Below are 112,386 nucleotides of genomic sequence, written 5' to 3'. Positions count from 1 at the left end.
GTGCTTTTTATCGGCAAAATCGACGCTAAAATGCGGTGAGTTCATTTGGCGGCGGGAATGGATCGGTAAATGGTGCAAGTGACGCTGTCACTGAAGCGCGATTGGGGTTTATCCTATTGTTTCTGCTCGTCAAGCCGTTAGGCTTTAAGAGAGAGGTGTCCCCGCCAGGCCGGGACGTAAGGTTTTTCAGATCTGCCGTGGGAAAGGCGGCAGCAAAGCAGTGGGTTGGCATGCTCCAGGAGGGAGGGAGGCCAACGGTGTCATGAAAGACGTGATTCAGGCAATACTTATCAAGACCAAAAAACGATTCTGGCGCCGACGCCAGACGGCGTGGCTGGCCGGGCCACTGGTGTGGCTGGCCGGCGCAGCGGCCGCGTGCGCCGAATCCCCGCCGGCGCCGGACAGCGTCATCTCTTCTGAACAGGCCGCCGCGGACCCAGCCGCGAATTTGCCGGAGTTGGGCGGTGCGCCCGACGATGCCGCGCGCGAGAAGCAGTGGGCCGAGATGGCCAAGCAACTCGGCGAAAAAGAGTTGAACAACGTTTCACGTCAACAGATGCGCAGCCGCGCCGAAGATTATTTGCTGGGCCAGGCGACCGGTGCGCTGCAGCAACAGGCGCAGGAGCTGTTGTCGCCGTTGGGTACCGCCAGGCTATCGCTGAAGATGAGCGGCGAGGGGGACTTTACCGGCAGCAACGGGCAGTTATTCAGCCCGCTGTACGACGTCGACGGATTGTTGACCTACAGCCAGATCGGCTGGCTGCAGCAAAGCGCCGGGGCGCTTGGCAATTTCGCGCTGGGGCAACGCTGGATCGCCGGCGACTGGCTGCTGGGGTACAACACGGCGCTCGACAGCGATTTTGCTCGGCAGCGCAATAGAGGCAGCGTCGGTGCGGAAGCCTGGGGGGATTATCTGCGTTTCTCCACCAACTATTACTACCCGCTGTCGGCGTTGTCGCAACAGCCCGGCGATGGGGTATTTTTCAGCCGTCCGGCGCGCGGTTACGACATCACGACGCAAGGTTATCTGCCGTTTTATCGCCAGATCGGCGGTTCGCTCAGTTATGAGCAGTATCTGGGCGATAATGTCGATCTGTTCGGCAGCGGCAAAAAACAAAACGATCCGCGCGCGATGCAGCTGGGGCTCAATTACACTCCGGTGCCGCTGGTGACGATGAAGGCACTGCATAAGATTGGCGCGGGCGGGCAGAGCCAGGATCAGGTCGAACTGGCGCTGAGCTATCGGCTCGGGGTACCGCTGGTGAAGCAGATTTCGCCGGAGTATGTGGCGCAGGCCAAGTCGCTGCGCGGCAGCCGCTACGATCCTATCGAACGCAAGAACGTGCCGGTGCTGGAGTTCCGTCAGCGCAAGTCGCTGCAGGTGTTCCTGGCTACGCCGCCCTGGAGCCTGCAGGCGGGGGAAACCGTGCCGCTGGTGCTGGAAATCAAGGCGCTGAACGGCATCACTCACGTCAGTTGGCAGGGGGATACGCAGGCGCTGAGCCTGACGCCGCCGCACAACGCCAACGATCCGCAGGGCTGGACAGCGATCGTGCCGCCGTGGGACGACGCGCCGGGCGCCGCCAACAGCTACCGCCTATCGGTCACGCTGGAGGATGATAAACAGCAGCGCGTGACGTCCAACTGGATAGAGCTGAAAGTGGCGCCGCCGCTGACGGCAACCGCCGGCGATGACGCGGGCCTGCCGCCGATCAAAACCCTGACGCCACCGCCGATCCCGGCGCAAACCGGGCCGCTGTACGGCGGCGATTAACCGTTTTTGCCCTGCAGCACCCATACGGCGGCCTCGACGCGGGATTTTAGCTTCATCTTTTTCAGCAGGTGTTTGACGTGTACCTTGACGGTGCTTTCAGTGATGGTCAGGCGACGGGCGATCAGCTTGTTTGGCAGCCCTTGGGCGATCAGCTTCAGGATATCTCGTTCCCGCGGCGTTAGTTGCTGAATATCACGATCGGCGCTGGGGCGGTTTTCCCGCAGGCTGGCGGCGAGGATCGGCGTCAGCGCTTCGCTCAGTACCATCTGCCCGGCTGCCGCCTGATGCAGCGCCTTCAGCAGATCCTCCGGCTCCATGTCTTTCAACAGATAGCCGTCGGCGCCGCGTTTGAGCGCGCTGACGACGTCATCTTCATGGTTGGACACGCTGAACACCACGATGCGCCCTGACAGGTCGGTTTGGCGCAGACGATCCAGCGTTTCCAGCCCGTTGATGCCGGGCATGTTCAGGTCGAGCAGGATCAGATCCGGATCGTGCTGCTCCGCCAGCGTGACCCCTTGTTCACCGTTGCTGGCTTCGGCAATGACCTGCAGACGAGCGTCCATGCCAATCAGCTGTTTTACGCCGTTGCGCAGCATCGGGTGGTCGTCGATCAGTAAGATGGTGGCGGCGGTTTCTGTCGTCATGGTGTCTCCGTTAGTCGATGGCGTGGTTATCTGGCGTGAAGCTGACCCGCACCTCAGTGCCGCCGCCGCTGCGCGGTAAAATGTCGCAGCGGCCGTGCAGGCTCTTGGCGCGATCGCGCATGATGATCAAGCCGTAATGGTCGGGGCGAGACGTCTCGGCCGGCAGGCCGCGTCCGTTGTCGCAGACGCTTAGGGTCACTTCGCCCCGTTTATTGATGACCTGAATGCTCACCTCACTGGCGGCGGCATGCTTAAGGATGTTGCTGAGCGCCTCGCGGGCGATCTGCAGCAGGTGAATGGCCTGATAGGCCGGAACCGTGCGTGGCCCCAGCTGGTAATCGAGGCTGATGGTCAGGCCCAGCTTGGGATTGAACTCCGCCACCGTCGATTGCAGCGCCGCCAGCAGGCCCGGTTCGGTCAGCTGCAGGCGGAAGGTGGTCAACAACTCGCGCAGCTGGCGATAGGCGCCGTTCAGCTCTTCACGCATCTGTTGCACCAGCGCCTGGCTGGCCGAAGAGAGCGTTTCTCCCTGCATCTGCAGACAGGCGATCTGCATTTTCAGGCAGGAGAGCGATTGGGCGATGGAGTCGTGCAGCTCGCGGGCGATCGCCGCCCGCTCCTCCATCAGCATCAGCTGCTGTTGGTGGTCGACCTGACGCTCGATGGCCAGCACGCTGGTCAGCTGTTCCACCAGGGTATTGATCAGTTGGCGATGTTCATCGTTCAGCGGTTGCTGCGGCGCATGCTGTGCCACGATCACGCCGTAGTCGCCGAGCTTGTCGCTCAGGCTCCAGCTCAGCGACGGATTGTCGGGATGCTGGCGGTGGCTGTCGTTCAGGCAGGCGCTGCACACCGGGTTATGGCAATGCTCCGGCCTTAGCGGTTGGTTGCCGCTCAGCTGCAGCAGCGGTTCCCGGCTGTCGTTTTCATACAGCCGCACCTGAATGGCGCGCAACGGCGTCAGGGTTTGCAGTTGGTTGAGCAGCGGCGTCAGGCGGCTGCACAACGGCTCGCTGGCGTGCAGCTGGCGGCTGGCGCGGTAGAGGAAGCTCAGCACCTGATTTTTCTGCTGCAGGTCGGCGGTCTTCTCGGCCACGCGCTGCTCCAGCCCACTGTAGGTCGCCGACAGCTCGTCGGACATGGTGTTCAATGCGCCGCCAAGCGACGCCATTTCATCCTGGTGGCCGCGTTGTGCATAGCGGCGGCTAAAATCGCCGCGGCCTACCGCCAAGGCCATCTCCACCAGTTGCCGCCACGGATGCAGCAACCGGCGCCGCAGGTAGCAGGTGGTGCCGATCAACAGCAGCAGGGTCAGCGCGATGAAGCCGGCCTGCACCAGCGTCACCATCAGCAGGCGGCGCTCGGTTTGCCTGTCGATATCCGAGACCAGCTTGTCCAGCAGCTGCACGAAGTGCGCCACCTGCGGGGCGGCATCGGCCGGGCGCTGCGCGCTGCGCAGGCGAGGTTGCAGAGTCTGTTGCCAGTAATCACGCAAGGCGTCGAACGGTTGCGTCAACCCTTCCTGCTCCACCGAACGCTGCAGATCGGGGCTGTTTTCGTCGCGCTCCAGTTCGCGGATCAACGTTTCATGCCGTTCATCCAGCGGCACCTGCGCCAGCAGTCGGTAGCTTTGCATACGCAGCGAGCCGGCTTTGTTGATGGCATGCGCGTTGCCCTGAATGCTTTGCGACATCCAGGCGGAAATCCCCATGCCGGCCACGCCCAGAATGCCCGACAGCAACATCAGCAGGGCGACCTGATTCACGATCGAAAGCGGGGCCAACAGGCGTTTCATAAGCGCGGGTTCCTGGCATTTGGCGCCGCTGAAGCTCAGGGGCGAAGGCGGCGACGAGGTAAATAAGTAACGATTCAGCCGTATTTTTGATTATCCCTGAGCATAACCCCATACCTCGAATGAAGTACCCATTAGTTTCCAGCAGGACGGTGAAGCGGTAAAAATGACGGAGTGATGCTTTCTAATGCATTGATTAAAAGTGATTTAATTTTTATTCGGGGTGTACCCCTAAGGGGATGAAGGCGCTATTTGTGCCGCCAACTACTTGCATTCGGGTTGATATACATCAACTTTGCCGCCGGGGCCGCCCCCTAGGGTGTGCGGAATGATCCCCCGTGTCTGAGGTTTTTATGTCGCAACTTGCAACGCCTTCATCAAAGAAAACCGGTGCGCTGATTCAGGACTGGCGTCCTGAAGACAGCGCCTTTTGGCAGCAGCGTGGCCATCGCATCGCCACCCGCAACCTGTGGATTTCCATTCCCTGCCTGCTGCTGGCCTTCTGCGTCTGGATGCTGTTCAGCGCCGTTGCGGTCAACCTGAACAAGGTCGGTTTCAACTTCACCACCGACCAACTGTTCCTGTTGACCGCGCTGCCGTCGGTCTCGGGCGCTATTTTACGCGTGCCGTATTCCTTCGTGATCCCGCTGTTTGGTGGCCGTCGCTGGACCGCCATCAGCACCTGCTTCCTGCTGGTGCCGTGCCTGTGGCTGGGGTTCGCGGTGCAGGACAGCAGCACGCCGTACAGCGTGTTCGTCATTATTTCCCTGCTGTGCGGTTTCGCCGGGGCGAACTTTGCCTCCAGCATGGCCAATATCAGCTTCTTCTTCCCGAAAGCGCGTCAGGGCGGTGCGTTGGGGCTCAACGGCGGTCTGGGAAATCTGGGCGTCAGCGTCATGCAACTGGTCGCGCCGCTGGCGATTTCTTTCAGCCTGTTTGGCCTGTTTGGCGGCACGGCGCAAAATCAGGCAGAGGGGGGGCAGCTGTGGCTGGAAAACGCCGCCTGGATCTGGGTACCGTTCCTGCTGGTTGCCACCCTGGCGGCCTGGTTCGGCATGAACGATCTGGCCGCGGCCAAGGCATCGCTGCGCCAGCAACTGCCGGTGCTCAAGCGTGGGCATTTATGGATGCTGAGTTTGCTGTACCTCGCGACCTTTGGTTCTTTCATCGGTTTCTCCGCCGGTTTCGCCATGCTGTCGAAGACGCAATTTCCGGACGTAGTGATCCTGCATTACGCCTTCTTCGGGCCATTCCTCGGTGCGCTGGCACGGCCAGTCGGCGGCGCGCTGTCTGACCGTTTCGGCGGCGTGCGGGTGACGTTGATCAACTTTGTAGTGATGGCCGTGTTCGCCGCGCTGTTGTTCCTGACCTTGCCGATGGCGGGTGAGGGCGGTTCGTTCATCGCCTTCTACGGTATCTTTATGGTGCTGTTTCTCACGGCGGGGCTGGGCAGCGGGTCGACTTTCCAAATGATCGCCGTCATTTTCCGTAAAATCACTGTCGATCGCGTGAAAGCGGCCGGCGGCAGCGACGAGAGCGCGCAGCGTGAAGCGGTGACGGACTCCGCCGCCGCATTGGGTTTTATCTCGGCGATCGGTGCCGCAGGCGGCTTCTTCATTCCCCAGGCATTCGGCACTTCGCTGGCGCTGACCGGTTCCCCGGCGGGGGCAATGAAAGTATTCCTGGTGTTCTATATCTTGTGTGTGGTCATCACTTGGGCGGTGTATGGCCGCAAGAAAAAGGCCTGAGTATCAAACGATTTTCTCAATCCCTCCCGACAGGGGAGGGATATTTCGCTCATTCCGAGTCATCTCTCCTCGCTCTCTCAGTGAAATTTTCTGCCTTTAGGTAAAATTCTCATCTCCGCTTGCCGTTTTTTTCTTTTTTTATAGTTATATCTCTCAATATGGGAATGTCTTCTCCCAAGCGTATTATATTATTTGCACGGTTTTTTCGTTTTGTTGAGAGTATTCTTACATTAAAAGATTAATGTCTTTCCCGCAGGTTAAATGAAATTTCTGGGAGGGTAAGGCATAATTAGTGCGATTGTTATAAAATCAGCAATAGGGTTTTGTCTTAGATGCTGCACGCGCCGTGTGGAATGTGTGACAGGGTTAAATCAGATAACTCTCATTCTGTTTTTTCCGGCTTTTTGTAGTCTATCTGACAATCCGATTAGGTGGAAAAACACAATGAACTCACGGAGAAGAATGAAATTTCACAATTTCATTCGGTTAACAACTGAACAGGATTGTTATTTTTTTCTTTTTAAATCAATGAGGTGATCATTTGAACTTTACGGTAGTCATGAAGGAAATCCATGTTGCCAACAGGGAAAAAGAGTCATTTGGATAAACGGAACATCCTTAATAAGGCCTAATGTAAAAAATGAAATCAGAAAATTTTTATAAAGGCCAATATCCGATGAATGCAACCTGTTGAGTTTACATTTAATTTCTTGAACATTTTTTGATATTTCTATACAAAGTGTGCAGGACAGGCACGCTAAGGAAATTAAAAGTGAATCTTGATAGAAGAATAAAGATTAGGAATCTCGATGTTCTGACTCCTGCCGGGGAGAAATTTCGTCTGCGTTGGAAGGAGTATCAAATTCTTTCGCTGCTTGTCGCCAGATCACCAGAACTGGTAACCCGAACGGAAATTATAGAAAATATCTGGAAAGGAACTTACTGCTCAGATTCAACGATAAATCAAACAATTAAATCTATTCGCCAAAAAATCAGCGACTCGGAACATACGCTTATCAGAACCATTCCTCGGCTGGGTTACAAGGTGGAAAATCAAGCGGCTTTTCACTTTATATCCGAGGATGAAGACTACGCTGATGATGATATATTAAATAGCGGTGAGGATATTGGTGTTAATATTCAAGCGGAACTTTCTGAAAGTGAAAGTGAGTCCCCTGAGGCACACGATGAAAAAATAGATAAGCCGCGTAAAACGACGCTTGTTGCAGCGCCTGTTGCAACGGTAGAACCCTCCCAGGAACCCACTCGTGATAAAAAGTCGGCGACGGTGCGCCGATTTTTCAGCATGCCCGCCAGTCGCGTAGTGAAATACCTGACGGCATTTGCTTCTTTGCTGGTTATTTCACATTTTTCATATGTGCTCGGCAACCAAACTCGCCCGCCGGTGATCAATGATATTCAGAACAATACGCGCGTCGTGTTGACGCTGACGTTGAATAACCCCCATACCAACAGCCCACAAACCCTGTTCTGCCTGTACCAGGGGGAGAGCATGGAGCAGGCGACCATCGAATGTGTCGACCCTAAGCAGGGGCAGCTTAAATTACCGGTAAAATATGAGACCTCTTCTACGCCGGGTAAAGGTCGGATTAATCTCATATTGCCGAATAAAACCTTGCAATATCAAGTTGCTTACGATGTTAAAAATTAGTGCTAAATGAGGTTTTATCTTTAGCGATAATTTTACATTTGATGAAATATTTTATTTCATTATTTGTTATTTGAAAGCCGGGTTCGATTTGTCCAGTCTGGAACTCATTACCTAACGCATATTAGCGTCCTGTTTCCATCGAGGTGACAGGAATAATGAGAACCTGCTGAGTGACAAATTATGGATAAGCGTAAAGTAGCTATTATCGGGGGTTCCGGTTTTATCGGAACACGCCTGGCGAAACGTCTCAGTGTGCGCGATGATCTGACGTTGGTCATCGTTGATAAACAACCTAGCGCACATTTTCCGGCGCTCTATCAGTATGGCGACGTGACGCAACCCGAGACCCTGCAAGAGCCGCTGGCGGGCTGCGACGCCATCATTAATCTGGCGGCGGAACATCAGGACAACGTCGATCCCATTTCGCTCTATTATCAGGTCAATGTAGAAGGTGCACGGCATGTCTGCATGACCGCCTCCGCGTTGAATATCCACCAAGTCATTTTCACTTCCTCGGTTGCCGTTTATGGGTTCGTCGAGCAGGAAACCGATGAAGGAGGGCGTTTCGATCCTTTCAATCATTACGGCAAATCCAAGCTCGAAGCGGAATACGTTTATGAAGCGTGGCGCAAGGCGGATAGCGCCAACAAATTGACCATCATTCGCCCGACGGTGGTATTCGGTGAAGGCAACCGCGGCAATGTGTATAACCTGTTCCGCCAGATCGCCAGCGGCCGATTCGTGATGATTGGCAGTGGCAATAATATGAAGTCGATGGCTTACGTTGAAAATATTGCCGCGCGGCTGGAGCATGCGTTGGACCAGCAGTCAAGTTATCAGGTCAGCAACTACGTCGATAAACCGGACTTTACGATGAATCAATTGGTCGACGTTATTTCCTCCTCGCTGGGCAGAGAAAATAAGACGATTCGCATTCCTTATGTGGTGGGAATATGCGGGGCGACCGCATTGGATGTCGTGAGTAAAATAAGTCGTAAAAAATTCCCAATCAGTCGCGTCAGAGTGCAGAAATTCTGCGCCAGAACGCAATTTAAAAGTAATGTGCAAAATAATTTCGTGGCGCCGGTTGAACTTGATTCGGCAATCGAAAGAACCATTAAACATGAGTTTTCTGATAGATAACTTAACCGCACGCTGACGTTATTTACTTATTTCCGCCGACAAGCGGATAAATCTGTATTTTTCAGGATTAATTCATGCTGACTTATATCCTGGCAGGATCAATTTTGTTTTTGTTAATAGCGCATTGGGAGCTGTAACTCAAGGGCGGTAGCGTGCTTATTCGCTGGAGGAACGATGTTATATCAACTGAGCGTGATATTTGTGCTGGCGGTAGCGTGGGTCCTTATTGCCCGCCGGGCCGCCTTAACGGTGGGATTAGTGGATAAGCCCAATGCGCGTAAGCAACATCTGGGACACATTCCGCTGGTCGGCGGTATCGCCGTGTACCTGACGCTGATGCTGATGACGCTGTGGCAACCCGCCTGGCTGCCTGACAGCACCGTCTATCTGCTGTGCATTACGGCGCTGGTGGTGTTGGGCGTGCTGGATGACCGCTTTGATCTGCCCGTGGCGCCACGCGTCATGGTGCAGGGAGGGATCGCGCTGGCGATGATGCTGGCGGCAGGGATGCAGCTTTCCTCATTGGGCTATGTTTGGGGGCATCAGGAAGTGATGCTCGGTTATGGCGCGTTGCTGCTCACGCCGCTGGCGGTATGGGGAGCGATCAACGCCTACAACATGGTGGATGGCATCGATGGGCAACTGGGCGCCTTGTCCTGCGTGACCTTCGTCGCGTTGGCTATCGTGTTCGGATTGGGCGGCAGGGAAGATCTGGCGCTGTGGTGCCTGGGCCTGATCGTCGCGCTGGCGGCCTATCTGTTGTTCAACCTGAGCCTGTTCGGCGCGCGCAACAAGATCTTTATGGGGGACGCCGGCAGCATGGTGATCGGCTTCAGCGTGCTGTGGCTGGTGTTGCTGGCGACGCAGGGGCCACAGGCGGTAATGCGTCCGGTCACCGCGCTGTGGCTGATCGCCATTCCTCTGATGGACATGGTGACTGTGATGGTGCGTCGCCTGTTGCGTCGCCAAAGCCCCTTCAAAGCGGGCCGCGATCATTTGCACCATATTCTGATGCGTCGTGGGCTCAATGCGCGTCAGGCGCTGGCGATGAGCACCATGCTGGCGGTGACGTTGGCCTGCATTGGCATTTGCAGTGAAGTGTTGCAGCTGCAGGAAAGCCAAATGTTGGTGGCGTTTCTGTTCTGTTTTTGCGGTTATTTCGTCATGTTGCGCGAACCGCGTCAGGCGACGGTGTTCAGCGATAATCCGACCGTCGGCCGTTAATCCCCTCACGGGCTGCGGCAGCAGCCCGTTTATCACGGTACTTCCATGAATTTTCATTTGCCTCTTTTGATGCCATTGGCCTTCACCTCCGCGCTGTTGAGTGGATGTACGGTGGTTCCCGGTTCACATTTACCGACCAGCGGAAAAGCCATCGTCGTGCAACAGGACGACGATTTCGATTTGAATGACCAGGTACAGGTTTATCGCATGTCGCCGATGCTGCTGCAGAAAATGCGGCGCGTAGAACCGGTCGCCCGGCCGAACCCGGCGCTGGATCAGCGATTGCAGAGCTATCAATACCGCATCGGCGTCGGCGACGTGTTGAACGTCACCGTCTGGGATCACCCCGAGTTGACCACGCCGGCCGGGCAATACCGCAGCGCCAGCGACACCGGCAACTGGGTGCATGCGGATGGCACGATTTTTTATCCCTATATCGGGCGAGTGGCGGTGGTGGGCAAGACCGTCACCGAAGTGCGCAGCCTGATCGCCGGCCGTCTGGCGCAGTATGTGGAAAGCCCTCAGGTGGACGTCAGTATCGCCGCTTTCCGTTCGCAGAAGGCTTACGTGACCGGCGAAGTGAAAACCTCCGGCCAACAGGCGATCACCAACGTGCCGTTGACCATTCTGGATGCGATTAACGCCGCCGGCGGCCTGACGGACAACGCCGATTGGCGCAACGTGGTGCTGACCCATCAGGGCAAAGAGCGGGCTATCTCGCTGCAGGCGCTGATGCAGCGCGGCGACATCAGCCAGAACGCGCTGCTGCAGCCGGGCGACATCCTCTACATCCCGCGCAATGACGAATTGAAAGTGTTCGTGATGGGCGAGGTGGGCAAGCAAGCGACGCTGAAGATGGATCGCAGCGGCATGACCCTGACCGAGGCCCTCGGATCTTCCGAAGGGATCAGCCAGACGGTGGCGGATGCGACCGGGGTGTTCGTGATCCGGCCGAGCGGCGGTAAAACACCGCAGCGACTGGCGACGCTGTATCAGTTCGATCTCTCCGACGCCAGCGCGCTGGCGATGGGCGCTGAATTTCAGCTGCAACCTTACGACGTCGTGTACGTCACTGCGGCGCCGGTCGCGCGCTGGAACCGTTTGATCAGCCAGCTGGTGCCGACCATCAGCAGCTTTAACGATCTCAGCGAGGCGACCTTGCGCGTGCGCAACTGGTAACTCCGCAGGGTGAATAAGGAACAGAAGATGAAAAATAATGCGCTGTCCGTGATGGTGGCCGAACAAGACGAAAAGCTGGAGTGGGAACGCCTGATTGGGCCGCTGTGGGATAACCGCTGGCGGATCGCCGTCGTGACCGGCGTGGCTGGCATGTTGGGCGTCGCCTACGCCCTGTTGGCCACCCCGGTGTACCAGGCTACGGCGGTGGTGCAGGTGGAGAAGCAGCTGTCCGGCGATTCGCTGCTGCGTGAAACGTTGGACAGTTCAATGATGGGGCAAAATTCGGCGACACAGGATGAGGTGACGCTGGCTAAGTCGCGCTACGTGCTGGGAAAAACGGTGGACACCCTCGGTCTGACGGTGCGCGTCAGCCCGGACTATTTCCCGGTGTTCGGCAAAGGCTTTGCCCGCTTGAGCGGTGAAAAGCCGCCGGTGCTGAGCATTGCCACGCTGACGACGCCGGCGGACATGGAGGGCGAAGCGCTGACGCTGACGGTGCGCGATGGGCAGCATTACGAGCTGAGTTATGACGGCAGCAAACTGTTCAGCGGCGTGGTCGGGCAGCCGGTGGCGCAAGGCGGTTGGAACATGACCGTCTCGGCGCTGGACGCTTCGCCGGGCGCCAGCTTTACCGTGGTCAAAGTCGCGCGTCAAGAAGCGGTGGACGATCTGCGTAAATACCTGGACGTGGTGCCGAGTGGCAAGGACAGCGGCATCATGACCTTTACGCTGCCGAGCGAAGATCCGCAGAGCGCCGAGGCAATGCTGAAGAACATCACCGACAACTACCTGCAGCAGAACGTGGATCGCAAAACGGAAGAAGCTCAGCGAATGCTGGCGTTCCTGCAAGAGCAGCTGCCGCAAACGCAAACCTCGTTGAACAACGCCGAAACCCAACTTAATCAGTTCCGCCAGCAAAATGACTCGGTGGATCTGTCGCTTGAAGCCAAATCGGTGCTGGATACTCAAGTGCAGCTCGAGGCCCAGCTCAACGAGCTGACCTTCAAGGAAGCGGAAATCTCCAAACTCTACACCCGCGCGCACCCGGCTTACCGGGCGCTGCTGGAGAAGCGCGCCACGCTGGAGGCGGAAAAGGCACGGCTGGGTAAACAGGTGCAGACGTTGCCGAAAATGCAGCAGGAGATCCTGCGTCTTACCCGCGACGTGCAGGTGGATCAGCAGGTTTACATGCAGCTGATGAACAAGCAGCAGGAACTGAGCATCAGCAAGGCCGGCACGGTGGGCAATGTGCGCATCATCGACGAAGCGGAAACCGCGCTGCGGCCGATTAAGCCGCAAAAGATGCTGATCGTATTGTTGGCGCTGCTGCTTGGCGCCGGGGGCGGCGCCATCGTAGTGCTGCTGCGTGCGGCCTTCCATCGCGGCATCAATGACATCGATACCCTGGAGAAGCGGGGCATCAACGTCTACGCCACCGTGCCGCTGTCGCCGTGGCAGGTGAAGCGCAACCGCGAGCAACGTCAGCTGCTGCCAAGGTCCGGGGGGCGGCGCTTGCCGATCCTGGCGGTGGCCGAACCGACGGACCTGTCGGTGGAAGCGATCCGCAGCCTGCGCACCAGCCTGCATTTCGCCATGATGGAGGCCAAGAACAACATTCTGATGGTCTCCGGCGCCAGCCCGGAAAGCGGCAAGAGCTTTACCAGCACCAACCTGGCAGTGGTGGTGGCGCAGGCCGGGCAGCGGGTGCTGTTGATCGACGCCGATATGCGCAAAGGCTTCCTGCACCGCTGGCTGGCGGATGATGGGCATCAGGGGCTGTCCGACATGCTGGTGGGCAACGTGATGGCGGAACAGGCGGTGCGGAAAACCGCCATCGCCAATCTGGACTTCGTGCCGCGCGGTCAGGTGCCGCCGAACCCGTCCGAACTGCTGATGCACCGCCGTTTCGCCGACTTCCTGCGCTGGGCCGGGCAGAACTACGATCTGGTGCTGATCGACACGCCGCCGATTCTGGCGGTGACGGACGCGGCGATCGTCGGCAATCACGCGGGTACCTCACTGCTGGTGGTGCGCTTTGAGGTGAATACCGTCAAGCAGATCGAAACCAGCATGCGTCGTTTCGAACAGAATGGCGTGGCGATCAAGGGCGTGATCCTCAACGGGATGGTGAAGAAGGCGGCAACCGACATGAGCTATTACAACTTCGCCTACCCAAGCCATCGGGAAGATCACCCGCAGGCAGGGGAATAAGCGGGTGAAGGCCATTATCACCAATGCCCTGTGGCTGATGCTTGAACGCGTTTCGCTCAGCCTGTCCGGCATCTTCGTCTCCATTTACGTTGCGCGCTATCTGGGGCCCGCGCAGTTTGGCACCCTCAACTATCTGTTGGCGACGATCGCCATCGTAGTGCCACTGGTGCAGTTGGGCGCCGACAGCATCATTTTCAACCGCGTCGCCCGCCGACAGCCGAGCGGCATTCGCCTGATGCTGGCGTCAGTACGCCTGCGTCGTTGGCTGTTCCTGGTGGTGGCGCTGCCGATGCTGATATGGAGCTATTTCAGCCAATCGCCCGCCAGCCAACTGATGACGCTGTTGCTGCTTATCAGCGCCTATTTCTCGATTCAGGACGTGTACAAAATTTATTACGATGCCCGCCTGCAGTCGAAACGCAATACGCTGATCAACAACCTGGCGCTGCTGCTGTCGATCGGGCTGCGGCTGGCGCTGGTGAGCGCGGCGCTGCCGCTGGTGTGGTTCGCGGTACCCTACATCCTCAGCAGCGCCGTACCTTACCTGGCGCGCCTCTGGTTATTCCGTGCGGAAGCGGCGGCCTCGCCGCGGGTTACGCCGCGCCAGGCCAGGCGCTATGGCCGTTATTTGCTAAAGGTGGGCCTGCCGTTGGCCATCTCCAGCCTGTCGATAGTGATCTATACCCGCATCGATCAAATCATGCTGGGCAATCTGGTCGGCGAGCAGGCGGTAGGCTGGTTCAGTGCCGCCACCACCCTCAGCCAAGGCTGGGTTTTCGTGCCGATGGCGCTGATCACTTCGTTGATGCCGGGCATTGCCAGCTGTCGCGATCCGTTGGAGCAGGAGTACCGTATTCGGGTGCTTTATCTGGTGGTCTTGGGCCTGTCGTTGCCGGTGTTGCTGGGCCTATGGTGGTTCGCCCACCCGGCGATTGCGCTGCTGTACGGCGCCGCTTTCCAACCGGCCGCCAATATCCTGGCTATTTGCACGCTGACCTCGCTGTTCTCGGTAATGGGGACGGTTTCGTACCGCAGCATCGTGCTGTTCGCCGGCTATCGTTTTATCGCCATCAAGATGCCGTTGGTGGCGGTGGCGAACGTGGTGATGAATCTGCTGCTGATCCCGCGCTACGGCCTGATCGGTGCGGCGGTATCTACGCTGTTGGCGGAGTTCATTTCGTTCTTCGTGCTGAACAGTTTATTCCGTGGCGGAAAAATTACCCGACTGCAGCTGACCTGTTTTTACTGCCTGCCGCGTCTTGTCAGCAAATTAAGGAGAGAGCATGTTAAACATCCTGGTTAAAAATATTTCCAAGCGCCTGCCCGATGCCTGGCACCATCAGGTTAAATACGCGCTCTATTTCAAGAAGCTGCCGCACCTGTCAAAACCGACCGGCTTCAGCGAAAAGATCATGCGCCGCAAAATTTATCCGCGCAGCATCTACACCACTTTGTCGGACAAGTTCAAGGTGCGTGAATTTATCGCCGGCCTGTGGGGCGAGGAGTATCTGGTGGAGCTGTATGCGCATGGCACTGAACTTAGCTACGACATGTTCAGGCAATTGCCTAACGCCTTTGTGCTGAAGGCCAACCACGGCAGCGGCTATAACCGCTTGGTGTTCGACAAGCAGCAGATTAGCTACGCGGAGTTGTACGATCTCAGCAACGCGTGGATGCGCAGCAACTTTTATGAGCAGAGCCGCGAAAAGCATTATCTGGATATCGAACCCTGCATCATGGTGGAGCGCCTGTTGCTGGATGGCGAACAGGTGCCGAACGATATCAAGTTTCATTGTTTCAACGACAATCATGAAATTCGTATGTTCATCCAGGTGGATTACCAGCGTTTCGGCACCCATCGGCGCGATATTTTTGATATCGACTGGAACCGCACCGAAATTCGTATCAACTTGCCGAATGCAGACGAACCGATGCCGCGCCCTACACGGCTGGAGGAAATGATACGTTTGGCTCGCCAGACCGCGCAGCAGTTCTCTTATGTCCGTGTGGATTTCTACCAGGTCGGTGAGAAGGTGTATTTCGGTGAGTTGACGTTTACGCCTGGCGCGGGGTTAAGCAAGCTGATGCCGAAAAACATTGAGCAGGAATGGGGCAGTTATTTTACTGAGTAAACGCTTATGCAAAGAGTCGCCTCCAATTTTCAAATGCATGCCAATGCGGGTTATAATCAGTCGCGAGATTTAGTCAATCAATCAATTGTATTGACCTTCCTGCTGATGTTTTTCGTGAAAACGTTCCTGACCTCGGGATCGTTCAATAGCGAGCTGATTAATAAAGCGGTCATGGGGCTTAATGGCTTGATGTTGCTCTATGTTGGCTATGCATTTTTTATCGCTACGCTGGCGGAAAAGGCGGTTGCGGGTTTTTTGGTTCTGCTGTTTCTTGTTAATATTGCCACCGGTCATGGTGATTATCTGTTCGGTGCGGTATTCAGCACGGCGGTGATAATTTTATTCCGTCGCATCGAAATGGGGCGTGGCGCTGAAATGTTTGCCATCACCTTTGTGGTGGCAGGGTTACTGGTGGTTATTCCCTATATCTTTTACACCGATGGGTTTGTTTACCTTGATGAGCGTTACGGCAATCGATTAACGCTGGGGTTCGATAATCCGAATACCCTGGCGTATTATTCTTTTGCCTTGTTCGCCACACTGCTGTGCCTGATCGACCATGCGAAATTAACGCGAGGAATGAAAAATATCGCTTCGCTGGCGGTATCGGCGTTAATTCTCCCGGTGCTGATGTATTCCTATTCTCGCACCTGTTTTATGTTGGCGCTGTTGATGTTGTTGCTGTTTTGGCTGGCGCCGCTGCTGCGTGTCGCGCCGAACAGAAAAGTCTGCATCGCGCTGACGTTGGCCATTGTAGGCTTTCAATTCGCCAGCGTTATACGCTGGGGGAGTAATCCGGCCTTGGACGTCCTCTTGAACCAGGCGTTGACCGGGCGAATCTGGTTCTCCTGGCAGATGTTTCAGGCGGTGGGGCTACCCAATCCGCTGTTCGGCATGAATATAGAGCCTTATAAGCCCGTCGATTTCTTCTTCATCGCCATGTTTTATTCGGCCGGTGGCATCGCTTCTGTCGTCATGCTTTTTTGTTATTTTCACCTGTTGGGCAATATGCGCAGGCTGAGTCGGTTCATGCGCTGGGTGGTGGTTGTTTTCCTGCTGACAACCTTTACGGAAACCTATTTTTTGGTCCCGGTATTTAACGTGTCGTTATTGTTGCTTTGCCGTGGAAAAGAAATGATAAATTCTAAGTTGGAGGGTTAAGAAATGGATTTCTCGATCGTTATCCCTATTTATAATAGTGCACGCTACCTGCCGAAAACGCTGAAGCGGATTTTCAACGCTTGTCAAGGATTCGACTATCAGGTGATTTTGGTTGATGATTGCTCTGACGAGGATGATATCAAATATATTCGTCAGATAGCGGCGACGAATAGCAATGTGATGCTGCATGAGAAAAAACAGAAGAGCAATGCGGCGGTGTCGCGCAACTTAGGTACCAAGTTAGCGCAATCGGAGATCGTGTTTTTCCTCGACTCTGATGATTACTTCACGACCAACTATATTATTCGTCGCATGAATAAACATGAGGATCGCCATATTGATATTATCTTCGGCAACTATGCGGAGGTGAGCGGCGATTCGGTGCGTGATTTCAACTTCCATTATAAATCCGGTTCCTCCGGCGAGGATTTTCTTTTTCTGGAAATGGGCGATATTCGTTCATCCACCATCAGCATCCGTAAAAAAAGCGATCGCCGCTTTTTATTTCCCGAGTTCCTCAATAAGCATCAGGACTGGGGTTTTTTGGTCAATGCCACCAATTTGGGCGCGCATGTGGCGCACGACGCCGGCGGAGGGGTGTTTCTCGACGTAGGGCGCTATGGGCGCATGACGGCGAAGCTCAATCTGGAGGCCAGCGACCGCTTTATCAATACCTTCCTCAGCCCCAGCGATCGCCATATCAGCGGATTCGCCTGCAAGCATCTGCTGGCCTCGCTGTATTCGGAAAACGCCCAGGCGTTCAATTATTACTCGTCGCGCATCGTGCGGCACAGCCTGAGCGGCAAGTTCAAGGTGATCAAATGGTATGGCGATTGTCTGGCGCGGTTGGGATTGTTCTCGGTTGGCGGCCGGCTGCTGCGCAATGTGCGCCAGGGATTCAGGAGATGATATGCAAGCACGCAAGGTAATCATCGTTATCGAAAATATCGCGGGCAAGGGCGGTACTGAACGGGTCGCCAGCGGTTTGGCCAACGCGCTGGCGCGTCTGCCGGGTTATGAGGTGGCGGTGTTTTCGCTGTTTGGCGAGCGGAGCTTCTTTCCGCTGGCGAGTGACGTCCGGTTGCGCTGCGGCGGTGGCGATTCGCTGTTCTGGCCATGGCGGCTGGCATTGGCGCTGCGGCGTGAACGCGCGGACGTGATCATTACCGTTTCTATGGGAAAACTGTCGGTGGTGATGACGCCTTTTCTGCGTTTGTTCTGTGCCCGCAGCCGGTTGCTATTAAGTGAGCACGTCAGCTTTCACCAGTATCCGCGCGTATTTAAGTGGCTGAAGTTGCTGGTTTACCGGCTGAGCGATCGCGTGATTTTCCTGACGCGGCAAGATAGCGACGCCATCGCTCGCTGGGTGGGGGCCGGAAAATGTCGGGTGATCGAGAACGTTTCGCCATTCGGCGCACAGGCGCCGACGCCGGCGCTGCAAAAAAAGGTGGCGCTGGCGGTGGGGCGATTGAGCAATCAGAAAGGCTTCGATCGACTGATCGCACTGTGGCGAGGGGTGGTGGCACAGGCGCCGGATTGGCGTCTGCTGATTATTGGCGACGGTCCGGAGCGCGACGCATTGCGGCGACAGATTGAAGACGCCGGGCTGGAGCGGCAGGTGAGTCTGCTGCCGGCCACCGCTAACGTGGCGGACTATTATCGCCAGGCCAGCCTGTATTTGATGACCTCTCGCTATGAGGGATTGCCGATGGTGCTGATCGAAGCCATGAGTTTCGGCCTGCCGCTGGTGGCCTACGACTGCAAGACCGGCCCGGCCGAGTTGATAGACGATGGCGTCAACGGCTATCTGGTGCCCGATGACGACGCCGCCGCCTTCAGCGAAGGGGTGATCAAACTGATGCTCGATCCGGGGTTGCGCGAGCACTTCTCTATCGCCGCGTTAGAGAAGTCTCGTCGTTTTTCTCCCGAACGTATTTATCCCCAGTGGCAACAGCTCACCGAGTGAGGACAGAATGGAAAAGATATCCGTGATAATGCCGGCCTACAATGCTGCGAACTCTATTAAAGAGTCGATTCTAGGCGTGCTGAATCAGCGATTTACCGATTATCACCTGTATGTGATCGATGATGCGTCTACCGACGATACTGCCGAGGTGGTACGGCCGTTTATCCACGATCGCCTCACCTATATCCGTAATGAGCATAACCAGGGCGTGGCGGAAACGCGCAACATCGGCATTGAGGCGGCGAAAGGCGACTATATCGCCTTCTGCGACAGTGATGACGTATGGCTGCCCAACAAGCTGTCGCGCCAGGCGAGCATTTTGCAAACCCGCCGCTACGACGTGGTGTGCTCCCATTATTACACCTTCGAAGACGACCTGAAATTGATCAAAAACACCCGTGGTGCGGATGAGCTTATTGGCTATCAGGATATGTTGAAAAGCAACTGGATTGGCAATCTCACCGGCATCTACAACCAGAAGCGCATCGGTAAGGTGTATCAGCAAAAAGTGGGCCATGAGGACTATTTGATGTGGCTGGCGGTGCTGCAGAAGGCGCGTAACGGCCTGGCCTACTGCATTCCCGAACCGCTGGCCTGTTACCGATTGTCTACCCATTCGCTGTCGGGCAACAAAATCCGCGCCGCGGACTGGCAATGGCGGATTTACCGTCAGCATTTGGGGCTGTCTTACCAGAAATCCTGCTATCTGTTCGCCACCTATCTGTTCAATGCCGTGGTGAAAAGGAAGTGACCATGAGGGGGATGTATCAGAGGGTGGCTCTGGGCTGTTGCGCCTTGTGGAGCGCTTCGGCTCTGGCGCAGAGCTGCCAACCCAATCTGTTGGCCAACCCCGGCTTTGAGCAGGGGCTCAGCGGCTGGCGCGCGCAGGGCGCACAGGGCGACGGCGATACGCACAGCGGCCGTGGCAGTCTGCGTTATGACAATGCAGATGCAGCGCAGTACCGTACCTTCAACCAGGCGCTGCAGGTTGTGCCCGGGCAGACGATAGATTTCGGCGTCTGGCTCAAGACCCGCGGCGTACGCGGGCAAAGCCGCGACGGCGGCGCCGGGGTTTATCTGCAAAGCTTTGATGCGCAGGGGCGCTTTCTGGAAGGCAGCTATCCGGCTGGCGTGACCGGCGACAGCGGTTGGCGGCAGGTGAACGCCAGCTATACCGTGCCGCCGCAGGCGGCGCGAATCACTTTTGGCGTTTACCTGCGTAAGGGGAGCACCGGTACCGTCTGGTTTGACGACGCCTATGCGTGTACTCGAGCGCCTAAGCCGGCATTGTATCAGCTCGGCGCGTCGTCGCAGGGAAAGGTCGACACGCTGATAGTCACTGCGCAGCCGCAGCATTTGCAGGTCGATAGCGAATTGCTTAATGCCGAGGGGCAGGTTGTTCACCGTAGCCGCGACCGTTATCAAGTTGAAGGGCAGCGCCGTATCGAATACCCACTGCCGACCGGTCTGGCCCAGGGGGAGTACCGCCTGCGTCAGCAGGTCACCGGTCAGCAATCCCAGCCGGCACAGGGCAGCGAGCTGTCTTTTCGCGTTGGCCAGCCTGCGGCCAAAGTGGCGATCGACAGCAAAGGCTTTACCCTGCGCGATGGTCAACGGCTTTTCCCGTTGGGCATTTACGCCAACGTGGCTACCGATGAACATTTGGCGCGCATCGCCTCGGCGGGATTCAACACGGTGCTGAACTATGATTATGGGGAAAAGAAAGATCCTTACGCCTTTTTCCGCAACGCACGCAAGCGCGGGCTGCTGGTCATTTACTCCGTCAAAGATCAGTACCGCGGCAGCCGTTTCGCGCCGGCCGTGCGCGGTGGCGACTACGCGGCGATGACGGCCTGGTACGTGCAGCGCTTGCGCTCTCAGCCCAACCTGCTCGCCTGGTACATCAACGATGAACTGGGGCCGGAATATCTCGATAAGATCGAGGAAAAAAACCTGCAAATAAAGCGGCTTGACGGCGATCATCCCACCTTCCAGGTGTTGAACAAAACCGGGGAGTTGGACGCCTACTTTAACAGCAGCGACATTTTGGCGACCGACCCTTACCCGGTGGGGAACGATCGCGATCTGACGCGCACCACGCGTTATACCGAACTGACGGTGCAGGCCGCCCGCCAGGCACGCGGGGCCTGGGTGGTGATGCAAATCATGGATCACGCCGCTTATGACGCCCGCCGCAAGCCACATCCGCCGTCAGAGGCGGAAATCCGCAACCAGGCCTGGCAGGCGCTGATCGGCGGCGCTAAGGGGCTGTTGTTTTATTCTTATACCGATCTGTTTTACAAGCGTAAAACCGGCCGCTTCGACCAACGGGAGTTTGACGCCACCTGGCGTGGCGTGGCTGCCGTGTCGCAGCAAATTGCCGCCTTCACCCCTTATCTGCTGACGGGAAAATCGACGCCGCTGGCGGGAAGCGACCCGCAAATGCCGGCGCGGATGTTTATTCTGGGCGATCGCGCCTTGCTGCTGGTAGCCAACCCCTACTATCGAGAGGGAAGCACCCGCTTGCGCCTTCCGGCGGGCTGGCGGCGGCAGGGAGAGGGCACGGAGGTCAAGCTGGCGTTGCCCGCCGTGGGCACCGCGACGCTGTGGCTTCAACGCTGAAAGCGACGAGTTAGCATCACGCGGGAGGTTTCTCCCGCGTCCTACCCCCAAATACCCCACCTTGCCCCCCGCCCGTCAGTCTCTGTCATGAATTCCTGATTTATTCATTCAAATTCAATTAATTAAAGTTAAGTCTCGCACCTATACTTTGGTGGTATTTCATCCCCGACGCGCGCGTCGCCTCCCGCTTTCTCTTGATCGCAATCAATTTGCCGCCGGTTGGCCGTCAGTAGGCTGGCGGCAGATTGAGCATGTCTTCTTATAACGACAAGAGCCTTCAGGAGCATTCCGGATGAGCAAATTTTTAGACCGTTTCCGCTATTTCAAGCAGTTGGCGGAGCCTTTTTCTGGCGATCACGGCCAGACCTTGAACACCAACCGCGACTGGGAAGACGGCTACCGCAGCCGTTGGCAACACGACAAAGTGGTGCGTTCCACCCACGGCGTGAACTGCACCGGTTCCTGCAGTTGGAAGATCTATGTGAAGAATGGTCTGGTGACCTGGGAAACCCAGCAAACCGATTATCCACGCACCCGTCCCGATCTGCCTAACCATGAACCGCGCGGCTGCCCGCGCGGCGCCAGCTACTCCTGGTACCTGTACAGCGCCAACCGGCTGAAATACCCGCTGATGCGCAAGCGTCTGCTCAAACTGTGGCGCGAAGCGAAAGCGCAGCACAGCGATCCGGTCGCGGCCTGGGGCTCTATCGTCGGCGATGCGGAAAAAGCCAAAAGCTACAAGGTGGCGCGCGGCCGCGGCGGTTTCGTCCGCTCCAGCTGGCAAGAGGTCAATGAACTGATCGCCGTCGCCAACGTCTATACCGCCAAAACCTTCGGCCCGGACCGCATTATCGGCTTCTCGCCGATCCCGGCGATGTCGATGGTGTCCTACGCCGCCGGCGCCCGCTACCTGTCGCTGATCGGCGGCGCCTGCCTGAGCTTCTACGATTGGTACTGCGATCTGCCGCCGGCCTCGCCGATGACCTGGGGCGAGCAGACCGACGTGCCGGAATCCGCCGACTGGTACAACTCCTCCTACATTATCGCATGGGGCTCCAACGTGCCGCAGACGCGTACCCCGGACGCCCACTTCTTTACCGAAGTGCGTTACAAGGGCACCAAAACCGTGGCGGTGACGCCGGACTATGCCGAAGTCGCCAAGCTGTGCGACCACTGGCTGAATCCGAAGCAGGGCACCGACAGCGCGATGGCGCTGGCGATGGGCCACGTAATGCTGAAAGAGTTCCATCTCGACCGCGAAGTTGGCTACTTCCGCGACTATGTACGCCGCTATACCGACATGCCGATGCTGGTGCTGCTGGAGCCGCGTGAAGGCGGCCACTACGCCGCCGGCCGCCTGCTGCGCGCCGCCGATCTGGTGGACGGATTGGGCCAGGAAAACAACCCCGAGTGGAAAACCGTCGCCATCGACAGCCACAGCGGCGATCTGGTGGCGCCGCAGGGTTCCATCGGTTTCCGCTGGGGCGAGAAGGGCAAGTGGAACCTGGAACAGCGCGAGGGCAAATCGCAACAGGAAGTCGAGCTGCAGCTCAGCCTATTGGGCATGCATGACGACGTCGCCGAGGTGGGCTTCCCGTACTTCGGCGGAGCCGACAGCGAGCATTTCAACAGCGTGGCACTGGACGAGATCCTGCTGCACAAGCTGCCGGTGAAACGCCTGCGGCTGGCGGACGGCAGCGAAGCGCTGGTGACCAGCGTGTATGACCTGACGCTGGCCAATTACGGCCTGGAACGCGGGCTGGACGACGCCAACTGCGCCGCCGACTATGACGAGGTCAAGGCCTACAGCCCGGCCTGGGCCGAACAGATCACCGGCGTGTCGCGCCACAACATCATCCGCATTGCCCGCGAGTTCGCGGAAAACGCCGAGAAGACCCACGGCCGTTCGATGATCATCGTCGGTGCCGGCGTCAACCACTGGTATCACATGGACATGACCTACCGCGGCCTGATCAACATGCTGATCTTCTGCGGTTGCGTCGGCCAGAGCGGCGGCGGCTGGGCGCACTACGTCGGCCAGGAAAAACTGCGGCCGCAAACCGGCTGGCTGCCGCTGGCGTTTGGCCTCGACTGGCAGCGCCCGCCGCGCCACATGAACAGCACCTCGTTCTTCTACAACCATTCCAGCCAATGGCGCTATGAAACTGTCGGCACCGACGAGTTGCTGTCGCCGCTGGCGGACAAGACGCGCTTCGGCGGCAGCCTGATCGACTTCAACGTGCGCGCCGAGCGCATGGGCTGGCTGCCGTCGGCGCCGCAGTTGGGCACCAACCCGCTGCGCCTGGCGGAGCAGGCCCGCGCCGCCGGCCAGTCACCGGTCGAGTTCACCGTCGACGGCCTGAAAAACGGCACGCTGGGCTTCGCCGCCGAGCAGCCGGACAATCCGCAGAACTTCCCGCGCAACCTGTTCGTCTGGCGCTCCAACCTGCTGGGGTCTTCCGGCAAGGGCCATGAGTACATGCTCAAATACCTGTTGGGCACCGAAAACGGCATCCAGGGGAAAGATCTCGGCCAGCAGGGCGGCGTGAAGCCACAGGAAGTGGAATGGCGCGAGCAGGGCGGCGAAGGCAAGCTGGATCTGGTGGTGACGCTCGATTTCCGCATGTCGAGCACCTGCCTGTACTCCGACGTGGTGCTGCCGACCGCCACCTGGTACGAAAAAGACGATATGAACACCTCCGACATGCACCCGTTCATCCATCCGCTGTCGGCGGCGGTCGATCCGGCCTGGGATTCGAAGAGCGACTGGGAGATTTACAAGGGCATCGCCAAGGCCTTCTCCGAAGTGTGCGTCGGCCATCTGGGCCAGGAAACCGACGTGGTGACCTTGCCTATCCAGCACGACTCCGCCGCCGAACTGGCACAGCCTTACGGCGTGCAGGACTGGAAGAAAGGCGAATGCGATCTGATCCCCGGCAAAACCGCGCCGCACATCATCGCGGTGGAACGCGATTACCCGGCCACCTACGAGCGCTTCACCTCGCTGGGGCCGCTGCTGGACAAACTGGGCAACGGCGGCAAGGGCATCAGCTGGAACACCCAAACCGAGGTCGACTTCCTCAAGCAGCTTAACTACGTCAAGGCCGACGGCCCGGCGGTAGGGCGGCCGAAGATCGAGAGCGCGATTGACGCGGCGGAAGTGATCCTGTCGCTGGCGCCGGAAACCAACGGCCAGGTGGCGGTAAAAGCCTGGGAGGCCCTGAGCAACGTCACCGGCCGCGATCACCGGCATCTGGCGCTGAACAAGGAAGACGAGAAAATTCGCTTCCGCGACATTCAGGCGCAGCCGCGCAAAATTATCTCCAGCCCGACCTGGTCCGGTCTGGAGGATGAACATGTTTCCTATAACGCCTGCTACACCAACGTGCACGAGTTGATCCCGTGGCGCACCCTCAGCGGCCGTCAACAGCTGTATCAGGACCATGAGTGGATGCGCGCCTTCGGTGAAAGCCTGCTGGTATACCGGCCGCCGATCGACACCCGTGCCGCGCAGCCGCTGCTGAACAGCAAGCCGAACGGCAACAAGGAGAAGGCGCTGAACTTCCTGACGCCGCACCAGAAGTGGGGCATTCACTCCACCTACAGCGACAACCTGTTGATGCTGACGCTGTCGCGCGGCGGCCCGATCGTCTGGCTGAGCGAAGACGACGCCAAAGATCTGGGCATCGCGGACAACGACTGGATCGAGGCCTTCAACGCCAACGGCGCGCTGACGGCGCGCGCGGTGGTCAGCCAGCGTATCCCGGCCGGCATGACCATGATGTACCACGCGCAGGAGCGCATCGTGAACCTGCCGGGCTCGGAGATCACCAGCCAACGCGGCGGCATCCACAACTCGGTGACCCGCGCCTGTCCGAAGCCGACCCACATGATCGGCGGCTATGCGCAGTTGGCCTACGGCTTCAACTACTACGGCACCGTCGGCTCCAACCGCGACGAGTTCGTGGTGGTGCGCAAGATGAACCGCATTGATTGGTTGGACGACGAAGGCAACGACTACGCGCAGGGCAGTCAGCAGGAGAACAGCAAATGAAAATTCGTTCGCAAGTCGGCATGGTGCTGAATCTGGACAAGTGCATCGGTTGCCACACCTGTTCGGTCACCTGCAAAAACGTCTGGACCAGCCGTGAAGGTATGGAATACGCCTGGTTCAACAACGTGGAAAGCAAGCCTGGCGTCGGGTATCCGCACGCCTGGGAAGATCAGGAAAAATGGAAGGGCGGCTGGATCCGCAAAATCAACGGCAAGCTGGAGCCGCGCATGGGCAGCCGCGTCGGCGTGTTGGCGAAAATCTTCGCCAACCCGGACGTGCCGGCGCTGGACGACTACTACGAGCCGTTCGATTACGACTACCAGCATCTGCACACCGCCAAACAGGGCAAGCACCAGCCGGTGGCCCGCCCGCGCTCGCTGATTACCGGCCAGCGCATGAACAAGATCGAAAGCGGCCCGAACTGGGAGGAGATCCTCGGCGGGGAATTCGAAAAACGCTCGCAGGACAAGAACTTCGATAACCTGCAGAAGGCGATGTACGGCCAGTTCGAAAACACCTTCATGATGTACCTGCCGCGCCTGTGCGAGCACTGCCTCAACCCGGCCTGCGTCGCCACCTGCCCGAGCGGGGCGATCTACAAACGCGGCGAAGATGGCATCGTGCTGATCGACCAGGACAAGTGCCGCGGCTGGCGCATGTGCCTGACCGGCTGCCCGTACAAGAAAATCTATTTCAACTGGAAAAGCGGCAAGTCCGAGAAGTGCATCTTCTGTTACCCGCGTATCGAAGCCGGGCAGCCGACGGTCTGTTCGGAGACCTGCGTGGGCCGCATCCGCTATCTCGGCGTGCTGCTGTACGACGCCGATCGCATCGAGCAGGCGGCGGCGGTGGAGAACGACAAAGATCTGTATCAGAGCCAGCTCGATATCTTCCTCGATCCGCATGATCCTAAGGTGATTGCTCAGGCGCTGGCGGACGGCGTGCCGCAGGGCGTCATTGAAGCCGCCCAGCAGTCGCCGGTGTACAAAATGGCGATGGACTGGAAGCTGGCGCTGCCGCTGCACCCGGAATACCGCACGCTGCCGATGGTGTGGTACGTGCCGCCGTTGTCGCCGATTCAGTCCGCCGCCGACGCCGGCGAGCTGGCGCACAGCGGCGTATTGCCGGACGTCGAGAGCCTGCGCATTCCGGTGCAGTATCTGGCGAATCTGCTGACCGCCGGCGATACCGAACCGGTACTGCTGGCGCTGAAGCGCATGCTGGCGATGCGCCACTACAAACGGGCGGAAACCGTCGACGGCGTGGTGGACACCAGCGCGCTGGAGCAGGTTGGCCTGAGCGAAGCGCAGGCGCAGGAGATGTATCGCTACCTGGCGATCGCCAACTATGAAGATCGCTTTGTGGTGCCGTCGAGCCACCGCGAACTGGCGCGCGAAGCCTTCCCGGAAAGCAAGGGGTGCGGCTTCAGCTTCGGCGACGGCTGCCACGGCAGCGATGGCAAGTTCAATCTGTTCAACAGCCGCCGTATCGACGCCATCGACGTGACCGCGAAAACCGCGCGGCCGGAGGATGCCTCATGATCAGCCTGAAAGTGATCGCCCGCCTGCTGGATTATCCGGAGCAGGTGCTGTTTGACCATCAGCAGGCGCTGATCGAAGCGCTGGAGCCGGCCAGCGAGCTGGATCTGCACCACAGCGCGCAGCTGATTCTGTTTATCCGCCGCCTGTGCGCGCGCCCGTTGCTGGATGCTCAGGCTGACTATTGCGAGCTGTTCGATCGCGGCCGCGCCACCTCGCTGCTGCTGTTTGAGCACGTGCACGGTGAGTCGCGCGATCGCGGCCAGGCGATGGTTGACCTGATGGCGCAGTACCGCACCGCCGGGCTGGAGATCGACAGCCGCGAGCTGCCGGACTTCCTGCCGCTGTACCTGGAGTATTTGGCCAGCCGCAGCGCGGCGCAGGCGCGGGAAGGGCTGCAGGACATCGCGCCGATCCTGGCGCTGCTGGGCGCGCGCTTGCAACAGCGTGAAAGCCCGTACGCGGTGCTGTTCGATCTGCTGCTGGCGCTGTCCGGCAGCGAGGTGCAGGCCCAGGCGCTGGAGACCCAGGTGGCGCAAGAGGCGCGCGACGATACGCCGCAGGCGCTGGATGCGGTGTGGGAAGAGGAGCAGGTCAAGTTTCTCGGCGAACAGGGCTGCGCCTCCGCCCAGCAGACGGCGCACCAGCGGCGCTTCGCCGGCGCGGTGGCGCCACAGTATCTGGATCTGACGGATGCGTTAACCGGAACCAAAGGACGCTAATCATGCAATTTTTGAATCAGTTCTTCTTCGATATCTACCCTTATCTGGCCGGCGCGGTATTCCTGATCGGCAGCTGGTTGCGTTACGACTACGGGCAGTACAGCTGGCGCGCCGGCTCCAGCCAGATGCTGGATAAAAAGGGCATGCGGCTGGCGTCCAACCTGTTCCACATCGGGATTATCGGCATCTTCGCGGGCCACTTCCTCGGCATGCTGACGCCGCACTGGATGTATGAGGCCTTCCTGCCGATCGACGTGAAGCAGAAGCTGGCGATGATCGCCGGCGGCGCCTGCGGCCTGATGACGCTGATCGGCGGCGCGCTGTTGCTGAAGCGCCGGTTGACCAACCCACGGGTGCGCGCCACCAGCAGCTTCGCCGACATCATGATCCTGACGTTGCTGGTGGTGCAGGTGTGTCTGGGGCTGCTGACCATTCCGTTCTCCGCCCAGCATATGGACGGCAGCGAAATGATGAAGCTGGTGGCCTGGGCGCAGGCGGTAGTGACCTTCCACGCCGGCGCCTCTGCGCACCTGGAAGGGGTGGCGATTATCTTCAAACTGCACATGGTGCTGGGCATGACGCTGTTCGTGCTGTTCCCGTTCTGCCGCCTGGTGCATATCTGGAGTGCGCCGGTAGAGTACCTGACCCGCCGTTATCAGCTGGTGCGCAACCGCCGCTGAGCCTGACCCCGCCGCCGCCGATCGCCAGCGGCGGCGCTATTCCGATAATTCCCCCGCCGTCTGCCCATTCTCGCCGCCTTGTCGTAAACTAATTATCTCAGTCATGTTACGCTTATGCTTCCGCCGACGGACGTCGGCCCGTGGTAGCCGATAACAAGAGATACCGCCTTGATGAAAGGCATTTTGGGACATAAAAACCGGGGATGATCCGCGTGGCCTTCGTGCCGTGCGGGAGAATCGCTTTATGGATAGTCAGGTTAATCAATAACAATAATGACCACACAATGTCGCTCACCCGAGCTGTTGCCTCTGAAAATCATTGCCACCGGGGCCGCGTTGCCGCCCAACCGCGTGGCGTCTTCTACGCTCGACGCTCGCCTGGGGAAACCGGCCGGCTACGTTGAAAAACGCTCGGGCATCGTTTGCCGCTATCACGCCGCCGACGATGCCAGCCAGGCCGAACTCGCTGCCGCTGCGCTGCAAGATGCGCTGGCTCGCCACGCCATCCCGGCAGCTTCCATTGACCTGCTGATCTCCGCCTCGGCGATATCGGTGCAGGCGCTGCCATGCACCGCCGCGCATATTCTCAAGGTGGCGGGGCTGGCGGCGGGCACGCCGGGCTTCGACATCAACAGCAGCTGCGTCAGCTTTATCTCTGCGCTGCAGGTAGCGGCGGGGCTGTTGAACGCCGGGACGTATCGGCGTATCGCCATCGTTTCGGCGGATCTCGCTTCACGCGGCATCGACTGGCAGCACGAAGAGTCGTCGCTGATTTTCGGCGATGGCGCCGCCTGTGCCATTGTGGAGTGCGGCGACGGCGCCAGCGGTATCCTCGCCAGCCTGGTGGAAACCTATCCCGCCGGGAGCGAACTGTGCGAGATCCGCGCCGGCGGTACGCGTCGTAACCCGCGCGCCGGCATGTGTGAGCAAGACTTCCTGTTCCATATGCAGGGCAAGCCGCTGTTCCGTCAGGCGTCGGCGCTGATTGAGGGCTACCTCGACCGGCTGCTGAACGCCAGCGGCCTGACCCTGGCCCAGATCGCCACCGTGGTGCCGCATCAGGCCAGCCATCTGTCGCTCGAACATATGCGCAAGCGGCTGCACGTCTCCAGCGAGGCGCTGGTCGACATCTACCGCCATCATGGCAATCAGGTGGCGGCGTCCATCCCGACGGCGCTGCATGCCGCTGCGACCACCGGGCGCTTCAATCCCGGTCAGCCGGTGATGCTGATCGGCACCGCCGCCGGGCTGGCGCTGGCCGGCATGGTGTTGCTGCCATGAGGGTGCTGGTCACCGGGGCGACCAGCGGGCTGGGACGCAACGCGGCGCAGTGGTTGCTGGAGGCCGGACATCAGGTGCGCGCCACCGGCCGCGATGAGCGGGCCGGCGCAACGCTGCGCCGGCTGGGCGCCGAGTTTTGCGCGCTCGATCTGGCGCAGGCCACGCCGCAGCAGTGCCGGGAGCTGGTGACCGACTGCGAGTGGGTGTGGCACTGTGCGGCCAAGTCTTCGCCCTGGGGCAGCAAGGCGGAATTTCACCGCATCAACGCCGCGGCGACGGAGAAGCTGGCGGAGGCGGCGGGGCGCTGCGGCGTGCGGCGCTTCGTGCATATCTCCACGCCGGCAATCTACTTCGATTTTCAGCCGCATTACGATCTTGACGAGGGTTACCGCGCCCGGCGCTTCGCCAATCACTATGCCGCCAGCAAGTATGCGGCCGAACAGCGCCTGTTGGCGCAGGCGAAGATCTATCCGCAAACCACCTACATTATGCTGCGGCCGCGCGGCCTGTTTGGCCCGCACGATCGGGTGATCGTGCCGCGGCTGTTGCAGCAGCTCGAACGCGATCGCGGCGTATTGCGATTGCCCGGCGGCGGACAGGCATTGCTGGATCTGACCTTTGCCCCCAATGTGGTGCACGCCATGGAGCTGGCCAGCCGGCAGCGCGGATTGTCGTCCGGCGCCGTGTACAACATCACCAACCACCAACCCCAGCGGCTGGCGGACATGTTGGATGCGCTGCTGCGTCAGGCGCTGGGGCTGAGTTACCGGCTGCAGGCCGTGCCCTATCCGCTGCTACATACGCTGGCCGGCGGCATGGAGCTGTGGGCAAGCCTGAGCGGCAAGGAACCGATGCTGACGCGCTACAGCGTGGCGGCGGTGCACTTCGACATGACCCTGAGCCAGACCCGCGCGATCGAAGAGCTGGGCTATCGGCCGCGTTACTCGATGGAAGAGGGGATCCGCCTGACCGGCGAGTGGCTGCGGCAGCAAGGAGGCGGACAACATGGCTAAAGTCACCGTTTTTGAAGTGGGCTATTGCACGCATATCGGCTGCATGGCGCTGCGCGGTGCCGGGTTCCGGGTGTGCAAATTCCCGGCGCGCGCCTATCTGCTGGAGGTAGGGGAGCGCCGCTGGCTGTGGGATACCGGCTACGCGCATTATTTTCAGCAGCACACGCAGTCGGGGCTGTTCAGCCTTTACCGCCGCATGACGCCGGTCTATTTCGATCCCGCCGAGTCGTTGGCGCACCAGCTGCGCGAAGCCGGTTACACCGAAGGTGACATCCAGGCGCTGATCGTCTCGCATTTTCACGCGGATCACATCGCCGGGCTGCAGGATTTCAGCCAACTCGACTTTATTTGCTCTGGCGAAGGCTGGCAGCAAACCCGTGGGCTGCGCGGTTTTGCGGCGCTGAAGCGCGCCTTTATTCCCGGCCTGATCCCGGCGGACTTCGAGAGCCGCCTGCAGTTTATGGAGGCTTTTCCCTCGGTGGCGTTGCCCGCGCTGCTGGCGCCGTTCGATCGCGGTTACGTGCTGCCGGGCAGCGAAGGGCAGATCGTGCTGGTGCCGCTGCCGGGGCATGCGGCCGGCCATATCGGCGCCTTTATCCTCACCGATGCCGGTTGGACACTGCTGGCCAGCGACGCCGCCTGGTCGCCGCAGAGCTACCAGACGCTGCGCGGGCCTTCGCGCCTGGCCAATCTGGTGATGGACGACGCGGCGGCGTACACCCGCACGCTGGAGCGGCTCAACCAGTTGTGGGCGGGCGGCCAGGTCAACATTTTGCTGTGTCATGAGGGGGACCTGTGATCCCCTTCATGACCCTTTGGCACTATTTTCGCGCCCGACGCCTGCGCTTTGGCGATCGTGCGGCGCTGGAGGCGTATCAGGCCCGGCAGCTCACGGGCTTTGCCCGCCGGGTGCTGAGCAAGAGCCCCTATTTTCAGTGTTTCAGCCGCCGGCCGTTCGCCGAATGGCCGCAGATGGACAAGGTGCTGATGATGGCGCAGTTCGACCGGATGAATACCGCCGGGCTGCAGCGCGATGCGGTGCTGGCCTGCGCGCAGCGCAGCGAGGCGGATCGCGATTTCACGCCGAAGATCGGGCGCTACAGCGTCGGATTGTCGTCCGGCACCTCCGGGCAGCGCGGCGTGTTTGTCGTCAGCCCGCGCGAACAGCAGGTGTGGGCCGGCGGCATGCTGGCGAAAATGCTGCCGGACGGGCTGTTGGCCGGCGAGCGCGTTGCGCTGTTTCTGCGGGCGGACAATAACCTCTATCACAGCGTGAACAACCGTTGGCTGAGCCTGGCGTTTTACGATCTGCTCGCGCCGTTCAATGCGCATCTGCCCGCCTTGGAACGGCAGGCGCCCAGCATCATCGTGGCGCCGGCGCAGGTGCTGCGCGCCCTGGCGCTGGCGGTGCTGGCCGGGCAGGTGACGCTGCCGGTCAAAAAAGCGATCTCGGTCGCCGAGGTGTTGGAAGAGCAGGATCGCCGCCTGCTGCTGCAGGTGTTTCCGGCGGTTGGCGAAGTGTATCAGGCCACCGAGGGGTTCCTGGCCGCCACCTGCGCGCACGGCACGCTACATCTGAACGAAGAGTTTTTGCATATCGAACCGCAGTGGATCGACGAACTGCGCTTCACGCCGCTGATCACCGACTTTACCCGCAGTACGCAGCCGATCGTGCGCTATCGGCTGGATGATGTATTGGTGCTGCGCCAGGAACCCTGCCCATGCGGGCAATCGACGCGGGCGATTGCGCGTATCGAAGGGCGGCGCGACGATCAGCTGATGTTACCCGATGCGCAGCGGCAACCGCAGGCGGTGTTCGCCGATGCCTGCAGCCGGACGATCGCCAATGCGTTGCCGCTGACCAGCGATTACCGCCTGATCCAGCGCGGCGAGCAGCGGCTGGAGCTGATTGCCGATTGCAGCCAAGCGGAATTGGCGCACTGCCAGGCGCAGCTGATCGCACTGTTCGCCCGTCAGGGCATCGCCACCGAGCGGCTCGAATGGCGGCTGACGACGCAGGCGGTGCTGCCGCAGTTCGATCGCAAGCGGCGGCGCATCGTGCGCCAGGCGGAGGAAGCATGAAAAATACGCTGTTCAGGCTAGGGCACATGTTGCTCGGCTGGGGGACGGTCGGGGTCGTGTATAGCCTGACCGATCGCCTGCAGGGGGCGGGAACCCTGTTGCCGCCGTCGGCGCTTGATCGGGCGATCCCGTTCAACCCGACGGCCATCTGGCTCTACCTGTCGTTCTTCCTCATCGTCCCGGCTGGCTATTTGCTGGCGCCGCTGCGGCGAATCAAATGGCTGACGCTGGCGATGCAGCTGACGGCGCTGGGCGCCGGAGCGGTTTACCTGCTGTGGCCGACCACCATGGCCTATCCGCAGAACGATGGCGTTGGGATCAGCGCGCAGCTGCTGGCGGCGTTAACGCAGGTGGATTCGGCGCAGAACTGCCTGCCGTCGTTGCACATGGCGCTGACGGTGCTGGCGGTGTGGGCGCTGAGCGACGGCGAGCGCAAAATGCGGACGGCGCTGTGGATGCTGTGGGGCGTGGCGATCGCGTTCTCCATTCTGCAGCTGCGCCGTCACTTGTTTGTCGATTTGGCAGGTGGCGCCTTGCTGGCGCTATGCGCCGGTGGGCTGGCGCTGCGTATAAAGGCCCTGCGCAGGCGCGTGGTTAAAGGAGAAATGGGATGAGCGATCTGGCGTTGCCGATAGTGTTCATGCTGTTCATCGTGGTGGCCGAGGCGGTGGCGCTGCAGTGGGGGCGCCGTGAGCCGGTCAACTGGCACGATCTGGTGTTCAACCTGAACTCCGGCCATATCATGCTGTGGCTGTTCCGCGGGCTGGAGATCACCTGCTACGGCTACGTGGCCGCGCATTTCAGCCTGGGGCTGCTGGACGCCTGGCCGCCGCTGCTGATGTGGCTGTTCGCCCTGCTGGCGTGGGACTTCGGTTTCTACTGGCTGCATCGCCTGCACCACCGCTTCCGCGTGCTGTGGGCGGTACACGTGGTGCACCACCAGGGGGAGCACTTCAACCTGTCGCTGGGGGTGCGCAACTCCTGGTATTCGTCGCTGACGTCGATCCCGTTCTTTTTGCTGCTGGCGCTGGCGGGCGTGCCGCTGTCGGTGTTCGTCGCGGTGTCGATTTTTCACTACAGCATTCAGCTGTTTAACCACAATGCGCTGACGCCGAAGCTGGGCGTGCTGGAAAAAATCCTGGTCACGCCAGCGCACCACCGGGTGCACCACATCAAGGACATGGCGTATTCCAATAAGAACTTCGGCGGCAGCTTTATCTTTTGGGACAAGCTGTTCGGCACCTTCTGCCCGGCGTTGCCGACCACGCCGTTCAGCTATGGCGTCAGCGGTGACAGGCCGTCTGCCAACCCGTTCTGGGCGAGTAATCTGCCGTTCCTGCGCTATTTGCGTCTGACATGGCGCCCGGCGCCGGGCCGACCACGCGACCGCCGTTCGGCACTCAGCGTATTCAGCGGCGCCATGCTGTTGTTCACGCTGGTGGTCGGCTACGTCTACCAATACGGCTATGGTTACGGCGACATCAGCTGGCCGCAAATGGCGCTGCTGGTGCTGCTGGCGTTGGGATCGGTAGCGCTGGGCGGCATGACGGAAGGGCGACCGTGGGCGAGCGCCGTCTGGCTGCTGATCGCGCTGGGCATGCCGCTGCTGTTTATCGGCTATCTTGGCTGGCCACAGCGCTATTGGCATATCGCCATGGCCGCCGTGGCGCTGCATGCCCTGTGCATCGCGCTGGGCTGGGGGCGAGTGGCCGCATCGGCCGCCGTGGAGGAACCGCATGGCTGAGTCATTGCCGCCGCTGCGTTTTCCCGCCGATGGCGAGCAGACGTTTCATCGCGATCTCAAGCGCGCGGCGCACGCCTGCCTGGTGGGCGATCATCGCTATGCCGATGCCGCGCGGCTGGTCAAGGCCGCGCTGTTGTTGGTGTTGTGCGCCGGGTTTTACGCGCTCAGCCTGATGCAGCATCAGCCATGGGCGTTTTTCCTTTGCTATTTCCTGTTCGTGACCATGGGTATGCTGCTCAACGTCAACGTCAACCACGATGCTTCGCATAACGCCTTCCTGCGTGCGCCCTGGGCCAATCGCCTGGTGGGGCGGGTGGTGACGCTGCCGCTGGGCGTCGATCCGGACTATTGGCGTACGCGGCACGTGGATTACCACCACGTTTACGCCAACGTGGAGCATTACGATCTGGACACCGAAGAGAACGGCTTTTTCCGCCAGACGCCTTTCCAGCGCTGGCGGCCCCATATGCGCTATCAGCATCTGTACTGGCCGCTGATCGCCGCGCTCTCCTTGCCCTATATCGCCTGGATTTTCGATTGGTCCGATCGGCTCGATAAAACGCCGCTGCGGGAAAAACGCGTGCTGGCGGGGCGCGGCGGTTGGACGCTGTTCGTGCTGTGCAAGCTCGCGCATCTGGCGCTGGTGCTGGTGGTGCCGCTGATCGTGGGCCACTTGCACGGCATCGGCTGGGGCTGGGTGTTGCTGGCTTACGCGCTCAGCCAGATGTGCGCCTCGCTGCTGGTGGTGTTCTTGCTGCTGGGCACCCATTGGGCGCAGGCCGAGTTTTACCCGGCGCCGACGGGCGACAGCATGCCGCAAGGCTGGTATCGGCACAATTTCGCCACCGCCTGCGACTGGCAGCCCGAACCGCGCTGGCTGGAGCATCTGACCGGCGGGCTGAACTATCACCTGACCCATCACCTGTTTCCCGGTTGGAATCACCGCCACTATCCGGCGCTGGCCGCCGCGGTGGCGGAAGTGGCACAGCGGCACGGCATGGCGTACCGCTGCATCGGCTATCGCGAACTGCTGGCGCAGCAACAGCGCTTCTTGCGGCGGATGGGGCAGCCATGAAACCGCTGCGTCCGTTAGCCTATCGGCGCGACGACAACGGGTTGCACCGCGCGCTGATGCAGGCCGCCCAGCATTATCTGGCGGCCAACGGCGATCACCGTTTCGCCGACGGCGGCATGCTGGCGAAGGTCGCGCTGCTGCTGGCGCTGTGCGGCCTGTGTTACGGGTTGAGCCTGCAGCAGCAAAACGGCTGGGCGTTTTTCGCCTGCTATTTCGGTTTTATCTTTATCGGCATGTTCCTGACGGTGAACGTGGTGCACGATGCTTCGCACAACGCGTTTTTCCGTCGGCCCTGGGCCAACCGTTGGCTGAACGCCCTGGTGAGTGTGCCGCTGGGACTGGACCCCGACTGCTGGCGCGTGCGGCACGTGCTGTTCCACCATGCCCATAACAATATCGAACATTACGATCCCGACATCGACGCCAACGGCGTGCTGCGGCAAACGCCGTTCCAGCGCTGGCGCCCCTTTATGCGCGCGCAGCGTTACTATTGGCCGCTGGTGGCGGCGCTGACGTTCCCGTACTACATCTGGTTGTTCGATTGGCTGGACAGGGCGGGCCGCACCCGCGTGGCGGCGCGCATGGCGCAGCAGGGCGTGCGTGGCTGGTGCGGGTTTCTGGCGGGTAAGGCGGCACACCTGCTGCTGGCGCTGGCGATCCCATGCTGGCTGTTGCCGCCGGCTATCGGCATCGGGCAAATTCTGCTGGTCTATTTGCTGAGCCAGATGCTTTCTTCCTTGCTGTTCGTGATGTTGATCATCGGCACCCACTGGGCCAAGGCCAACTTTTATCAGGCGCCGGCGCAGGGCACGATGCCGCACGGCTGGTATCACCACGTGTTCGCCACCACCTTCGACTGGCTGACCCGGCCGCGTTGGCTGGGGTACTGGCTCGGCGGGGCGAACCTGCATTTGACGCATCATCTGTTCCCGCACTGGAGCCACCGCCATTACCCGGCGCTGAGCCTCATCATCGGCGAGGTGGCGCCGCGTTTCGGCATCGACTACCGCCTGCTGGAACTGGAGGAGCTGTTGCGTCTGCAGCAACGCTTCCTCAGCGCGATGGGCCGCAAGCCGCACTAGCGTTGCATGCGGATTGTGCGAGGCGTTACGCAGTTCACTAATTGAACGATATTTGCCCTTCCAGTAGACTTTCCCTCTGTGAATCAACGGCCACAGGAGGTGGACTATGCGCAGCTTGCCGATTCGGTTATCGAACAAAATTGATGATGATCTGAACGATATCGCCCGGCGTCACGGGATGGAAAAAACCGAGGTAATCAAAATGGCGTTTGCACTGATTACCCTTGCCGATAAGTACTGGATGAAACAGGATGGTACTTCTCTTGGCATTGTTCGGGAGAAGGGTGAACAGCTTGAAGCGGTGGGGCGGGTCGTGGAGATCTTCCCATGAACATCGAAAGCCGTAATCTGCGCGATGAGGCCAGCCAGGTTTATCTGGAGCAGGTCTTGGTCTTCGACGAAATGGAGCGGCTGCGCCTGGCACGCCAGGTGCTGTGCGGGATATTCGCCGTCAGCGTGGGCGTATTCGCCGCCCACGCGTATTGGGAGAAAAACGAAGCGCTGAATCAGGTGTTTGAGCTGGTGAAGATCGGCGCCTTGCCGCTGGTCACGCTGGTGGTCTCTTTTTACTTTCCCAACAGCGCGTCCAGATAAGGCGCCGCGTCAATGCGACTTCATGCCCGCCGCGGTCATCAGCAGGCGGAACAGTGAGGCAACCACGAATAACCCCAGCACGCTGGCGCTCCAGATGATCACCAGCCAACCGATGCGTTTCCACCAGGGCGCCGGAGCGGCGGTTGCCGTTTTATCTTGCATAGCGTCCTCCCTTCTCAATGATAGCCGTGTTCATGGCTGATCTTGCCGCGGAACACGTAGTAGCTCCAGAAGGTGTAGACCAGAATGATTGGGATGATGAACAGCGCGCCCACCAGCATAAAGCCGAGGCTCTGCGGTGGTGCTGCGGCGTCCCACAGGCTGATGGCCGGCGGGATCAGGTGCGGCCAGATGCTGATGCCAAGCCCGCTCAGGCCGAGGAACACCAGCAGCAGCGTCAGCATAAACGGCGAGTAGTGCGCGCCGCGTTTCACTCCGCGTTGAATTCCCCAGGCGCTGAGCAGCACCAGCAGCGGTACCGGCAGCAGCCAGAACAGGTTAGGCAGCGTAAACCAGCGGGCGGCGATTTCCGGATGGGCGATCGGCGTCCAGACACTGACCGCAGCCAGCACCAGCAACAGGATGGCCAGCAGCGGCGTCGCCAGGTGATACATGCGTGCCTGCAGTTCACCGGCGGTTTTCATCACCAGCCAGGTACAGCCGAGCAGGGCATAGGTCACCACCAGCCCCAGCCCGCAGAACAGCGCGAACGGCGTTAGCCAGTCCAGCGCGCCGCCGGCGTAGGTGCGGCCTTCTACCGGGAAGCCGTTGATCACGGCGCCCACCACCACACCCTGGCTGAAGGTGGCGAACAGTGAGCCCCAAATAAACGCCTTGTCCCAGATATGGCGCTTCTCCGGCGTCGCCTTGAAGCGAAACTCGAAGGCCACGCCGCGGAAAATCAGCCCGATCAGCATCAGCGTCAGCGGGATCGCCAGCGCGTCAAGGATGACCGAATAGGCCAGCGGGAAGGCGCCGAACAGTGCGGCGCCGCCCAGCACCAGCCAGGTCTCATTGCCGTCCCACACCGGGGCGACGGTGTTCATCATCAGATCGCGGTCGCCGCTCTCTTTCACCCACGGAAACAGGATGCCGATGCCCAGGTCGAAACCGTCCATCACCACGTACATCATGGTGCTGAACACGATGATGACAAACCAAATCAGCGGAAGATCGATACCCATGTTCAGCTCCTGTCGTCCAGAGTGTCGTTGACCGCGGACAGCGGACGCGCCGGCCGGCCCTCGGTATTGTCTTCTTGGTGTTCATGCGGCTGCGGCCCTTTGCGGATCAGGCGCATCATGTAGGAATACCCCACGCCGAACACCGAACAGTAGACGATGATGAACGCCAGCAGGCTGATGCTCATGTGCAGGTCGCCGTGCGCGGAGACCGCATCCTTGGTGCGCAGCAGGCCGTACACCACCCACGGTTGGCGGCCGATCTCGGTGGTGAACCAGCCCGCCAGCAGCGCCAGCAGCCCGGAAGGGCCCATCCACAAAATGAAGTACAGGAACGGACGCGACTGATACAGCCCGCCGCGCCAGCGCAGCCACAGGCTCCACACCCCGGCCAGAATCATCAGCATGCCCAGCCCGACCATGATGCGGAACGACCAGAACACCACGGTGGAGTTGGGGCGATCTTCCGGCGGGAAGGATTTGAGCGCCGGCACCTGTTCGGTCAGGCTGTGCGTCAGGATCAGGCTGCCGAGGTACGGCACCTCCAGCTTGAAACGGGTTTCTTCGCGCTGCATGTCCGGCCAACCGACCAGGATCAGCGGCGTGGCTTCGCCCGGCGGGTTCTCCCAGTGGCCTTCGATGGCGGCGATCTTCGCCGGCTGGTGTTTCAGCGTATTCAGACCGTGCGCATCGCCGATCATCGCCTGCACCGGCGCGACGATCAGTGCCATCCACATCGCCATCGACAGCATTTTGCGCATCGCCGGGGTATCGCGGCCGCGCAGCAGGTGCCAGGCGGCGGAGGCGCCGACGAAGAACGCCGAGGAGAGGAAGGCGGCGGTGGACATGTGCAGCAGGCGGTACGGGAAGGACGGGTTGAAGATCACCTTCAGCCAGTCGACCGGGACCACCTGGCCGTTGATGATTTCATGCCCCTGCGGGGTCTGCATCCAGCTGTTGGAAGCCAGGATCCAGAAGGTGGAGATCAGCGTGCCGAGCGCCACCATGCAGGTGGCGAAGAAGTGCAGGCCGGGGCCGACGCGGTTCCAGCCGAACAACATCACGCCGAGGAAACCGGCTTCGAGGAAGAAGGCGGTCAGCACTTCATAAGTCAGCAGCGGCCCGGTAATGCTGCCGGCGAACTCGGAGAAGAAGCTCCAGTTGGTGCCGAACTGATAGGCCATCACCAGCCCGGACACCACGCCCATGCCGAAGTTAACGGCGAAAATCTTTGACCAGAAATGGTAAAGCTCACGGTAGGCTTCATTGTGCGTTTTCAACCATAACCCTTCCAGCACCGCCAGATAACTGGCTAAACCGATGGTGATGGCGGGGAAGATGATATGGAAAGACACGGTGAAGGCGAACTGTATTCTGGCGAGTTCCAGTGCATCAAGACCCAGCATGGCGCCTCCTAGGGTTGAACATAAATTAACCTCTTGAGTATAGCTGTCATTTTTATGTGAAAAGCTTGGCGTTAAGTTAATCACGAAGTACAGTGACTATAATAGTGACAGTTATTTTACTTTTTCATATAACAGTTAATGGTTATGACCCGATACGAGCAGCTTGCGCAGCAGATTAGAGAACAGATCCAGAACCGGGTGTGGCGGGCGGGCGACAAGCTGCCTTCGCTGCGCGAGAGCGGCAAACGCGCCGGATTAAGCCTGATGACGGTGGTGCAGTCTTACCAACTGCTGGAGAGCCAGGGGTGGATCGTCGCCCGCCCGCAGTCGGGCTACTATGTGGCGGCGCGTCCGCAGCCGCTGCCTCAGCCTTCGCGCGGCGAGAAACTGTTGCTGAGCGAGCAGGTGGACATCAACGCCTTTATTTTTGACGTGCTGCAGGCCTGCAAGGATCCGGACATCGTGCCTTTCGGTTCGGCCTTTCCCGACGCCACGCTGTTCGCCCAGCCGAAGCTGGCGCGGGCGCTGAGCAGCGTAGCGCGCAAGTTCACGCCGCACAGTTCGCTGGCCAACCTGCCGCCGGGCAACGACGCGCTGCGGCGGCACATTGCCCAACGCTATGCGCTGAGCGGCATGCAGGTTGCCCCGGACGAAATCGTCATCACCGCCGGGGCGATGGAGTCGCTCAGCCTCAGCCTGCAGGCGGTGACCCAGCCGGGCGACTATGTGGCGATCGAATCGCCGGCGTTTTACGGCGCGCTGCAGGCGCTGGAACGGCTGCGGTTAAAGGCGGTGGCGATCGCCACGCATCCGCAGGACGGTATCGATCTGGACGCGTTGCAGCAGGCGGTGGAACAGTATCCGATCAAGGCCTGCTGGCTAATGACCCACTTCCAAAATCCGCAGGGCGCCACCCTGCCGGAGGCCAACAAGCAGCGCCTGGTGGAGCTGCTGCGCGAACGGCAGATTTCGCTGATCGAAGACGATGTCTACGGTGAGCTGTACTTCAGCGCCGAACGGCCGCTGCCGGCCAAGGCGCTCGACAGCGGCGGCCAGATCTTGCACTGCTCGTCGTTTTCCAAATGCCTGGCGCCGGGCTTTCGCGTCGGCTGGGTAGCGGCGGGGCGTTATGCGCAGCAGATCCAGCGTTTGCAGCTGATGAGCACCGTTTCCACCAGCGTGCCGACCCAGATGGCGCTGGCGGATTATCTGCTGCACGGCGGCTACGATACCCATCTGCGGCGGCTGCGGCGCCTGCTGGCTCAACGCCAAAGCGCGATGCGTCAGGCGATCGCCCACCATTTCCCGCCGACGGTGAAGGTCAGCCAGCCCGACGGCGGTTATTTCCTGTGGCTGGAGCTGGATCCGGCGCTGTCGTCGATGGAACTGTACCGGCGGGCCCTTTCCCGGGGCATCAGCATCGCGCCGGGGCGCATGTTCACGACCGGCGACCATTTCAACCACTGCTTCCGCCTCAACGCCTCTTTTGAATGGAATGACCGTTTTGAAGAGGCGATCAAAACCTTAGCCAAACTTATCCGGGGGCTGGCTGCGACCGGTTGAACCGCGATTTGCAGCGGGCTTTGCCCCAGAAAAATTCATAATGCTTTTTTCGGCAATGGAATGCCGGTTTCGTTGTTAGACAGCCCTCCAGCCGCCCATTACTCTGCGATAAATTTTGTCACATTTTTATCAACGGGAAGACGAGGGGCTGTGGGTGAGAAGAATAAAAAATAAGCTAAACAAACTGTTGCGATATCGCCTGACACCGCTGGCGTTGGTCTGCGCGCTGGGGCTGAGCGGCGTCGTTCAGGCGGAAACGCTGGCCGAAGGTATCACGCCGGCCAGCGACACCGCTCGGGTGCCGGCCGCCGCCAAACTGCGTAAAGACACCGTGGTGGCGGGCATCTCGGAACCGCAGGGGATTTTCAACCCGTATCTGTTCACCAACGGCTGGGACGAGAACGTAACCGACGTGATCTTCAGCCGCCTGATCGGCCTGGACAGCCAGGGCAAGCCAGAAGGGCGATTGGCGGAGTCCTGGCAGGTCAGCCCCGATAATCTGACCTACACCATTAAGCTGCGTCCGAATTTGGTCTACAGCGACGGCTCGCCGCTGAAAGCCGACGATATCGCCTTTACCCTGACGCTGCTGCACGATCCGGCCTATGACGGCGACACCGATATCACGCCGGCGCACATCCAGGGCGGCGCCGAGTATAAAAACGGTACCGCCGCCGGCATCAGCGGGCTGAAGGTGATCGACGATCGCACCATTCAGATCGTCACCACCCAGCCGGGCGCGACCACGTTGCAACTGATTGGCGGGCCGGTATTGTCGCGGGCTTACTACGGCAAAGACTATCAGCGCGGCAAGCTCGACAGCGTGCGCGCCTTGAACGGCAAGCCGCTCGGCAACGGCCCCTATATTTACGACAAGTACGTGCCGGGGCAGGAGATCCGCTTCCACGCCAACCCGAACTTTTACCTCGGCCCGCCGCCGATGGCGCGCTTTATCTACCGCGTCACCAACCCGGCCACCAACTTCCAGCTGTTCCAGACCGGTGAGACCGACTACGACGCCTTTACCGCCAAACCGGACGATATCGAACAGCTCAAGCTGCTCGGCTTCGCCAATATCAACCTTTACAGCTCAAGCGATTATAGCCGCGTTGATTTCAACCTCAGACGCCCGGCGCTGCAGGATAAACGGGTGCGCCAGGCGCTGATCTACGGCCTCGATCGGCAAAAGCTGATCGCCGTGGTGTACCAGGGGTACGGCAAGGTCGCCAACCAGCCGATTTCGCCGATCTCCTGGTCCTATGACGCGAACGGCATCAATCCCTACGCTTACGATCTCGATAAGGCCAAAAAGCTGTTGGACGAGGCCGGTTGGCAGGTGGGCGCTGACGGTATCCGGCAGAAAGACGGTAAAAAGCTGGAGCTGACGCTGCTGGTAACCAAAAAGCTGATCAACGACGCGCTGGTGCCGATCGCCAAGGATAACTATCGCCGGCTCGGCGTGGTGCTGAAACCGCAGGTATTGGACTTCAACGCGCTGTTGGCGCAGCGCAAGGCGGGCAATTACGACCTGGCGTCCCTCAGCACCAGTACGCTGAACGATCCGCACGACGGCGTACGCGATTTCATCAGCAGCGAGAGCGAGACCGGTTATCACAACCCGCAGGTAGACGCGCTGATCGCCAGGGCCAATGCCACGCTGGATATCGCCCAGCGCAAGCCGCTGTATCACCAGCTGTATCAAGTGTTGGCGGACGATCCGCCGGTGATCCTGCTCGGCAACCGCGAGATTTTGAGCGCCAGCAGCGCGCGCGTCACCGGCTTTAAACCGGATATCTACAACGGATTGGTCGGCAGCCTGCCGAACGTCAAACCGGCGCCGTAACGCCCTGACGCCGCCGCGCCATTCCGGGCGGCGGCGATGGAACCCGCGATGAGAAACTTTATCCTGCGCCGTCTGTTGCAGACTATCCCGATGCTGTTGTTGGCTTCCTTGCTGATTTTTTGCATTTTCGCCCTGGCGCCCGGCGATTTTATCGACGGCAACATCAATTTGACCGCGCAACGCGCCGCCGAGCTGCGGGCGCTGTATGGGTTGGATCAGCCGTTGTTCAGCCGCTACCTGCACTGGCTCGGCCGCTTGCTGCAGGGCGATCTCGGTTTTTCGCTGCAGTATCAGATCCCGGTCAGCACGTTGCTGAATCAATACATCTGGAACTCGTTCCTGCTGGCGGCGGTGGCGATGGTGCTGTATTGGGGCATCGCGTTGGCGGTGGGGGTGATCTCGGCGATGAAACCCTATTCGCTGTTCGATCATCTGATCACCGTGGCGGTGTTCGCCGCTATGTCGTTTCCGACGTTCTTCCTGTGTCTGCTGCTGATCAAATGGTTCGCCGTCGACCTGCACTGGCTACCGGCGGGCGGTATGTTGCGCACCGGCAGCGAAGCGAGCGGACTGGCCTGGGCGCTGGAGGTGGCGGCGCACCTGCTGTTACCGGTGCTGGCGCTGGTGATGCTGCAGGCCGGTAGCCTGACGCGCTATTTTCGCGCCAGCATGCTGGAGGTGATCCGCATGGACTATATCCGCACCGCGCGCGCCAAGGGGCTCAGGGAGAAAACGGTGATCCTCAAACACGCGCTGCGCAATGCGCTGTTGCCGATCATCACCCTGCTGGGGTTCGAGCTGCCGGGATTGTTCTCCGGCGCGCTGATCACCGAAAAAATCTTCAACTGGCCGGGCGCCGGACATATCCATATCGATTCGTTGGCGGCGCGTGATTACCCGGTATTGATGGGGTTCACGCTGTTTCTGGCCGCCTTGACCATTCTCGGCAATCTGCTGGCGGATATTCTGTACGCCTACGCCGACCCGCGCATTCGCTTGAGGTAACACGATGTTGGTTACGCTGTTTTTCGGCCGCCGTCGCCGCTGGCGACAGGCACAGCTGCCTGCGCTGGCGCAACTGTCGCCACCGCCCGCCGCTCAGGCCTGGCGACGTTTGCGCCGCCACCGACCGGCGATGATTTCGCTGGCGTTGCTGGTGCTGTTGGCGCTGCTGTGCCTGATTGGGCCGTCGCTTTCGCCGTGGCGCGACGATGCCGGCGACGTGCTGAATATCAACCAGGCGCCGAGCGGCGCGCACTGGCTGGGCACCGACTTTCTCGGCCGCGATATCTGCACCCGGCTGCTGCTGGCGGGGCGGATATCGCTGACCATCGGCCTGGTGTCGATGCTGCTGTCGGTGACACTGGGCTACGTGCTGGGGGCGCTTTCCGGTTATCTGGGGGGCGTGGCGGACAGGCTGATCATGCGCTTCGCCGATCTGCTGATGACCATTCCCGGCCTGCCGCTGCTGATCATCATGGGGGCGATGCTGACCGAACTCGACGTGTCGCCGGACTACCGCATCTACATGGTGATGATCATGCTGAGCCTGCTGGGCTGGCCGTCGCTGGCGCGGCTGGTGCGCGGCCAGATCCTGTCGCTGCGCGAGCGGGATTTCATGTTGGCTACCGAGGTGCTGGGGCTCTCTACCCGGCGGCGTCTCTTCGGCCATCTGCTGCCCAATACCGTGCCGATTTTGGTGGTGGTCGCCACCATGGCGGTGGCCAACGCCATCCTCAGCGAGTCGGCGTTGAGCTACCTTGGGCTGGGCGTGGTGCCGCCGACGCCGTCGTGGGGCAACATGATGGACGCCGCCAATAGCCTGATCGACTTTCAGCGCCGCCCCTGGCTGTGGATGCCGCCCGGGCTGGCGATCTTCGTCACCGTGGTGGCGATCAATATTTTGGGCGACGGCCTGCGGGACGCGCTCGATCCGAAAATGAACGGGGTAACACGATGAGCCAACCGCTGGTGGCGTTCGAGCGACTGTCGGTGTCGTTTCAGGGGGAACAAGGGCCGGTGCGGGCGGTGCAGCAGGTCAGCCTTGAGCTGCAGGCCGGGCAAACGCTGGGGATCGTCGGTGAGTCGGGCTGCGGCAAAAGCGTGACCGCCATGGCGCTGATGGGGCTGTTGCCGCAGCCGCTGGCGCAGGTAGACGGCGGTGAAATTCGCTTTGAAGGGCAAAACCTGCTGTCGCTGCGGGCCTCCAAGATGGCCGATCTGCGCGGCAACCGACTGGCGATGATCTTTCAGGAACCGATGAGCGCGCTCAATCCGGTGTTGACCCTCGGCGAACAGCTGGTGGAGCCGCTGATTCGCCACCTGACCCTGTCGCCGAAAGCGGCCTGGCGTCAGGCGATTCAACTCTTGACGGAAGTGGGGTTAGCGCGCGCCGAGGCACTGATGCGCTGCTATCCGCATCAGCTTTCCGGTGGCATGCTGCAGCGCGTGATGATCGCTATGGCGATCGGGTGCCGTCCGGCGCTGCTGATTGCCGACGAACCGACCACGGCGCTCGACGTTACGGTGCAAGCGCAGATCCTGGCGCTGCTGCGTGAGCAGAGCCGGCGACACAACATGGCGATGATCTTGATCACCCACGATCTTGGGGTGATCGCCCAGATGGCGGATCGGCTGGCGGTGATGTACGCCGGGCGCGTCGTCGAGCAGGGCACGACGCGGGAAGTGCTGGCCGAACCGCGGCACCCTTATACTCAGGGGCTGATCGCCTCGCGGCCGGTGCCGGGCCAGCGGCTCCGCCGTTTATACTCCATTCCCGGCCAGGTGCCGGATCTGGCGCGCTTGCCTGATCACTGTGCGTTTGCCGAGCGCTGTGCGCAGGCCACCGCGCGCTGCCGCGATGGCATTCCGCCGCTGTACGGCACGCCGCAGCGCCAGTCCGCCTGTTTCCTCAACGCCGGAGGGCGCCCGCATGTCGACTGAACCTTTGGTGGAAGTGAAAGGATTAAAGAAATATTTTCCGCTGCGCGACGGACTGTTCGGGCGCACCACCGGTCAACTGAAGGCGGTGGACGACGTCAGCTTCAGCATTCGCAAGGGGCGCATTTTCGGGCTGGTGGGTGAGTCAGGCAGCGGAAAAACCACCGTCGGCCGCACGCTGCTCGGCCTGCACGACAAAACCGCCGGTGAGGTAATGTTCAAAGGGCTGGCACTGGATAGCCTGAGTAAAGATGCGCTGCGCGCCCTGCGGCCGAAAATGCAGTTAGTGTTTCAAGATCCGTACAGTTCGCTGAACCCGCGCCTGCGCGTGGGCGACGCCATTGGGGAAGCGCTGTTGCAACACGGCCTGGCGAGCAAGGCGGAACTGCGCGAACGGGTGCTCGATACCCTGGCGATCTGCGGGCTGTCGCCGCAGCATTATGGGCGGTTTCCGCATGAGTTTTCCGGTGGCCAGCGCCAGCGCATCGGCATCGCGCGCGCGCTGATCCTGCAGCCGGAGTTTATCGTCGCAGACGAACCGATATCGGCGCTCGACGTGTCGATTCAGGCGCAGATCATCAATCTGTTCTCCGATTTGCAGGAACGGCAAGGGGTGACGCTGCTGTTTATCTCGCACGATCTCGGCGTGGTGGAGCATTTGTGCCAGGATGTGGCAGTGATGTATCTGGGGCAGATCGTTGAGAGCGCCGATCGCGACGCGCTGTTTCGCCAACCGCTGCATCCCTACACGCAGGCCTTGTTGGCAGCGGTGCCGACGCTGGATGCGCAACGCGCGCCGGCGTGGGTGGCCGGCGGCGAGCCACCGAACCCCGCCAACCCGCCGCGCGGCTGCCGTTTCCATCCCCGCTGCCCGCTGGCCACGGCGCAGTGCCGCGAACAGGCGCCGCAGCTGCGCAGCGTGGCGCCCGGCCATCAGGTGGCTTGCCACCTGGTCGGCTAGCGTCAGGACAGGTAGTGCTTCAACGCGCGCCCGGCCTGGTGGATCGCCGAATGCACCGCCGGGACGTGGGCGAGCGGATTCAACAGGCCGTAGTCGTGGATCAGCCCGTTGTAGCGGGTGGCGGTGACCTCGACGCCGGCGGCATCGAGCAGACGCGCGTAAGCTTCGCCTTCATCGCGCAGCACATCCAGCTCGGCGGTCTGCACCAGCGCCGGTGGCAAGCCCCGCAGCTGTTCCGGCGTGGCGTTGAGCGGCGAAGCGTAGATATCTTTGCGCTGCGCCTTATCGGGCGCGTAGCTGTCCCAAAACCACTTCATCATGTTGCGGGTCAGGAAATGGCCTTCGGCGAACTGATGATAGGAGTCGGTATCAAACTGGGCACGGGTGACGGGCCACAGCAGGATCTGGCAACGCAGCGCCGGTATGCCTTTCTCTTTGGCCATCAGGCTGACCACCGCCGCCATATTGCCGCCGGCGCTGTTGCCGACCACCGCCAGCCGTGAACCGTCGACGTTGATCTTCTCGCCGTACTCGGCCACCCATTCGGTGGCGGCGTAAGCCAGGTTGATCGCCTCGGGGTAGCGCACCTCCGGTGAGCGGGGATAGTTGACGAACACCGCCGCCGCGCCGGAGCTGTAAACCAGATCGCGCACCAGGCGCTCGTGGGTGGGGAAATCGCCCAGCACCCAGCCGCCGCCGTGAAAGAACATGAATACCGGCGGCGCCTCGTTGACCCTGGCCGGCCGCACCAGCTGCAGCAGAATATCCTGACCTTCTACGTGAATCGTTTTTTCGCTGATCTCGACCTCGCGCAGCGGCACCTCGACGCTGCGTTGCGCGTCCTCCAAGACCCTGCGTGCCTCTTTAGGCTTCATCTGTTCCATGGGTTTACCGCCGGCGGCATTCAGCGCGTCGAGAAATACGCGGATGTCGTGCTGGGCGTGTGGCTGGCTGAGATCGACGGTTTTCTTGGGCATGGTGACTCCTTGGGCGCAGAAGAGAAGGGGCGGTCAGGATCACAGTGTAGCCGCTGGCAAACAAAGCGGGAGTGGAGGCTGACGGCGGTCAGCGCGGCCCGTGTATTGGGGATGTTGCAGGTGGGATCTCCGCGTCACTGCCGTCTTGCACAATCCTGACGCACCGCTGCACCCAATTGGGGCAAAAAGTGTGAGGGCGAGCAAATTGGGTGAAATTATTTTTGCGAGCCCGATCAGAAATTCTAAAGTTTTTCGTAATTGAATAGGATTTCGCGCGCAATGGTGATTTTAGGCCTTATTTTTTAATTTATGCATTACCAATGCATAGAAAATGAATAAATATTCAATATAAGCCGTTGTTTTAACGTAAAAAATAGCAAAATCCGGCAAAAATCCCGTTTTGGCACGATAGCTGCTCTACACTCTTTATCAAACGACATGTATTTTAACTGCTCGTTAACATTTACTCCCCGCTCAGGGACCGGATATACGCCATAAATAGTGAAAAATCGATTTTATGTAACAGATTTGTTTCTAAATCAGCGGTAAGGGACAGTATTTTCTCCGCCGCGAAAGTCGGTTTTGAACAACGGTTTTTTTGCATTGTGGCGGCCTAACCGGGCTTGAGCGACCCTTACAGTCAAAATTCAGCCTTTGCTGAGATTATGAGGTCACTATGGAACAGCCAATCGCAGTTACCCGCCAGTCTTTCGATGACTGGATGGTCCCGGTTTATGCCCCTGCCGATTTTATTCTGGTGCGGGGCGAAGGATCGCAGGTGTGGGATCAGCAGGGTAAGTCTTATATCGATTTCGCCGGCGGCATCGCGGTTAACGCGTTGGGGCATGCGCACCCGGCGGTCAAGGCGGCGCTGGTGGAGCAGGCAGGCAAGCTGTGGCATCTGGGCAATGGCTATACCAACGAACCGGTGCTGCGCCTGGCCAAAAAACTGATCGACGCCACCTTCGCCGACAAGGTGTTCTTCTGTAACTCGGGCGCCGAAGCTAACGAAGCGGCGCTGAAACTGGCACGCAAACATGCGCACGATCAGCACGGCGCTGGTAAAGATCAGATTGTGGCGTTCAACAACGCGTTCCACGGTCGCACGCTGTTTACCGTGTCCGCCGGCGGCCAGCCAAAATATTCGCAGGACTTTGCGCCGCTGCCGGGCGGCATCACTCATACGCCGTATAACGATCTGGCCGCAGCGGCCGAGCTTATCAACGATCGCACCTGCGCGGTGATCGTCGAGCCGATCCAGGGCGAAGGCGGCGTGCTGCCGGCGGAAGCCAGTTTCCTGCAGGGGCTGCGTGAACTGTGCGATCGTCATAACGCGCTGCTGATCTTCGACGAAGTACAGACCGGCGTCGGCCGCACCGGCCACCTGTATGCCTATATGCAGTACGGCGTGGTGCCGGACGTGTTGACCACCGCGAAAGCGCTGGGCGGCGGCTTCCCGATCGGCGCCATGCTGACCACCGATGCGCTGGCGAAAACGCTGGGTGTCGGCACCCACGGCACCACCTACGGCGGCAACCCGCTGGCGACGGCGGTGGCGGGGGAAGTGTTCTCCATCATCAACACGCCGGAAGTGCTGGAAGGCGTCAAGCAGCGTCACCAGTGGTTCATCGACGGGTTGAACGACATCAATCGCCAGTACCCGATCTTCGCCGACATTCGCGGCGGCGGTTTGCTGATCGGCTGCCAATTGACGAAGGACTATGCCGGCAAAGCGAAGCAGATCACCCAACTGGCCAACGAAGAAGGCGTCATCGCGCTGATCGCCGGTCCGGACGTGGTGCGTTTCACGCCGTCGCTGATCATCCCTGAGCAGGATGTGAAAGAGGGGCTGGCGCGATTCGCGCGTGCCGTGGCGCGCATTTGCAGCTAATCAGCGGGCTGCGCCTTCACCGGCGCAGCCTGATTCAGAAGAGGTTCGCATTATGATGATTATTCGCCCTATAGAGCGTCGCGATCTGGCGGATTTGTTGACGCTTGCCGGTAAATCTGGCATCGGTCTCACTTCACTGCCGCAAAATGAAGATACCCTGTCGGCACGCATTGAGCGGGCGTTAAAAACCTGGCAAGGCGAACTTCCGCAAAGTGACCAGTGTTATCTGTTCGTGTTGGAGGACAGCGAGCGCCGGAAAGCAGTGGGGGTCTGCGCGATCGAAGTGGCCGTCGGCCTGGCAGAACCCTGGTACAGCTTCCGCGTCGGCACGCAGGTACATGCCTCCAAACAGCTGAATGTCTATAAATCGGTACCGACCCTGTTCCTCAGCAACGATCATACCGGCCATTCGGAGCTGTGCACGCTGTTCCTCGATCCGGACTATCGCCACGGTGAGAACGGCAAACTGCTGTCGAAGGTGCGTTTCCTGTTTATTGCCGCATTCCGCGAGCGTTTCTCCCGCCGTCTGATCGCTGAGATGCGCGGCTTCTCAGATGAAAACGGCCGTTCGCCGTTCTGGGAGAGCGTCGGCCACCGTTTCTTCTCCATCGAGTTCGCCAAGGCGGACTACCTGAGCGGCACCGGACAAAAGGCGTTTATCGCTGAACTGATGCCGAAACATCCGCTGTATGTCGATTTCCTGGCCGAAGACGCGCAGAAAGTGATCGGAGAAGTGCATCCGCAAACCCTGCCGGCACGCCGGTTGCTGGAGGCGGAAGGCCTGAGCTATCAGGGCTACGTCGATATCTTCGACGGCGGCCCGACGCTGGAAGCCGAGATCGACCATATCCGCGCGGTGAAGCAGAGCCGCCTGGTGAAAGTGGTGCTGGATGACACGCCGATGCGCGCCGATGCGCCGGTGCATCTGGTGGCCAACGACAACTATCAGAACTACCGCGCACTGTTGGTCAATGCCGAACTGTATGACGACCGCCTGCATATCAACGCCGCCACCGCTGCGGCGCTGGGCGTCGAGCAGGGCAGCCCGGTGCGGGTGCTCCCCCTTATTGCACAGGAGAAAGCATGATGTCCCATCCTGCTCTGTTGATTAATGGCGTCTGGCGGCAGGGCCGCGGCGCCGAGTTCGGCAAAGCCGATCCGGTCGGCAACCAGCCGCTGTGGCGCGCTAACGCCGCCGATACTGACGACGTCGCCGCCGCCTGCGAGGCCGCGCGTGCCGCGTTTCCCGCCTGGGCGCGTACGCCGTTTGAACAGCGCGAACAGCTGGTGAAACGCTTCGCCGCCTTGCTGGAAGAGCACAAACAGTCGCTGGCGGAAACCATCAGCCGTGAGACCGGTAAACCGCGTTGGGAAACGTTGACCGAAATTCAGGCGATGATCGGTAAAGTGGGCATTTCGCTGCAGGCCTACCAATCGCGCACCGGTTTTAGCCAGACGGCGATGGCCGACGGCGCTTCGGTGCTGCGTCATCGCCCGCACGGCGTGCTGGCGGTGTTTGGGCCTTACAACTTCCCCGGCCATCTGCCGAACGGCCATATCGTGCCGGCGCTGCTGGCCGGAAACTGCGTGGTGTTCAAACCGAGCGAGCTGACGCCGCTGACCGCCGAGGAAACCCTGAAGCTGTGGCAGCAGGCCGGCCTGCCGGACGGGGTGATCAATCTGGTGCAAGGCGGCCGGGAAACCGGCGAAGCGCTGGCGGCCAGTGCGGATATCGACGGCCTGCTGTTCACCGGCAGCGCCGGCACCGGCTATCACCTGCATCGCCAATTGGCGGGGCAGCCGGAGAAGATCCTGGCGCTGGAGATGGGCGGTAACAACGCGCTGATCGTCGATGGCTTCGAGGATCGCGACGCGGCGGTCAACCTGGCTATCCAATCGGCGTTTATCTCCGCCGGCCAACGCTGCACCTGTTCACGCCGCATTTTGGTGAAGCAGGGGGCGGAAGGCGACGCCTTTATCGCGCGTTTGGTTCAGGTCGCGGGCGAACTGCGCGTTGGCCGTTGGGATGCCGAACCGCAGCCGTTCATGGGCGGGGTGGTGTCGGCAGCCGCGGCGGAGAACATGCTGAAAGCGCAGCAAAACTTGCTGGCGCTGGGCGGCAAATCGCTGCTGACCATGCGCCTGCTGGAGCCGGGCAGTTCGCTGCTCAGCCCGGGCATCATCGAGCTGACCGGCGTGGCCGGCGTACCGGACGAAGAGTACTTCGGGCCGTTGACCACGATTGTGCGTTACCGCGATTTCGACGAGGCGCTGCAGCTGGCCAACCGGACGCGCTACGGCCTGTCGGTGGGGCTGGTATCGCCGCAGCGTGAGCTGTTCGAGCGGTTGCTACTGGAAGCGCGTGCCGGCATCGTCAACTGGAACAAGCCGCTGACCGGAGCGTCCAGCGCGGCGCCGTTCGGTGGCGTGGGAGCCTCCGGCAACCATCGCCCAAGCGCCTTCTATGCGGCGGACTATTGCGCCTGGCCGATGGCGTCGCTGGAAAGCGAAAGCCTGTCGCTGCCGGCGACGCTCTCGCCGGGCTTGTCGTTCCGTTAATCGTCTGCGGCGGCGCGATGGCGCTGCCGCAGGCCATCCCCAGGGGATAGCCATGTCAGGATATGAAGTCAATTTCGACGGTTTGGTGGGGCCGACGCACCACTATGCCGGGCTGTCGTTCGGTAACGAGGCCTCTACGCAGCATCAAAACAGCGTATCGAACCCGAAGCTGGCGGCGAAGCAAGGTCTGCTGAAAATGAAGGCGCTGGCCGATCTCGGTTTCCAGCAAGGGGTATTGCCGCCGCAGGAGCGGCCGCATCTGCCGATGCTGCGTCGCCTGGGCTTCAGCGGCAGCGATGAGACGGTGCTGGCGCAGGTGATGCGTCAATCACCGCGTTTGCTGTCGGCGCTCAGCTCGGCGTCTTGCATGTGGACCGCCAATGCGGCCACCGTGTCGCCCTCGGCGGACAGCACCGACGGCAAGGTGCACTTCACTGCCGCCAACCTGAACAATAAATTCCACCGCGCCATCGAGGCGGAAACCACCACCGCCGTATTGCGGGCGATGTTCAGCGACGATCGGCATTTTGCCCACCACGAGGCGCTGCCGCAGGTGGCGTTATTCGGCGACGAAGGGGCGGCCAACCATAACCGTCTGGGCGGCGACTACGCCAAGCGCAGCGTGCAGATGTTCGTCTACGGTCGTCAGGAATTCGGTGGCGAAACGGCGCCGACGCGTTATCCGGCGCGCCAAACGCGCGAAGCCGGCGAGGCAATCGCTCGCCTGCACCAACTGGACGAGCAGCATACGGTCTTCGTACAGCAAAACCCGGCGGTGATCGATCAGGGCGTATTCCATAACGACGTGATAGCGGTCAGTAACCAGAACGTGCTGTTCCACCACCAGCAGGCGTTTTACCGCCAGCAACAGGCGTTGGATGACGTGCGCCGCAAGATGGCGACGCTGGACAGCGAGCTGGTGGCAATCGAGGTGCCGACAGAGCGCGTCTCGGTGGCGGACGCGGTAGCGACCTATCTGTTCAACAGCCAAATTCTCACCAAGCCGAACGGCAAGATGATGATCGTGGTGCCAGAAGAGTCGCGCCAACATGCCGGCGTGTGGCGTTATCTGAACGACATGGTCGGCAGCGGCGGCCCGATCGATGAAATTCGCGTGTTTGACCTGCGCGAAAGCATGCGCAACGGCGGCGGCCCGGCCTGCCTGCGGTTGCGGGTGGCGCTCAACGAGCAGGAGCTGCGGGCGGTGAATCCACGCGTGATGATGAACGAGCGGCTGTTCGCGACGCTGAACGAGTGGGTGGATCGCCATTACCGCGATCGCCTGACGCAGGATGACCTGGCCGATCCGCTGCTGCTGCGCGAAGGGCGTGAGGCGCTGGATTCGCTGACGTCGATCCTCGGTCTCGGCGCCATTTATCCGTTCCAACGCTAAGGGAGGCGGCATGATCGATCTACTGCCCCTGACGCTGGAAGGGAACGAACCCGTCGAATGGCAAGGTGAAACGCCGCAGCTGCGCTGGCGTTGGCAGGGGGAAGGCGTGCTGGAGCTCATGCCGCGGCAGCCTTACCGCCAGGCGATGGTCATGTCGGCGGGCGTGCACGGCAACGAAACCGCGCCGATTGAACTGCTCAATCAGCTGGTTGGCGATCTGCTGATCGGCCGGTTGCCGCTGACGGTGCGGCTGTTGGTGGTGCTGGGCAACCCGGCGGCGATGCGGGCCGGCAAGCGTTATCTGCACAGCGACATGAACCGCATGTTCGGCGGCCGCTACCGCAACTTCGCCGCCAGCGGCGAGACCGTGCGTGCGCAGCAGTTGGAGCGTGCGCTCGCCGCCTTTTTCGATGGGGAACTGGCGGCGCGTTTCCATTACGATCTGCACACCGCCATCCGTGAATCGCGGTTGCCACGTTTCGGCATTCTGCCTTTCCAGAAACGCCCGTACAGTGAGCCGATGTTGAAGCTGCTGGATGCCGCCGATTTGGATGCGCTGGTGGTGCACAGCGCACCAGGCGGGACGTTTAGCCACTATTCCAGCGAGCATCTCAATGCGGCGAGCTGTACGCTCGAGCTGGGCAAGGCGCGACCGTTTGGCAGCAACGATCTACAGCAGTTTGCTGCCATCGATCGCGCTTTGCGGGCGGCGGTCAGCGAGGGGCCGTTGCCGGAGCGCGAGGGCGAGGCGATCCGGGTATTCCGTGTGATGCATTCGTTGATCAAACACAGCGAGGATTTCAAGCTGCACCTGGATGATGACACGGCTAACTTCACCGAGTTGAAACCGGGGATGTTGCTGTGCGAGCAGCCGCAGGAGGACTATCGCGTTGGCCAAGAGGGCGCGTGGATACTGTTCCCTAACCCCACTGTGGCGCTGGGCCTGCGCGCTGGCATGCTGTTGAGCGAAGTTTCCCGTTCTACGCTCTATTGATTTATCCTCGGCGGCGCCGTCAGCGCGCCGCCGTTATTCCGTTCATTATTTTGCTCTGCTATTTCCCGCTATTTTAATTGCCCTAAGGCGAATTTTATTCGTTCCTAATACCTCCTTTTATACACGTGAATAAAAGGCTGTATAAGGTCGTTATCTGAAAGCCTTAATTGCCTGGTGAGATTGTTAAGATAAAAATGTGAAATAAGTAACGTTTTTAATAACCATGCTAATTTTGTTGTTACTTTTGAATCGCGCAGAAAGCACGCAAAACGAAACCAAAATGCACCAAAATAGTGCGATGCACCATTTTGGTTATAAGTTATGTGATAAAAAATTCTTATATTCAATAGGTTATATTCTTTCTTTTTTGAAATATTTAGTTACAAATAAACATGCTTTCTCCTCGTTGTTTCATGAACTTTTTGATTTTAAGTTTTGATTCATGATGCTAATGTCACATCACCCCACATTAGGGGGGCTCATAAAATACCAAAAGATAAAATCACAGCCCAAACTATAAATTGGGCGTGACGGGCAGGGTTCTAATTATAATATCTAGGAAAATAAATGATGAAACGCAGTGTATTAGCCTTAGCTGTCGCCCTCGGGGCGATCACCTCCTTCGCCAACGCGGCTGAAATCTACAATAAGGATGGTAATAAACTCGACCTGTACGGCCGCGTTAACGCCAAGCATTATTTCAGCGACAGTAAGTCCAATGACGGCGATATGACCTATGTTCGCCTGGGCTTCAAAGGCGAAACGCAAATCAATGACCAGTTGACCGGTTACGGTCAGTGGGAATACAACGTCCAGGCCAATCACGACGAAGCGCAGGGCACCGCCGGCACCAAAACGCGTCTGGGCTTCGCGGGGCTGAAATTCGGCAACTACGGTTCTTTCGACTACGGCCGTAACTACGGTGTGGTGTATGACGCCGAGGCTTACACCGACATGCTGCCAGAATTCGGCGGCGACTCCTACAGCTATACCGATAACTTTATGACCGCCCGTTCCAACGGTTTGGCTACCTACCGTAACCGTGATTTCTTCGGTTTGGTGGAAGGCCTGAATCTGGCGGTGCAGTATCAGGGTAAAAACGACGGCGACGGTCGCAGCGTGACCAAGCAAAACGGCGACGGTTACGGCCTGTCCCTGGACTACCAGGACATCGGCGGTTCCGGCATCGGCGTAGCGGCGGCGTTCTCTGATTCTAACCGCACCAGCAAGCAAAAAGAGCTGCAGTATGGTAAGGGCGACAGCGCCACTGCATGGACCACCGCAGTGAAATACGACGCCAACCAGGTTTACCTGGCCGCGATGTATGCCGAAACCCGTAACATGACGCCGATCAGCGTCAGTGGCACCTCCGGCTTCGCCAATAAAACGCAAAACTTCGAAGTGGTGGCCCAGTATCAATTCGAAAACGGCCTGCGTCCTTCCTTGGGCTACGTGCAGTCCAAAGGCAAGGATATCGAAGGGATCGGTGATGCCGACCTGGTGAAATATGTGGAAGTGGGGGCGACTTACTACTTCAACAAAAATATGTACACCTACGTTGATTATCAAATCAACCAGCTGAGCGACAATAACAAACTGAAACTGGCCAACGATGATATCGTTGCCGTCAGCTTGACGTATCGCTTCTAAGCGGCAATTTCATTACCTTCATCCTGTGTCGGGAGTGGTAATCAGGCAGGGCGTAAGCCCTGCCTTAGCTTGCTGACAAAGGAGGAAAAAGCGTGGTTTTTCCTCCTTTGTGGTGAGCAGTCGAAAATCAATGAATTGATTTTCCTTATTTTAAAGGTTGTCTTCGGTAAACCTGGTAATGTCATCAGGTTTGTCATTAACCTCAGGCAGGGCGCAAGCCCTGCCTTTGTTTTATCGGGAACTCAGCCTTTGGGTGCCAACCCGACCAGCTCAATGGCGGAACGCAGCGCGGCGAAACGTTGCTGATCCTGCTCCCGCTCTATTTCGGTCACCAGCTGTGAAAGAATATTGCCGCCGGATACTTTTTTATGGTTTTTGATTAACTGCAACACTGCGTCGCCTAACGCCAGGCTGACGTCGCGCAGCAGAGTTTCATATTGCTCGTTGGAATGAGCTGATGCTGGCATGACCTTTCTCTGTCTCTCTCTTCTTCGGGAGCCGCAATTTAGCAAAACAGCGGCCTTATGCCTCGGAGGAAGGCGAAGTTTCTGATGAAATCAGAAATTCCTCAGCATCGCGCGGGGAGGGAATTAAAAATCCGAATATTCGCTGGCTGGCAACCAGAAGCCGTCAATGAACTCTTCCATGGGATAACAACCGGCGTGTCGCAAGTTCTGTTCCTTCATCGCGACCAGGCATTGTGGCTCGTCGCGCAATATGTCGACCACCATTTCACTGCAGCCACCATCCAGATAACAGACAAACATCACCAATGCGTACATCGTTGCACGCCTCCTTCGTCGAGTTGCCTTGTCTGCAACAGTGTAGGTAAAAAAGCACGATTTTTCAGCATCATTGCGCAATTAATCACCGTTGAAACGCCGCTGACGACACTTTCGGAATACTCTACCCGTTTCTGGCGCCGTGAGCGGATGGCATATCCTTTTGACGATGCTAAGCTTAACAAGCCTTACTTAAACGCATTAATGCAACCATCAAAAGGAGTGAATATGGGCTTGTTTAACTTCGTCAAAGAAGCGGGAGAAAAACTGTGGGACACAGTCACCGGCAATGCCTCCGCCGAAGATCAAGGCGCCAAACTCAAGGAGCATCTCGATAAGAGCGGCTTGCCGGGCACCGACAAAGTCGATGTGCAGGTGGTCGATGGTAAAGCCGTAGTGACCGGCGATGCCGTCAGCCAGGAGTTAAAAGAGAAGATCCTGGTGGCTATCGGCAACGTGGCGGGTATCAGCGGGGTGGAAGACAAGGTGGCGGTGACGCAACCCGACGCCGAGAGCCGCTTCTATACCGTGAAGAAGGGCGATACGCTGAGCGCGATCTCTAAAGAGATGTACGGCAACGCCAATCTGTATAACAAGATTTTTGAAGCCAACAAGCCGATGCTGTCGAGCCCGGACAAGATTTATCCGGGGCAGGTATTGCGTATCCCGCAATAACGCATCGGTCTGCCATAGCCCGGTTGCGTACCGGGCTTTTTTTTGTCCTCTGCAATAAGCGTCTCTTATTTCCCTGCGATCTCCATGCCAGTTACATCTCCCCTGTGTCCCTGCTCGCTCGCCGGCAGGGGCGGTGTTGACCCTGATGGGGAAAATTGATAGCGTCATCTCCCGGTTGAGGCCGGAACGACCAAGGCGCCAACGTGCGTGCCTTATTCTGAGGGGATATTTTGCCCCGTCAAACAGCAATGCAGCAGTTGAACGAGTGAAAACCGATTTAGTGAAACAACAGCGTAACGCCTCAACGGATAAAAATTATCGAGAAACCTTGGGTGATGCGCAATTTGCGATCGTCGTGTTGGCGGTGGCGTCCTGCTCACTGATTATCTTTACGCTGGCGGTCACGCTGTGGGTGACCTGACGCGATTAACTAGGGGAGATAAAATGGAGCCTAATCTCCATGATGAAACCAAACTGCTGGCGATCATCGGCCTGTTGGTGTCCGTGCTGCTGGTGGTATCAATTCTCTTTGGCGTGACCTATTTCTCCGATCTCAGGCACGCGCATGACGATATAGACATCAAGAGCTGCTATATCAAAGCGTCCTGAATCGCGCGAACGCGCTGAGCGTCGCCGCTCTGTGGGGGCTACCCTGTGTTAAGATTGGGGGTACCCTTGGCGAATCGGCGCCATTCAGGAGGTCTTTGCGATGAGTCAGTCACGTCCTACGCTCTCTTCATCTTCACGCGAATGCCCTGTCGTTGACGGCGTGCGCCAGATACAACGTATTGCCGTGCGTAATGCCGAAGTGGGAGGTATCCCGATCAATCGTGCGTTGCCAACTCGGGAGCGGCGCACCGTCGGCGCCTGGTGTTTTCTCGATCACGCTGGACCGACGGTATTCAACGGCACCTCGCCCGGCATGGATGTGGGGCCGCATCCGCACATCGGGCTGCAAACGTTCACCTGGATGATAGAGGGTGAAGTGCTGCACCGTGACAGCCTCGGCAGTGAGCAAGTGATTCGCCCAGGGCAGGTTAATCTGATGACCGCAGGGCGTGGCATTGCGCATACGGAACAGTCGGTGGGCGAGCAGCGGCGATTGCATGCCGCACAATTATGGATCGCGCTGCCGGCCGAACATGCCGACATGGCGCCACGTTTCGATCACTATCCGGACTTGCCACAATGGCAGAATAACGGCGTGAATCACCGTTTGTTGGTCGGGGAATTTGGCGCTTATCGTTCACCGGTGTTTACTTTCTCGCCACTAATTGCCATTGATATGGAGTGGCAGGAAGCGGCGAGGATAGAATTGCCGCTGCGCGATGATTATGAAATCGGCTTTTTGCCCCTTATTGGTGCATTTGAACTTAATGGTGAAACTTTTTCACCTGATGAGTTTGCCTATTTGGGCATGAAGAATAACTCTATTGGGTTAAATGCACGGAAGGGCAGCCGGGGATTATTAATCGGTGGAGTGCCACTAAACGAAGAGATCCTTATCTGGTGGAATTTCGTTGGCCATACCAAAGCTGAAATTACTCAGGCTCAGCATGATTGGGAGCAAGAGGCGCCGCGTTTCCCGGCGGTTGACGGTTATTCTGGTGAGCGCATGACCGCGCCACGCCTGCCCTGGAGCGATGTTTGATAGCGTTAGGATATAATCGCCGCGGTTATTCGGCTTATTTCGCTCTAATAAGGCGTAATTAATGTGATCGCGGCTCCAGCTTTAGGACAATATAAGGTTTCTCGGCGGAAAAGTGATCTGGCGCATATAATGACAACGAGAAGAAGTTTAGGATAATCCTCAGGAAGTCAGGTTGTCTCCCGTTAGTCAGATGTCAGTGAGGTCATTATGAGCCAGGTACTCTATCGTGCAAGACTGTCCCATGTCGTGGTTGCCACGGCGTTGTTTTGGGTCTCTGTCGCGGCATTGTTGGTCGCCGTATTAAACTAACCTCAAAAAATGACTCCTGCATAAACCCGCTTCGGCGGGTTTTTTTATCTCTATCGATGGGGAGGTGAGAGGCGGCGTTTATAATTGACGACATCTTCAATAAACGACAGGGATCATCATGAAGCTCTTTGCCGATATTTTGTTGCTGCTCATCGCAGCGCTCCATCTTTATATCCTGGTGTTGGAAATGTTCCTGTGGCGTACGCCACTCGGCAGACGCGCATTTGGCACGACGGCGGAGTTCGCTGCAGCCACGCGGGTGTTGGCCGCCAATCAGGGGTTGTACAACGGCTTTCTGGCGTTGGGGTTGGCATGGAGCTACTGGCGTGAGGATATGGCGCTGCAGCTGTTTTTTCTCGGGTGTGTGCTGGCGGCCGGCGTATTCGGCGGCCTGAGCGCCAGCCGTAAAATTCTCTGGGTGCAGGCTCTGCCGGCCGCGATCGCGATACTGGCGGTCTGGGGAACGCGTTAACCCGCCGGTTTACGGCGGGCTTCAGGCGGATTTTTGATGAATGACGTGCAGCGGCGGATCGATGTGCAGATCGACGCTCAAATCCTGGCGAAAATCATAGGGCGTGATATTAAAACGCTTTCTGAACATGTAGGTGAAGTGGGACTGTGAACCGAAGCCAAAGTCCAGGGCGATATCGAAGATCGACGCTTCACTGCTGCGCAGTTGATAGACCGCGCCGGCCAGACGGCGTTCGCGAATGTATTTGCCGAGCGAAATCCCTGTCGCTTCTTTGAACAGCTTCTGCATGTGCCACAGCGAGTAGCCGGAGTACTCGGCCAACTCTTCGAGATGGATCACTCGTCCGAGGTGAGTTTCGACCCATTTGCTGAGGGCGCAGACCAATGAGAGGTGGTGTTCTTGTATCATCAGTGCGTCAGTGTGAGACCTACATAGCGGTGAAGTATACACAACTTGCCGCCGTGGACAAAAACGCCACCGATGACCGGGGGGGATTATTCGGAAAAACCGTTGAACCGCCGCTTGTCAGCCGAAAGGAAAAACGGCTAATCTGAGACTGTCGCCGCCGCGGTGGGGGACGGAAAGAAGGCCACAGCAAGTAACCGCCAAAACAGAGTCAGCCGTAACAACTCAACGTTGATGGGGTGATCGCATGTTAATGACAGTGATTATTACTCTGGTTGTAATCGTGGGCGTCGGCGCTTTTATGGCGATGCCGGTGATGAGCATGAAAAATGCGGAAAGTGTGGGAGGTGAAGAGCCGTGAGAGCAAGAGACATTGCACGCCGCTGAGCGGGGCGTTCGCTAATCGGGAAAGCCTGGGTCAGAAACCCGGGCTTTTTGTTGCGCGGGCGCTCAAACGTTTTTCCGCTCGACGGTTTCTTCTCCCCAATAAAGCTGGTCGGCGGTGGTTTTGGCAAACGCCTTCTCCAGTGCTTCATCGCTGCCTTCTTCCCAGATTTTCTGCGCCAACACTTCGTCGTTCCCTGCCAGCTCAAAAATGGCTTCGGCGATTTCCACCGAAGTTTCACGCACTGTCGCCCAGGATTTCACATTGTGATTCGCCATAACTTTCTCCTGTTGGTTGTGGCTTATGGGTGGTTTTTTGCCACCGTCATGTTGCAAGTATAGGCTAATCCGACGCGGGCTTTTGCCCGGCGGTGCGCAGAAGGGGAAAAAAACGGGGAGAGCGGGCAATGGCGCGGACGCCGTGCTATTCTGTGCGGCGTTTGAATCAAGAGGGAAAGTTATTATGTCTGACATGCTGAGCAACGAGCAGGAACTGGCTTCCGATCTGGTCGCTTGCCAACTGGTCATCAAACAGATTTTGGACGTTATCGACGTGATTGCGCCGACCGAAGTGCGCGACAAGATGGCGGGTCAGCTAAAAAGCATCGATTTCTCCACGCACCCGGCAGGTGCCGATCCGGTGACACGCCGAGCGATTGACAAGGCGATTGCGCTGATCGAGATGAAATTCACCCGCAGCTGAGGCGGGGCCGCCGCAAAGCGACGGCGTCGGGCGGTGGCGGTTAATCCACCACCGTTTCGATTTTCTTGAACAACGGGCAGTCGGCTACGCCGATGAAACCGTTGTCGCCATTCACGTACTGGGCGATCGCCACGTTGCGCGCCGTCAGGTATTTGCACTGCAATCCCAACCCGCCAACGTTTTTGTTGCTGCCGATCAGCACGCCGTAACCCGAGATCAAAAAACCGCCGTAAATGACCGCTAGCACCAGTACCCACTTAATCAATTTGCTCATTGCGCTTCCTCATTATCCCTGAGGGTTCATCTAGCCATGACTGCCGCGCGACGACAAGGGTAACAGTCTGAAAACCGGGCAATAGCCAGAAATCTAAACGGAAAGTTAAACTTCGTTTAACTTCGCTGTGATAACATGCGCGATAGATTACCCAGATAACAATGAGGCTGCTAAATTTGTTGCGAAAAAAAATCCTCGTGATAATGACGGCCGTCGCTGCCTGCCTGTTTTTCTACCTGCTGGCGCTGGATAGCTATTGCGACGACGGTGGAAATTTTGCGTTGGGCATCTGTTCGGTGACCCGCTTCGTGCCCTGGTAAGCAATTTTCGGTAGGGATGTTCGCACGGCCGCCGCGAGTGCTAAGATGGCGGCCTGAATTTCGCAGTAGATAGGGTTGTCCATGTACGATTTAGGTTTTGGCCAGAACGGCCTGTTGTCGCTGGCGCTCGCCGTTGTGGCATTGTTGGCCGGGCTGTGGGTTTGGTTCCTGGTGAACCGCGCCAGTGTGCGCGCCAACGAGCAGATTCGCCTGCTGCAGGAAATTGCCGAGCAACAACGCCAGCAAACGGCGCTGTTGAAGCGTTTGGCGCACAGCGCAGGCGCTGACGGCGCCGCTGCGGCTGACGACGACGATCTCAGCCCCGCGCTGGATTTCAAAGGTTTTATCCCCGAACGTTGAACATGATGCTCCGGCCGGCGGCAGCGTCGCCGGGGCGTTTCAGTAAAACACCATGCCCTGATACGGTTTTTCCCGGCATGCCGCCAGGCGGCTGGCCAGATCGCCGGCATGGATCTCCAACTGATGCCCATCGGGATCGAGAAAGTAGAGCGATTCGCCTTCGCTGCGATTGCTTTTCCACTCTTCGACGCCGGCCTGGCGCAGCCGCTCGCTGACCCGTTCAATGTATTCCGGCGCGACGCTGAAGGCGTAATGGGTGTAATCACGCTCCCGTGGTTGCATGCGGGCCTCATCCAATGACAGACACAGCCACAACGCCCCCAACGACAGATAGGCGCCGCCTTGCCAGCGGGCGTGAGGGGTAAACCCCAACAGATGACGATAAAAATCGAAGCTGCGATCGAGATCGCTGACGGCGAGCGTCAGGTGGTTGAGGCCGGTCAACATGCGTGCGTTTCCTGGGCGCTAAACAGAGGAAAAGTGTACGCAGAAGGGGAGAAAAGTTAAAGGGAGCAAAACATTAGTTCAGATAATGTGAAAACCGGCGGCACTGTCATAAAACTGTCTTACAGACATCGTAATGTAGCGCGAACCTTACGAAAGATGGATGAAGCCGATGATTAAATGGTACGAAGAAAGCGATGCCGAAGTGAACCGCAGCATCGCGCTGCTGACCGGAGAGAACCCGGACAAGTGGTATCCCTACGGTGGCGTGAAAGGTAAAGATTACTGCAAGAATCCCTCCGATGCCTGGCCGATCATTTGCGCCAACAAAATCAGTCTGAACCCCGACAACCAAAGCGACAGCCCGCAGTGGCAGGCGCGCATGAGCACCCAGGGCGGTGAATGGCAGGCGGACAGCGCCAGCCCGCTGCGCGCGGCGATGATCTGCTTCCTGATGAGCCGGCAGGCTAACTGAGTCGAACAATACCGGTGATTGGTAAGAGTTTCTCCTTTTTCTAATAACAGAGCTGTCGTTGGCGGAGGCTGTTTATGAAGCGCATTATCAAAGGTGATAAAAACTTGTCTCATCTGGTGATTGCCCATGCGGCGATCGATCGTCATGCCGAAAGCTTTGGCCAGCGTCGTCAGGGGTGGCCCTCGACCTACCTGATAAAATATCAAAACGATCGCGTGGCGGTGGAAGTGGTCACGCGTCGCCAATCTTATGTCGCCACGCTGATGATAGGCGCGCGCAACCTGACCAAACTGTGCGGCATGCCTGGCTGAACGCCGCCATTTCACGCTTTCTCACGGTTAAAAAATCGCGCTCCGCTACGCCGTCTCGGGGCGCTTCTCCTTGATGCTCACGGGGTTAAGTGTTAAAAAGCCGCCCGCAGATACATTTATTGATTGGTGAAATCTTGGCCGATAACGGCAAGGGTGTACGCCATATGAGGATAAGATGGGCGGTCAGCATCAGGATACTCCGCTAAAACGCGGCTTAAAAAACAGACATATACAGCTTATTGCCCTCGGGGGCGCCATTGGCACCGGTTTATTTCTCGGCATTGCGCAAACCATCAAGATGGCCGGCCCCGCCGTGCTGTTGGGCTACGCCATCGGCGGTTTTATCGCGTTTTTGATCATGCGCCAACTGGGCGAAATGGTGGTGGAGGAGCCGGTCGCCGGATCTTTCAGCCACTTTGCCTATAAGTATTGGGGCGACTTCGCCGGCTTTCTTTCCGGTTGGAATTATTGGGCGATGTTCATTCTGGTCGGCATGGCGGAATTGACCGCCGTCGGCATCTACATTCAGTACTGGTGGCCGGAGATCCCCACCTGGGCCTCCGCCGCGCTGTTTTTCGTGCTGATCAACCTGATTAACCTGGTGAATGTGCGCCTGTACGGCGAAACCGAGTTCTGGTTCGCCATTATCAAGGTGGTGGCGATTGTCGGCATGATCGTGTTCGGCGCCTGGCTGTTGGCGAGCGGCAACGGCGGGCCACAGGCCAGCATCACCAACCTGTGGCAGCAGGGTGGCTTTATGCCGCACGGCTTCTCGGGGCTGGTGATGGCGATGGCGGTGATCATGTTCTCGTTCGGCGGCCTGGAAATGGTCGGCATCACCGCGGCGGAGGCCGCCGATCCGCGTCGCAGCATTCCTAAAGCCACCAATCAGGTGGTGTACCGCATTCTGATCTTCTATATCGGCTCGCTGACTGTGCTGCTGTCGCTCTATCCGTGGGGGCAAGTGGTGGAGGGCGGTAGCCCGTTCGTGTTGATCTTCCATGCGCTGAACAGCAATCTGGTGGCAACCGTGCTCAACGTGGTGGTATTGACCGCCGCGCTGTCTGTTTACAACAGCGGTGTCTACGCCAACAGCCGCATGCTGTTTGGGCTGGCCAGCCAAGGCAATGCACCGAAGGCGCTGACGCGCGTTAACAAGCGCGGCGTGCCGGTGCTGTCCATCGCGCTGTCGGCGTTGATTACTTCGATCGGTGTGCTGATTAACTACCTGATGCCCGGTAAGGCGTTCGAGTTACTGATGGCGCTGGTGGTTTCAACGTTGGTCATCAACTGGGTGATGATCTGCCTGGCGCACCTGAAATTCCGCGCTGCCAAGAACCGCCAGGGCGTCATTCCCAGCTTTAAGGCGCTGTGGTATCCGTTCGGCAACTACCTGTGTCTGGCGTTCCTCGGCCTGATTCTGGTGATTATGTATTTCAGCGAAGGGATCCGTATTTCGGTGCTTTTGATGCCGCTGTGGGTTGCGGTGCTGTGGTGCGGGTTTATGCTGACGCGCCGCAAAGACGCCAAGCGTTAATCTGTGTGCTGCGGAGGCGTATGGCGCGCCTCCGCTTCTCTTCTCGTTAGCCGCGCGGCATAAAGGCGCGCCCCTCTCCGTGCCCCCGCCCCAGCAGTTTCCGGCACAGCAACAGCAGAGTACTGATCACGTCGATGGCCACCACGCTGAGCATCAGCAGGGTCAACATGAAGAATCCGAGCAGTGAACCGCCCAGCAGCACCAGCGGTGCAGGTACGCGCAGACGGCGCAACTTCATGGCGAAATACATTTTCCAGTATTGCTTCTGCGCCAGCAGCGCGCTGCGAATACGGCGCCCCAGGCTTGAGCCTGATTTGCGGGATGTAGAACGACTCATAACTTCTCCTTTTCTGTATGCCCTACAAGTCAATCACAAAGATCTTAAGAGAGTCTTAACGGGCTCTTGGCGGCCCTGGCTGTCTCACCGGAGTGAGACAACAGCATACGGCAAAAGGTCCCGAGATGCAGCGCACGGCTGACAAAGTGCGAGCTTCATCGGGTTTGTTACACTGAAAGTCATGCCCGTGCAGGGCGCAGTGGTCGGGAGAAAAGGCTGGATGAAAAGAATCAACCGTTATTACGACGCGGCCAAGGCGCATCATACGCCGGAGGGATTTCGCAACCTGGAACCTTCGCGGCGTCAGGAGGGGGACCTTCAACGTTGGCAAGATGAACGCAAGCGCCAGGGATTGCCCAAGCCGCCGCAGCAGGGTTACGCACAATTTACCGAACGCTGGTGGCAGCCTGCCGATCTCAGCGGCAACGACGACAGCGTCTGGTGGTTGGGGCATGCCTCGATGCTGCTGCGGTTGAGCGGGCGCTATATCCTGATCGATCCGGTGTTGTCCGAACGTGCATCGCCACTGAGCTTTTACGGCCCGAAGCGCAGAACGCCGCCGCCGCTGACGGTGGAGCAACTGCCGGCGGTGGATGCGGTACTGATCTCCCATAACCATTATGACCACCTTGACAGGCGCACGGTGCGGCAATTGGCGCGGCGTTTCCCTCAGGCCGAGTTCATCGTGCCGCTCGGCTTGAAGCGCTGGTTCCGCCGTTATCGGCTGAAGGTGCATGAGCTGGACTGGTGGCAAAGTCTGCCGTTGGGCGAGCTGACGGTCTACGCCACGCCGGCGCGGCACTGGAGCATGCGCACGCTGTGGGATCGCAATCGCTCACTGTGGTGTGGATGGGTGATCCACCATCCGGGGCTGCGGTTTTATTTTTCCGGCGACAGCGGTTATTCGGAACGGCTGGCGGAGATTGGTCAACGGCTGGGGCCGTTCGACGTGGCGGCGCTGCCCATCGGCGCCTACGCACCGCGCTGGTTTATGCAGGAGCAGCATATGGATCCGCAGCAGTCGGTGACGCTGTACCGTCAACTCAATCAGCCGCGCGCCATTCCCATCCATTGGGGGGTATTCGAATTGGCGGATGAGTCGCTGGACGAACCGCCGCAGCAGTTGAATCTGGCGCTGAGTGAGGCGGGGCTTGAACAGCATCAATTCCACCCGCTGAAGATTGGCGAGCGCATCGCGTTGCAGGATTCTCAGCAAGCGTGGTCTCTTCGCCCTGCGGTACAGAGGAAAGAATAAGAGCAACGGTTTGAAAGCGCGGCAGTAATTAGCAAAATTGATAAGTGCGGGTGGTGATTCAAATAACCACCCGATCTTCAGGATTTAATTCAACGCCACACTTTTGCTATTCATAAGATTATTCCGGCTATTCGGACTCATGGTTTTCGGATTATTTAGGATGAAGCCACTGGCCAGCGGGAGAGGCGTCTGGACGTTGCATGCTTATGCAACCGTTGTGCAGGACGGTAACATCATCGCCCGCCTGTGTGCTGCTCCTGCTCGCGCGGTGTGGCGGCAGGGCTGAAGGCTGATGATGATGCGTTTTCGACGGTAAAGGGTCGGAGCAGCGATGAATAAATTGGCCCCCGTTCATCGATATTCAAATGTTGCATATCAAATTCCATAAAGATTCAAATTTTTTAACGCTATAAGCGGCAAAAAAGCGGAAATGACGAGACGGACATGCGACAAAACGATGAAAGTTTTGTTAAAACTCCACCAGAATGCGGGGTCTGGTGCGGTGGTTTTAGCAAGCAGAAAATAGCCGATGCTTCAACATCTTTTGGCCTATTTAAGCAAATGTGGCTCTCGACCGTTTCAAATATGTGCGACATGTCGTTCAGTGATTAAAAATGGCTTGCCATCGCATACAGAGTATGTGATAACGCATCTGGGTAAAACGAGGTACAGTTCTGTATATGTGTGGCATTTTCAGTAAAGAAGTTCTGAGTAAAGACGTTAGCGTTGAATACCGCTTCTCTGCCGATCCTTATCTTAGTGCCTCAAGCAGTAACGACTCTAGTTTGTCTATGTAACGCCCACGGGCGGTTTAAACAATCCAAAGGAAATACTCAAGATGGCAAAGATCAAAGGTCAAGTTAAGTGGTTCAACGAGTCTAAAGGTTTCGGTTTCATCACCCCGGCTGACGGCAGCAAAGACGTGTTCGTACACTTCTCTGCAATCCAGGGTAACGGCTTCAAAACCCTGGCTGAAGGCCAGAACGTTGAGTTCGAAATCCAAGATGGCCAGAAAGGCCCATCTGCAGTAAACGTTACTGCTATCTAATCAGCGTCAGCTGTACAAAAAGCCCGCCTTCGCGCGGGCTTTTTCGTTTCCGTCATCCGGCGGCGATGACGATGCCTGCGTACTGGTTGCGGCCTTTGATCCCCGGATGCGTCGGATCCTGCGCGCGCCGATGGCTGTTGCGGCGATAGCTGGTGTATTTGAAGCGCTGCGGCCGCTGCGGGTCGACGTCCGGCGTGCAGATGGTGCAACTGCCGGCGCGGTCAACGGCGGCGAAACCGAGCGCCGTCAGCTTGTATTCGGCAATTGCGGCCAGATCCAGATGCCGGTAATGCGGGCTGATCAGCGTGGCGGGCAGCGGCAGGCGCTGTTTAAAATTCTCCACCAGCGCTTCATCGACTTCGTAGCAGCATGGGCCGGCGGCGGGGCCGATAGACACCACCCAATCGGCGGTGTCGCCATCTTGGCGAATGCGGGACGCCATCTGCTCCAGAATGCCGTCCAGTAACCCGCGCCAGCCGGCGTGTACCGCCGCGATAGCGCCACCGTCGCGGCGGCTGAACAGCACCGGCAGACAGTCCGCCGTCAGTACGCTGATCAGAATGCCGGGCTGGCGAGTATAAAAACCATCGGCCTCGCCGCACGCCTGCGCCGGTTGCAGCACGTCGACGATGCGGGTGCCGTGTACCTGCTTTTTTTCCGGCAGCGTGGCGCTGTAGGGCAGCAGATGCCCTGGCAGCAGCGCGAGTTTGCTGCCGAAGCCGTGCTGAATGTGGGGCACCGCATCGAGCAGCGCGGAACGATCGCTCATAAGTTATGTTCACCTGCGTGAGAAAACAGACTCTCAGTGTAGCCAGCTTTTTCCCCGCTTGGCCAGGTGTTGTTGGCGGCGAAAGCGAGTGGGGATGCGCCTTGCATCAAACCGGCGCCTTCTTTAGACTAGCCGCGCCCTGTCTCTCTGGAAGCCCATTCATGTCTTATCAATGTCCCCTGTGTCATCAATCGCTGCATTTTTCATCACAACACTGGCGTTGTGACGGCAATCATCAGTTCGATCAGGCCAAAGAGGGCTACGTCAATCTGCTGCCGGTACAGCACAAGCGATCGAAGCAGCCGGGAGACAGCGCGGAAATGATGCAGGCGCGGCGAGCGTTTCTCGACGGTGGATATTATCAGCCGTTGCAAGAGCAGGTGGCCGAGTGGCTGGATTTGGCGCTGGCGGCCGATGCTGGCGCGTTGTTGGACATAGGCTGTGGGGAAGGGTATTACACTGCCGCGGTGGCCGCCAGGCTGGCCCAGGAGCGCAATATGGCGGTCTATGGGCTGGATGTCGCCAAGGTGGCGATCCGCTACGCCGCTAAACGTTATCCGGCGGTCTCGTTCTGCGTCGCTTCCAGTCACCGTTTGCCGTTCGCCGATGGGGCGTTGGATGCGGTCTTGCGCATTTATGCACCTTGCAAGGCGGAGGAGCTGGCACGGGTAGTGAAGCCGGGCGGCGTGGTGCTGACGGTGTCGCCGGGCCCGCGTCATCTGTACCAGCTGAAAGAGCAGGTGTACCAGCAGGTGCAGCTGCATGCCGAACAGGATGAACAGTTCGACGGATTCGACTGCGAGCGCAAAGAGGCGCTGGCCTATACGATGACCCTACCGGGCACGCAGGCCGCCAATCTGCTGCAGATGACGCCGTTCGCCTGGCGCGCCACGCCGGAGGTGCAACAGCGGTTGGCCGAGAGCGGCGAGTTTGTGTGCGAGACGGACTTCGTGCTGGCGTTGTACCGACGTCGCGCTTAAGGGGCCTTGAACTCAAAAACAAAAAAACCTGCCGCGGCAGGTTTTTTTCAAAGCGAGCGCTTCAGGCCAGGTAGCCGAGGTGCTCCAGCAGAATGTTGACGCCGATACCGATCAGCACCACGCCGCCGAGGATTTCGGCGCGCTTGCCCAGCAGCGGGCCGATAAAGCGGCCGATCATCATGCCTAGCGTCGCCATGATCATGGTGGCGCAGCCGATGGCCATCGCGGTATGCACGATGTTCACCTGCAGGAAAGCCAGACCGACGCCGATGGCCATCGCGTCGAGGCTGGTGGCGATGGCGGTGGCGACCAGCAACCAGAAACCATGACGTTTGACCTTCTCTTCTTCATCGGGCTTGTTACGTACCCCTTCGACGATCATGCGCATGCCGAGAATGAACAGCAGCGAGAAGGCGACCCAGTGGTCCCATTCCATGATGTATTGACTGGCGAACAGGCCGATGGCCCAACCGATGAGCGGGGTGATCGCTTCGACCACGCCGAAGATCAGGCCGGTGCGGATCGCTTCGCGGAAACGGGGTTGATGCAAGCTGGCACCTTTGCCGATCGACGCGGCGAAAGCATCCATGGACATGCCAAAAGCGAGAATAAGCGTTGCTGAAAGGTTCATGTGAAATAGCCTCGGCCGGGTGGCTCCATATACACGTAACCCACCCCCAACCAAACGACGGAGTTACGTGTCTATGGTCTCGCCAACCTTACCTGGCTGCCCGCACCACGTTTCTTACGGCGAAACGAGTATGTTGATACGGGCGTTTCTGGCTTTTTATTCTCCAGAAACCGGCTACTCCCCAATGACGGCGCAACCATATCATATTATTTCCGCCACGGACAACCTTATTCTATGGCAATGTTTGTTCTTAATTGAGACTCGTTTTCATTAATCTAATTTCATGCGGGAATATAATGTAGCCAGGGGTAACAATGTTGCAGAAATAATAGTCAGAAAGGAGATTGCGCTGCCGATTAATTACCCACAAGCAGCGCAAGGTTTGAGCTAAAATAACGTTAATTTTTCTTTATTTATTGATTATCAACAAAAAAGTGGTAAATCTTCTCCAGGTCGTCCAGGTGGGTCACCTGAACCAACAGCCGGCGCTGTTCCAGGTCGACGGCCAGAATGCCGTCCTCCGATAAATTCATGGCTTTAATGCGGTTATATTCGACAAACACATTGGCGAAGAAAAAACCGTGCGCTTTAAACACCATCTTGGGAGCGCGAATATAAGAAATATAGATGGCGAGCAACGCCAAAGAAATAAGCAGATAGGTGGTTAATACCGCACCGTTGTCGGTGACATTGCGGTAAATCAGAATGGCGATCAGGCCGACGAAAATCAGGCTGTCGAGGCGGTGGCGGCGTTTAAGCGGTACTTTGAGCCGCGTTTTACCTTTCAGCAGATCCATGCCGAATTCGTCGTACAGCGAATACAGCAACAGCAGGGCGATAAACAGCATCAGTACGGCGTCGGTCAGTGACATCTCTTGCTCCATAAAAAAGCCGGGGGTTGCCCCCCGGCCGTTTCGAACGATTACAGGCCCAGCAGGCCAATCCAATAGCCAAAGATACCGATGACGAAGAAGCCGATGATGATCCACAGCGCGTTGACTTTCTTGCGCAGCAGCCACATACAGGCGAAGGTCAGCAGCAACGGCACCAGGCCCGGCATCAGCTGGTCGAGGATGGTCTGCACCGTGGTGACGTTGGTATGCCCGGTCTGGTCGGTTATCTTGGACACCACCAGCGGGATATTCACGTGCGTCCACTTGTTGACCAGCGCCCCCATGACAAACAGGCCGAGAATGGACGCTCCTTCCGTCAGTTTCTGCAGGAAGCCGCCGCCCATGTCGTTGACGATATCGACCCCTTTACGGTAACCGTAGGCCACGCCGTAGTAGCGGGTCAGCAGGCGCACCAGGTTGAACAGCACGAAGAACAGGATCGGTCCAAGCAGGCTGCCGCTCATGGCGATGCCCGCCCCAAGCGCGGCGAACACCGGTCGCACGGTGCCCCAGAAGATCGGGTCACCGACGCCCGCTAAAGGCCCCATCAAACCGACCTTGATGCCGTTGATTGCGGCGTCATCGATCGGCGCGCCGTTGGCGCGTTGCTCTTCCATCGCCATGGTCACACCGAGCACCGGCGCCGCCACGTAAGGGTGGGTGTTGAAGAACTCCAGGTGACGCTTGATCGCCTGTTTGCGATCGTCATTGTTTTCCGGATACAGGCGGCGGATCACCGGCACCATCGAGAAGCAAAAACCCAGCGCCTGCATGCGTTCGAAGTTCCATGAACCCTGGAACAGGTTCGAACGCAGGAATACGCCGCGAATATCGGCCGGCGTGAGTTTCTTTTGAGCAGTTGTATCAACCATTTCTCTCACCTATTCCTAGTCGAGTTCGTTATCGAGATCGTTCGCGTTAGCCGGGCCGGCCTGTACAACTTGAGACTTGTTGTATTTCGGGCTGAGCTGGATATACAGCACGGCCATCACCACGCCAATGACGCCGAGCGCCACCAGGTTGAAGTTGGTGAAGGCAGCGGTAACGAAACCGAGATAGAAGAACGGCATCAGGTAGCCGGCGCGCATCATGTTAATCACCATTGCGTAACCGACCACGACGATCATGCCGCCGGCGATGTTCAGGCCGCTGGTGACCACTTCCGGGATCGAGTTGAGCAAGGCGTGTACCCCGGCGGTGCCGACCGAGATGGCGACAATGACCGCCGGGATGGCGATACGCATCGCCTGCAGCAGCAGGGCACCGACATGGATCCAGCTAATGGCGCGCAGGCTGCCGCGCTCCGCCGCGCTATCCGCCGCGTGCTGGAACGCCACGGTGAGGGTACGCACGATGATGGTCAACACCTGGCCGGCCGCCGCCAGCGGAATGGCCAGGGCGATACCGGCGCCGACGCTTTGCCCGCCGGCGATGACCAGAATGGTCGAAATGATGGACGCCAGGGCAGCATCCGGCGCGACGGCCGCACCGATGTTCATCCAGCCCAGGGCGATCATTTCCAGCGTACCGCCGATGATGATGCCGGTTTTCATATCGCCGAGGATAAAGCCGATCAGGGTACAGGCGACCAGCGGACGGTGGAACTGGAACTCGTCGAGGACGGAACCCATCCCGGCGATACAGGCAACGATAAATATCAGCACAATCTGAAGAGTGGTGATCTCCATTGCACTTCTCCTATGACCAAAAAAGCTCTGAGTAAAATAATTAGCGGCTGGCGCCACTAATTGAGTTTGTTAATCAGGTCCATCATTTTTAGCCGGCTGTCGGACGAGACCTTACGTACCTCCAGCTCGATACCGCGATCGTTCAGTTTCTTAAACGCTTCGATATCTTTTTCATCGACGGAAACGGCGTTGTTCACCTGGGTTTTCCCCTGGCGGAACGCCATGCCGCCGATATTGACGGATGTAATCTCCACGCCGCCTTCCACCAAACGCCAGACGTCGGTCGGGTTGGTGAATAACAGCATCACGCGATCGTTGGCGTATTTCGGGTTGTTCCAGACGCGGATGGCCTTCGCCACGTCCACCACGTGGGCGGTGACGCCCGGCGGGGCAACCTGGGTCAGCAGGGTCTTGCGCACATGGTCGGCGGCGACTTCATCGCTGACGACGATAATGCGGCTGACGTTGGTCTCTTTGGTCCAGCGGGTAGCGACCTGGCCGTGGATTAAGCGGTCATCGATGCGCGCCAGGCCGATTTTCATGTGGTCGTTCGGCCCCAACGGCGCCTGAGGGGCAGCGGCTTTGGCGACGGGTGCTGCGGGTTCTTCCTGCGGTTTTTTCAGCGCTTTCACGCCTTCACGGCCGGTTTCCAACGCCAGCGCCACCAGTTCATCGAAAGCGGGGTTGTCGTCCCGCGCCATGAAGGTTTCCACCAGCATCGGGATGTTGACCCCGGTGACGACCTCATAGTTTTCTTTGTCGACCGCAACGCGGCTGGCGGCGTTGAACGGGCTGCCGCCCCAGGTATCCACCAGGAACAGCACGCCGCCGCTGGTATCCAACCCACTGATTTTTTCGTTGTACTTGACGATTAACGTTTCGGCATTCTCACCGGGAACGAAGTCTATAAAGGCGACGTTGTCCTGCTCGCCCAATAGCATCTCCGCCGTTTTCAGCAGTTGTTCCGCTGCAGCCCCGTGTGTGCCGATGATAATAGCTATTGCCACTCGCTACCTCCTCGTTGAACTCCAGACGCGGTGTGTGTCGTTTCTCCGCGCCGTCTTGGCAGTCACTTCCGCGGTTCAGATACATTATGGTAGAAAAAAAGAAACGCACGCCTAACATTTCTCACGCAGTTTCAAATGCCTGTGCGTGATACTTCACGAACGCGAGATTTATTTTAGTGAGTGAAAAAATATTTTTTGTGACGCTGCTCCGCTATTGAATGCTCGGGGAAATCTTAGCTGTCGCAGACGATATGGTGTGGCGCCACCCTAAACCGCCGTTGAAAAAGCCGCTTTGTCCCCCAGAAAAATCCTGATACAGTAATTTCTTCTTTCATCACTAAGGAGTGAAGGGCCTCAGCCCTCCCTATGGACTGTCACCGAAGTTACTGTTTTTCCAGGTTTCACCCGCCACCTGCTGGCGTTGTATATGCTGTTCGGCCCTTCGGCCATCTCCCGGTAACCCCATCCCGTCACCTTGCTATTGTCGACTGCGCCCATGCAGCGGCGGCATCGTCACGTCTGAGCGGCGAGCGCTCATTCCCACTTTTTTCTGGAGTCTGATATGGAATTTTTAATGGACCCCTCTATTTGGGCGGGGTTGCTTACGCTGGTGGTGCTGGAAATCGTGCTGGGCATCGACAACCTGGTGTTCATCGCCATTTTGGCCGACAAATTGCCGCCGAAGCAGCGCGATAAGGCGCGCGTTATCGGCCTGTCGCTGGCGTTGCTGATGCGTTTGGGCCTGCTGTCGGTGATCTCCTGGATGGTAACCCTGACCACACCGCTGTTCAGCGTCGGCGATTTCAGCTTCTCTGGCCGCGATCTTATCCTGCTGTTCGGCGGGGTATTCCTGCTGTTCAAGGCCACCATGGAGCTGCATGAGCGGCTGGAAGGGCAGACGCACCAGGATGGCGCCAACCGCGGTTATGCCAAGTTCTGGGCGGTGGTGGTGCAAATCGTGATCCTGGACGCAGTGTTTTCGCTTGATGCGGTGATTACCGCCGTAGGCATGGTGAACGATCTGCCGGTAATGATGGCGGCGGTGGTGATCGCGATGGCGGTGATGCTGTTGGCATCCAAGCCATTGACCAACTTCGTCAATGCGCACCCGACCATCGTGGTGCTGTGCCTGAGCTTCCTGTTGATGATCGGCCTGAGCCTGATCGCCGAAGGCTTCGGTTTGCATATTCCGAAAGGCTATCTGTACGCCGCGATCGGCTTCTCGATCCTGATTGAATTGTTCAACCAGATCGCGCGTCGCAACTTCATCAAGCATCAAGCGCGTCGGCCGATGCGCGAGCGCACCGCGGAAGCGATCATGCGCCTGATGGGGCAGCAGCGCGCGCAGCAGTCGGACGATGAGGTCGCTTTGCCGAGGGATGAAACCTTTGCGGCGGAAGAGCGTTATATGATCAGCGGCGTGTTGACGCTCGCCTCGCGTTCATTACGCAGTGTGATGACGCCTCGCACGGACATCTCCTGGGTCGACTGCGAGCGCTCCCGCGAGGAGGTGCGCGCCCAGTTGCTGGATACGCCACACAGTCTGTTCCCGGTGTGTCGCGACTCGGTGGATGAGATCGTCGGCGTGGTACGCGCCAAGGATCTGCTGGTGGCGCTGGAGCAGGGTGAAGATATTGCCGAGTTTGCCGCCCGCACGCCGCCGATCGTGGTGCCGGAAACCATGGACGTCATCAAACTGCTGGCGGTGCTGCGCCGCGCCAAAGGGCGTCTGGTGGTGGTCACCAATGAATTTGGCGTCGTGCAGGGGCTGGTGACGCCGCTGGACGTGCTGGAAGCGATTGCCGGTGAGTTCCCGGACGAGGATGAAACGCCGGATATCGTGGCGGAAGGCGACGGCTGGCTGGTGAAGGGGGGAACCGATTTGCACTCGCTGGAACAGGCGCTGGCCTGCGATGACCTGGTCAGCCCAACCGCAGACTACGCCACCCTGGCGGGGCTGCTGTTGGCTCACTACGGCCAGATGCCGGTGGTGGGGGACACCATTGAACTGAACCACCTGCGTTTCGATATCGTCGAGGTCTCCGACTATCGCATCGAATTGGTGCGTGTTACCCGCGTCGTCTTTGACGAGCCGACGCAGTCGTAACCCTCCCGCCGGGGGCTCAGGCCTCCGGCGGATCCTCTTCCGCTTTCCTGACGCGCGATTCGTACTGTTGCAACCACAGCGGGAAAACGTGGATCGGCATCGGCTTGGCGAAATAATACCCCTGCAGGGCATTGACCTCGCGTGAGCGCAGATAGTCGGCCTGTTCCTCCGTTTCGACCCCCTCTGCCACCAGTTTCAGCTTCAGCCTCTGCGCCAGCGTAATGATGGTGTCGGTCACCGTGGCGTTGACCGCGTCGGTGCCGATGGCCGCGGTAAACCCGCGGTCGATCTTCAATACGTCCGGGCTGAGGTTTTTCAGGTAGCTCAGCGAGCTGTGGCCGGTGCCGAAATCGTCGATAGCCAGCATGATCCCCATGTCTTTCAGCGTGCGAATCTGGTCATACTGGATCGCCGACAGCGCGGTGCGTTCGGTCAGCTCCAGCATCAATGAGGGCATCGGATGTGCCGGCAGCCAAATCTGGCGGATATCGTCGATGATGTTGAGCGTTTTAAAATGCTCGGCAGCAACGTTAATGCTGATGTAGAAGGACGGTCGTGGCGGGAACAGCTGCAGATTTTCCGTCACGGTGTTCATTAGATAGCGAGTGAGCGGAATGATGAGGTCATGCTGCTCGGCCAACGGAATAAACACGTCTGGCGAGATCCACCCCTGCCGCTTCTTTTTCCAACGCAGCAGCATCTCGACGCCGGCACAGCGCCCGGTATCGCTGTGAATGATCGGTTGGCAGTAAACGCGGAACTCCCGATGGGTAATGGCATGGCCAATGTGGTAAGACAGGCTCATGCGGTTAGCGGTGAGCAGGTAGACCACATAGGCCGCCAGCAGGCTGATCAGCAGCGCCAGCGGGATATGGCGCGGCAGTGCGGAAAACGCCAACATGCCGACCTGCGGGCCGAACAGCGAAATCGAGAACGGGTAACGCTCGGAACCGGTGGTGTAACGCAGATCGTTGGTCAGGGTGTCGCGGCGCAGGATTTCGCGGCGCCCGTATTCCAGGCTGCTGTCGGCTACGTTCAGCACCATGCGCTGAACATAAGGCTCCTGGGGTTCGAGTAAAAAGTTCGATAACAGCTCGATATTGAAGACGTGCAGCACGCCGCTGCTTCTATCGCCGGGGGAGGGTGTCCACATCACCAACGTGGGCAGTCCTTTGCTCACCGCCAACGAAGGGCGCAGCGCCAGCCTGACGTTGCTGTTGACGAAAATCGGCAGCACTGCAGCCAACTGATAATGTCGGGCGCCAAACAGACTGGAGCAGTAGATGATGCCATTTTTTACCAGCAGCATGGCGCGCAGCGCCTGATTTTGCGCGGCGCGAAAGCGCAGGGTCGATGAGACGTTCTCGCAGGGTTGTTCCAGCATGTCCATACTGCGTTCCGCCTGCAGCTGCGCGGGGGACAACAGCTGGTCAATTTTGCCGACGGTGCGGGTGGCCAACGTTTGCTGGCTCTGCTCGATGCTTTTGACCTCTTGATAGTAACGGGTATACAGCGATACCAACAGAATAGCCACGCCCACCGCTCCGGCCAGCAGCCAACGGTAGTAACGATATTGGGACGCGGCGAGGTGGGTCATCAACATCCGGTAAATCCTTGTTCGGTAATCCAGCTCCGAGTCACAGTCAGGCCACAGCTCCTTAAGTTGCGCTCGGCTAATTCTAGCCTGAGGTTATACAAGATTGATGGTAACTCAGTAAATTATTTCGATTTGGCAAAACAGAAGGTCAATTTGCAGGCTAACCGCTGGATCGATGAGAAAAATGCAGGATATTTTCTGGTGACATTGTCACTAAAAACGGTCAATGAATTGATTGCCCATAAAAAACCCCGCCGGGCGGCGGGGTTGTCTGTCAGTCGCATTGCACCTTGATTGCCAGGCCACCGCGTGACGTTTCTCGGTATTTGGCGTTCATGTCTTTGCCGGTTTCGTACATGGTCTCGATCACCTTATCCAGCGAAACGCGCGGTTCGCTGGTGCGGCGCAGAGCCATGCGGGCGGCGTTGATCGCCTTGACCGAGGCGATGGCGTTGCGCTCGATGCACGGCACCTGTACCTGGCCGGCGACCGGGTCACAGGTCAGCCCCAGGTTGTGTTCCATGCCGATTTCCGCCGCCACACAGACCTGCTCAGGGCTGCCGCCCAGCAGTTCAGCCAGGCCTGCGGCCGCCATGGAGCAGGCCACGCCGACTTCGCCCTGACACCCGACTTCGGCGCCGGAAATGGACGCGTTCATCTTGTACAACGCGCCGATGGCGCCCGCTGCCATAAAGTAACGGATGTAGATATCCGGGCTGACGGACTCGATAAAGTGATCGTAGTAAGCCAGCACCGCAGGCACGATGCCGCAGGCACCGTTGGTCGGCGCGGTGACGACGCGGCCGCCGGCGGCGTTTTCTTCGTTCACCGCCAGCGCGAACATGTTGACCCAGTCGATCACGTTCATCGGATCGTTAGACAGTTTGTCCGACGCCACCAGCATGCGGCGCAACGCGGAAGCACGGCGCGGTACGCGCAGCGGCCCCGGCAGCACGCCTTCGGTGTTCAGACCGCGATCGATACAGGCACGCATGGTTTGCCAGACGTTGCCGAAGTAGGTTTCGATCTCTTGCTTGCTGTGCAGCGCCAGTTCGTTCTGCATCACCATGCCGGACAGTGACAGCCCGGTCTCGCGGCAGTGGTCGAGCATTTCGCGCGCGGAGTTGAATGGATAAGGCATTTGCAGCTCTTGCTCGGCGTCCTTACCGAAGTTCTCCTCGTCGACGATGAAACCGCCGCCGATGGAGTAATAGGTCTTGCTGTACACTTCTTTATCGCCGGCGAAGGCGTGGATTTGCATGCCGTTCTCGTGCAGCGGTAGGTTGTCGCTGCGGAAGACCATGCCGCCGTCGCGTGGGAAATCGACTTCATGCAGGCCGTTGGCCAGCATCAGGCGTTGACGTTGTTCTACATCGCGAATAAAGCCAGGAATGCTATCGATATCGACGGTGTCCGGCATGTTGCCGGCCAGGCCGAGAATGATGGCGATATCGGTATGGTGACCTTTACCGGTCAATGAGAGTGAGCCGTAAACGTCTACGGCAACACGCGTGATAGAAGGCATCAGGCCTTTATTTACCAGATCGTCGACAAACTGTTTGCCGGCTTTCATCGGTCCAACCGTATGAGAGCTGGACGGGCCGATGCCGATCTTAAACATGTCGAAAACGCTAATCACGCTAAAACTCCTTAAAGAGACGTATTGTTATGGCTGCGGCGGTTAAAAACCGCGCAGGGAACAGCGATATTGTAAAAGGGCCGTGCGGGTTCGGCTGCCTTTTTCGCATGAAATTAAATAATCCGTGGTGTCGCTTTTTTTACTGATTACCCGGGGCGAACCCTTATGCGAGGTATCCGCTTTCGCCCAAGCTCCATTAGCGGTAATCGCGCCAGCTTTCCGTGCTGAACGCCGCCGGCTTAATCCCTGTTTCTACAGTGGTTTATCTCGGACGGTGGTATTTTACAGGTATTTCGTAAGGTTTAAGAGAGGGTTTACAGTTTTTTTAAAACCATTCAATCGGAACGGTAGTTGAAAAAGCGTTCAAATGAAGTGATTTCGATCGCTTTACCGGCAGCGGAGGCCGTCGGCCATGCCAGATTGCGAGTCAGATCACGTAATATGGGCTAAATACTGACCTGCTGCGCCAGACGCCGAATGATGGCTGCGGTCAGCCCCCAGATAAACTGGCTGTGATACCAGGAGAGGTAAATGCGGTGCGTATGGCCGGCGCGATGAATATCCAGCGGATAGTAACGCGACAGGGTCAGCGCTTCCCTCAAGGGCATCTCGAACACGTCCGCCACTTCACCCTCATTGGCGTGGAACTGCACATCCGGCGAGACCAGGCCGACGATGGGCGTGACCTGAAATCCGGTGCTGCTGTCGAGCGGCGCCATTTGGCCGAGGACGGTCACCGCCTGCGGTGGTATCGCCACTTCTTCCTGCGCTTCTCGCAGCGCCGTGACGATCGCCGACCCGTCTTCGGCATCGGTTTTACCGCCGGGGAAGGCCACCTGGCCGGCATGTTTGCGCAGCGAGTCGGCGCGGCGGGTCAACAGCAGCGTCGGCTCTGCGCGGCAGACGATCGGGATCAGCACCGCCGCCGGGCGCACATTGTGCGAGATCTGCGCCGCCTGGGGCAGCTGCAGTTGAAAACGGCTGATAAAGGCGTGCAGTGAGGCCGGTGTGTTCGATGGGATCACGACAGGGCACACTCCCCAAGCTGCGGCAGAATACGGCCAACCTTGTCAAAGGTCTCCTGGTATTCCGCCTGCTCCTGGCTGTCCGCCACGATGCCGCCACCGGCGGAGCAGTGGATGCGGCCGTTTTCGGTGACGAGCGTGCGGATGGTGATATTGGTGTCCATGGTGCCGCAGGCGCTTAGGTAACCGATACTGCCGCAATAGGCATTGCGGCGCTGCGGCTCCAGCTCTTCGATGATTTCCATCGCCCGCACCTTGGGCGCGCCGGTGATCGAGCCGCCGGGGAAGCAGGCGCGCAGCAGTTCGGCCGCCGAGGTCTGTTCCGGCAGGGTTGCGGTGATAGTGCTCACCAGGTGATGCACGGCGGGAAACGGCTCCACGGCAAACAGTTCCGGCACCCGTACGCTGCCAGGCTGGGCGACACGGCCGATATCGTTGCGCAGCAGATCGACGATCATCAGATTTTCAGCGCGATCCTTGGGGGAATCGGCCAAACGGCGAGCCTGAGCGGCGTCCTGTTCCGCGTCCGCCAGCCGCGGCAGCGTGCCCTTGATCGGGCGGGTTTGGATGCGCTGCTGCTCCAGCCACAGGAAGCGCTCGGGAGAGACGCTCAGTACGCTGTTGTGCGGCAGGCGCAGGAAGGCCGAGAACGGCGCGCGGTTGCAGGCGCTCAATCGACAGAAAGCCTGCCACTCATCTCCCTGATAGTCGGCGGAGAACCGTTGCGCCAGATTAATTTGGTAACAGTCACCGCTGCGCAGGTAGCGCTGAATACGTTGGAATTTCTCGCCGTATTGCCGCCGGCTCATATTGGCGCGCCAGTCGCTCAGCAGCGTGAAAGGGCGTTCTGTCGGCGCGGTTTGGCTATTGAGCCAGCACCAGCGCTGTTCCACGTCGCCATAGCTGAGCAGCGTCAGGGTTTGCAGACGGTGATCGGCGATCAGCGCCCAGTCATAAATGCCCACCGCCATGTCCGGCAAGGCGAGGTCGGCTGCGGCCAACTGCGGCAAGCTTTCCACCCGCCGCCCGAGATCGTAGCCGAACAGCCCCAGTGCGCCGCCCTGAAATGGCAGATCCGGGTTAAACGCCGGTTGCCAACCTTGCGCCACCAGGTGTTGCTGCAGCAGGGAGAATGGATCTTCCTTCGACTGAATAGTGACGCCGTCACTTTCTATTTTCGTGCTGGCGCCCTGGGTGGTGAGCGTAACGCACGGCTGCGCGACCAGGATGTCGAAGCGGTTATGCGAATGGTCGGCGAAGCCCGAATGCAGCAGCATCGCCCACGGGTGGGTTGAAATCGGGGCGAAAAGCGTCATCAGGGCACTGCGGCTGTAGGGCAAAGATTTTATGTTTGGGGCGGTTACGCTCATGAACGTCAATAAACCTGGCTGTGAGGACGGCGATATCTGGCGGCTAGTGTGCCATAGACGGTCACGTCATGCATGTTTTGCCACGCGCGACATGGAGCACAGTTCACATAAACGGCAGTTCAATAAACCTGAGATAAGGCATTTTTTGCGCCATTGATTATACTTCGATATGTTAAAAATTTAACGTCAAATGCACTGGACGTTTATTCATCGAGGGCGCAAGACCCGAGAAATATAAAAAAGGTTCGTTAATTTCATACTTTTATTGTTGCTTGCTGTTATTAAGCTGGCGATGCGAAACGGTTTTGCCTGTGTTTTTTCATGGTGGCCGTCTTGTGAAAGTTATCCCTTGTTGTGGAACGCTTTTCTTGTCGAAAGCATGAAAAGACAAACAAGATTAATCTTATTTAGCCTGCGGCGGAAATGTGAAGGTTCGCGTTTTATTTCGCTCGTGCGCTGAAGCGGTTTCTATTTTTTAAAAAAATAAAATTATCATTTTGTTACATTATTATTGAAGAGCTACCTATGTCGTTAATGCTGAGCGTCATCGTCCCGATGCACAATGCGGGGGAGTTATTGGAGCCGTTCCTGGTCTCGCTGCTGGCCCAGCGCGAGCAACGGTTGGAGGTGATCATCGTCAACGATGGTTCCACCGACGGTTCGGGAGAGATTGCGCACCGTTACGCGGCGGTGCATCCGCATATTCGCGTGATCGATCAAGCCAATGCCGGCGTTTCTAATGCACGTAATGCCGGGCTCGCCGTTGCCCGAGGTAAATATGTGGCGTTTCCGGACGCCGACGATTTATTGGCGCCCGAGATGTATTCCACGCTGTTGGAACAGGCAGAACGACACCAATTAGACGTGATGCAATGTAATGGTGAACGCTATTTTACCAGCCAAGACGAATTACAGCCGATTTTTCCCGAGGCGCGTTTACGCACTACCGACGTTATCACTGGCGTTCAGTGGTTCGAACGTGCATTGAAGTCGCGAAAGTTTATTCATGTTGTATGGCTGGCAATATATCGCCTCGATTTTATTCGCCTGCATCGGCTTTATTTTGAGCCGGGGTTGCATCACCAGGATATTCCCTGGACGACGGAAGTCATGTTTAATGCCAAACGGGTCAAATATTTAAGCACGCCGCTGTACCGGCAACGGGTGCACGACAAGTCGATCAGTAACCGTCGTCGCACCGGCAAAGCGAACGTAGAGTATCAGCGTCACTATATGAAAATCGTCGAAATGCTGGAGCGGCTCAACCGGCGCTATGCGGGCACTGTCGCCATTCGTCCCGCTTTCCATTGGCAAATCACCCGTGAGGCGTTGGGCATTTGTCACAGTATCCGTCGTGAGCCGGATCCGGCCGCCCAGAGTCAGATTACCGAAGAGTTCTATCAGCGCGGCATCGACAGAGCGATGTTCGCCAATACGCGCGGCCTGAAGCAGGGGTGGCATGTCATGCTGTGGCGGCATCGCCTGAAGCAGTGGCGCAGCGATAACGGCTGTTCGCAACCGGCCTGAGCCACAAGACGTTGGGATCCGCCGCGTTAGCGCGTATACTCGCTCTCCCTTTTGCCGGAGAGAACGACACATGCATGCAGGTATGCCATTACTGAGCCACGCGGAGCAGCAGGAAGCGGCGGATCGTATCCATCAGCTGATGGAACAGGGCATGAGCAGCGGTGAGGCCATTGCTCGCGTTGCGCAGGAAATTCGTGAGCAGCATCAGGGCGCTCAGGTTGCGGTGCTGTTTGATGACGAAGACGAACAGCAGGATGCCGCACCGGAGGCGTCGCGGGACGACGATGCTGAAGAAGACGAAGACTATTGATGTTATCGGGGCCGCGTAAGCGGCCCCGTGAGTGTCAACCGTTGGCCGCCACGGCGGCAGCGGCCTGTTTCGCTTGTTCCACCGCGAGTTCCGTGGTGTCCGCCGTCGCCAGCGCTACACCCAGGCGGCGCTGGCCGGCGATTTCCGGCTTGCCGAACAGACGCAGCTGGTTGTGCCCGCGCAGCGCGTTTTCCAATCCGCTGAAGCGCACATCGGTGCTGGTGAGCTGTGGCAGGATCACCGCCGAAGCGGAAGGGCCGAACTGGCGGATAGCGCCGATCGGCAAACCGAGAAACGCGCGCACGTGTAGGGCGAACTCAGACAGATCCTGTGAGATCAACGTAACCATGCCGGTATCGTGCGGGCGTGGCGACACTTCGCTGAAGATCACGTCGTCGCCGCAGACGAACAGCTCCACGCCGAACAGGCCGAAGCCACCCAGGGCTTTCACCACCTTCTCCGCGATAGCCTGAGCACGGCTCAGCGCCGTAGCCGACATACGCTGAGGCTGCCAGGATTCGCGATAATCTCCGTCTTCCTGACGGTGCCCGATCGGCTCGCAGAAATGCACGCCGTCCACGGCGCTGATGGTCAGCAGCGTAATTTCAAAATCAAATCTTACCAGCCCTTCGACGATCACCCGGCCACCACCGGCACGGCCACCCTGTTGGGCGTAATCCCAGGCGCTTTGCAGCTGTTCGGGCGTGCGGATCAGGCTTTGGCCTTTGCCGGAGGAGCTCATCACCGGTTTGACGATGCACGGGTAGCCGATGTGTTCGACCGCCTGCCGGAAGGCGATTTCACTGTCGGCAAAGCGGTAGCTGGAGGTGGGCAGAGCGAGCTCTTCCGCCGCCAGACGGCGGATGCCTTCACGGTTCATCGTCAGGCGGGTGGCTTCGGCACAGGGCACCACGCGGTGGCCCTGGCGTTCAAGCTCGACCAGCATGGCAGTGGCGATCGCTTCGATTTCGGGAACGATATAGTCAGGCCGCTCTTGTTCGATAACGGCTTTCAGCGCGTCACCATCCAGCATATTGATGACGTGGCTGCGGTGCGCCACATGCATGGCGGGGGCGTCGGGATAGCGATCGACGGCGATCACTTCCAGACCGAGGCGCTGGCATTCAATGGCGACTTCTTTACCCAGCTCCCCGGAGCCGAGCAACATAACGCGGGTGGCGGAAGGGCGCAGGGCGGTTCCAATCGTTAACATAGTGTCGTACCTGGATCGGTGAAAGTAAGCGGATTGATGATCGGCGGGCAGTATATACGAAAACGATTGCGTTCACAGCCGCTGCGCCAAGTTTGTTGCTAACTGACTGTTTTTATAACAAACAGAAATATTTGCCCTGCATGAGCGATTATGCGTTAATAACCGACGGCGAAAGAAGGCCTACATATCACAGGGTTTTCGCGTCTCGTGCCGTTAAGGCAGGTTTATCAAGTAAAGGAAACACAAATGAGCAAGATCACTGGTCACGTTAAATGGTTCAACGAAAGCAAAGGTTTCGGCTTCATCACGCCTGCCGACGGTTCTAAAGACGTTTTCGTTCATTTTTCCGCTATCGTTAGCGATGGGTTCAAAACCCTGGCTGAAGGCCAGCAGGTTGAATTCTCCATCCAGGACAGCCAACGTGGCCCTGCTGCAGCCAACGTCGTTGCGATTTAACGACTGCGTTGCCAAGAAACCCGCCGCCGGCGGGTTTTTTTATGCCCGCACCCCGTAACGCCGCCCATCTCTGTTATCATTTACCCCTGATTCGGCGCCAACCTGCGGGCGCGCCGCCATTCCATTCGTCATATAAGAGTTATCGCCGTGAGCACAGTTTCTTTTTCTTCCCTGCCGCTGCCAGCCGAACAGTTGGCCAACCTCAACGAACTGGGGTACGCCGAAATGACGCCGGTACAGGCCGCCGCGTTGCCCGCCATCCTGCAAGGGCGGGACGTGCGCGCCAAGGCGAAAACCGGCAGCGGTAAAACGGCGGCCTTCGGCATTGGTCTGCTGAACAGTATCGTCGTCGGTCAGGTCGCCACGCAGGCGCTGGTGCTCTGTCCCACCCGCGAGCTGGCCGATCAGGTGAGCAAAGAGCTGCGCCGCCTGGCGCGTTTCACGCAAAACATCAAGATCCTGACGCTGTGCGGCGGTCAGCCGATGGGGCCGCAGCTCGATTCGCTGGTGCATGCGCCGCACATCGTGGTGGGGACGCCGGGCCGTATCCAGGAACACCTGCGCAAGAAAACGCTGCAGTTGGACGAGCTGAAGGTGCTGGTGCTGGATGAGGCCGATCGCATGCTGGACATGGGGTTCGCCGACGACATCGACGATGTGATCAGCTATACGCCGCCGCAACGTCAGACGCTGCTGTTTTCCGCCACGTACCCGGCAGGTATCGAGCGCATCAGCGCGCGCGTTCAACGCCAGCCGCTGAGCGTCGAGGTGGACGATGGAGAAGCGCAGGCCTCCATCGAACAACGCTTTTATGAGACTACGCGCGATCAGCGCCCGGCGCTCCTGGTGTCGGCTATTCGCTATCATCAACCCGCGTCCTGCGTGGTGTTCTGCAATACCAAACGCGATTGTCAGACGGTGCTTGAGGCCCTGGAGGCCCGCGGCATCAGCGCGCTGGCGCTGCATGGCGATCTGGAACAGCGCGACCGCGACCAGGTGTTGGTGCGTTTCGCCAACCGCAGTTGCCGGGTATTGGTGGCGACCGACGTTGCCGCACGCGGGCTGGATATTAAAGAGCTGGAGCTGGTGGTCAACTACGAACTGGCGTTCGATCCCGAAGTGCATGTGCACCGTATTGGCCGTACCGGCCGCGCCGGCATGAGCGGGTTGGCGATCAGCCTGTGCACGCCGCAGGAAATGGCGCGGGCGCACGCGATTGAAGACTACCTGCAGATGAGCGTCGACTGGTCGCCGGTGTCCGAGCTGAGCGGGGCGGCCAACGGCTCGCTGGAGGCGGAGATGGTGACGCTGTGCATCGACGGCGGCCGCAAGGCGAAGATCCGTCCCGGCGATATTCTCGGGGCGCTGACCGGTGATGCCGGGCTGACAGCGGCGGAAGTGGGCAAGATTGACATGTTCCCAGTGCATGCCTATGTCGCAATCCGCAAAGCCAGCGCGCGCAAGGCGCTGCAACAGTTGCAGCAGGGCAAAATCAAAGGCAAAAGCTGCAAGGTGCGGCTGCTGAAATAAGCCGAAGGCGGGCGGCGGTTTGCCTTCCCGCCACGATCTATTTATACTGTACATAATTACAGTAATTTGAGTTTTTGAGGACGCACGCATGGCGGTTGAAGTTAAATATGTGGTGGTGAGAAACGGTGAGGAAAAAATGACTTTCGCGAGCAAGAAAGAAGCCGACGCCTACGACAAAATGCTGGACCTGGCGGACAATCTCGGGGAGTGGCTGCAGCAGGCGCCGCTGAACCTGGATGACGAACAGCGCGAAGGGCTGAGCTTCTTCCTGGCGGAAAACAAGGATGCGCTGGGCCTGATTCTGCGCGGCGCATCGCCGGTGGAAACCCTCAAAAAACCGGCGGAAAGCAAAGCGAAAAAAGCGACATCTAACCCAAAAGAGGGATCTGCGTCAGAAAAGCAAGCAGCATAATGACTTATGTTGCGGTGTTGTGATGAAAAAGGATCTAAAATGAGCCGTGAAATAACTTTCTTCAGCCGCTTTGAGCAAGACATTCTGGCCGGGCGTAAAACCATCACCATTCGGGATGCCAGTGAGTCGCACTTCGAACCGGGCGAGGTATTGCGCGTAAGCCGCAATGAAGACGGCGTCTTTTTCTGTTTTATCGAAGTGCTGTCGGTAACGCCGGTGCGCCTGGATGCGCTGACCGAACGCCACGCACAGCAGGAAAACATGTCGCTCGGCGAACTGAAGCAGGTGATCAAGGAAATCTATCCGGGCCTGGATGCGCTGTTTGTCATCGAGTTCGTCAAACGGTAACTCTTTGCCGAAACCCTGTTGTGAGCCAGGGATGGGCGCCCGGATAGCGCTAATCACAACGGGAGGACATATGAAAAAAATGGGTTTGGCTATCGCCTTGTTGGCCATGATGGGAGCATCAACCGCGGTGTGGGCGCAGGATCACGAGCAACGCACCGCCAAGGTGGGGCAGTGTGCAGGCCTGCAGCCGGCGGATATCGCCGCCCAGGTCAAGCGCGACTTCTTGCAGAACCGCATCACGCGTTGGGAGGCGGACAAAAAACTGCTGGGCACCGCAACCCCGATCGCCTGGGTGAGCCCGGATGCCATCACCGGCAAGGATCAGGTGTGGCAGGTACCGTTGACGGTGCGTGGCACCAAGGCAGATAAAACCTACAACGTGACGCTCAACTGCAACACCGGCGAAATCGCCTACAGCGCGCCGCAGTAATACTGTTTTGCAATAAAAAGCCCGCCTGGTGGCGGGCTTGATGCATCAAGACGAGGTCAGTCGCTGAACGGGATCACCAACTCACCCGGCTTCACTTCCAACCCCTTCGCCAGTTTTTTCGCCAGCGCTTCGGTTTTGCTGTTGTCAGGATTTAGCACATAAGCCGGCTTTTGGTCGAAGTAAGACTTCAGTGACTGGTTAAGATACGGCGTCAGCGCTTTCATTACCGTCTGCATTTTTTCCGGCTGCACGCTGTAATCAGTCAGCTCCATGTCCTTCAGGAAAATGGCGCCCTGCGCCCGGTCGTAAACCGGCTGCGCCTTCAGCGTCAGCTTCAGATCCGCGGTTTGCGGGCCGAGAATCGACGTGATATTGACCTTGGCGTCGCCGGAAAGGGTAACTTTACCCGGTTCGCTGCGGCCGATTTGGCTTTGCAGCTGAGTCAGCACGATATTGGCGTCCACCAAGCCGGGCACGCCGATCTGCTTCTGATAGTCGTTGTGTTTCTGCAGGTAATCATTCACTTCCTGCTCGCTCAGGGTGTACTGGGTCAGTTGATTGCAACCGGCCAATACGCCGGCGAACAGCAGGGCGGCTGCGCCCATCAGGATCTTCTTCATTAATGCCTCATTGCGACTGCTGGCGAAAAGTGCTGCAGATAATTGATTAATCATTATAAACGTTCCGCCTGCGCGTGAAAACGACAGGCGGCGATGTGCAAAGGATAGTGCGCGCAAAAGCGGGTGAGACCTATCGGATAACGCCGAAAGCATCAGCGCCGCAATCGTAGCGCCAAGAGAATTACGCCGGCCACGCAGGCCGCGCTCCCCAACAGCGGGAACAGCGGGATGCCCCACAGCCGCAGCGAAGAATGCATCAGATAAGGCGCCAGGCCCAGAGCAAAAGCGGCGGTGACGATGGCGATAGCCAGCGTGACGGCGGCGCGTTCCAGCGCTTTGCTCAATTGGCCGAGGTTCTTGACGTTGATCTCGGCATTGAGCTGCCCCCGCTTCAGGCGACGTACCAACAACCGCAGGGTTTGCGGCAGCTCCTCTCCGGCGTCGAGCGCTTCCCCGCCCAGGGCCAACAACCGCTGGTGCACGGCGTCGGGGGCATAGCGCTGCAGCACCGTTTGTTGCAGCATCGGCTTGAGCGTGGCGACGATGTCGAAGGCCGGATCCAATCGGTGCAGCACGCCGTCGGCGGTGATTAACGCCTTGAACAGCAGCACCAGATCGGGCGGCAGCGCCAGCTGGTGTTCACGCGCCATCACCAGCAGGTCGGTCAAGGCTTTGCCCAGCGTCAGGGTGGCGGCGGCCTGTTTGTCGAGAAAGTTTTGCGCCGCCAACTCCAGATCCAGCAGGTCCAACGGTTCGCTGTCCGACCAGGCGATCAGCGTGTTAACGATGCCTTCGGATTGGCGATCGGCGATGGCCTGCAGCAGCAGGAGCAACTGGTTGCGCCGCCGCTCGGACAGCTGGCCCACCATACCGAAGTCGATAAAACCGACGCGGTCACCGCTCAGCGCCATGACGTTGCCGGGGTGGGGATCGGCGTGATACAGCCGATGCTCCAGCACCATGCTCATAAAGGCGCGGGCGCCGCGTTGCGCCAGCAGCGGGCCGTCAAAGCCTGCCGCCGCCAATTGCTGAGGGTTCTCCGGCGCGGTACCGGGCAAGTATTCCTGCACTAACAGACGCGGAGACGACCATTGCCAATAGATTTTCGGCACGACCACGTCGGGTTCTCGTGCAAACATCTTGGCGACGCGATCGCAGTTATGCCCTTCGTGAGTCAAATCCAGCTCGTGATTGAGCGCCGTCGCCAGCGCTCGGACCATCTGCCGCGGCCGATAGCGTGCCAGCGTGGGGCTCTGCTGCTCCACGGTTTCCGCCAGCGAGGCCAGCAGCCGCAGATCGGCGTGGATGGTTTTCGCCAGGCCGGGCCGCAGCACTTTCACCACCACCTGTTCGCCACTGTGCAAGCGGGCGCGGTAAATTTGCGCCATCGACGCTGCCGCCAGCGGCGTGCGATCGAACTCGGCAAACAGGTGCTCGGGCTCGCCCCCCAGATCGGCAACGATCTGCGGCGCCAGTGTCTCCCATGGCAATACCGCCGCTTGGCTGTGCAGGCGATCCAGTTCGTCGGTCCAGGCCGGATCCAGGAGGTCAGAACGCGTGGCCAGGATCTGACCGAATTTGACGAAGGTGGGGCCCAGCGCCTCGAGCGCCTCCCGCAGCCGTTCAGGCAGGGTCTGTGTGTCCTGCAGGGCGGGCTCGCCGCGGACACCGCGCAGCAATGCCCCCAGGCCCAGCAAGCGCAGAACGTCTTGCAGACCATAACGAATCAGAACGGAGGTAATTTCCTTCAGCCGCGCCCGATCGCGAGCGGTGGCGAGCACCATTTTCAACATCAATACGCCATGTCCTTTTTGTGACTCTCGAACGTTATTGTTCCATATCCAGTAGCAACGGCACCTCGCTGCGTTGCGCCATGCGGTTGCGGTAGGCTTCCACGTTATCCGGCAGCGCAACCCCGGCGACGATCGACAACGAGCGTAGCAGCGGGAACAGGTGAATGTCGTCCTCGGACAGCTCGCCGTTCACCGCGTCAGTGGAGACGATCAGCGGTGACAGGGTTTGCAGATCGGCCTCCAACTGGGCGATCAGATCGGCGCTGTTGGCGAGATGTTCGGCGAAATCTCCGATTGACGCCTGTTTTTTATCGATAAAGTACTGGCGCGCACTGGCGGTGGCAAACTCTTCGAAATCGGCATGCGCAATACGCGGCAGCAGCAATTTTGCGCTGTAGCTGCCGGCCCGCTGCAGCCATTCGGCGATAGCCGGGTTGGTGCGGCCGGTCAGGACCGGCTTGCCGTCCAACCCATCGACATGGCGTACGATATCCAGGCTTTCCGGCATCGCTTCACCGTTGTCTTTAATCAGAATCGGCACCATTTTTTTGCCGATCAGGTTGAACGGGGTCGTCTCATCGTCGTTGAGCAACGTGACCAGGCGAATCGGCAAACGTTTCAGGCCGAAAATCATGCGGGCTTTAACGCAGAATGGGCAATGATCGTAAATGAACAGTTTCATGCTTGCTCCGGGTTGTCAGGTTTTAACAGCAATAGTTACCACAGCTTATCGAGGCTGTCTTGACGTGCGTGTGTTGGATGGTGCGTTATTGCGATATTGCCCGCGCACCGGCACGGGCTAGAGGGCGTTATTTCTTGGCCGGTACCGAGTTGAGCACATCGATCAGGTGAATGCGAGCTTCTTCGAGGTCGATTCTGTCACGTTCGTTGGCGGCGGTGACGACCTGCAGCTGCTTGATAATATCGTCCTTCAGGCCGGCGTCGCTGGCGAGGATGTGGGCCAGTGCTTTTTCCACTAGGGTGGAACGCGCATAAATCATGCGCAAGTTCAGTATCATATGTTCGAGTAGTTGCGGTAATTTTGCTTCTTCGCTCATGCCGACGGGCTCCTGTGGGTGTTTTTACTAACAGGATAGCAGCTGTTGCCGATTCGGCCGGATTTCTATGGCGTTAACCGCCGCGCAGCATCATCGGGGCGCTGCGTCGTGGGCTGAACTGCCAGTACAGCGCCAGCAGCGTAGCGAAGCCTACTGCCCCAAGCAGCAACCAGGGCAGCTCCGGCATGTTCATCGTGCGTCCGGTATCGTACATCCAGCCGCCGCCGGTGTAACCCAACGCGCCACCCAGCGCCAGGCCAAGGCGACTGAAGCCCATATAGCTGCCGCGTGCACGCGGATCCGCCAGCGAAGCGCTTAGCGTTTCGCGCGCCGGCTCGGCGATAATCGATCCCAGATAGAAGCAGCAGATCAGTGTGAACACCCCCTGCAGGCTGGTGGCGAGGCCAATCGGCAACAGGCTGAGCGTCATTAGCAACAGGCCCGCCATCAGGCGCTGCTCAAGCCGGAAGTGTTTTTCTCCCCAACGCGCCAACGGATAGAGCAGCGACAATGACAGCGCCGCTTCAATCGCATACATCCATTTTACTGCCGCCGGTGAACCGGCGATTTCGTTGACCACGATCGGCAGCATCAGCATCACCTGTACCGCCAGCATATAGTAACCGGTCAGCGTCAGGACATAGGTGAGGAAGCGGCGATCGCGCAGTACCCGCAACATGCCTTCCTTCATCGGTATACGCACGGTAGAGATGCGGTAAGCCGGCAGTAGCCAAGCGTTCCAGCCAGCGGCGAGCACGAAGATCGCCGCCCCAACCCAGCAGACAAAGTGGAAATCGTACTGCAGCAGCCAACTGCCGATCAGCGCGCCGACCACCGCCCCCGCGCTGTCCTGCATCATCAGCAGCGAGAAAAAACGGCCGCGTTCATGCGGGCGGGTCAACTTGATTACCAAAGCGGTGCGCGGCGGATCGAATAACGTGCCGCCGAGGGCGGACAGCGCGCAGGAGAACCACAGGATCCAAGGCTCATCCGCCATCGCCATGGTAGCGAAACCGGCGGCGCGCAGCAGCATGCCGGTGACGATCATCGGCTTGGCGCCGAAGCGATCGGCGATGGCGCCGCCAAAGATGCCGAGCCCTTGTTGCAGCAGCTGACGCAAACCCAGCGCGATGCCGACGATCAGCGCCGCCCACCCTAATTGATCGACAAAGCGGATCGAAATAAGCGGGAACACGACAAAGAAGCCTAAAACCACCAGCAGGTTGTCGAGCAACAGAAAATATTTACCCAAGCTGCGCGCTTGCGACACCAGAGACATGCATCACCATGAGCAATTAAGAGAGAGGGGAAGGCAACCCCACCATTCTCTACCCAATTGCCAGACGGCGACAGGGGCGGAGTAGATAATATTTTTTTATCGTCAAGGTGTTACCTGCGCTGCAAAATGGGCGGAAAAACGCCGTAAAACGCGTGTTCGGCGATTTACTGAGCGACCGGGATTTTACCTCGGGGGCGGGCTACGGTTATATTGAATGCAGGGAAGTGCGGTTCTGAGGCGCTATTGGCTAAATAAAGTCATGGCATTAGATCGGCGCCGGATAATTCACCATGCGACTTCCCAATAAATACTTCTTATCGAACCGTTTTGACTGCGGGGGAAATGATGTTCGGCTACCGCTCTGCATCGCCAAAAGTACGTCTTACTACCGACCGGATGGTGGTCCGTTTAGTGCATGAACGGGACGCCTATCGTCTGGCGGACTATTATGCCGAGAACCGGACCTTTCTCAAACCCTGGGAGCCGGTGCGCGATGAAAGCCACTGTTATCCGTCCGGCTGGCAGGCGCGCCTGGGGATGATCGCTGAAATGCAAAAGCAGGGCAGCGCCTACTATTTTATCCTGCTCGATCCGGAAGAGCAGGAAGTGCGCGGTGTGGCGAACTTCAGTAACGTGTTGCGCGGTTCGTTTCACGCCTGTTTCCTCGGCTATTCGCTGGGGGAGAAATGGCAGGGGCAAGGGCTGATGTTCGAAGCCTTGCAGTCCGCCATCCGCTATATGCTGCGCCAACAGCGCATGCACCGCATCATGGCCAACTATATGCCGCACAACCAGCGCAGCGGCGCATTGCTGACGCGTCTGGGATTCGAACGCGAAGGTTACGCCAAGGATTACCTGCTGATCGATGGCCAGTGGCAAGACCACGTTTTGACGGCATACACCAATAAAGAGTGGCTCCCCCCACGTTGAGGCCAAACGATGAAATATGAATTGAACGCCAAAGAGGCCCGGGTCATCGGCTGCCTGTTGGAAAAACAGGTGACGACGCCGGACCAATACCCGCTTTCGCTTAACGCCATTACCCTGGCCTGTAACCAAAAGACCAACCGCGAGCCGGTGATGGATCTGAGCGAGAGTGAGGTGCAGCAACTCCTCGATCTGTTGCTGCGCAAACATTTCCTGCGCACCCTCAGCGGATTCGGCAATCGGGTAGTGAAATACGAGCAGCGGTTTTGCAATTCCGAGTTTGGCCAGCTGAAACTTTCACCCGCCGAACTGGCGGTGATCGCCACTTTGTTGCTGCGCGGTGCGCAAACACCGGGCGAGCTACGCACCCGCACCAATCGGATGCACGAGTTCAGCGATGTCAGCGAGGTCGAGCAGGTGCTGCAACAGCTGGCCACGCGGGAAGATGGCCCGTTCGTGGTGCGCCTGGCTCGTGAGCCGGGCAAGCGCGAAAGCCGGTTCATGCATCTGTTCAGCGGCCAGATTGATGAAGCGCCGCCGGCGGCGTTCGAATCCGAGGAAGACAGCGAACTGAGCGCCAGGGTCAGCGCATTGGAAAACGAAGTGGCGGAGCTGAAACGGCAGCTGCAACACCTGTTGGCGAGGGATGCGAATGACTAAATTACGAGTAGGCGTGGTGGGATTGGGCAGTATCGCGCAGAAGGCTTACCTGCCAATCCTCGGCCAAGCGGCGGATTGGACGCTGGTGGGCGGTTTTTCGCCCAATCAGCAAAAAGCGCAGCCGCTGTGCGACAGCTACCGCATGGCCTGTTTCTCCCGGCTGGACAGCCTGGCCGAACAGTGCGACGCCGTATTTGTCCACAGCAGCACCGCCAGCCATTTTTCGGTCATTGGCGAGCTGCTAAACCGCGGCGTGCACGTTTACGTCGATAAGCCGCTGGCGGAAACGCTGGAGCAGGGCGAGCAGCTGCTCGAGTTGGCCGAGCGGCGAGGCAAAACGCTGATGGTGGGGTTCAACCGCCGTTTCGCGCCGCTTTACCGGCAGCTCAAGCTGGAAATGAACCAGCCGGCCTCTATCCGTATGGATAAACATCGGGCGGACAGCGTAGGTCCGCACGATCTGCGTTTTACCCTATTGGATGATTACCTGCACGTGGTAGACACTGCGCTGTGGCTGGCGGGCGGACGCGAGCAACTGTTGAGCGGCAGCTTACGGGCCAGCGCCGCAGGCGAAATGCTGTACGCCGAGCACCACTTCGCCTGCGGCGACACGCAGGTGACGACCAGTATGCATCGCCGCGGTGGCAGCCAGCGCGAAAGCGTGCAGGCGGTGACCGACGGCGCGCTGTATCAGTTGACCGATATGCGCCACTGGCTGCGTGAAGATGTACAGGGTGAGTTGGAACAGCCGGTGCCGGGTTGGCAAAGCACGCTGGTGCAACGCGGCTTCGACGGGGCGGTACGGCATTTCCTTGATGCCGTCGCCAACCAGAGCGCGCCGGAAACCGGCGGCGAACAGGCGCTGGTCGCCCAGCGGGTGGTCGAGCGTTTGCTGCGGGATAACTCTATGTAACATATGGCGGTAGCTATTCTTTTCCGGATGCGTAAACTGAGCCGATTGTTTCACTGACGCCTGCTGTTGCAGGCGTTGATATTTACGGTACCTATCAGACAACCACATGAACCTACTCAAATCCTTGGCTGCCGTCAGCTCGATGACGATGTTTTCGCGGGTGTTGGGCTTTGCCCGCGATGCGATCGTCGCGCGCGTGTTCGGGGCCGGCATGGCAACGGACGCCTTCTTCGTGGCGTTCAAACTCCCTAATCTGCTGCGCCGTATCTTTGCCGAAGGCGCGTTTTCGCAGGCCTTCGTGCCGATCCTGGCCGAATACAAGAGCCAGCAGGGTGAAGAAGCGACGCGCACCTTTATCGCCTATGTCTCCGGGCTGTTGACGCTGGTGCTGGCGGTGGTGACGGTGTTGGGGATGCTGGCCGCGCCCTGGGTGATCTACATTACTGCGCCGGGCTTTACCGACACGCCCGACAAATTTGCGTTGACCTCGGCGCTGCTGCGCATCACGTTCCCCTACATTTTGTTGATCTCACTGGCGTCGCTGGTGGGGGCTATTCTCAATACCTGGAACCGCTTCTCGATCCCGGCCTTTGCCCCCACGTTGCTTAACGTCAGCATGATCGGCTTCGCGCTGTTCGCCGCCCCGTATTTCCACCCGCCGGTGCTGGCGCTGGCCTGGGCGGTGGTGGTGGGCGGCGTGCTGCAGCTGGGTTATCAGCTGCCGCACCTGCGCAAGATCGGCATGCTGGTATTGCCGCGCCTCAAACTGGGTGATGCCGGGGTCTGGCGCGTGATGCGCCAGATGGGGCCGGCGATCCTCGGGGTGTCGGTCAGCCAAATCTCGCTGATCATCAACACCATTTTCGCTTCGTTCCTGGTGTCCGGCTCGGTGTCCTGGATGTACTACGCTGACCGCCTGATGGAGTTTCCGTCCGGCGTGTTGGGCGTGGCGTTGGGCACCATCCTGCTGCCGTCGCTGGCCAAAAGCTTCTCAAGCGGCAACCACGACGAGTATTCGCGCCTGATGGATTGGGGGCTGCGCCTGTGCTTCCTGCTGGCGTTGCCGAGCGCCATCGCGCTGGGTATTTTGGCCAAGCCGTTGACCGTCTCGTTATTCCAGTACGGCAAGTTCAGCGCCTTTGACGCAGCGATGACGCAACGCGCGTTGGTGGCGTACTCGGTAGGGCTGATGGGGCTGATCGTGGTTAAAGTGTTGGCGCCAGGCTTCTATTCGCGGCAGGACATTAAAACGCCGGTCAAGATCGCCATCATCACGCTCATCATGACACAGGTGATGAACCTGGCGTTTATTGGTCCGCTTAAGCATGCCGGTCTGGCGCTGTCGATCGGTTTGGCGGCCTGCCTGAACGCCACGTTGTTGTATTGGCAGCTGCGCAAGCAGAAGATCTTCCAGCCACAGCCGGGTTGGGCACTGTTCCTCACCAAGCTGGTGATCGCCGTGCTGGTGATGTCGGCGGTGCTGATTGGTGTGATGTGGCTGATGCCGGCCTGGGATCAGGGCAATATGCTGGAGCGTTTGCTGCGCTTGGCGGCGGTGGTCGTGGCCGGCGTGGTGGCCTACTTCGGCGTGCTGGCCGGGTTGGGTTTCCGCCCGCGTGATTTTGCGCGCCGCGTCGCCTGAGCCGAATGCAAGAATAAAAAAGGTCGCCTTGGCGACCTTTTTGCTTTCCGCTGACCCGTCCTGAATAGCGTTGACACATTTTACTCACGCACAGAGGAAAATGTGATGAACCAGTATATTAAACGCACACAACGCGATTACTCTCTATCCTTTAAACTGGCTGTCGTCGAATAGGTCGAAAAAGGCGAGATGACATACCGCCAGGCGCAAGATCGCTACGGTATCCAGGGCAGCCAGACTGTTATGAACTGGCTGCGCAAATACGGTCAACTTGACTGGCGAACTTCTCCTTCCACCAGAACGTGCGGAGACAACATGCCCAAACTCCCCCTGACGCCCGAACAGCGTATTAAAGAACTTGAGCAGCAACTGGCTGAATCTGAAGTCAAAGCCCAGTTCTTCGAAGCTGTCGTCAAAGTGATGAACACCGACTTTGGCGCCACGCTGACAAAAAAGCAGCTAACCGCCTTATCGCGCAAACACAAGTACCGGGACTCACAGTAACGCGGGCCTGCCGATGGATGGGCATCAGCCGACAAGCGTGGTATCAGTCCCTGCAGCGTGAAGCAGGCAAAGAGGAGCAGGCCCGGCATCTCGTCGAACAGGTGACGGCCATCCGCTTGCACCAACCCCGACTGGGGACACGTAAGCTGCATCACCTGTTGCGGCAACACCCCGAACCGGCGTTGCATGTGGGCCGTGACCGGCTGTTCAGTATCCTGCGCTGCGCGCGGTTACTGGTGATGCCTAAACGGGCATATCACAAGACGACGCACAGCCATCATCGTTTTTATCGCCATCCCAACCTGCTAAAAGCGGGAGACAATCAAGTAATAGCCAGCCGTCCGGAACAGGTATGGGTGGCGGATATCACCTACCTGCCGCTGAGAACGGGGACGGCGTATGTCAGCCTGGTAACGGATGCCTGGTCGAGAAAAATCGTGGGATATCACGTGCATGACAGTCTGCATACCCGGCATGTCGCCTGCGCGTTCAAAATGGCACTGGCCGGCAGACGCACGGCGTTGCCGTTGGTGCATCACTCGGACAGGGGTATCCAGTACTGCTCGCAGGAATATCAGGCGTTACATCAGCAGTATGGCGTCATCTGCTCGATGACGGACGGGTATGACTGTTATCAGAACGCGCTGGCGGAACGGATAAACGGGATACTCAAAACGGAATACCTGCTCGGCAGGCCAGAAGATATCGCGCAGGCAAGAAAGATGGTCAGGGAGTCGGTGAACCTCTACAACACGCGGCGGCCGCACTTGTCACTGAAATACAAAACGCCCGATGAGGTTCATCGGGCGTTATCCGGTTGAAAAGTGTCAACCTATATCAGGACTAGTCACGCGCAGTGCGGTTTACATACGTTCGACGGTTTCGATGCCGAGCGTGTCCAGACCCGTTTTCAGCGTTTTAGAGGTCAGCAGCGCCAGCTTCAGGCGGCTCTGACGCGCTTCTTCGCTGTCGGCGTTGAGGATCTGGCAGTGCTCGTAGAAACCGGAGAACAAGCCCGCCAGATCGTACAGGTAGCTGCACATGACGTGCGGCGTGCCTTCACGTGCAACGGTGGTGAGCACCTCTTCGAACTGCAGCAGGCGAGTGGCCAGTGCAATTTCACGCTCTTCGGTCAGTGTCAGCGGCAGCGTCAGGCTGCTTTCGTCGATCCCGGCGCGTTTGAATACCGATGCCACGCGGGTATAGGCGTATTGCATATAAGGCGCGGTATTGCCTTCGAAGGCCAGCATGTTATCCCAGTCGAAAACATAGTCGGTGGTGCGGCTTTTCGACAGATCGGCGTATTTCACCGCGCCGATGCCGACCACGCGGGCCACGGTCTTCATTTCCTCTTCCGGCATGTCCGGGTTTTTGCCGGCGATCAGCTGTTCGGCGCGTTCGATGGCCTCATCCAGCAGATCGGAGAGCTTCACGGTGCCGCCTGAGCGGGTTTTGAACGGCTTGCCGTCTTTGCCCAGCATCATGCCGAACATGTGGTGTTCCAGCGAGACGGACTCAGGCACGTAACCGGCTTTGCGCACGATGGTCCAGGCCTGCATCAGGTGCTGATGCTGGCGGGAGTCGATGTAATACAGCACGCGGTTGGCGCCCAGGGTCTCGTAGCGATATTTGGCGCAGGCGATATCGGTGGTGGTGTAGAGGTAGCCGCCATCCTTTTTCTGGATGATGACGCCCATCGGGTCGCCGTCCTTGTTCTTGTATTCGTCGAGGAACACCACGGTGGCGCCTTCGCTTTCCACCGCCAGCCCTTTGGCTTTCAGATCGGCGACGATGCCCGGCAGCATCGCGTTATACAGGCTTTCGCCCATCACGTCGTCTTCGGTCAGCGTGACGTTCAGGCGGTTATAGGTCAGCTGGTTTTGCGCCATGGTGATGTCGACCAGCTTGCGCCACATTTTCAGGCAGTACTGATCGCCGCCCTGTAGCTTCACGACGTAAGCGCGCGCGCGCTCGGCGAACTCGGCGTCTTCGTCGTAATGTTTCTTGGCTTCGCGGTAAAACTGCTCGAGATCGGACAGGCCCATATCGCTGGCGTTTTCATTCTGCATTTTTTCCAGGTAGGCAATCAGCATGCCGAACTGGGTGCCCCAGTCGCCGACGTGGTTGGCGCGGATCACTTTGTGGCCCAGAAACTCCTGGGTACGTGCCGCGGCGTCGCCGATGATGGTGGAGCGCAGATGGCCGACGTGCATCTCTTTCGCCACGTTCGGCGCAGAGTAGTCGATAACGATGGTTTGCGGTTCAACCGGGGCAATGCCCAGCTTCGGTGCATTCAGCACCTGGTCGGCCTGGCGGGCGACCCAGTCGCTGTTCAGGAAAATGTTGATAAAGCCGGGACCGGCGATTTCCACTTTACTGGCGACATCGCCGAGATCCAGCAGTTGCACCACTTTTTCCGCCAGCTGACGGGGCGGCATGCCCAGCTTTTTGGCGACTGACATCACACCGTTGGCCTGGTAATCACCAAACTGCGCCTTGGCGGAAGGGCGGACCTGCGCTTCGCAATCGGCTGGCGCACCAGCGGCGATCAGCGCCTGGCTGACTTTATCTGAAAGAAGAACCTGAATATTCACCGGGTTACCTTAATGACGAACGAGGAGCTGAAGCCAGCCCCTGCGGAATTCAACGGTGGCGGGCGCGACGGGCGACCTCCACAAAACAGCCTGCCATTGTAACCGATCTGACGGAGCCCGTCAGCAGTTGGCGCGGCCGCTGCGATGAAACAGTTGCCGGGTGCGGCGCGTAGAATGCCTGAAGGTGAAAAGCAGAATGACCTGACCAGAATGTACGGAGGGGAAAGTTATGAGGCTAACGCTTTTTATTGTGACGCCTGGCATCCAGCGTGTTGGTACTGCGTGATTTAAAATGACGGTAGATGGCGTATACGGCGATAATTATCAACACCAAGGATATCGTCAGCAATAACATAATGGTCATCTCGAATTTAAATTTTCTCCAAAGTAGCTGAGTTGCGTTGGTGAATCAATTACCTAGATTAAAATTAAGATAATCCTTAGTTTTTTATTAATTATTCTAATTTTATTGTCTTTGTTTACAATGGGTTGATTGTTGTTTTTTTATGGATTTGATAAGTGGCTAAAGTGTGATTAAGTGAAGCGATTCAATCGGTTTAACCCGTGAATCACGAATGGTTTTGTGAAAAATAACTTAAATCATAACGTCATGATGAAGGGTTATAATGGCTTGCGAAAATTCTTAATTTTTATTTTTCTGTTGACTTGATAAGCTGCCTTCTTAATAAAAAGTTGGTTTTTTGCTCTCTCCGCACGCAACCGAAAATCATTCTGAATGACTGCTGAAAACCCTCTCAACGCTGGCGAGCGCTGTCGCCACCGTGTAAATTACGGCGTTTAACTTTGTGCTCCGTTGTTTTGAGGTTCCTATGACCACTCCCTTGCAGGCCATTGCCGAGCTTGACGATCTGAAGCTCGACCTGCCGCGTTTCGAGCAGGCGTTGCAACAATTTGCCGCCAGATTGCGGCTTGATCTGTCTGCCTTTATCGCCGATCACATCTCCCTGCGTTGTCACCAGAACGCTACCGCCGAACGCTGGCGCCAGGGATTGATGCAGTGTGGGACACTGCTGTCCGAATCGATGATCAACGGGCGGCCTATCTGTTTGTTTGATTTACAGCAGCCGCTGGCCGTGGGGCCGTGGCGCATAGATTGCGTTGAGCTGCCGTACCCCGGGGAGAAACGCTATCCGCATGAAGGGTGGGAACATGTCGAATTGGTGCTCAGCGGCGATCCGCAGACGCTGCATGCACGGGCGTTGAGTCACCTTGCTGATGAAGCGTTGTTGGCGCCGGGGATCAAGCTGAAGCAAAGTTCGCCAAAAGGCGAAGGCGAACGGCTGCCGAACCCGACGCTGGCCATCACCGATGGAACGGTTACGATCAAGTTTCATCCTTATTCCATTAGAGACATCGTCGCCAGCGAACAAGGCTAGCCAGCCAGTGCCGCACAGGCTTGCGCCATGCGATCGAGCGCTTCATTGAGCAGGGCCCGCCGGCAACCGAAGTTCAGCCGTACAAAGCGCCGATCGCCGAAATCCAAACCGGCGCTTAACCCAACGCCTGCGCGCTCGAAGAACTGATGCGGGTTATCCACCGGCAAAGCGCTGCAGTCGATCCAGGCCAAATAGGTGGCTTCGATCGGTAACAACGTCAATCCCGGCATAGCGTTGATGCGCTCTGTCAACCGATCGCGATTGGCGCGCAGATAAATTAACTGCTCATCCAGCCAGGGTTGCCCGTATTGATAGGCCGCCTGGGCGGCGACCAGCGCCAGCAGATTAACCTCCGGGACAATGCCGCTGCGTGCGCGTTTCAGCTTTTGTCTCAACGCTTCGTTGGGGACGATCGCCATCGAGGCGCCGAGCCCGGCGAGATTGAATGTCTTAGACGGTGACATCAGCGTCACGCTGCGTTGGGCCGCATCTTCATTCAGGGTGGCGAAAGGGATGTGTCGCACGCCGGGTTCAAGTAGCAGCTCGCAGTGGATTTCATCGGAGCAGACGATTAAATCGTGCTCGCGAGCGAACTGATGGTGCTGCAACAGTTCATCCCGGCGATAAACGGTGCCTCCGGGATTTTGCGGGTTGCACAGCAGCAGGAGCTTCTCATTGCCGCTGAGCCGATCATGCATCGCGGAAAAATCCAGCACCCAACGTTGGCCTGCCGCCGTTAGCGGCACCGAGAGGTGTTTACGCCCCGCGAATTTGGCCGCTTTGCGAAACGGCGGATAAATGGGGGAGGGAGCCAGCGTGCTCTGATGTTCTTCGGTGCAGGCGTGCACGCACAGGTTCAGGCCACACACCAACCCAGGCAGGAAAATGATCCATTCAGGCTTGATGTGCCAGCCGTAGCGCTCTACCATGCGGCGGATAAAAACCTCAAGAAGATCAGGGGATGGGTGGGTGTAGCCGAATACGCCGTGCGCTACGCGCCGCTGCAAGGCTTCTATCACCGCCGGCGACGAGGCGAAATCGCTGTCGGCGACCCAAAGCGGGAGGATGTCGCGGCCGCGATATTTATCCCACTTAACGCTGTCACTGTGACTGCGGTCTACCCATTGATCAAAATTGAATGCCATAGTTACAACCCTGAACCGGTTTATGCCTATGCATGAGCCTACGTGAGAAATGAAGAAATGAACAATTGCCGCCGTATGTTGGCCGTTATCTGGGGGTGACAATGATAAAACTGGAAGTTTGTTGCTTTAGCGTCGACTGTGCGCTGACGGCCGAACGGGCGGGCGCCGATCGCATCGAGTTGTGCGCCAGCCAGAGCGAAGGGGGATTGACGCCGAGCTATGGCACGCTGCGTCTGGCGCGCGAGCGGGTTGCGATCCCGGTGCATCCGATCGTTCGCCCTCGCGGTGGTGATTTTTGCTACGGCGCGGTGGATTTCGAGGTGATCAAGCAAGATATCCGCCACATCCGCGAGATGGGATTCCCCGGCGTAGTGGTAGGCATGTTGGACGAAGAAGGGCACATCGATCTGCCGCGCATGCGCGAAGTGATGAGGCTGTGCGAGGGGATGGCGGTGACGTTCCACCGCGCGTTCGACATGTGCCAGAATCCGATGGTGGCGCTGGAGCAACTGACTGAGCTGGGCGTGGCGCGCATTCTGACCTCCGGCCAACAGCAGAGCGCCGAACTTGGCCTGCCGTTGCTGCGTGATTTGCGTCAGGCCAGCCAGGGCCCGGTGATCATGGCGGGTGCCGGTGTGCGCCTCAGCAATCTGCACAAGTTCGTCGATATCGGCCTGCATGAACTGCACAGCTCTTCCGGCCATCTAGCGCCGTCGACCATGCGTTATCGCAAGGCGGGTGTCACCATGTGCTCCGATAACGAGTTTGACGAATTTAGCCATTATTGCGTGGATGGCGAAATGGTGGAGGCGATGAAAAACGCGCTGGCCTTGGTTGATCCCCTGGCGCAAAGCGCATAAACACGCAGCTAACCGTGTTTGATAACCGGTTTCCGGGCCGTAAGACCCCTTTGCGTGTCACCGAGCCCTCGGCGATCACGCAAGTACCAGGCCCCGGCGTTTTGCCGGGGCTTTTTTTATTTTGCGGATGATTAGTGCTGTGCATCGGGCGAGAAGTTGAAGACTTCGCCCGGAGTAATGCCGCAGTTTAAAACGCGCACCGCATTATTGCCACTTCCGGGATTGACCAGGATATCGTGGATAGTGCGATTGTTGTTCATGACAAAACGCGCGTAGTAGAGGTTGCCGATGCGTATCCAGGGAATAGCTTCATTGCTCTCGACAGTGTCGGTATAATTATCGTTGTACGAGCGGGCCCAAATGCCAGTCGAAGCTTGCGCGGTAGATTGATCGCCGATAGAGGATGCGATGGCCCAGAATGTTCTCAATCCCATGCTCCGATGAATACGTTGACCCAAACCTTTATAAGCCGGGTTGTCTCCATTGGCGGTCAGGATATTGCTATCCGCCGTCAGATTCCCGTCAATAAACCAGCCAACAGGCTGTTTGTCAGCACCGATGGCGATCATGTTGCTGTTCGTCAAACAATTTAGCGGAGCCGCATGTAGCTGATAGCTGCGTTGCGCAATGCTCAGTGTGCCTCTAAGAATGTTGTAACCCGCTTCATTGTTCAGACTGCCGTTCGTCCACATTGGCATGACGGTGTTGCTGAATGAAAGTTGATACCCGCCGTTCGCTTCGAAGCGAATGGCCTGAGGGGAGAGTGAACCCTTCGGTCCATTAGCGGTAGCGAAGTTAACATTGCTGATTTGCACTGGGGTGATATTTGATTGGCCAGTAGACTTTCTTAATACCAGGAACCCTCCAACGGTATCACCATAGTCATTAATATAAGAACCGTTGGCGATTTGAATATTGGCGGAGGAATCCGAGTCGATATCAATTCCGGTACCATTTCTGTCTGCCATGAAATTGCTCAGGCTAAGGCCGCCTAAATAGGAGGTTCCTTGTGTTGTAGTTTTGATAAAGATCTTTTTGCCATAAGAGAACACATTCACCATAAACGTATTGTCGTGGCGATCGAGATTGAAAGCACAAGAACCGGCTACGGCGATAGAGGCAGTCACCGCGTTTTCTGTCGGGCGCACGACGTTGGCATTGACGTGAACATTGGTAAATCTGTTGATGTCCCTGCTTTCATAAACCCTGTAGTCGCAGCGTACTGCCCAACCGTAGATATTCTCAAAGCTGTTGGCTTCTCCACGAGCTTCAACAAAATCATAGGCGCCTACATAACGGCAGTTGGCGACTGACAGAGCGCCGGTTGCGGTAATGGTGGCTCCGTATGGAACAAACGCCTCAGGCTGGGTGGCAGTATATTTCTGATCTGGATAGAGGAACGACCAACCATCAAAGACAACGTTCTTATCGCAGGCGAAACAAACCGTACCTGCCGGCTTTTTGATGATGAAAGCACTATCGTCAGCAAGGCCTGCCCGATTAGGGCCATTGTTTGTAAGACTTGCAGGGCCTTGAGCAATACCGCGGCGGGATCCTCTGACTGTGACGCCATTTGCGACGTTGATAGGTTGAGTGCTGGTCAGCAGATATTGAGCATTTTCCGAAGCATAGACCACTTTGTTTTTTAAACTCGCGGCATAGTTTAATGTCGCGCTGATTGCTGCGTCAGAGGCGGAAGTGCCACTAGGATCGGCACCGAAGTGATCGAAAGTCAGTTTCTGATCCAGTCGTTTCCAACGCGCTCCTCCCGTTGTAACCACCACGGTACCGTTATTGTCCGCACTGGTTGTATCCGTTTTCGCATAATAGAATTCGCCGCCTCCGGTGAAGTGTCCAGCGGTATGAGAAACTAAAAAGACAATCTGGTCATCTGTAACTGGCGTCAGATTACGCAATTCACTGATGTTATTAACACTAATCATATTGTTCATGAAATTTCTCCTGTTGGTTGGCAACACTATTCTCAATCAGGCTGGACGTTTCAAAAAGTCGATGAGGTTTGCTGGGTGCTGATACAGCGTGAAGTTCAGGTCGCGAAAAGTGGAGCATGGATTGGCCTGGTACCTTGTAAAGACGCAGCACCGTTTCAACGCTGTTATTCGGTCGGCGGCCCCATCTCTTCTTGCGCTCGCTATGCCCTGCTGATAAATTTGTGAGTTAAAATCCTTTAAATATCATGATATTAAATGATTTTTTGGTATTTATTTGCGTGGTGAATGATTTGCGCTCTGCCGCTCATTATCGCGTCTGCATTTTATACCTGCTCACCGCCGGTTTTATGGCCGGAACATCACAGCATCAATTGAGGAGAGCCGTCGGCGCAGCCACAGAACACGCCGACGGCGGACTTTACAAGGAGATAACGATAATGACCCGAACGGCACACTGTTTGACCGCTGCACTTTTGCTGACGTTGGCCCTGACCGGCTGCCAGACCGCCAAGCGGCCTGTTTCTACATTAAGTAAGCCGCCCAGCGCGGAAGAAGTTGCCGAGCAAGACAAACGGCAGCGTGAAGCTGAGCGCATGCAGCAGTGCCAGCGCGAACTGGATGCCATGCGCGGTATGGATAACGAAAAATACCAAAAATTCAAACGCGAGTTCGATACTTTGATGGGCGGCGCGGCGCAGTATGCCGGGGTACGCCAGCGGGTCAACACGGGCACGCAGGAAACCGTTGACGCCCTGTATCGTTATCGCACCAGCCGTCTGTGCGCAGACATCAGTTCTGCCATGATGACCGGCCTGGCTGAGCGCGGAGAACGCGCCCAATGACTCTCCGTGCGAGAAAGGCGCTACTGAGCCTGATGATAGCGTTGGCGTTTGCGCCGGCGGTGGTCGCTGCGGATGACGACGTGCCGGCGTTATTGCAGTTTGCCGAGCGCTATCAGCGGCAAGATGCACCGGCAGCGGATACCGCAGTCACTCAATCCCAGGCCCCACAAAAGTCAGCATCCCGGCCGATTCAAACGCGTGAGACGGCGGCGCATAAGAAGCAGCTGGCGCAGTGGCAAAAGGCGCTGCGCGAGAAAGAGGCCCGATTGGAGCAACAGCAGGCGGTAATTCAATCACTGCAGCAGGAGCTGACCGCGTTGCGCGTCGCGTCCACCCTGACGGCTGCCGACAAACCGTCACCGGCGCCCGATCTGAGCGCGTTGAGCAACTTCGCCAGCGGCGTGCGGCAGGCGCTGAACCTGACGCCGCAGGAGCGTAAGGCTCAGGCGCAGATCGCCGAAACGCAAGCGGCGTTAGCGCGGCAAAAGCAACAAACCGCGGAGCGCGATCGGCGTATTGCCTTGCTGGAACAACGGCTGGCGGTGCTGCCTGGCCAGGCGGATAACGCCTGGCAGGAGAAATTGGCCGCGGTGCAGACCGCCCACGATAAAGCGCGCCAACGTTATGAGCAGGATAAAAAAGCGGCCGCCGCTGAGCTGGAACAGCAGAAGGCCGAGGCTGCAAGGCTAACGGGCGAACTGCAGCAGCAGCTGGCGAAACTGCAAAAAGAGCAGGAGAGTCAACGGCAGCAGGGGGGGCAGCAAGAGCAAAGCCTGAAGACGGCGCTGGCGCAGCAAAAGGCCGAAACCGCCAAGGCTGCGGGTGAACTTCAGCAGCAGCTGGCGCAGGTGCAAAAAGAGAGGGATATCGTACGCCAACAGGCTGAGCAGCAAGAAAAAAGCCTGAAGACGGCGCTGGCGCAGCAAAAGGCCGAAACCGCCAAGGCTGCGGGTGAACTTCAGCAGCAGCTGGCGCAGGTGCAAAAAGAGAGGGATATCGTACGCCAACAGGCCGAGCGGCAAGAAAAAAGCCTGAAGACGGCGCTGGCGCAGCAAAAGGCGGAAGCCGCCAAGGCTGCGGGTGAACTTCAACAGCAGCTGGCAACGCTGCAGGGAAAAAACAAAACGCAAACCGAGCAGGCTAAGGCGCTGGAACAGCGTCTGGCGGCGCTGACGACGGAAAACGCGCAGACAGTGCAGCTACGGAATAAAGCGGCGCAACAGGCGGATAAAACGGCGACGGAGCTGGCGGCCGCGCAACAGGCACAGCAAGCCTTGCGCGAGGAACTGGATGGGCTGAGATCGCGGGCTAAATGGCTGCCGGAGAGTCAGACGCTCAAGAAAAAGCCGGAGCAACAGAGCTACGCCGCCGGTGTCGCTTTGGGGCGCGATATTCAAACGATGCTGGCGGAACGTAAAAATTGGGGTATCACGCCCGACAAAACCGTGCTGCTGGCGGGCGTGATCGATACCTTCAGCGGCCATTACCAGTTGAGCGATGCGCAGTTGACCAGCGCACTGGCGGAGTCGGAAAAAGCGGTAAATGACGCCAGAAACCAGGCGGCGAAGACGCAGACCAGCAAGGGTGAGGCGTTCGTCGCTGAGTTTAAAAAGAAGAAGGGTACGCAGAAGTCGCCTGCCGGTTTCTGGTATCGCATCGATTATGCGGGTGATGAGGCCATTAAGGAAAACGCGCGGGTGGACATCGTGGTGAAAGAAAGTTTAACCGACGGTCGCGTGATTCAGGATATGGATCGCAGTGGGAAGGTGATGTCCCAGCCGCTCTCCGCCTATCCGCCGTTGTTCCGCGAGGCGATCGGCCACCTGAAAAATCACGGCTCGCTGACGATGGTGGTGCCGCCGGCGTTGGCGTACGGTGAAACCGGCTATGCGCCGCAGATCCCGCCGAACGCGACGATGGTCTATGAGCTGCGAATTGTCGATGTCAGTAACGGGTGAATTCGGGCCGGCGCAGGCCGGCCTGATTAGCGAGTACTAGGGTTTTTTGGCGGTCAGTACGGCGCGCAGGGGCGCCGGATAGCCTTCGACCGTTTTGCTGCGATCGTTCGGATCGAGGAAGTCGGCCAGCGACTCGCTGGTCATCCAGTCGGTGCGGCGCTGCTCCTCGAGGCTAGTGACGCACATATCGGCGATCTTCACGTCGACGAAGCCACACTTCTCCAGCCAGCATTTCAGCGCTTCGGCGGAAGGGATGAAATACACGTTGCGCATCTGCGCATAACGATCGCCCGGCACCAGCACCTGGTGGCGATCGCCTTCCACCACCAGCGTTTCCAGCACCAGTTCACCTTCAGCCACCAGCTGGTTCTTCAACTGATACAGATGATCAAGCGGCGAGCGGCGGTGATACAGCACCCCCATCGAGAACACGGTGTCGAACGCCGCCAAATCTGGCAACTGCTCGATGCCGAGCGGCAGCAGGTGGGCGCGCTGATCGCCGCCCAACAGCTTGCGCACCGCTTCGAACTGGCATAGGAACAGCTGCATGGGATCGATGCCTACGGCGAAGTGGGCACCGGCGCCGATCATGCGCCACAGGTGATAACCACTGCCGCAGCCAACGTCGAGAATGGTGCGGCCGGCCAGCGGAGAAATGTGCGGCAGCACGCGATCCCACTTCCAGTCGGAATGCCATTCGGTATCGATATCGATGCCATACAGCGAGAACGGCCCTTTACGCCACGGCATCAGGGTGCGCAGCATTTTCTCGATGCCTTCGAGCTGGCCCGGCGACAGGCCGGGCTCCATTTCGGCGCGCACGCCGTGCAGCAGATCGAGGCGGGTTGGGGTCAGCGTCGGCAAATGTTCTACCGAGTTGAACCACTGTTTGAATTTGCCGTGCAGCGATTCGCGTTGCCAGGCGCTGAGCTGCGCGGGCAGGGTATCCAACCAATGGCTGAGGGGACTCTTGGCAATATGCTGATAGAAATCACCGAACTCGATCATTGCGCCTCTCCCGCTTTCAGGGCGATCAGCGAACCGAAGTTGAAGCACTGGAACCACACTTCGGCATGCTCGAACCCGGCCTGTTGCAGTCGCGCTTTGTGCGCTTCTACCGAGTCGGTGAGCATCACATTTTCCAGCATGCTGCGTTTTTGGCTGATCTCCAGCTCGCTGTACCCGTTAGCGCGTTTGAAATCGTGATGCATGTTGAACAGCAGTTCGCCGACTTCGGCGTCTTCAAAGCTGAATTTCTCCGACAGCACCAGTGCGCCGCCTGGGCGCAGGCCGCGATAGATTTTCTCCAGCAGACGCAGGCGATCGGCCGGCTCGAGGAACTGCAGCGTAAAGTTCAGCACCACCATCGAGGCGTTTTCGATGTCGATGTCGCGAATGTCGGCTTCGATGATGTCGACCGGCGTGTCGGCGCGGAAGGCGTCGATATGGCGGCGGCAACGTTCCACCATCGCCGGCGAATTGTCGACGGCGATGATAGTGCAGCCTGGCACCTTGATATTCCGCCGCATCGACAGCGTCGCCGCGCCCAGCGAGCAGCCCAAGTCATACACCCGGCTGTCGGGTTGCACAAAGCGTTCGGCTAGCATGCCGATCATCGAGATGATGTTGGAATAGCCGGGAACGGAGCGTTGGATCATGTCGGGAAACACTTCGGCGACGCGTTCGTCGAAGGTCCAGTCGCCCAGTTTGGCGATGGGGGCGGAGAAAAGGGTATCGCGGTTTGGCATAGCGGCAAATCAGTTCAGAATTCGAAGCTGCGTAGTCTAACAGAAAAGCGTAAAAAAGCGGAGCGGAAGCAGGCGGCGCGGCCGCCTGATGATAAAACGGGATCAATGCAGGCTGAAAATTAGATCCCAGGGCAGATAGAAGATATTTGCCAGAACCATCAACAACAAAGAGATATAGGTCGCGGCCATGCCTGAACGACGCCAGCGAACCTCGCGGTTGCGCAAACCGTAGTAATGCACCAGTCGCCCGGCCATCAGCATCAGGCCGCAAAGGTGAATCATCCAGATTTCCGCGCCGTTCATCTCCATGATCACCAGCAATACGGCAGCGATAGGAATGTATTCAACGGCGTTGCCATGCACGCGGATGGCGGTCTGCAATTCGTAAAAACCGCCGTCGCCGTAGGCTACGCGGTACTGCATCCTTAATCTGACTACGTCATAAGAGAGTTTGATCAACAACAATGCGCCGAGCACTACATAAAGCGCGCTTACCATTTTTAACTCCGTTCCCTAACCAAAACTGGCAGCCAGCATCATAGCCGTCATTGTATTCACTGTCGCGGGGAAATATTTGATGTTATTGGTCAGATTAATAGGTCAAAACAGTGCATCTTGCTCTGGCCAGTCCGGCGGCGCAGGCAAATCGGGGATCGCCCGGCGCAGCTGCTGCCAAATTTTTTGCGCTTGCTGGGGTGAATCGCCGTTGTCCGGCGTATGAATAAACAGATACGGTTGATGTTGTTGCTGCCACAGCGGCAGTTTTTGCTGCCAGGCTTCGAACCAGCGCAGGTTGTCGGCCAATTGGTCGCCGCCGATAAAGCGCACCAGCGGTTGGTCGGCGGTGACCAGAGCGTGCACCGGCAGCTTCGGTTTTTTCTGCTGGGCATCGCGCACGGCGGCGGTATGGGGGGCGGCGTGATGCACCGGGCGGCTGTCGAGGATCACCCGATTGATGCCGCGCTGATGCAGCCCCTGATTCAACGCGCGCTCTTCCTCGCCTTTGGCGAAAAAAGCCGGATGACGCACTTCGACGCCGTAGGTGAATTCCTGCGGCAGGCTTTCGAAGAACTGCCACATGCGCGGCAGCTCGTCGGGGCCGAAGGCGGCGGGCAACTGCAGCCACAATTGCCCGATGCGTTGATGCACCGGGCTCAGGCAGTGGTAAAACGCCTGCAGCTCGGCGGCGCAGTTGCGCAGGGCGGCCTTATGGCTGATGTCCGACGGGAATTTGAAGCAGAAGCGAAAATCGTCGCCGGTCATGTCGCGCCAGCGCTGCACGATGTCCAGCTTTGGCAGCGCGTAGAAGGTGGTATTGCCTTCCACGCAGTTGAAGTAGCGGCTGTAATCCGCCAAGTCACGCAGCCCGATACGATTCCAGGCTGAATGTTGCCACTGGGGCAGTCCGATGTAGATCACGGCGTCGTCTTCCTTTACTTATCCTTGGCTTATCAGGCTACAACTTAACGTTACCGGTCGAGCGCGGCAAGAATTTCGCCGGTGTCGCGCACTCGCGCCAAACGCGGGAAGATGTGTTCGAACGCGAAACGGTGCATTTCCGCGTTCTGCGCGCTGCAGACGTCTTCGGCGATCACCAGCTCATAGCCGTGTTCCCAGGCGGCGCGGGCGGTGGATTCCACGCCGATATTGGTGGAAATACCGCCCAGCACCACAGACTTGATGCCGCGACGGCGCAGCTGCAAGTCCAGATCGGTGCCGTAGAAGGCGCCCCATTGGCGCTTGGTGATCAGAATATCGCTGTCGCAGACCGCCAGCGGCGCGGGGAACTCCCACCAGCTGGCCGGCAAACCGCCGGCGGGCGCGGGAGCCGGTTTATCCACCGGTTGTTTCAGCGCTTCGGCGAAGGAGTCTGACCAACCGACGCGCACCAACAGCACCGGCGCGCCTAGCAGACGAAAACGCGCGGCCAGCAGGGCGGCGTTCGCCACCACCTGCTCGGCGCCGTGCGGGCCGCCGGCGTAGGGCAGAATGCCATTTTGCAAATCGATCAGCACCAGAGCGGTGGTTTGGGCGTCAAGTTTCAGCATGGATTTCATCTCGTTGCGAAGTGGATAAAAACTGTTCGGCGCGTCGGGCGAGCTGCGTTCGGCGCAAAACCGGGGGAGAATCAGGCTACGTGAAAAAACTGTCGCAGGTTAATGGGAAATTTGTTAACCGATGTGTTGATTCGAGCAAAAACGCGCCATTTAGTGCAGTAACAATGCTGTGTTCGCACTTATCGGGCGGATGAATTTCCTTTATAATGACTCCCTTTTTTCAACACTCTTTAATCCAACGACCTATGCCGATTTATGAATATGCATGT

The 112,386-nt window shown here is 58.5% G+C and carries 109 protein-coding genes, 1 pseudogene and 1 riboswitch (1 of these 111 running past the window's edge); of the genes and pseudogenes, 73 read left to right on the top strand and 37 right to left on the bottom strand.

Annotated elements, in window-relative coordinates; all coding sequences use genetic code 11:
* Positions 1-262 precede the first annotated feature (262 nt).
* Positions 263-1,774 carry a YchO/YchP family invasin gene (locus ACMGGW_RS13130; protein ID WP_025303217.1) on the top strand — a complete coding sequence of 504 codons (1,512 nt, stop codon included), beginning with the start codon at positions 263-265 and terminating at the stop codon, positions 1,772-1,774.
* Here ACMGGW_RS13130 and narL read toward each other — a convergent pair.
* Positions 1,771-2,421: a two-component system response regulator NarL gene (narL, locus tag ACMGGW_RS13125; RefSeq protein WP_025303216.1), complete on the bottom strand. Its 651-nt coding sequence runs from the start codon at positions 2,419-2,421 to the stop codon at positions 1,771-1,773. The genes ACMGGW_RS13130 and narL overlap by 4 nt on opposite strands.
* A 10-nt stretch (positions 2,422-2,431) precedes the next feature.
* Positions 2,432-4,216 (bottom strand): nitrate/nitrite two-component system sensor histidine kinase NarX, encoded by a 1,785-nt coding sequence (gene narX, locus ACMGGW_RS13120; RefSeq protein WP_049204108.1) that lies wholly within the window; start codon positions 4,214-4,216, stop codon positions 2,432-2,434.
* 350 nt (positions 4,217-4,566) lie between these two features.
* Here narX and ACMGGW_RS13115 point away from each other — a divergent pair, with 350 nt between their 5' ends.
* The 27 genes from ACMGGW_RS13115 (at position 4,567) to ACMGGW_RS12985 (ending at position 37,136) form a co-directional block, all read left to right on the top strand.
* Positions 4,567-5,961 (top strand): NarK family nitrate/nitrite MFS transporter, encoded by a 1,395-nt coding sequence (locus ACMGGW_RS13115; protein ID WP_025303214.1) that lies wholly within the window; start codon positions 4,567-4,569, stop codon positions 5,959-5,961.
* Positions 5,962-6,733: 772 nt separating this feature from the next.
* Complete coding sequence (locus ACMGGW_RS13110) at positions 6,734-7,633, top strand: winged helix-turn-helix domain-containing protein (RefSeq protein ID WP_060433321.1); 900 nt, start codon at positions 6,734-6,736, stop codon at positions 7,631-7,633.
* A 180-nt stretch (positions 7,634-7,813) separates the two neighbouring features.
* Positions 7,814-8,776, top strand: coding sequence for an NAD-dependent epimerase/dehydratase family protein (locus ACMGGW_RS13105; RefSeq protein WP_025303213.1), 963 nt, complete (start codon positions 7,814-7,816; stop codon positions 8,774-8,776).
* Between the two features lie 174 nt (positions 8,777-8,950).
* Positions 8,951-10,000: a UDP-N-acetylglucosamine--undecaprenyl-phosphate N-acetylglucosaminephosphotransferase gene (gene wecA, locus ACMGGW_RS13100; RefSeq protein ID WP_025303212.1), complete on the top strand. Its 1,050-nt coding sequence runs from the start codon at positions 8,951-8,953 to the stop codon at positions 9,998-10,000.
* Between the two features lie 45 nt (positions 10,001-10,045).
* Positions 10,046-11,179, top strand: coding sequence for a polysaccharide export protein (locus ACMGGW_RS13095; protein WP_025303211.1), 1,134 nt, complete (start codon positions 10,046-10,048; stop codon positions 11,177-11,179).
* 27 nt (positions 11,180-11,206) lie between these two features.
* Positions 11,207-13,390, top strand: a complete 2,184-nt coding sequence (locus ACMGGW_RS13090) for a polysaccharide biosynthesis tyrosine autokinase (RefSeq protein ID WP_043138547.1) — start codon at positions 11,207-11,209, stop codon at positions 13,388-13,390.
* A 4-nt stretch (positions 13,391-13,394) separates the two neighbouring features.
* Positions 13,395-14,693: a flippase gene (locus tag ACMGGW_RS13085; RefSeq protein WP_049295810.1), complete on the top strand. Its 1,299-nt coding sequence runs from the start codon at positions 13,395-13,397 to the stop codon at positions 14,691-14,693.
* Positions 14,674-15,522: an ATP-grasp fold amidoligase family protein gene (locus ACMGGW_RS13080; RefSeq protein WP_025303208.1), complete on the top strand. Its 849-nt coding sequence runs from the start codon at positions 14,674-14,676 to the stop codon at positions 15,520-15,522. The genes ACMGGW_RS13085 and ACMGGW_RS13080 overlap by 20 nt, the downstream gene beginning before the upstream one ends.
* Positions 15,523-15,528: 6 nt before the next feature.
* The gene (locus ACMGGW_RS13075; RefSeq protein WP_038629451.1) at positions 15,529-16,683 is read left to right on the top strand and encodes a hypothetical protein; all 1,155 of its coding nucleotides are present in this window, start codon (positions 15,529-15,531) and stop codon (positions 16,681-16,683) included.
* A 3-nt stretch (positions 16,684-16,686) separates the two neighbouring features.
* Positions 16,687-17,592 (top strand): glycosyltransferase family 2 protein, encoded by a 906-nt coding sequence (locus ACMGGW_RS13070; RefSeq protein WP_025303206.1) that lies wholly within the window; start codon positions 16,687-16,689, stop codon positions 17,590-17,592.
* Between the two features lies 1 nt (position 17,593).
* Positions 17,594-18,649, top strand: a complete 1,056-nt coding sequence (locus tag ACMGGW_RS13065) for a glycosyltransferase family 4 protein (RefSeq protein WP_043138535.1) — start codon at positions 17,594-17,596, stop codon at positions 18,647-18,649.
* A gap of 7 nt (positions 18,650-18,656) precedes the next feature.
* Positions 18,657-19,400 (top strand): glycosyltransferase family 2 protein, encoded by a 744-nt coding sequence (locus tag ACMGGW_RS13060; RefSeq protein WP_038876984.1) that lies wholly within the window; start codon positions 18,657-18,659, stop codon positions 19,398-19,400.
* An 11-nt stretch (positions 19,401-19,411) separates the two neighbouring features.
* Positions 19,412-21,271 carry a carbohydrate-binding protein CenC gene (locus ACMGGW_RS13055; protein ID WP_197833488.1) on the top strand — a complete coding sequence of 620 codons (1,860 nt, stop codon included), beginning with the start codon at positions 19,412-19,414 and terminating at the stop codon, positions 21,269-21,271.
* Positions 21,272-21,563: 292 nt separating this feature from the next.
* A complete protein-coding gene (locus tag ACMGGW_RS13050) occupies positions 21,564-25,325 on the top strand; it encodes a nitrate reductase subunit alpha (protein ID WP_197832278.1) in 3,762 nt (1,253 codons plus the stop codon).
* Positions 25,322-26,866, top strand: a complete 1,545-nt coding sequence (narH, locus tag ACMGGW_RS13045) for a nitrate reductase subunit beta (protein WP_049295806.1) — start codon at positions 25,322-25,324, stop codon at positions 26,864-26,866. Before ACMGGW_RS13050 ends, narH begins: the two co-directional genes overlap by 4 nt.
* The gene (gene narJ, locus ACMGGW_RS13040; protein WP_025303200.1) at positions 26,863-27,585 is read left to right on the top strand and encodes a nitrate reductase molybdenum cofactor assembly chaperone; all 723 of its coding nucleotides are present in this window, start codon (positions 26,863-26,865) and stop codon (positions 27,583-27,585) included. The genes narH and narJ overlap by 4 nt, the downstream gene beginning before the upstream one ends.
* A gap of 2 nt (positions 27,586-27,587) precedes the next feature.
* Positions 27,588-28,265, top strand: coding sequence for a respiratory nitrate reductase subunit gamma (gene narI / locus ACMGGW_RS13035; protein WP_025303199.1), 678 nt, complete (start codon positions 27,588-27,590; stop codon positions 28,263-28,265).
* Positions 28,266-28,538: 273 nt separating this feature from the next.
* On the top strand, positions 28,539-29,546 hold the full coding sequence (locus tag ACMGGW_RS13030) for a 3-oxoacyl-[acyl-carrier-protein] synthase III C-terminal domain-containing protein (RefSeq protein WP_049204102.1): 1,008 nt from the start codon (positions 28,539-28,541) through the stop codon (positions 29,544-29,546).
* Positions 29,543-30,559, top strand: coding sequence for an NAD-dependent epimerase/dehydratase family protein (locus tag ACMGGW_RS13025; protein WP_192973948.1), 1,017 nt, complete (start codon positions 29,543-29,545; stop codon positions 30,557-30,559). The genes ACMGGW_RS13030 and ACMGGW_RS13025 overlap by 4 nt, the downstream gene beginning before the upstream one ends.
* Positions 30,552-31,358 carry an MBL fold metallo-hydrolase gene (locus tag ACMGGW_RS13020; RefSeq protein WP_043138513.1) on the top strand — a complete coding sequence of 269 codons (807 nt, stop codon included), beginning with the start codon at positions 30,552-30,554 and terminating at the stop codon, positions 31,356-31,358. The genes ACMGGW_RS13025 and ACMGGW_RS13020 overlap by 8 nt, the downstream gene beginning before the upstream one ends.
* Complete coding sequence (locus ACMGGW_RS13015; RefSeq protein ID WP_197832277.1) at positions 31,355-32,641, top strand: F390 synthetase-related protein; 1,287 nt, start codon at positions 31,355-31,357, stop codon at positions 32,639-32,641. The genes ACMGGW_RS13020 and ACMGGW_RS13015 overlap by 4 nt, the downstream gene beginning before the upstream one ends.
* Positions 32,638-33,255, top strand: a complete 618-nt coding sequence (locus ACMGGW_RS13010; protein WP_142590294.1) for a phosphatase PAP2 family protein — start codon at positions 32,638-32,640, stop codon at positions 33,253-33,255. Before ACMGGW_RS13015 ends, ACMGGW_RS13010 begins: the two co-directional genes overlap by 4 nt.
* Positions 33,252-34,385 carry a sterol desaturase family protein gene (locus ACMGGW_RS13005; protein WP_167324387.1) on the top strand — a complete coding sequence of 378 codons (1,134 nt, stop codon included), beginning with the start codon at positions 33,252-33,254 and terminating at the stop codon, positions 34,383-34,385. Before ACMGGW_RS13010 ends, ACMGGW_RS13005 begins: the two co-directional genes overlap by 4 nt.
* Positions 34,378-35,460, top strand: coding sequence for a fatty acid desaturase family protein (locus tag ACMGGW_RS13000; RefSeq protein ID WP_167324386.1), 1,083 nt, complete (start codon positions 34,378-34,380; stop codon positions 35,458-35,460). The genes ACMGGW_RS13005 and ACMGGW_RS13000 overlap by 8 nt, the downstream gene beginning before the upstream one ends.
* Positions 35,457-36,542, top strand: a complete 1,086-nt coding sequence (locus tag ACMGGW_RS12995; protein WP_197832276.1) for an acyl-CoA desaturase — start codon at positions 35,457-35,459, stop codon at positions 36,540-36,542. Before ACMGGW_RS13000 ends, ACMGGW_RS12995 begins: the two co-directional genes overlap by 4 nt.
* Before the next feature lie 106 nt (positions 36,543-36,648).
* A complete protein-coding gene (locus tag ACMGGW_RS12990; RefSeq protein WP_025303190.1) occupies positions 36,649-36,873 on the top strand; it encodes a hypothetical protein in 225 nt (74 codons plus the stop codon).
* A complete protein-coding gene (locus ACMGGW_RS12985) occupies positions 36,870-37,136 on the top strand; it encodes a hypothetical protein (protein ID WP_033643416.1) in 267 nt (88 codons plus the stop codon). Before ACMGGW_RS12990 ends, ACMGGW_RS12985 begins: the two co-directional genes overlap by 4 nt.
* A gap of 9 nt (positions 37,137-37,145) precedes the next feature.
* On the opposite strand, the gene ACMGGW_RS12980 is transcribed toward ACMGGW_RS12985, so the two are convergent.
* Genes ACMGGW_RS12980 through ACMGGW_RS12970 form a run of 3 tightly spaced genes read right to left on the bottom strand, consistent with a single transcriptional unit; the run spans position 37,146 to position 39,723 of the window.
* Positions 37,146-37,298 (bottom strand): DUF2474 domain-containing protein, encoded by a 153-nt coding sequence (locus ACMGGW_RS12980; protein WP_071605360.1) that lies wholly within the window; start codon positions 37,296-37,298, stop codon positions 37,146-37,148.
* Between the two features lie 14 nt (positions 37,299-37,312).
* Positions 37,313-38,320 carry a cytochrome d ubiquinol oxidase subunit II gene (gene cydB / locus ACMGGW_RS12975; protein ID WP_025303188.1) on the bottom strand — a complete coding sequence of 336 codons (1,008 nt, stop codon included), beginning with the start codon at positions 38,318-38,320 and terminating at the stop codon, positions 37,313-37,315.
* A gap of 2 nt (positions 38,321-38,322) precedes the next feature.
* On the bottom strand, positions 38,323-39,723 hold the full coding sequence (locus ACMGGW_RS12970) for a cytochrome ubiquinol oxidase subunit I (RefSeq protein WP_016927376.1): 1,401 nt from the start codon (positions 39,721-39,723) through the stop codon (positions 38,323-38,325).
* Positions 39,724-39,867: 144 nt separating this feature from the next.
* On the opposite strand from ACMGGW_RS12970, the gene ACMGGW_RS12965 reads away from it, so the two are divergent.
* From ACMGGW_RS12965 to ACMGGW_RS12940, 6 genes are all read left to right on the top strand, one after another.
* Positions 39,868-41,286 (top strand): PLP-dependent aminotransferase family protein, encoded by a 1,419-nt coding sequence (locus ACMGGW_RS12965; RefSeq protein ID WP_025303187.1) that lies wholly within the window; start codon positions 39,868-39,870, stop codon positions 41,284-41,286.
* Between the two features lie 187 nt (positions 41,287-41,473).
* Positions 41,474-43,129, top strand: a complete 1,656-nt coding sequence (locus tag ACMGGW_RS12960; RefSeq protein ID WP_376788152.1) for an ABC transporter substrate-binding protein — start codon at positions 41,474-41,476, stop codon at positions 43,127-43,129.
* A 48-nt stretch (positions 43,130-43,177) separates the two neighbouring features.
* Entirely contained in the window at positions 43,178-44,134 is a 957-nt protein-coding gene (locus tag ACMGGW_RS12955; protein ID WP_004934604.1) for an ABC transporter permease, read from the top strand.
* 4 nt (positions 44,135-44,138) lie between these two features.
* The gene (gene opp4C / locus ACMGGW_RS12950; protein WP_043143878.1) at positions 44,139-45,089 is read left to right on the top strand and encodes an oligopeptide ABC transporter permease; all 951 of its coding nucleotides are present in this window, start codon (positions 44,139-44,141) and stop codon (positions 45,087-45,089) included.
* Positions 45,086-46,072 carry an ABC transporter ATP-binding protein gene (locus ACMGGW_RS12945; protein ID WP_049204093.1) on the top strand — a complete coding sequence of 329 codons (987 nt, stop codon included), beginning with the start codon at positions 45,086-45,088 and terminating at the stop codon, positions 46,070-46,072. The genes opp4C and ACMGGW_RS12945 overlap by 4 nt, the downstream gene beginning before the upstream one ends.
* Positions 46,062-47,030: an ABC transporter ATP-binding protein gene (locus tag ACMGGW_RS12940; protein WP_025303182.1), complete on the top strand. Its 969-nt coding sequence runs from the start codon at positions 46,062-46,064 to the stop codon at positions 47,028-47,030. The genes ACMGGW_RS12945 and ACMGGW_RS12940 overlap by 11 nt, the downstream gene beginning before the upstream one ends.
* Before the next feature lie 2 nt (positions 47,031-47,032).
* On the opposite strand, the gene ACMGGW_RS12935 is transcribed toward ACMGGW_RS12940, so the two are convergent.
* On the bottom strand, positions 47,033-48,007 hold the full coding sequence (locus ACMGGW_RS12935) for an alpha/beta hydrolase (protein ID WP_049209026.1): 975 nt from the start codon (positions 48,005-48,007) through the stop codon (positions 47,033-47,035).
* 676 nt (positions 48,008-48,683) lie between these two features.
* Between ACMGGW_RS12935 and ACMGGW_RS12930 the strand changes: the two genes are divergently transcribed.
* The 6 genes from ACMGGW_RS12930 to ACMGGW_RS12905 all read left to right on the top strand — a co-directional run bounded on the left by ACMGGW_RS12930 (position 48,684) and on the right by ACMGGW_RS12905 (position 56,494).
* Positions 48,684-49,898 (top strand): aspartate aminotransferase family protein, encoded by a 1,215-nt coding sequence (locus ACMGGW_RS12930; protein ID WP_025303180.1) that lies wholly within the window; start codon positions 48,684-48,686, stop codon positions 49,896-49,898.
* 52 nt (positions 49,899-49,950) lie between these two features.
* Positions 49,951-50,985: an arginine N-succinyltransferase gene (gene astA, locus ACMGGW_RS12925; protein ID WP_025303179.1), complete on the top strand. Its 1,035-nt coding sequence runs from the start codon at positions 49,951-49,953 to the stop codon at positions 50,983-50,985.
* Positions 50,985-52,457 carry a succinylglutamate-semialdehyde dehydrogenase gene (gene astD, locus ACMGGW_RS12920; protein ID WP_049209079.1) on the top strand — a complete coding sequence of 491 codons (1,473 nt, stop codon included), beginning with the start codon at positions 50,985-50,987 and terminating at the stop codon, positions 52,455-52,457. Before astA ends, astD begins: the two co-directional genes overlap by 1 nt.
* A gap of 52 nt (positions 52,458-52,509) precedes the next feature.
* Positions 52,510-53,850 (top strand): N-succinylarginine dihydrolase, encoded by a 1,341-nt coding sequence (gene astB, locus ACMGGW_RS12915; protein WP_197832274.1) that lies wholly within the window; start codon positions 52,510-52,512, stop codon positions 53,848-53,850.
* A 10-nt stretch (positions 53,851-53,860) separates the two neighbouring features.
* Complete coding sequence (gene astE / locus ACMGGW_RS12910; protein WP_043143868.1) at positions 53,861-54,844, top strand: succinylglutamate desuccinylase; 984 nt, start codon at positions 53,861-53,863, stop codon at positions 54,842-54,844.
* Positions 54,845-55,411: 567 nt separating this feature from the next.
* The gene (locus ACMGGW_RS12905; protein ID WP_380825012.1) at positions 55,412-56,494 is read left to right on the top strand and encodes a porin; all 1,083 of its coding nucleotides are present in this window, start codon (positions 55,412-55,414) and stop codon (positions 56,492-56,494) included.
* 242 nt (positions 56,495-56,736) lie between these two features.
* On the opposite strand, the gene ACMGGW_RS12900 is transcribed toward ACMGGW_RS12905, so the two are convergent.
* Both ACMGGW_RS12900 and ACMGGW_RS12895 read right to left on the bottom strand, forming a co-directional pair.
* Entirely contained in the window at positions 56,737-56,961 is a 225-nt protein-coding gene (locus tag ACMGGW_RS12900; protein ID WP_016927388.1) for a biofilm development regulator YmgB/AriR family protein, read from the bottom strand.
* 123 nt (positions 56,962-57,084) lie between these two features.
* Positions 57,085-57,276, bottom strand: a complete 192-nt coding sequence (locus tag ACMGGW_RS12895) for a YebW family protein (RefSeq protein WP_004934567.1) — start codon at positions 57,274-57,276, stop codon at positions 57,085-57,087.
* 228 nt (positions 57,277-57,504) lie between these two features.
* Between ACMGGW_RS12895 and lysM the strand changes: the two genes are divergently transcribed.
* The 5 genes from lysM (at position 57,505) to ACMGGW_RS12870 (ending at position 60,383) form a co-directional block, all read left to right on the top strand.
* The gene (gene lysM / locus ACMGGW_RS12890) at positions 57,505-57,951 is read left to right on the top strand and encodes a peptidoglycan-binding protein LysM (protein ID WP_025303174.1); all 447 of its coding nucleotides are present in this window, start codon (positions 57,505-57,507) and stop codon (positions 57,949-57,951) included.
* Positions 57,952-58,216: 265 nt separating this feature from the next.
* Positions 58,217-58,372, top strand: a complete 156-nt coding sequence (locus ACMGGW_RS12885; RefSeq protein ID WP_016927390.1) for a hypothetical protein — start codon at positions 58,217-58,219, stop codon at positions 58,370-58,372.
* 23 nt (positions 58,373-58,395) lie between these two features.
* Entirely contained in the window at positions 58,396-58,560 is a 165-nt protein-coding gene (locus ACMGGW_RS12880) for a hypothetical protein (protein WP_162837923.1), read from the top strand.
* 100 nt (positions 58,561-58,660) lie between these two features.
* Positions 58,661-59,602, top strand: a complete 942-nt coding sequence (locus tag ACMGGW_RS12875) for a pirin family protein (RefSeq protein ID WP_025303173.1) — start codon at positions 58,661-58,663, stop codon at positions 59,600-59,602.
* Between the two features lie 427 nt (positions 59,603-60,029).
* Complete coding sequence (locus tag ACMGGW_RS12870; RefSeq protein ID WP_025303172.1) at positions 60,030-60,383, top strand: DUF1304 domain-containing protein; 354 nt, start codon at positions 60,030-60,032, stop codon at positions 60,381-60,383.
* A 21-nt stretch (positions 60,384-60,404) separates the two neighbouring features.
* Here the strand turns inward: ACMGGW_RS12870 and ACMGGW_RS12865 are convergent, their stop codons facing one another.
* Positions 60,405-60,791, bottom strand: coding sequence for a helix-turn-helix domain-containing protein (locus tag ACMGGW_RS12865; RefSeq protein WP_004927697.1), 387 nt, complete (start codon positions 60,789-60,791; stop codon positions 60,405-60,407).
* 447 nt (positions 60,792-61,238) lie between these two features.
* Positions 61,239-61,451 (bottom strand): YccJ family protein, encoded by a 213-nt coding sequence (locus ACMGGW_RS12860; RefSeq protein WP_004927694.1) that lies wholly within the window; start codon positions 61,449-61,451, stop codon positions 61,239-61,241.
* A gap of 184 nt (positions 61,452-61,635) precedes the next feature.
* Here ACMGGW_RS12860 and ACMGGW_RS12855 point away from each other — a divergent pair, with 184 nt between their 5' ends.
* Positions 61,636-61,875, top strand: coding sequence for a DUF2766 family protein (locus ACMGGW_RS12855; RefSeq protein WP_025303170.1), 240 nt, complete (start codon positions 61,636-61,638; stop codon positions 61,873-61,875).
* 40 nt (positions 61,876-61,915) lie between these two features.
* Here the strand turns inward: ACMGGW_RS12855 and ACMGGW_RS12850 are convergent, their stop codons facing one another.
* Positions 61,916-62,149, bottom strand: coding sequence for a YobH family protein (locus ACMGGW_RS12850; protein ID WP_004927690.1), 234 nt, complete (start codon positions 62,147-62,149; stop codon positions 61,916-61,918).
* Positions 62,150-62,310: 161 nt separating this feature from the next.
* Between ACMGGW_RS12850 and ACMGGW_RS12845 the strand changes: the two genes are divergently transcribed.
* The gene (locus ACMGGW_RS12845; protein ID WP_004927688.1) at positions 62,311-62,469 is read left to right on the top strand and encodes a PhoP/PhoQ regulator MgrB; all 159 of its coding nucleotides are present in this window, start codon (positions 62,311-62,313) and stop codon (positions 62,467-62,469) included.
* 81 nt (positions 62,470-62,550) lie between these two features.
* Entirely contained in the window at positions 62,551-62,829 is a 279-nt protein-coding gene (locus tag ACMGGW_RS12840) for a YebO family protein (RefSeq protein ID WP_025303169.1), read from the top strand.
* Positions 62,830-62,868: 39 nt separating this feature from the next.
* Here ACMGGW_RS12840 and fos read toward each other — a convergent pair whose 3' ends face one another.
* On the bottom strand, positions 62,869-63,276 hold the full coding sequence (gene fos, locus ACMGGW_RS12835) for a fosfomycin resistance glutathione transferase (protein ID WP_197812498.1): 408 nt from the start codon (positions 63,274-63,276) through the stop codon (positions 62,869-62,871).
* Between the two features lie 169 nt (positions 63,277-63,445).
* Between fos and ACMGGW_RS12830 the strand changes: the two genes are divergently transcribed.
* From ACMGGW_RS12830 to ACMGGW_RS12820, 3 genes are all read left to right on the top strand, one after another.
* On the top strand, positions 63,446-63,748 hold the full coding sequence (locus tag ACMGGW_RS12830) for a phage protein NinX family protein (RefSeq protein WP_004927682.1): 303 nt from the start codon (positions 63,446-63,448) through the stop codon (positions 63,746-63,748).
* Positions 63,749-63,822: 74 nt separating this feature from the next.
* Positions 63,823-64,059, top strand: coding sequence for a DUF4060 family protein (locus ACMGGW_RS12825; protein ID WP_025303167.1), 237 nt, complete (start codon positions 63,823-63,825; stop codon positions 64,057-64,059).
* Positions 64,060-64,234: 175 nt separating this feature from the next.
* Positions 64,235-65,596: an amino acid permease gene (locus ACMGGW_RS12820; protein WP_043143564.1), complete on the top strand. Its 1,362-nt coding sequence runs from the start codon at positions 64,235-64,237 to the stop codon at positions 65,594-65,596.
* Positions 65,597-65,642: 46 nt separating this feature from the next.
* Here ACMGGW_RS12820 and ACMGGW_RS12815 read toward each other — a convergent pair whose 3' ends face one another.
* Positions 65,643-65,933 carry a hypothetical protein gene (locus ACMGGW_RS12815; protein WP_033640076.1) on the bottom strand — a complete coding sequence of 97 codons (291 nt, stop codon included), beginning with the start codon at positions 65,931-65,933 and terminating at the stop codon, positions 65,643-65,645.
* Between the two features lie 220 nt (positions 65,934-66,153).
* Between ACMGGW_RS12815 and ACMGGW_RS12810 the strand changes: the two genes are divergently transcribed.
* The 3 genes from ACMGGW_RS12810 (at position 66,154) to cspE (ACMGGW_RS12800) (ending at position 68,236) form a co-directional block, all read left to right on the top strand.
* Positions 66,154-67,188 (top strand): MBL fold metallo-hydrolase, encoded by a 1,035-nt coding sequence (locus ACMGGW_RS12810; protein WP_043143568.1) that lies wholly within the window; start codon positions 66,154-66,156, stop codon positions 67,186-67,188.
* A 680-nt stretch (positions 67,189-67,868) separates the two neighbouring features.
* On the top strand, positions 67,869-67,985 hold the full coding sequence (locus ACMGGW_RS12805) for a DUF2627 domain-containing protein (RefSeq protein WP_002211058.1): 117 nt from the start codon (positions 67,869-67,871) through the stop codon (positions 67,983-67,985).
* Positions 67,986-68,026: 41 nt separating this feature from the next.
* On the top strand, positions 68,027-68,236 hold the full coding sequence (cspE, locus tag ACMGGW_RS12800; RefSeq protein WP_002221949.1) for a transcription antiterminator/RNA stability regulator CspE: 210 nt from the start codon (positions 68,027-68,029) through the stop codon (positions 68,234-68,236).
* Positions 68,237-68,288: 52 nt separating this feature from the next.
* Here cspE (ACMGGW_RS12800) and pgeF read toward each other — a convergent pair whose 3' ends face one another.
* Complete coding sequence (gene pgeF / locus ACMGGW_RS12795) at positions 68,289-69,005, bottom strand: peptidoglycan editing factor PgeF (protein WP_025303163.1); 717 nt, start codon at positions 69,003-69,005, stop codon at positions 68,289-68,291.
* A gap of 161 nt (positions 69,006-69,166) precedes the next feature.
* On the opposite strand from pgeF, the gene rlmA reads away from it, so the two are divergent.
* Positions 69,167-69,985 (top strand): 23S rRNA (guanine(745)-N(1))-methyltransferase, encoded by an 819-nt coding sequence (gene rlmA, locus ACMGGW_RS12790; protein WP_089181008.1) that lies wholly within the window; start codon positions 69,167-69,169, stop codon positions 69,983-69,985.
* A 61-nt stretch (positions 69,986-70,046) separates the two neighbouring features.
* On the opposite strand, the gene mntP is transcribed toward rlmA, so the two are convergent.
* The 5 genes from mntP to manX form a co-directional block, all read right to left on the bottom strand.
* On the bottom strand, positions 70,047-70,616 hold the full coding sequence (gene mntP, locus ACMGGW_RS12785) for a manganese efflux pump MntP (RefSeq protein ID WP_025303161.1): 570 nt from the start codon (positions 70,614-70,616) through the stop codon (positions 70,047-70,049).
* Between the two features lie 7 nt (positions 70,617-70,623).
* Positions 70,624-70,811: riboswitch (yybP-ykoY riboswitch) on the bottom strand.
* Between the two features lie 218 nt (positions 70,812-71,029).
* Positions 71,030-71,488, bottom strand: a complete 459-nt coding sequence (locus tag ACMGGW_RS12780; protein WP_025303160.1) for a DUF986 family protein — start codon at positions 71,486-71,488, stop codon at positions 71,030-71,032.
* Positions 71,489-71,538: 50 nt separating this feature from the next.
* Entirely contained in the window at positions 71,539-72,381 is an 843-nt protein-coding gene (locus ACMGGW_RS12775; protein WP_015378157.1) for a PTS mannose transporter subunit IID, read from the bottom strand.
* Positions 72,382-72,396: 15 nt separating this feature from the next.
* Positions 72,397-73,197 carry a PTS mannose/fructose/sorbose transporter subunit IIC gene (locus ACMGGW_RS12770; protein WP_015378156.1) on the bottom strand — a complete coding sequence of 267 codons (801 nt, stop codon included), beginning with the start codon at positions 73,195-73,197 and terminating at the stop codon, positions 72,397-72,399.
* A 56-nt stretch (positions 73,198-73,253) separates the two neighbouring features.
* The gene (manX, locus tag ACMGGW_RS12765; RefSeq protein WP_197832273.1) at positions 73,254-74,204 is read right to left on the bottom strand and encodes a PTS mannose transporter subunit IIAB; all 951 of its coding nucleotides are present in this window, start codon (positions 74,202-74,204) and stop codon (positions 73,254-73,256) included.
* Positions 74,205-74,766: 562 nt separating this feature from the next.
* Here manX and ACMGGW_RS12760 point away from each other — a divergent pair.
* Positions 74,767-76,311, top strand: coding sequence for a TerC family protein (locus ACMGGW_RS12760; protein ID WP_025303158.1), 1,545 nt, complete (start codon positions 74,767-74,769; stop codon positions 76,309-76,311).
* Positions 76,312-76,327: 16 nt separating this feature from the next.
* Here the strand turns inward: ACMGGW_RS12760 and ACMGGW_RS12755 are convergent, their stop codons facing one another.
* From ACMGGW_RS12755 to pabB, 4 genes are all read right to left on the bottom strand, one after another.
* Positions 76,328-77,914 (bottom strand): EAL domain-containing protein, encoded by a 1,587-nt coding sequence (locus tag ACMGGW_RS12755; RefSeq protein ID WP_197832272.1) that lies wholly within the window; start codon positions 77,912-77,914, stop codon positions 76,328-76,330.
* A gap of 268 nt (positions 77,915-78,182) precedes the next feature.
* Positions 78,183-79,547, bottom strand: coding sequence for an L-serine ammonia-lyase (gene sdaA, locus ACMGGW_RS12750; RefSeq protein WP_025303156.1), 1,365 nt, complete (start codon positions 79,545-79,547; stop codon positions 78,183-78,185).
* Positions 79,548-79,993: 446 nt separating this feature from the next.
* Positions 79,994-80,572, bottom strand: a complete 579-nt coding sequence (locus ACMGGW_RS12745; protein ID WP_025303155.1) for a CoA pyrophosphatase — start codon at positions 80,570-80,572, stop codon at positions 79,994-79,996.
* A complete protein-coding gene (pabB, locus tag ACMGGW_RS12740; RefSeq protein WP_043143602.1) occupies positions 80,569-81,942 on the bottom strand; it encodes an aminodeoxychorismate synthase component 1 in 1,374 nt (457 codons plus the stop codon). Before pabB ends, ACMGGW_RS12745 begins: the two co-directional genes overlap by 4 nt.
* 525 nt (positions 81,943-82,467) lie before the next feature.
* On the opposite strand from pabB, the gene ACMGGW_RS12735 reads away from it, so the two are divergent.
* The gene (locus tag ACMGGW_RS12735; protein WP_025303153.1) at positions 82,468-83,469 is read left to right on the top strand and encodes a glycosyltransferase; all 1,002 of its coding nucleotides are present in this window, start codon (positions 82,468-82,470) and stop codon (positions 83,467-83,469) included.
* Between the two features lie 70 nt (positions 83,470-83,539).
* Complete coding sequence (locus ACMGGW_RS12730; RefSeq protein ID WP_025303152.1) at positions 83,540-83,779, top strand: YoaH family protein; 240 nt, start codon at positions 83,540-83,542, stop codon at positions 83,777-83,779.
* A 34-nt stretch (positions 83,780-83,813) separates the two neighbouring features.
* Here ACMGGW_RS12730 and purT read toward each other — a convergent pair whose 3' ends face one another.
* Positions 83,814-84,992: a formate-dependent phosphoribosylglycinamide formyltransferase gene (purT, locus tag ACMGGW_RS12725; RefSeq protein ID WP_197832271.1), complete on the bottom strand. Its 1,179-nt coding sequence runs from the start codon at positions 84,990-84,992 to the stop codon at positions 83,814-83,816.
* 246 nt (positions 84,993-85,238) lie between these two features.
* On the opposite strand from purT, the gene cspE (ACMGGW_RS12720) reads away from it, so the two are divergent.
* The 5 genes from cspE (ACMGGW_RS12720) (at position 85,239) to yebF (ending at position 88,168) form a co-directional block, all read left to right on the top strand.
* Positions 85,239-85,448, top strand: coding sequence for a cold shock-like protein CspC (cspE, locus tag ACMGGW_RS12720; protein ID WP_004927572.1), 210 nt, complete (start codon positions 85,239-85,241; stop codon positions 85,446-85,448).
* Positions 85,449-85,595: 147 nt separating this feature from the next.
* Positions 85,596-86,978, top strand: coding sequence for an ATP-dependent RNA helicase DbpA (dbpA, locus tag ACMGGW_RS12715; protein ID WP_043143580.1), 1,383 nt, complete (start codon positions 85,596-85,598; stop codon positions 86,976-86,978).
* A gap of 88 nt (positions 86,979-87,066) precedes the next feature.
* Positions 87,067-87,390, top strand: coding sequence for a YebG family protein (locus tag ACMGGW_RS12710; RefSeq protein WP_197832270.1), 324 nt, complete (start codon positions 87,067-87,069; stop codon positions 87,388-87,390).
* Positions 87,391-87,429: 39 nt separating this feature from the next.
* Positions 87,430-87,738, top strand: a complete 309-nt coding sequence (gene yqfB / locus ACMGGW_RS12705) for a N(4)-acetylcytidine aminohydrolase (RefSeq protein ID WP_004927562.1) — start codon at positions 87,430-87,432, stop codon at positions 87,736-87,738.
* A gap of 70 nt (positions 87,739-87,808) precedes the next feature.
* Positions 87,809-88,168, top strand: coding sequence for a protein YebF (gene yebF, locus ACMGGW_RS12700; RefSeq protein ID WP_060433258.1), 360 nt, complete (start codon positions 87,809-87,811; stop codon positions 88,166-88,168).
* A gap of 56 nt (positions 88,169-88,224) precedes the next feature.
* Here yebF and ACMGGW_RS12695 read toward each other — a convergent pair whose 3' ends face one another.
* The 5 genes from ACMGGW_RS12695 to mdtH all read right to left on the bottom strand — a co-directional run bounded on the left by ACMGGW_RS12695 (position 88,225) and on the right by mdtH (position 92,918).
* Entirely contained in the window at positions 88,225-88,788 is a 564-nt protein-coding gene (locus tag ACMGGW_RS12695) for a lipoprotein (RefSeq protein ID WP_025303147.1), read from the bottom strand.
* A 152-nt stretch (positions 88,789-88,940) separates the two neighbouring features.
* Positions 88,941-90,581, bottom strand: coding sequence for an AarF/UbiB family protein (locus ACMGGW_RS12690; RefSeq protein ID WP_197832269.1), 1,641 nt, complete (start codon positions 90,579-90,581; stop codon positions 88,941-88,943).
* Positions 90,582-90,615: 34 nt separating this feature from the next.
* Entirely contained in the window at positions 90,616-91,263 is a 648-nt protein-coding gene (gene grxB / locus ACMGGW_RS12685; RefSeq protein ID WP_197832268.1) for a glutaredoxin 2, read from the bottom strand.
* A 127-nt stretch (positions 91,264-91,390) separates the two neighbouring features.
* Positions 91,391-91,639, bottom strand: a complete 249-nt coding sequence (locus ACMGGW_RS12680; RefSeq protein ID WP_043143592.1) for a hypothetical protein — start codon at positions 91,637-91,639, stop codon at positions 91,391-91,393.
* Between the two features lie 73 nt (positions 91,640-91,712).
* Positions 91,713-92,918, bottom strand: a complete 1,206-nt coding sequence (gene mdtH, locus ACMGGW_RS12675) for a multidrug efflux MFS transporter MdtH (protein ID WP_025303143.1) — start codon at positions 92,916-92,918, stop codon at positions 91,713-91,715.
* A gap of 345 nt (positions 92,919-93,263) precedes the next feature.
* Here mdtH and rimJ point away from each other — a divergent pair, with 345 nt between their 5' ends.
* The 5 genes and pseudogenes from rimJ to ACMGGW_RS12650 all read left to right on the top strand — a co-directional run bounded on the left by rimJ (position 93,264) and on the right by ACMGGW_RS12650 (position 98,411).
* Positions 93,264-93,848, top strand: a complete 585-nt coding sequence (gene rimJ, locus ACMGGW_RS12670; protein WP_025303142.1) for a ribosomal protein S5-alanine N-acetyltransferase — start codon at positions 93,264-93,266, stop codon at positions 93,846-93,848.
* 9 nt (positions 93,849-93,857) lie between these two features.
* Positions 93,858-94,505, top strand: coding sequence for a YceH family protein (locus tag ACMGGW_RS12665; protein ID WP_025303141.1), 648 nt, complete (start codon positions 93,858-93,860; stop codon positions 94,503-94,505).
* Complete coding sequence (locus tag ACMGGW_RS12660) at positions 94,498-95,418, top strand: Gfo/Idh/MocA family protein (protein WP_043143598.1); 921 nt, start codon at positions 94,498-94,500, stop codon at positions 95,416-95,418. Before ACMGGW_RS12665 ends, ACMGGW_RS12660 begins: the two co-directional genes overlap by 8 nt.
* 106 nt (positions 95,419-95,524) lie before the next feature.
* Entirely contained in the window at positions 95,525-97,060 is a 1,536-nt protein-coding gene (gene murJ / locus ACMGGW_RS12655; protein WP_043143599.1) for a murein biosynthesis integral membrane protein MurJ, read from the top strand.
* A gap of 105 nt (positions 97,061-97,165) precedes the next feature.
* Positions 97,166-98,411: pseudogene (locus tag ACMGGW_RS12650) on the top strand (IS3 family transposase).
* Positions 98,412-98,427: 16 nt separating this feature from the next.
* Here ACMGGW_RS12650 and argS read toward each other — a convergent pair.
* On the bottom strand, positions 98,428-100,158 hold the full coding sequence (gene argS / locus ACMGGW_RS12645) for an arginine--tRNA ligase (protein ID WP_025303138.1): 1,731 nt from the start codon (positions 100,156-100,158) through the stop codon (positions 98,428-98,430).
* An 830-nt stretch (positions 100,159-100,988) separates the two neighbouring features.
* On the opposite strand from argS, the gene ACMGGW_RS12640 reads away from it, so the two are divergent.
* Positions 100,989-101,555, top strand: a complete 567-nt coding sequence (locus ACMGGW_RS12640; protein ID WP_025303137.1) for a VOC family protein — start codon at positions 100,989-100,991, stop codon at positions 101,553-101,555.
* Here the strand turns inward: ACMGGW_RS12640 and ACMGGW_RS12635 are convergent.
* Positions 101,552-102,700, bottom strand: coding sequence for a PatB family C-S lyase (locus ACMGGW_RS12635; protein WP_197832081.1), 1,149 nt, complete (start codon positions 102,698-102,700; stop codon positions 101,552-101,554). The two genes, ACMGGW_RS12640 and ACMGGW_RS12635, sit on opposite strands and share 4 nt — an antisense overlap.
* Positions 102,701-102,801: 101 nt before the next feature.
* On the opposite strand from ACMGGW_RS12635, the gene cutC reads away from it, so the two are divergent.
* Entirely contained in the window at positions 102,802-103,560 is a 759-nt protein-coding gene (gene cutC / locus ACMGGW_RS12630) for a copper homeostasis protein CutC (protein WP_043143046.1), read from the top strand.
* Positions 103,561-103,691: 131 nt separating this feature from the next.
* Here the strand turns inward: cutC and ACMGGW_RS12625 are convergent, their stop codons facing one another.
* The gene (locus tag ACMGGW_RS12625; RefSeq protein WP_060447816.1) at positions 103,692-105,512 is read right to left on the bottom strand and encodes a hypothetical protein; all 1,821 of its coding nucleotides are present in this window, start codon (positions 105,510-105,512) and stop codon (positions 103,692-103,694) included.
* A 437-nt stretch (positions 105,513-105,949) separates the two neighbouring features.
* Between ACMGGW_RS12625 and ACMGGW_RS12620 the strand changes: the two genes are divergently transcribed.
* Positions 105,950-106,354, top strand: coding sequence for a hypothetical protein (locus ACMGGW_RS12620; RefSeq protein ID WP_025303133.1), 405 nt, complete (start codon positions 105,950-105,952; stop codon positions 106,352-106,354).
* Positions 106,351-108,312 carry an FKBP-type peptidyl-prolyl cis-trans isomerase N-terminal domain-containing protein gene (locus tag ACMGGW_RS12615; RefSeq protein ID WP_197824836.1) on the top strand — a complete coding sequence of 654 codons (1,962 nt, stop codon included), beginning with the start codon at positions 106,351-106,353 and terminating at the stop codon, positions 108,310-108,312. The genes ACMGGW_RS12620 and ACMGGW_RS12615 overlap by 4 nt, the downstream gene beginning before the upstream one ends.
* A 36-nt stretch (positions 108,313-108,348) precedes the next feature.
* On the opposite strand, the gene cmoB is transcribed toward ACMGGW_RS12615, so the two are convergent.
* The 5 genes from cmoB to ACMGGW_RS12590 all read right to left on the bottom strand — a co-directional run bounded on the left by cmoB (position 108,349) and on the right by ACMGGW_RS12590 (position 112,108).
* On the bottom strand, positions 108,349-109,320 hold the full coding sequence (gene cmoB, locus ACMGGW_RS12610) for a tRNA 5-methoxyuridine(34)/uridine 5-oxyacetic acid(34) synthase CmoB (RefSeq protein WP_197770681.1): 972 nt from the start codon (positions 109,318-109,320) through the stop codon (positions 108,349-108,351).
* A complete protein-coding gene (cmoA, locus tag ACMGGW_RS12605; protein ID WP_049209177.1) occupies positions 109,317-110,060 on the bottom strand; it encodes a carboxy-S-adenosyl-L-methionine synthase CmoA in 744 nt (247 codons plus the stop codon). The genes cmoB and cmoA overlap by 4 nt, the downstream gene beginning before the upstream one ends.
* A gap of 102 nt (positions 110,061-110,162) precedes the next feature.
* A complete protein-coding gene (locus ACMGGW_RS12600) occupies positions 110,163-110,558 on the bottom strand; it encodes an MAPEG family protein (RefSeq protein WP_004932387.1) in 396 nt (131 codons plus the stop codon).
* A 102-nt stretch (positions 110,559-110,660) separates the two neighbouring features.
* Complete coding sequence (locus ACMGGW_RS12595) at positions 110,661-111,476, bottom strand: DUF72 domain-containing protein (protein WP_089180536.1); 816 nt, start codon at positions 111,474-111,476, stop codon at positions 110,661-110,663.
* Between the two features lie 53 nt (positions 111,477-111,529).
* On the bottom strand, positions 111,530-112,108 hold the full coding sequence (locus ACMGGW_RS12590; protein ID WP_043143030.1) for a hydrolase: 579 nt from the start codon (positions 112,106-112,108) through the stop codon (positions 111,530-111,532).
* Between the two features lie 215 nt (positions 112,109-112,323).
* Between ACMGGW_RS12590 and ACMGGW_RS12585 the strand changes: the two genes are divergently transcribed.
* Positions 112,324-112,386 carry the beginning of an FmdB family zinc ribbon protein gene (locus ACMGGW_RS12585; RefSeq protein WP_320204121.1) on the top strand. The gene runs 168 nt beyond the window's last position, so 63 of the gene's 231 nt are visible here — the first part of the coding sequence; its start codon is at positions 112,324-112,326; its stop codon lies beyond the right edge, outside the window.

Source organism: Serratia sp. BNK-4 (assembly GCF_048685115.1).
Classification (GTDB): domain Bacteria; phylum Pseudomonadota; class Gammaproteobacteria; order Enterobacterales; family Enterobacteriaceae; genus Serratia; species Serratia bockelmannii.
The sequence above is the reverse complement of the archived record's forward strand: the minus strand, read 5'-3'. Positions and strand labels throughout refer to the sequence as shown.

Excerpts from the sequence above, each read along its gene's own strand:
- ACMGGW_RS13000 (WP_167324386.1), top strand. The coding sequence starts at position 34,378 with ATGGCTGAGTCATTGCCGCCGCTGCGTTTTCCCGCCGATGGCGAGCAG.
- ACMGGW_RS13030 (WP_049204102.1), top strand. The coding sequence starts at position 28,539 with ATGACCACACAATGTCGCTCACCCGAGCTGTTGCCTCTGAAAATCATT.
- rlmA (WP_089181008.1), top strand. The coding sequence starts at position 69,167 with ATGTCTTATCAATGTCCCCTGTGTCATCAATCGCTGCATTTTTCATCA.
- ACMGGW_RS12900 (WP_016927388.1), bottom strand. The coding sequence starts at position 56,961 with ATGCCAGCATCAGCTCATTCCAACGAGCAATATGAAACTCTGCTGCGC.
- ACMGGW_RS12985 (WP_033643416.1), top strand. The coding sequence starts at position 36,870 with ATGAACATCGAAAGCCGTAATCTGCGCGATGAGGCCAGCCAGGTTTAT.
- ACMGGW_RS12840 (WP_025303169.1), top strand. The coding sequence starts at position 62,551 with ATGTACGATTTAGGTTTTGGCCAGAACGGCCTGTTGTCGCTGGCGCTC.
- cmoA (WP_049209177.1), bottom strand. The coding sequence starts at position 110,060 with ATGCCAAACCGCGATACCCTTTTCTCCGCCCCCATCGCCAAACTGGGC.
- ACMGGW_RS12845 (WP_004927688.1), top strand. The coding sequence starts at position 62,311 with ATGAGGCTGCTAAATTTGTTGCGAAAAAAAATCCTCGTGATAATGACG.
- ACMGGW_RS12780 (WP_025303160.1), bottom strand. The coding sequence starts at position 71,488 with ATGTCACTGACCGACGCCGTACTGATGCTGTTTATCGCCCTGCTGTTG.
- ACMGGW_RS12665 (WP_025303141.1), top strand. The coding sequence starts at position 93,858 with ATGAAATATGAATTGAACGCCAAAGAGGCCCGGGTCATCGGCTGCCTG.
- narI (WP_025303199.1), top strand. The coding sequence starts at position 27,588 with ATGCAATTTTTGAATCAGTTCTTCTTCGATATCTACCCTTATCTGGCC.
- ACMGGW_RS12810 (WP_043143568.1), top strand. The coding sequence starts at position 66,154 with ATGAAAAGAATCAACCGTTATTACGACGCGGCCAAGGCGCATCATACG.
- cydB (WP_025303188.1), bottom strand. The coding sequence starts at position 38,320 with ATGGGTATCGATCTTCCGCTGATTTGGTTTGTCATCATCGTGTTCAGC.
- ACMGGW_RS12690 (WP_197832269.1), bottom strand. The coding sequence starts at position 90,581 with ATGTTGAAAATGGTGCTCGCCACCGCTCGCGATCGGGCGCGGCTGAAG.
- ACMGGW_RS13050 (WP_197832278.1), top strand. The coding sequence starts at position 21,564 with ATGAGCAAATTTTTAGACCGTTTCCGCTATTTCAAGCAGTTGGCGGAG.
- ACMGGW_RS13005 (WP_167324387.1), top strand. The coding sequence starts at position 33,252 with ATGAGCGATCTGGCGTTGCCGATAGTGTTCATGCTGTTCATCGTGGTG.
- ACMGGW_RS12830 (WP_004927682.1), top strand. The coding sequence starts at position 63,446 with ATGATTAAATGGTACGAAGAAAGCGATGCCGAAGTGAACCGCAGCATC.
- ACMGGW_RS13010 (WP_142590294.1), top strand. The coding sequence starts at position 32,638 with ATGAAAAATACGCTGTTCAGGCTAGGGCACATGTTGCTCGGCTGGGGG.
- ACMGGW_RS12695 (WP_025303147.1), bottom strand. The coding sequence starts at position 88,788 with ATGAAGAAGATCCTGATGGGCGCAGCCGCCCTGCTGTTCGCCGGCGTA.
- ACMGGW_RS12805 (WP_002211058.1), top strand. The coding sequence starts at position 67,869 with ATGTGTGGCATTTTCAGTAAAGAAGTTCTGAGTAAAGACGTTAGCGTT.
- pgeF (WP_025303163.1), bottom strand. The coding sequence starts at position 69,005 with ATGAGCGATCGTTCCGCGCTGCTCGATGCGGTGCCCCACATTCAGCAC.
- astD (WP_049209079.1), top strand. The coding sequence starts at position 50,985 with ATGTCCCATCCTGCTCTGTTGATTAATGGCGTCTGGCGGCAGGGCCGC.
- cspE (WP_002221949.1), top strand. The coding sequence starts at position 68,027 with ATGGCAAAGATCAAAGGTCAAGTTAAGTGGTTCAACGAGTCTAAAGGT.
- ACMGGW_RS12905 (WP_380825012.1), top strand. The coding sequence starts at position 55,412 with ATGATGAAACGCAGTGTATTAGCCTTAGCTGTCGCCCTCGGGGCGATC.
- grxB (WP_197832268.1), bottom strand. The coding sequence starts at position 91,263 with ATGAAACTGTTCATTTACGATCATTGCCCATTCTGCGTTAAAGCCCGC.
- ACMGGW_RS13055 (WP_197833488.1), top strand. The coding sequence starts at position 19,412 with ATGTATCAGAGGGTGGCTCTGGGCTGTTGCGCCTTGTGGAGCGCTTCG.
- ACMGGW_RS12945 (WP_049204093.1), top strand. The coding sequence starts at position 45,086 with ATGAGCCAACCGCTGGTGGCGTTCGAGCGACTGTCGGTGTCGTTTCAG.
- ACMGGW_RS13080 (WP_025303208.1), top strand. The coding sequence starts at position 14,674 with ATGTTAAACATCCTGGTTAAAAATATTTCCAAGCGCCTGCCCGATGCC.
- ACMGGW_RS12820 (WP_043143564.1), top strand. The coding sequence starts at position 64,235 with ATGGGCGGTCAGCATCAGGATACTCCGCTAAAACGCGGCTTAAAAAAC.
- pabB (WP_043143602.1), bottom strand. The coding sequence starts at position 81,942 with ATGAGCGTAACCGCCCCAAACATAAAATCTTTGCCCTACAGCCGCAGT.
- ACMGGW_RS12990 (WP_025303190.1), top strand. The coding sequence starts at position 36,649 with ATGCGCAGCTTGCCGATTCGGTTATCGAACAAAATTGATGATGATCTG.
- ACMGGW_RS12710 (WP_197832270.1), top strand. The coding sequence starts at position 87,067 with ATGGCGGTTGAAGTTAAATATGTGGTGGTGAGAAACGGTGAGGAAAAA.
- ACMGGW_RS12955 (WP_004934604.1), top strand. The coding sequence starts at position 43,178 with ATGAGAAACTTTATCCTGCGCCGTCTGTTGCAGACTATCCCGATGCTG.
- ACMGGW_RS12935 (WP_049209026.1), bottom strand. The coding sequence starts at position 48,007 with ATGCCCAAGAAAACCGTCGATCTCAGCCAGCCACACGCCCAGCACGAC.
- ACMGGW_RS12970 (WP_016927376.1), bottom strand. The coding sequence starts at position 39,723 with ATGCTGGGTCTTGATGCACTGGAACTCGCCAGAATACAGTTCGCCTTC.
- ACMGGW_RS12600 (WP_004932387.1), bottom strand. The coding sequence starts at position 110,558 with ATGGTAAGCGCGCTTTATGTAGTGCTCGGCGCATTGTTGTTGATCAAA.
- yqfB (WP_004927562.1), top strand. The coding sequence starts at position 87,430 with ATGAGCCGTGAAATAACTTTCTTCAGCCGCTTTGAGCAAGACATTCTG.
- ACMGGW_RS12880 (WP_162837923.1), top strand. The coding sequence starts at position 58,396 with ATGGAGCCTAATCTCCATGATGAAACCAAACTGCTGGCGATCATCGGC.
- cmoB (WP_197770681.1), bottom strand. The coding sequence starts at position 109,320 with ATGATCGAGTTCGGTGATTTCTATCAGCATATTGCCAAGAGTCCCCTC.
- ACMGGW_RS13065 (WP_043138535.1), top strand. The coding sequence starts at position 17,594 with ATGCAAGCACGCAAGGTAATCATCGTTATCGAAAATATCGCGGGCAAG.
- ACMGGW_RS12825 (WP_025303167.1), top strand. The coding sequence starts at position 63,823 with ATGAAGCGCATTATCAAAGGTGATAAAAACTTGTCTCATCTGGTGATT.
- ACMGGW_RS13090 (WP_043138547.1), top strand. The coding sequence starts at position 11,207 with ATGAAAAATAATGCGCTGTCCGTGATGGTGGCCGAACAAGACGAAAAG.
- ACMGGW_RS12615 (WP_197824836.1), top strand. The coding sequence starts at position 106,351 with ATGACTCTCCGTGCGAGAAAGGCGCTACTGAGCCTGATGATAGCGTTG.
- ACMGGW_RS13130 (WP_025303217.1), top strand. The coding sequence starts at position 263 with ATGAAAGACGTGATTCAGGCAATACTTATCAAGACCAAAAAACGATTC.
- ACMGGW_RS12775 (WP_015378157.1), bottom strand. The coding sequence starts at position 72,381 with ATGGTTGATACAACTGCTCAAAAGAAACTCACGCCGGCCGATATTCGC.
- rimJ (WP_025303142.1), top strand. The coding sequence starts at position 93,264 with ATGTTCGGCTACCGCTCTGCATCGCCAAAAGTACGTCTTACTACCGAC.
- fos (WP_197812498.1), bottom strand. The coding sequence starts at position 63,276 with ATGTTGACCGGCCTCAACCACCTGACGCTCGCCGTCAGCGATCTCGAT.
- yebF (WP_060433258.1), top strand. The coding sequence starts at position 87,809 with ATGAAAAAAATGGGTTTGGCTATCGCCTTGTTGGCCATGATGGGAGCA.
- ACMGGW_RS13115 (WP_025303214.1), top strand. The coding sequence starts at position 4,567 with ATGTCGCAACTTGCAACGCCTTCATCAAAGAAAACCGGTGCGCTGATT.
- ACMGGW_RS12590 (WP_043143030.1), bottom strand. The coding sequence starts at position 112,108 with ATGCTGAAACTTGACGCCCAAACCACCGCTCTGGTGCTGATCGATTTG.
- ACMGGW_RS12625 (WP_060447816.1), bottom strand. The coding sequence starts at position 105,512 with ATGAACAATATGATTAGTGTTAATAACATCAGTGAATTGCGTAATCTG.
- ACMGGW_RS12680 (WP_043143592.1), bottom strand. The coding sequence starts at position 91,639 with ATGAGCGAAGAAGCAAAATTACCGCAACTACTCGAACATATGATACTG.
- ACMGGW_RS12850 (WP_004927690.1), bottom strand. The coding sequence starts at position 62,149 with ATGAGCAAATTGATTAAGTGGGTACTGGTGCTAGCGGTCATTTACGGC.
- wecA (WP_025303212.1), top strand. The coding sequence starts at position 8,951 with ATGTTATATCAACTGAGCGTGATATTTGTGCTGGCGGTAGCGTGGGTC.
- ACMGGW_RS12865 (WP_004927697.1), bottom strand. The coding sequence starts at position 60,791 with ATGATACAAGAACACCACCTCTCATTGGTCTGCGCCCTCAGCAAATGG.
- ACMGGW_RS13025 (WP_192973948.1), top strand. The coding sequence starts at position 29,543 with ATGAGGGTGCTGGTCACCGGGGCGACCAGCGGGCTGGGACGCAACGCG.
- narL (WP_025303216.1), bottom strand. The coding sequence starts at position 2,421 with ATGACGACAGAAACCGCCGCCACCATCTTACTGATCGACGACCACCCG.
- murJ (WP_043143599.1), top strand. The coding sequence starts at position 95,525 with ATGAACCTACTCAAATCCTTGGCTGCCGTCAGCTCGATGACGATGTTT.
- purT (WP_197832271.1), bottom strand. The coding sequence starts at position 84,992 with ATGTTAACGATTGGAACCGCCCTGCGCCCTTCCGCCACCCGCGTTATG.
- ACMGGW_RS12875 (WP_025303173.1), top strand. The coding sequence starts at position 58,661 with ATGAGTCAGTCACGTCCTACGCTCTCTTCATCTTCACGCGAATGCCCT.
- ACMGGW_RS12995 (WP_197832276.1), top strand. The coding sequence starts at position 35,457 with ATGAAACCGCTGCGTCCGTTAGCCTATCGGCGCGACGACAACGGGTTG.
- astA (WP_025303179.1), top strand. The coding sequence starts at position 49,951 with ATGATGATTATTCGCCCTATAGAGCGTCGCGATCTGGCGGATTTGTTG.
- ACMGGW_RS12860 (WP_004927694.1), bottom strand. The coding sequence starts at position 61,451 with ATGGCGAATCACAATGTGAAATCCTGGGCGACAGTGCGTGAAACTTCG.
- ACMGGW_RS12730 (WP_025303152.1), top strand. The coding sequence starts at position 83,540 with ATGCATGCAGGTATGCCATTACTGAGCCACGCGGAGCAGCAGGAAGCG.
- mdtH (WP_025303143.1), bottom strand. The coding sequence starts at position 92,918 with ATGTCTCTGGTGTCGCAAGCGCGCAGCTTGGGTAAATATTTTCTGTTG.
- ACMGGW_RS12965 (WP_025303187.1), top strand. The coding sequence starts at position 39,868 with ATGACCCGATACGAGCAGCTTGCGCAGCAGATTAGAGAACAGATCCAG.
- narJ (WP_025303200.1), top strand. The coding sequence starts at position 26,863 with ATGATCAGCCTGAAAGTGATCGCCCGCCTGCTGGATTATCCGGAGCAG.
- cutC (WP_043143046.1), top strand. The coding sequence starts at position 102,802 with ATGATAAAACTGGAAGTTTGTTGCTTTAGCGTCGACTGTGCGCTGACG.
- ACMGGW_RS12620 (WP_025303133.1), top strand. The coding sequence starts at position 105,950 with ATGACCCGAACGGCACACTGTTTGACCGCTGCACTTTTGCTGACGTTG.
- ACMGGW_RS12735 (WP_025303153.1), top strand. The coding sequence starts at position 82,468 with ATGTCGTTAATGCTGAGCGTCATCGTCCCGATGCACAATGCGGGGGAG.
- ACMGGW_RS13020 (WP_043138513.1), top strand. The coding sequence starts at position 30,552 with ATGGCTAAAGTCACCGTTTTTGAAGTGGGCTATTGCACGCATATCGGC.
- ACMGGW_RS12770 (WP_015378156.1), bottom strand. The coding sequence starts at position 73,197 with ATGGAGATCACCACTCTTCAGATTGTGCTGATATTTATCGTTGCCTGT.
- ACMGGW_RS13075 (WP_038629451.1), top strand. The coding sequence starts at position 15,529 with ATGCAAAGAGTCGCCTCCAATTTTCAAATGCATGCCAATGCGGGTTAT.
- ACMGGW_RS12755 (WP_197832272.1), bottom strand. The coding sequence starts at position 77,914 with ATGTTGATGACCCACCTCGCCGCGTCCCAATATCGTTACTACCGTTGG.
- astB (WP_197832274.1), top strand. The coding sequence starts at position 52,510 with ATGTCAGGATATGAAGTCAATTTCGACGGTTTGGTGGGGCCGACGCAC.
- lysM (WP_025303174.1), top strand. The coding sequence starts at position 57,505 with ATGGGCTTGTTTAACTTCGTCAAAGAAGCGGGAGAAAAACTGTGGGAC.
- astE (WP_043143868.1), top strand. The coding sequence starts at position 53,861 with ATGATCGATCTACTGCCCCTGACGCTGGAAGGGAACGAACCCGTCGAA.
- opp4C (WP_043143878.1), top strand. The coding sequence starts at position 44,139 with ATGTTGGTTACGCTGTTTTTCGGCCGCCGTCGCCGCTGGCGACAGGCA.
- ACMGGW_RS13095 (WP_025303211.1), top strand. The coding sequence starts at position 10,046 with ATGAATTTTCATTTGCCTCTTTTGATGCCATTGGCCTTCACCTCCGCG.
- ACMGGW_RS13060 (WP_038876984.1), top strand. The coding sequence starts at position 18,657 with ATGGAAAAGATATCCGTGATAATGCCGGCCTACAATGCTGCGAACTCT.
- ACMGGW_RS12815 (WP_033640076.1), bottom strand. The coding sequence starts at position 65,933 with ATGAGTCGTTCTACATCCCGCAAATCAGGCTCAAGCCTGGGGCGCCGT.
- ACMGGW_RS12660 (WP_043143598.1), top strand. The coding sequence starts at position 94,498 with ATGACTAAATTACGAGTAGGCGTGGTGGGATTGGGCAGTATCGCGCAG.
- cspE (WP_004927572.1), top strand. The coding sequence starts at position 85,239 with ATGAGCAAGATCACTGGTCACGTTAAATGGTTCAACGAAAGCAAAGGT.
- ACMGGW_RS12930 (WP_025303180.1), top strand. The coding sequence starts at position 48,684 with ATGGAACAGCCAATCGCAGTTACCCGCCAGTCTTTCGATGACTGGATG.
- ACMGGW_RS12640 (WP_025303137.1), top strand. The coding sequence starts at position 100,989 with ATGACCACTCCCTTGCAGGCCATTGCCGAGCTTGACGATCTGAAGCTC.
- mntP (WP_025303161.1), bottom strand. The coding sequence starts at position 70,616 with ATGAACCTTTCAGCAACGCTTATTCTCGCTTTTGGCATGTCCATGGAT.
- ACMGGW_RS12855 (WP_025303170.1), top strand. The coding sequence starts at position 61,636 with ATGTCTGACATGCTGAGCAACGAGCAGGAACTGGCTTCCGATCTGGTC.
- ACMGGW_RS13070 (WP_025303206.1), top strand. The coding sequence starts at position 16,687 with ATGGATTTCTCGATCGTTATCCCTATTTATAATAGTGCACGCTACCTG.
- narX (WP_049204108.1), bottom strand. The coding sequence starts at position 4,216 with ATGAAACGCCTGTTGGCCCCGCTTTCGATCGTGAATCAGGTCGCCCTG.
- ACMGGW_RS12870 (WP_025303172.1), top strand. The coding sequence starts at position 60,030 with ATGAAGCTCTTTGCCGATATTTTGTTGCTGCTCATCGCAGCGCTCCAT.
- ACMGGW_RS13105 (WP_025303213.1), top strand. The coding sequence starts at position 7,814 with ATGGATAAGCGTAAAGTAGCTATTATCGGGGGTTCCGGTTTTATCGGA.
- ACMGGW_RS12635 (WP_197832081.1), bottom strand. The coding sequence starts at position 102,700 with ATGGCATTCAATTTTGATCAATGGGTAGACCGCAGTCACAGTGACAGC.
- narH (WP_049295806.1), top strand. The coding sequence starts at position 25,322 with ATGAAAATTCGTTCGCAAGTCGGCATGGTGCTGAATCTGGACAAGTGC.
- ACMGGW_RS12760 (WP_025303158.1), top strand. The coding sequence starts at position 74,767 with ATGGAATTTTTAATGGACCCCTCTATTTGGGCGGGGTTGCTTACGCTG.
- ACMGGW_RS12940 (WP_025303182.1), top strand. The coding sequence starts at position 46,062 with ATGTCGACTGAACCTTTGGTGGAAGTGAAAGGATTAAAGAAATATTTT.
- ACMGGW_RS12895 (WP_004934567.1), bottom strand. The coding sequence starts at position 57,276 with ATGTACGCATTGGTGATGTTTGTCTGTTATCTGGATGGTGGCTGCAGT.
- ACMGGW_RS12980 (WP_071605360.1), bottom strand. The coding sequence starts at position 37,298 with ATGCAAGATAAAACGGCAACCGCCGCTCCGGCGCCCTGGTGGAAACGC.